This is a genomic window from Parundibacterium terreum (assembly GCF_014636315.1).
GTDB classification, from domain to species: domain Bacteria; phylum Pseudomonadota; class Gammaproteobacteria; order Burkholderiales; family Burkholderiaceae_D; genus Undibacterium; species Undibacterium terreum.
In genome coordinates this window covers 286228-401570 of record NZ_BMED01000003.1, presented here as the reverse complement: position 1 = coordinate 401570, position 115343 = coordinate 286228, and the positions used below count along the sequence as shown (strand labels likewise).

At 55.8% G+C, this 115343-nt stretch carries 108 protein-coding genes and 1 tRNA gene (2 of these 109 only partly in view); 45 read left to right on the top strand and 64 right to left on the bottom strand.

Going from position 1 to position 115343, the window contains the following annotated elements:
* The 4 genes from waaA to IEW12_RS16515 form a co-directional block, all read left to right on the top strand.
* On the top strand, positions 1–205 hold the end of the coding sequence (waaA, locus tag IEW12_RS16530; protein ID WP_188567181.1) for a lipid IV(A) 3-deoxy-D-manno-octulosonic acid transferase. It extends 1100 nt beyond the left edge of the window; the window shows 205 of its 1305 coding nt (coding positions 1101–1305); the start codon falls outside the window, past its left edge; its stop codon occupies positions 203–205.
* 52 nt (positions 206–257) lie between these two features.
* Positions 258–677: a sugar 3,4-ketoisomerase gene (locus IEW12_RS16525; protein WP_188567180.1), complete on the top strand. Its 420-nt coding sequence runs from the start codon at positions 258–260 to the stop codon at positions 675–677.
* Between the two features lie 8 nt (positions 678–685).
* Positions 686–1801, top strand: coding sequence for a DegT/DnrJ/EryC1/StrS family aminotransferase (locus IEW12_RS16520; RefSeq protein WP_188567179.1), 1116 nt, complete (start codon positions 686–688; stop codon positions 1799–1801).
* Positions 1802–1881: 80 nt separating this feature from the next.
* A complete protein-coding gene (locus IEW12_RS16515) occupies positions 1882–2973 on the top strand; it encodes an acyltransferase family protein (protein ID WP_188567178.1) in 1092 nt (363 codons plus the stop codon).
* Between the two features lie 89 nt (positions 2974–3062).
* Here IEW12_RS16515 and IEW12_RS16510 read toward each other — a convergent pair whose 3' ends face one another.
* The 4 genes from IEW12_RS16510 to IEW12_RS16495 form a co-directional block, all read right to left on the bottom strand.
* A complete protein-coding gene (locus IEW12_RS16510) occupies positions 3063–4391 on the bottom strand; it encodes a TolC family outer membrane protein (RefSeq protein ID WP_188567177.1) in 1329 nt (442 codons plus the stop codon).
* 83 nt (positions 4392–4474) lie between these two features.
* Positions 4475–4798 (bottom strand): rhodanese-like domain-containing protein, encoded by a 324-nt coding sequence (locus tag IEW12_RS16505; RefSeq protein ID WP_188567176.1) that lies wholly within the window; start codon positions 4796–4798, stop codon positions 4475–4477.
* Positions 4799–4811: 13 nt separating this feature from the next.
* Positions 4812–5462, bottom strand: coding sequence for a protein-L-isoaspartate O-methyltransferase family protein (locus IEW12_RS16500; RefSeq protein WP_188567175.1), 651 nt, complete (start codon positions 5460–5462; stop codon positions 4812–4814).
* Between the two features lie 146 nt (positions 5463–5608).
* A complete protein-coding gene (locus IEW12_RS16495; protein WP_188567174.1) occupies positions 5609–6235 on the bottom strand; it encodes a TetR/AcrR family transcriptional regulator in 627 nt (208 codons plus the stop codon).
* Between the two features lie 128 nt (positions 6236–6363).
* Between IEW12_RS16495 and IEW12_RS16490 the strand changes: the two genes are divergently transcribed.
* The 3 genes from IEW12_RS16490 to IEW12_RS16480 all read left to right on the top strand — a co-directional run bounded on the left by IEW12_RS16490 (position 6364) and on the right by IEW12_RS16480 (position 7400).
* Positions 6364–6633: a hypothetical protein gene (locus IEW12_RS16490; protein ID WP_188567173.1), complete on the top strand. Its 270-nt coding sequence runs from the start codon at positions 6364–6366 to the stop codon at positions 6631–6633.
* The gene (locus tag IEW12_RS16485; protein WP_188567172.1) at positions 6630–6968 is read left to right on the top strand and encodes a YkgJ family cysteine cluster protein; all 339 of its coding nucleotides are present in this window, start codon (positions 6630–6632) and stop codon (positions 6966–6968) included. The genes IEW12_RS16490 and IEW12_RS16485 overlap by 4 nt, the downstream gene beginning before the upstream one ends.
* A gap of 132 nt (positions 6969–7100) precedes the next feature.
* Positions 7101–7400, top strand: a complete 300-nt coding sequence (locus IEW12_RS16480; RefSeq protein ID WP_188567171.1) for a hypothetical protein — start codon at positions 7101–7103, stop codon at positions 7398–7400.
* Positions 7401–7477: 77 nt separating this feature from the next.
* Here the strand turns inward: IEW12_RS16480 and IEW12_RS16475 are convergent, their stop codons facing one another.
* A complete protein-coding gene (locus IEW12_RS16475; protein ID WP_188567170.1) occupies positions 7478–7654 on the bottom strand; it encodes a hypothetical protein in 177 nt (58 codons plus the stop codon).
* Between IEW12_RS16475 and IEW12_RS16470 the strand changes: the two genes are divergently transcribed.
* From IEW12_RS16470 to IEW12_RS16450, 5 genes are all read left to right on the top strand, one after another.
* Positions 7653–8486: an undecaprenyl-diphosphate phosphatase gene (locus tag IEW12_RS16470; RefSeq protein ID WP_188567169.1), complete on the top strand. Its 834-nt coding sequence runs from the start codon at positions 7653–7655 to the stop codon at positions 8484–8486. The two genes, IEW12_RS16475 and IEW12_RS16470, sit on opposite strands and share 2 nt — an antisense overlap.
* Positions 8487–8499: 13 nt before the next feature.
* A complete protein-coding gene (gene recQ, locus IEW12_RS16465) occupies positions 8500–10356 on the top strand; it encodes a DNA helicase RecQ (protein WP_229751164.1) in 1857 nt (618 codons plus the stop codon).
* Between the two features lie 182 nt (positions 10357–10538).
* Positions 10539–11228, top strand: a complete 690-nt coding sequence (locus tag IEW12_RS16460) for a helix-turn-helix transcriptional regulator (protein WP_188567168.1) — start codon at positions 10539–10541, stop codon at positions 11226–11228.
* A 234-nt stretch (positions 11229–11462) separates the two neighbouring features.
* Positions 11463–12503 carry a sensor domain-containing diguanylate cyclase gene (locus IEW12_RS16455; RefSeq protein ID WP_188567167.1) on the top strand — a complete coding sequence of 347 codons (1041 nt, stop codon included), beginning with the start codon at positions 11463–11465 and terminating at the stop codon, positions 12501–12503.
* A gap of 145 nt (positions 12504–12648) precedes the next feature.
* On the top strand, positions 12649–13032 hold the full coding sequence (locus tag IEW12_RS16450) for a VOC family protein (protein ID WP_188567166.1): 384 nt from the start codon (positions 12649–12651) through the stop codon (positions 13030–13032).
* A gap of 105 nt (positions 13033–13137) precedes the next feature.
* On the opposite strand, the gene trmB is transcribed toward IEW12_RS16450, so the two are convergent.
* Positions 13138–13857 carry a tRNA (guanosine(46)-N7)-methyltransferase TrmB gene (trmB, locus tag IEW12_RS16445; protein WP_188567165.1) on the bottom strand — a complete coding sequence of 240 codons (720 nt, stop codon included), beginning with the start codon at positions 13855–13857 and terminating at the stop codon, positions 13138–13140.
* A gap of 256 nt (positions 13858–14113) precedes the next feature.
* Between trmB and IEW12_RS16440 the strand changes: the two genes are divergently transcribed.
* Positions 14114–14464 (top strand): YkgJ family cysteine cluster protein, encoded by a 351-nt coding sequence (locus IEW12_RS16440; protein WP_188567164.1) that lies wholly within the window; start codon positions 14114–14116, stop codon positions 14462–14464.
* A 15-nt stretch (positions 14465–14479) separates the two neighbouring features.
* Here the strand turns inward: IEW12_RS16440 and IEW12_RS16435 are convergent.
* Positions 14480–14553 (bottom strand) — tRNA-Gly (locus tag IEW12_RS16435).
* Positions 14554–15525: 972 nt separating this feature from the next.
* Here IEW12_RS16435 and IEW12_RS16430 point away from each other — a divergent pair.
* A complete protein-coding gene (locus IEW12_RS16430; RefSeq protein WP_188567163.1) occupies positions 15526–16653 on the top strand; it encodes a PIN domain-containing protein in 1128 nt (375 codons plus the stop codon).
* Positions 16654–17125: 472 nt separating this feature from the next.
* Here the strand turns inward: IEW12_RS16430 and IEW12_RS16425 are convergent, their stop codons facing one another.
* Together IEW12_RS16425 and IEW12_RS16420 are read right to left on the bottom strand one after the other, a co-directional pair.
* Entirely contained in the window at positions 17126–17674 is a 549-nt protein-coding gene (locus IEW12_RS16425; protein WP_188567162.1) for a DUF4399 domain-containing protein, read from the bottom strand.
* Between the two features lie 116 nt (positions 17675–17790).
* A complete protein-coding gene (locus tag IEW12_RS16420; protein WP_188567161.1) occupies positions 17791–18300 on the bottom strand; it encodes a DUF2059 domain-containing protein in 510 nt (169 codons plus the stop codon).
* A 201-nt stretch (positions 18301–18501) separates the two neighbouring features.
* On the opposite strand from IEW12_RS16420, the gene tagH reads away from it, so the two are divergent.
* The 4 genes from tagH to IEW12_RS16400 all read left to right on the top strand — a co-directional run bounded on the left by tagH (position 18502) and on the right by IEW12_RS16400 (position 22526).
* Positions 18502–19233, top strand: a complete 732-nt coding sequence (gene tagH / locus IEW12_RS16415; protein ID WP_268237247.1) for a type VI secretion system-associated FHA domain protein TagH — start codon at positions 18502–18504, stop codon at positions 19231–19233.
* Complete coding sequence (locus IEW12_RS16410; protein WP_188567159.1) at positions 19223–20008, top strand: PP2C family protein-serine/threonine phosphatase; 786 nt, start codon at positions 19223–19225, stop codon at positions 20006–20008. The genes tagH and IEW12_RS16410 overlap by 11 nt, the downstream gene beginning before the upstream one ends.
* 60 nt (positions 20009–20068) lie before the next feature.
* Positions 20069–21904 carry a serine/threonine-protein kinase gene (locus IEW12_RS16405; protein ID WP_229751162.1) on the top strand — a complete coding sequence of 612 codons (1836 nt, stop codon included), beginning with the start codon at positions 20069–20071 and terminating at the stop codon, positions 21902–21904.
* An 85-nt stretch (positions 21905–21989) separates the two neighbouring features.
* Positions 21990–22526, top strand: a complete 537-nt coding sequence (locus IEW12_RS16400; RefSeq protein ID WP_188567158.1) for a TssQ family T6SS-associated lipoprotein — start codon at positions 21990–21992, stop codon at positions 22524–22526.
* A 16-nt stretch (positions 22527–22542) separates the two neighbouring features.
* On the opposite strand, the gene IEW12_RS16395 is transcribed toward IEW12_RS16400, so the two are convergent.
* From IEW12_RS16395 to IEW12_RS16385, 3 genes are all read right to left on the bottom strand, one after another.
* Positions 22543–23142 (bottom strand): HD domain-containing protein, encoded by a 600-nt coding sequence (locus IEW12_RS16395; protein ID WP_229751161.1) that lies wholly within the window; start codon positions 23140–23142, stop codon positions 22543–22545.
* 363 nt (positions 23143–23505) lie between these two features.
* Positions 23506–24099: a 2-hydroxychromene-2-carboxylate isomerase gene (locus IEW12_RS16390; protein WP_188567156.1), complete on the bottom strand. Its 594-nt coding sequence runs from the start codon at positions 24097–24099 to the stop codon at positions 23506–23508.
* Between the two features lie 42 nt (positions 24100–24141).
* Positions 24142–24891, bottom strand: coding sequence for an SDR family oxidoreductase (locus tag IEW12_RS16385; RefSeq protein WP_188567155.1), 750 nt, complete (start codon positions 24889–24891; stop codon positions 24142–24144).
* Between the two features lie 107 nt (positions 24892–24998).
* Between IEW12_RS16385 and IEW12_RS16380 the strand changes: the two genes are divergently transcribed.
* Together IEW12_RS16380 and IEW12_RS16375 are read left to right on the top strand one after the other, a co-directional pair.
* Complete coding sequence (locus IEW12_RS16380; protein WP_188567154.1) at positions 24999–25598, top strand: TetR/AcrR family transcriptional regulator; 600 nt, start codon at positions 24999–25001, stop codon at positions 25596–25598.
* A 194-nt stretch (positions 25599–25792) separates the two neighbouring features.
* Positions 25793–27817, top strand: coding sequence for a hypothetical protein (locus tag IEW12_RS16375; RefSeq protein ID WP_188567153.1), 2025 nt, complete (start codon positions 25793–25795; stop codon positions 27815–27817).
* Between the two features lie 68 nt (positions 27818–27885).
* On the opposite strand, the gene IEW12_RS16370 is transcribed toward IEW12_RS16375, so the two are convergent.
* The 17 genes from IEW12_RS16370 to IEW12_RS16290 all read right to left on the bottom strand — a co-directional run bounded on the left by IEW12_RS16370 (position 27886) and on the right by IEW12_RS16290 (position 47957).
* Positions 27886–30702, bottom strand: coding sequence for an ATP-binding protein (locus IEW12_RS16370; RefSeq protein ID WP_188567152.1), 2817 nt, complete (start codon positions 30700–30702; stop codon positions 27886–27888).
* A gap of 114 nt (positions 30703–30816) precedes the next feature.
* Positions 30817–31704: a GGDEF domain-containing response regulator gene (locus IEW12_RS16365; RefSeq protein ID WP_188567151.1), complete on the bottom strand. Its 888-nt coding sequence runs from the start codon at positions 31702–31704 to the stop codon at positions 30817–30819.
* A gap of 169 nt (positions 31705–31873) precedes the next feature.
* Complete coding sequence (locus tag IEW12_RS16360; RefSeq protein ID WP_188567150.1) at positions 31874–32098, bottom strand: hypothetical protein; 225 nt, start codon at positions 32096–32098, stop codon at positions 31874–31876.
* A 42-nt stretch (positions 32099–32140) separates the two neighbouring features.
* Complete coding sequence (locus IEW12_RS16355) at positions 32141–33160, bottom strand: porin (RefSeq protein WP_188567149.1); 1020 nt, start codon at positions 33158–33160, stop codon at positions 32141–32143.
* A gap of 542 nt (positions 33161–33702) precedes the next feature.
* Entirely contained in the window at positions 33703–34962 is a 1260-nt protein-coding gene (locus IEW12_RS16350) for a multidrug effflux MFS transporter (RefSeq protein WP_188567148.1), read from the bottom strand.
* Positions 34963–35199: 237 nt separating this feature from the next.
* A complete protein-coding gene (locus tag IEW12_RS16345) occupies positions 35200–36675 on the bottom strand; it encodes an NAD-dependent succinate-semialdehyde dehydrogenase (RefSeq protein ID WP_188567147.1) in 1476 nt (491 codons plus the stop codon).
* 182 nt (positions 36676–36857) lie between these two features.
* Complete coding sequence (locus IEW12_RS16340; protein WP_188567146.1) at positions 36858–38072, bottom strand: THUMP domain-containing class I SAM-dependent RNA methyltransferase; 1215 nt, start codon at positions 38070–38072, stop codon at positions 36858–36860.
* Between the two features lie 212 nt (positions 38073–38284).
* On the bottom strand, positions 38285–38887 hold the full coding sequence (locus tag IEW12_RS16335; RefSeq protein ID WP_188567145.1) for a 2-hydroxychromene-2-carboxylate isomerase: 603 nt from the start codon (positions 38885–38887) through the stop codon (positions 38285–38287).
* A 66-nt stretch (positions 38888–38953) separates the two neighbouring features.
* A complete protein-coding gene (locus IEW12_RS16330) occupies positions 38954–39376 on the bottom strand; it encodes a CopD family protein (protein ID WP_188567144.1) in 423 nt (140 codons plus the stop codon).
* Positions 39377–39456: 80 nt separating this feature from the next.
* Positions 39457–40740, bottom strand: coding sequence for a glutamate-5-semialdehyde dehydrogenase (locus IEW12_RS16325; RefSeq protein WP_268237253.1), 1284 nt, complete (start codon positions 40738–40740; stop codon positions 39457–39459).
* Positions 40741–40931: 191 nt separating this feature from the next.
* On the bottom strand, positions 40932–41948 hold the full coding sequence (gene holA / locus IEW12_RS16320; protein WP_188567142.1) for a DNA polymerase III subunit delta: 1017 nt from the start codon (positions 41946–41948) through the stop codon (positions 40932–40934).
* 10 nt (positions 41949–41958) lie between these two features.
* The gene (locus IEW12_RS16315; RefSeq protein WP_188567141.1) at positions 41959–42483 is read right to left on the bottom strand and encodes an LPS-assembly lipoprotein LptE; all 525 of its coding nucleotides are present in this window, start codon (positions 42481–42483) and stop codon (positions 41959–41961) included.
* 24 nt (positions 42484–42507) lie between these two features.
* Positions 42508–45177 (bottom strand): leucine--tRNA ligase, encoded by a 2670-nt coding sequence (gene leuS, locus IEW12_RS16310; RefSeq protein ID WP_188567140.1) that lies wholly within the window; start codon positions 45175–45177, stop codon positions 42508–42510.
* 162 nt (positions 45178–45339) lie between these two features.
* Complete coding sequence (locus IEW12_RS16305; RefSeq protein WP_188567139.1) at positions 45340–45789, bottom strand: ExbD/TolR family protein; 450 nt, start codon at positions 45787–45789, stop codon at positions 45340–45342.
* An 11-nt stretch (positions 45790–45800) separates the two neighbouring features.
* A complete protein-coding gene (locus IEW12_RS16300) occupies positions 45801–46490 on the bottom strand; it encodes a MotA/TolQ/ExbB proton channel family protein (protein ID WP_229751160.1) in 690 nt (229 codons plus the stop codon).
* A 9-nt stretch (positions 46491–46499) separates the two neighbouring features.
* A complete protein-coding gene (gene dapB / locus IEW12_RS16295) occupies positions 46500–47306 on the bottom strand; it encodes a 4-hydroxy-tetrahydrodipicolinate reductase (RefSeq protein ID WP_188567138.1) in 807 nt (268 codons plus the stop codon).
* Positions 47307–47309: 3 nt separating this feature from the next.
* Positions 47310–47957, bottom strand: coding sequence for an outer membrane protein assembly factor BamE (locus IEW12_RS16290; protein ID WP_229751159.1), 648 nt, complete (start codon positions 47955–47957; stop codon positions 47310–47312).
* A 76-nt stretch (positions 47958–48033) separates the two neighbouring features.
* Here IEW12_RS16290 and fur point away from each other — a divergent pair, with 76 nt between their 5' ends.
* Positions 48034–48468: a ferric iron uptake transcriptional regulator gene (fur, locus tag IEW12_RS16285; RefSeq protein WP_188567137.1), complete on the top strand. Its 435-nt coding sequence runs from the start codon at positions 48034–48036 to the stop codon at positions 48466–48468.
* 105 nt (positions 48469–48573) lie between these two features.
* Here fur and IEW12_RS16280 read toward each other — a convergent pair whose 3' ends face one another.
* Positions 48574–49467, bottom strand: coding sequence for an OmpA family protein (locus IEW12_RS16280; RefSeq protein WP_188567136.1), 894 nt, complete (start codon positions 49465–49467; stop codon positions 48574–48576).
* A 105-nt stretch (positions 49468–49572) separates the two neighbouring features.
* Complete coding sequence (locus IEW12_RS16275; protein ID WP_308789139.1) at positions 49573–50007, bottom strand: DUF4398 domain-containing protein; 435 nt, start codon at positions 50005–50007, stop codon at positions 49573–49575.
* 259 nt (positions 50008–50266) lie between these two features.
* Between IEW12_RS16275 and IEW12_RS16270 the strand changes: the two genes are divergently transcribed.
* The gene (locus IEW12_RS16270) at positions 50267–50419 is read left to right on the top strand and encodes a DUF3096 domain-containing protein (protein ID WP_188567544.1); all 153 of its coding nucleotides are present in this window, start codon (positions 50267–50269) and stop codon (positions 50417–50419) included.
* Positions 50420–50465: 46 nt separating this feature from the next.
* On the top strand, positions 50466–52517 hold the full coding sequence (locus IEW12_RS16265) for an AsmA family protein (protein ID WP_188567135.1): 2052 nt from the start codon (positions 50466–50468) through the stop codon (positions 52515–52517).
* Here the strand turns inward: IEW12_RS16265 and IEW12_RS16260 are convergent.
* The 4 genes from IEW12_RS16260 to IEW12_RS16245 all read right to left on the bottom strand — a co-directional run bounded on the left by IEW12_RS16260 (position 52514) and on the right by IEW12_RS16245 (position 56096).
* Positions 52514–53671, bottom strand: coding sequence for a patatin-like phospholipase family protein (locus IEW12_RS16260; protein ID WP_188567134.1), 1158 nt, complete (start codon positions 53669–53671; stop codon positions 52514–52516). The two genes, IEW12_RS16265 and IEW12_RS16260, sit on opposite strands and share 4 nt — an antisense overlap.
* Positions 53672–53731: 60 nt before the next feature.
* Positions 53732–54124 carry a response regulator gene (locus tag IEW12_RS16255; protein ID WP_229751158.1) on the bottom strand — a complete coding sequence of 131 codons (393 nt, stop codon included), beginning with the start codon at positions 54122–54124 and terminating at the stop codon, positions 53732–53734.
* A gap of 88 nt (positions 54125–54212) precedes the next feature.
* A complete protein-coding gene (gene hrcA / locus IEW12_RS16250) occupies positions 54213–55232 on the bottom strand; it encodes a heat-inducible transcriptional repressor HrcA (RefSeq protein ID WP_188567133.1) in 1020 nt (339 codons plus the stop codon).
* A gap of 168 nt (positions 55233–55400) precedes the next feature.
* On the bottom strand, positions 55401–56096 hold the full coding sequence (locus IEW12_RS16245; RefSeq protein WP_188567132.1) for an HAD family hydrolase: 696 nt from the start codon (positions 56094–56096) through the stop codon (positions 55401–55403).
* Between the two features lie 91 nt (positions 56097–56187).
* Between IEW12_RS16245 and IEW12_RS16240 the strand changes: the two genes are divergently transcribed.
* From IEW12_RS16240 to IEW12_RS16225, 4 genes are all read left to right on the top strand, one after another.
* A complete protein-coding gene (locus IEW12_RS16240; RefSeq protein ID WP_188567131.1) occupies positions 56188–57075 on the top strand; it encodes an NAD kinase in 888 nt (295 codons plus the stop codon).
* A 61-nt stretch (positions 57076–57136) separates the two neighbouring features.
* Positions 57137–58783, top strand: a complete 1647-nt coding sequence (gene recN / locus IEW12_RS16235; RefSeq protein ID WP_188567130.1) for a DNA repair protein RecN — start codon at positions 57137–57139, stop codon at positions 58781–58783.
* 63 nt (positions 58784–58846) lie between these two features.
* Positions 58847–59953 (top strand): ferrochelatase, encoded by a 1107-nt coding sequence (hemH, locus tag IEW12_RS16230; protein ID WP_188567129.1) that lies wholly within the window; start codon positions 58847–58849, stop codon positions 59951–59953.
* On the top strand, positions 59950–60801 hold the full coding sequence (locus IEW12_RS16225) for a symmetrical bis(5'-nucleosyl)-tetraphosphatase (protein WP_229751157.1): 852 nt from the start codon (positions 59950–59952) through the stop codon (positions 60799–60801). Before hemH ends, IEW12_RS16225 begins: the two co-directional genes overlap by 4 nt.
* Before the next feature lie 12 nt (positions 60802–60813).
* Here IEW12_RS16225 and IEW12_RS16220 read toward each other — a convergent pair whose 3' ends face one another.
* From IEW12_RS16220 to IEW12_RS16195, 6 genes are read right to left on the bottom strand one after another with little or no spacing between them, the layout of a single operon-like run.
* Complete coding sequence (locus IEW12_RS16220; RefSeq protein WP_188567128.1) at positions 60814–61578, bottom strand: lysophospholipid acyltransferase family protein; 765 nt, start codon at positions 61576–61578, stop codon at positions 60814–60816.
* Positions 61579–61609: 31 nt separating this feature from the next.
* On the bottom strand, positions 61610–62896 hold the full coding sequence (locus IEW12_RS16215) for a dihydroorotase (protein WP_188567127.1): 1287 nt from the start codon (positions 62894–62896) through the stop codon (positions 61610–61612).
* Between the two features lie 18 nt (positions 62897–62914).
* A complete protein-coding gene (locus IEW12_RS16210) occupies positions 62915–63874 on the bottom strand; it encodes an aspartate carbamoyltransferase catalytic subunit (protein ID WP_188567126.1) in 960 nt (319 codons plus the stop codon).
* Positions 63867–64388, bottom strand: coding sequence for a bifunctional pyr operon transcriptional regulator/uracil phosphoribosyltransferase PyrR (gene pyrR, locus IEW12_RS16205; RefSeq protein WP_188567125.1), 522 nt, complete (start codon positions 64386–64388; stop codon positions 63867–63869). Before pyrR ends, IEW12_RS16210 begins: the two co-directional genes overlap by 8 nt.
* A complete protein-coding gene (gene ruvX / locus IEW12_RS16200; RefSeq protein ID WP_188567124.1) occupies positions 64385–64780 on the bottom strand; it encodes a Holliday junction resolvase RuvX in 396 nt (131 codons plus the stop codon). Before ruvX ends, pyrR begins: the two co-directional genes overlap by 4 nt.
* Positions 64780–65466, bottom strand: coding sequence for a YqgE/AlgH family protein (locus tag IEW12_RS16195; RefSeq protein ID WP_188567123.1), 687 nt, complete (start codon positions 65464–65466; stop codon positions 64780–64782). Before IEW12_RS16195 ends, ruvX begins: the two co-directional genes overlap by 1 nt.
* Before the next feature lie 273 nt (positions 65467–65739).
* Between IEW12_RS16195 and IEW12_RS16190 the strand changes: the two genes are divergently transcribed.
* A complete protein-coding gene (locus tag IEW12_RS16190) occupies positions 65740–67206 on the top strand; it encodes a cryptochrome/photolyase family protein (protein WP_188567122.1) in 1467 nt (488 codons plus the stop codon).
* A 69-nt stretch (positions 67207–67275) separates the two neighbouring features.
* On the opposite strand, the gene IEW12_RS28870 is transcribed toward IEW12_RS16190, so the two are convergent.
* From IEW12_RS28870 to IEW12_RS16155, 6 genes are all read right to left on the bottom strand, one after another.
* Positions 67276–73869, bottom strand: a complete 6594-nt coding sequence (locus tag IEW12_RS28870) for a hybrid sensor histidine kinase/response regulator (protein WP_229751156.1) — start codon at positions 73867–73869, stop codon at positions 67276–67278.
* A 160-nt stretch (positions 73870–74029) separates the two neighbouring features.
* A complete protein-coding gene (locus IEW12_RS16175; protein ID WP_188567121.1) occupies positions 74030–76318 on the bottom strand; it encodes a methyl-accepting chemotaxis protein in 2289 nt (762 codons plus the stop codon).
* 155 nt (positions 76319–76473) lie between these two features.
* Positions 76474–77055, bottom strand: a complete 582-nt coding sequence (locus IEW12_RS16170) for a chemotaxis protein CheW (protein WP_229751155.1) — start codon at positions 77053–77055, stop codon at positions 76474–76476.
* Positions 77056–77066: 11 nt separating this feature from the next.
* The gene (locus IEW12_RS16165) at positions 77067–77432 is read right to left on the bottom strand and encodes a response regulator transcription factor (RefSeq protein ID WP_188567120.1); all 366 of its coding nucleotides are present in this window, start codon (positions 77430–77432) and stop codon (positions 77067–77069) included.
* A 28-nt stretch (positions 77433–77460) separates the two neighbouring features.
* On the bottom strand, positions 77461–77871 hold the full coding sequence (locus IEW12_RS16160) for a response regulator (protein WP_188567119.1): 411 nt from the start codon (positions 77869–77871) through the stop codon (positions 77461–77463).
* A 251-nt stretch (positions 77872–78122) separates the two neighbouring features.
* A complete protein-coding gene (locus IEW12_RS16155; protein WP_188567539.1) occupies positions 78123–78293 on the bottom strand; it encodes a rubredoxin in 171 nt (56 codons plus the stop codon).
* Between the two features lie 142 nt (positions 78294–78435).
* Between IEW12_RS16155 and thiD the strand changes: the two genes are divergently transcribed.
* Positions 78436–79251 (top strand): bifunctional hydroxymethylpyrimidine kinase/phosphomethylpyrimidine kinase, encoded by an 816-nt coding sequence (thiD, locus tag IEW12_RS16150; protein ID WP_188567118.1) that lies wholly within the window; start codon positions 78436–78438, stop codon positions 79249–79251.
* 90 nt (positions 79252–79341) lie between these two features.
* The gene (gene hemL, locus IEW12_RS16145) at positions 79342–80625 is read left to right on the top strand and encodes a glutamate-1-semialdehyde 2,1-aminomutase (protein ID WP_188567117.1); all 1284 of its coding nucleotides are present in this window, start codon (positions 79342–79344) and stop codon (positions 80623–80625) included.
* Positions 80626–81369: 744 nt separating this feature from the next.
* Here hemL and corA read toward each other — a convergent pair.
* The 9 genes from corA to mpl form a co-directional block, all read right to left on the bottom strand.
* Positions 81370–82335, bottom strand: a complete 966-nt coding sequence (gene corA / locus IEW12_RS16140; protein WP_188567116.1) for a magnesium/cobalt transporter CorA — start codon at positions 82333–82335, stop codon at positions 81370–81372.
* Positions 82336–82355: 20 nt separating this feature from the next.
* Positions 82356–82820 (bottom strand): hypothetical protein, encoded by a 465-nt coding sequence (locus IEW12_RS16135; RefSeq protein WP_188567115.1) that lies wholly within the window; start codon positions 82818–82820, stop codon positions 82356–82358.
* Entirely contained in the window at positions 82817–83512 is a 696-nt protein-coding gene (gene mtgA / locus IEW12_RS16130; protein ID WP_188567114.1) for a monofunctional biosynthetic peptidoglycan transglycosylase, read from the bottom strand. Before mtgA ends, IEW12_RS16135 begins: the two co-directional genes overlap by 4 nt.
* Complete coding sequence (gene aroE, locus IEW12_RS16125) at positions 83509–84345, bottom strand: shikimate dehydrogenase (RefSeq protein WP_188567538.1); 837 nt, start codon at positions 84343–84345, stop codon at positions 83509–83511. Before aroE ends, mtgA begins: the two co-directional genes overlap by 4 nt.
* The gene (locus IEW12_RS16120) at positions 84345–85244 is read right to left on the bottom strand and encodes a TonB C-terminal domain-containing protein (protein ID WP_188567113.1); all 900 of its coding nucleotides are present in this window, start codon (positions 85242–85244) and stop codon (positions 84345–84347) included. Before IEW12_RS16120 ends, aroE begins: the two co-directional genes overlap by 1 nt.
* 48 nt (positions 85245–85292) lie before the next feature.
* Entirely contained in the window at positions 85293–87383 is a 2091-nt protein-coding gene (locus IEW12_RS16115) for a ribonuclease catalytic domain-containing protein (protein WP_188567112.1), read from the bottom strand.
* A 164-nt stretch (positions 87384–87547) separates the two neighbouring features.
* Positions 87548–88129, bottom strand: coding sequence for a chorismate--pyruvate lyase family protein (locus tag IEW12_RS16110; RefSeq protein ID WP_229751154.1), 582 nt, complete (start codon positions 88127–88129; stop codon positions 87548–87550).
* The gene (locus tag IEW12_RS16105; RefSeq protein WP_188567111.1) at positions 88116–88691 is read right to left on the bottom strand and encodes a YqiA/YcfP family alpha/beta fold hydrolase; all 576 of its coding nucleotides are present in this window, start codon (positions 88689–88691) and stop codon (positions 88116–88118) included. Before IEW12_RS16105 ends, IEW12_RS16110 begins: the two co-directional genes overlap by 14 nt.
* Positions 88688–90097, bottom strand: a complete 1410-nt coding sequence (gene mpl / locus IEW12_RS16100; protein ID WP_188567110.1) for a UDP-N-acetylmuramate:L-alanyl-gamma-D-glutamyl-meso-diaminopimelate ligase — start codon at positions 90095–90097, stop codon at positions 88688–88690. The genes IEW12_RS16105 and mpl overlap by 4 nt, the downstream gene beginning before the upstream one ends.
* 188 nt (positions 90098–90285) lie before the next feature.
* Here mpl and IEW12_RS16095 point away from each other — a divergent pair, with 188 nt between their 5' ends.
* The 7 genes from IEW12_RS16095 to IEW12_RS16065 all read left to right on the top strand — a co-directional run bounded on the left by IEW12_RS16095 (position 90286) and on the right by IEW12_RS16065 (position 96498).
* Positions 90286–90888, top strand: a complete 603-nt coding sequence (locus IEW12_RS16095) for a hypothetical protein (protein WP_188567109.1) — start codon at positions 90286–90288, stop codon at positions 90886–90888.
* Positions 90885–91415, top strand: coding sequence for a TlpA disulfide reductase family protein (locus IEW12_RS16090; RefSeq protein WP_188567108.1), 531 nt, complete (start codon positions 90885–90887; stop codon positions 91413–91415). The genes IEW12_RS16095 and IEW12_RS16090 overlap by 4 nt, the downstream gene beginning before the upstream one ends.
* A 75-nt stretch (positions 91416–91490) precedes the next feature.
* Positions 91491–91928 carry a type II 3-dehydroquinate dehydratase gene (aroQ, locus tag IEW12_RS16085; protein WP_188567107.1) on the top strand — a complete coding sequence of 146 codons (438 nt, stop codon included), beginning with the start codon at positions 91491–91493 and terminating at the stop codon, positions 91926–91928.
* A 123-nt stretch (positions 91929–92051) separates the two neighbouring features.
* A complete protein-coding gene (accB, locus tag IEW12_RS16080) occupies positions 92052–92510 on the top strand; it encodes an acetyl-CoA carboxylase biotin carboxyl carrier protein (protein WP_188567106.1) in 459 nt (152 codons plus the stop codon).
* Between the two features lie 102 nt (positions 92511–92612).
* A complete protein-coding gene (gene accC / locus IEW12_RS16075) occupies positions 92613–93992 on the top strand; it encodes an acetyl-CoA carboxylase biotin carboxylase subunit (protein ID WP_188567105.1) in 1380 nt (459 codons plus the stop codon).
* 53 nt (positions 93993–94045) lie between these two features.
* Positions 94046–94957: a 50S ribosomal protein L11 methyltransferase gene (prmA, locus tag IEW12_RS16070; RefSeq protein WP_188567104.1), complete on the top strand. Its 912-nt coding sequence runs from the start codon at positions 94046–94048 to the stop codon at positions 94955–94957.
* Positions 94958–94977: 20 nt separating this feature from the next.
* Entirely contained in the window at positions 94978–96498 is a 1521-nt protein-coding gene (locus IEW12_RS16065) for a DUF3426 domain-containing protein (RefSeq protein ID WP_188567103.1), read from the top strand.
* A 66-nt stretch (positions 96499–96564) separates the two neighbouring features.
* On the opposite strand, the gene IEW12_RS16060 is transcribed toward IEW12_RS16065, so the two are convergent.
* Both IEW12_RS16060 and IEW12_RS16055 read right to left on the bottom strand, forming a co-directional pair.
* On the bottom strand, positions 96565–97473 hold the full coding sequence (locus IEW12_RS16060; RefSeq protein WP_188567102.1) for a pseudouridine-5'-phosphate glycosidase: 909 nt from the start codon (positions 97471–97473) through the stop codon (positions 96565–96567).
* A gap of 44 nt (positions 97474–97517) precedes the next feature.
* Positions 97518–98624, bottom strand: coding sequence for a carbohydrate kinase (locus IEW12_RS16055; protein ID WP_188567101.1), 1107 nt, complete (start codon positions 98622–98624; stop codon positions 97518–97520).
* A 408-nt stretch (positions 98625–99032) separates the two neighbouring features.
* On the opposite strand from IEW12_RS16055, the gene rbsK reads away from it, so the two are divergent.
* From rbsK to IEW12_RS16015, 8 genes are all read left to right on the top strand, one after another.
* The gene (gene rbsK / locus IEW12_RS16050) at positions 99033–99962 is read left to right on the top strand and encodes a ribokinase (protein WP_188567100.1); all 930 of its coding nucleotides are present in this window, start codon (positions 99033–99035) and stop codon (positions 99960–99962) included.
* Between the two features lie 482 nt (positions 99963–100444).
* Positions 100445–101461 (top strand): BMP family lipoprotein, encoded by a 1017-nt coding sequence (locus IEW12_RS16045; protein WP_188567099.1) that lies wholly within the window; start codon positions 100445–100447, stop codon positions 101459–101461.
* Between the two features lie 94 nt (positions 101462–101555).
* Complete coding sequence (locus IEW12_RS16040) at positions 101556–103082, top strand: ABC transporter ATP-binding protein (RefSeq protein ID WP_188567098.1); 1527 nt, start codon at positions 101556–101558, stop codon at positions 103080–103082.
* Positions 103079–104170, top strand: a complete 1092-nt coding sequence (locus IEW12_RS16035) for an ABC transporter permease (RefSeq protein WP_188567097.1) — start codon at positions 103079–103081, stop codon at positions 104168–104170. Before IEW12_RS16040 ends, IEW12_RS16035 begins: the two co-directional genes overlap by 4 nt.
* A gap of 5 nt (positions 104171–104175) precedes the next feature.
* Entirely contained in the window at positions 104176–105144 is a 969-nt protein-coding gene (locus tag IEW12_RS16030) for an ABC transporter permease (RefSeq protein WP_188567096.1), read from the top strand.
* A gap of 126 nt (positions 105145–105270) precedes the next feature.
* Positions 105271–106275 (top strand): nucleoside hydrolase, encoded by a 1005-nt coding sequence (locus IEW12_RS16025; protein WP_188567095.1) that lies wholly within the window; start codon positions 105271–105273, stop codon positions 106273–106275.
* A 22-nt stretch (positions 106276–106297) separates the two neighbouring features.
* Positions 106298–107149, top strand: a complete 852-nt coding sequence (locus IEW12_RS16020) for an isopenicillin N synthase family dioxygenase (RefSeq protein ID WP_188567094.1) — start codon at positions 106298–106300, stop codon at positions 107147–107149.
* A 101-nt stretch (positions 107150–107250) separates the two neighbouring features.
* A complete protein-coding gene (locus tag IEW12_RS16015) occupies positions 107251–107652 on the top strand; it encodes a cytidine deaminase (protein WP_188567093.1) in 402 nt (133 codons plus the stop codon).
* Positions 107653–107676: 24 nt separating this feature from the next.
* On the opposite strand, the gene IEW12_RS16010 is transcribed toward IEW12_RS16015, so the two are convergent.
* The 6 genes from IEW12_RS16010 to IEW12_RS15985 all read right to left on the bottom strand — a co-directional run.
* Positions 107677–108954: an amidohydrolase family protein gene (locus IEW12_RS16010; protein WP_188567092.1), complete on the bottom strand. Its 1278-nt coding sequence runs from the start codon at positions 108952–108954 to the stop codon at positions 107677–107679.
* Between the two features lie 87 nt (positions 108955–109041).
* Positions 109042–110286: a Zn-dependent hydrolase gene (locus IEW12_RS16005; RefSeq protein WP_371874547.1), complete on the bottom strand. Its 1245-nt coding sequence runs from the start codon at positions 110284–110286 to the stop codon at positions 109042–109044.
* 352 nt (positions 110287–110638) lie between these two features.
* Positions 110639–112078: a dihydropyrimidinase gene (gene hydA / locus IEW12_RS16000; protein ID WP_188567090.1), complete on the bottom strand. Its 1440-nt coding sequence runs from the start codon at positions 112076–112078 to the stop codon at positions 110639–110641.
* Positions 112079–112106: 28 nt separating this feature from the next.
* Positions 112107–113591 carry an NCS1 family nucleobase:cation symporter-1 gene (locus tag IEW12_RS15995; protein ID WP_188567089.1) on the bottom strand — a complete coding sequence of 495 codons (1485 nt, stop codon included), beginning with the start codon at positions 113589–113591 and terminating at the stop codon, positions 112107–112109.
* Positions 113592–113789: 198 nt separating this feature from the next.
* On the bottom strand, positions 113790–115064 hold the full coding sequence (gene preA, locus IEW12_RS15990) for an NAD-dependent dihydropyrimidine dehydrogenase subunit PreA (protein ID WP_188567088.1): 1275 nt from the start codon (positions 115062–115064) through the stop codon (positions 113790–113792).
* A protein-coding gene (locus tag IEW12_RS15985) for an NAD(P)-dependent oxidoreductase (protein WP_188567087.1) crosses the window boundary here: on the bottom strand, positions 115064–115343 show its final stretch. It continues 1106 nt past the right edge of the window; the window shows 280 of its 1386 coding nt (coding positions 1107–1386); its start codon lies beyond the right edge, outside the window — the gene reads right to left on this strand; it ends in the stop codon at positions 115064–115066. The genes preA and IEW12_RS15985 overlap by 1 nt, the downstream gene beginning before the upstream one ends.

Genomic DNA, 115343 nt, shown 5'->3' with positions numbered 1-115343 from the left:
TTCTGAAATCACCGAGCAGGCAATCGCTGCCGGCGCCAGCATACGCGTTACCGATCCGGCCGATCTGATGGCACAAGCGCATGCGCTGATTGCCGATGCCGACAGGAGAAAAAGTATGGGAGGCCACGCTCACGCCTTCTTCATGCAGCACCAGGGTGCGACAGACAGGACCATGGCCTTGCTGGCGGAACTGCTTGGGGATTAAGATGTTCGCCGTGCAGTAAGCCGGTGCAAACCAAATATAAAGAAAGAAGAAGATGTCAGTAGAAGACTGCCGCCTGATAGAGCTGCCCAAGATCCACGACCCGCGTGGCAACCTGACCTTCATGGAATCGAACAAGCACGTGCCGTTCGAGATCCAGCGCGTGTTCTACCTGTACGACGTGCCCACCGCCTCCGACCGCGGCGCCCACGCCCACAAAAGCCTGCACCAGTTCCTGATCTGCCTGTCCGGCAGCTTTGACGTCGCTTTAGATGACGGCAAGAACAAACGCACCGTCCACCTGAACCGCCCCTGGCAGGGTTTGCATGTGCCGCCGATGATCTGGGCCTCCGAAATCAACTTCGATGCCGGCTCGGTCTGCCTGGTACTAGCCTCCGCCCCGTACGACGAATCCGATTATTATCGCAATTACAACGACTACCTGGCCGCCCTCGCGTCCTCCCCCTCACCATGAGCATGACCATGAGCACCGCCGTCCCCTTTCTCGATATCCAGGCCTCCTACCGCGAACTCAAGAGCGAGATCGACGCCGCCGTCCAGCGCGTACTCGAATCCGGCTGGTACATCCTCGGCGGTGAAGTCGATACCTTTGAGCAAGACTACGCCACTTATTGCGGCGTCCAGCACTGCGTCAGCGTTGCCAACGGCCTCGATGCGCTGCACCTGGCCCTGCGCGCGATGGACGTCGGCCCCGGCGATGAAGTCATCGTCCCGTCCAATACCTATATCGCCACCTGGCTGGCCGTCAGCCAGTGCGGCGCCATCCCGGTTCCGGTTGAACCGGTAGAGGGCACCTACAACCTCGATCCGCAGCGCATAGCAGCCGCGATCACCCCCCGCACCAAAGTCATCCTGCCGGTCCACCTGTACGGCCAGCCCGCCGATCTAGCCCCCATCCTCGCCCTGGCCAGGCAGCACGGCCTCAAGGTCCTGGAAGACGGCGCCCAGGCCCATGGCGCCCGCTACCAGGGCCAGCGTATCGGCGGCCATGGCGATGCCGTGGCCTGGAGCTTCTACCCCGGCAAGAACCTCGGTGCCTTGGGCGACGCCGGTGCCGTCACCACCAATGATCCCGTCATTGCCGACCGCCTGCGGGTACTGCGCAACTACGGCTCCCGGGTCAAATACGTGAATGAAGTACAAGGCTATAACAGCCGGCTGGACCCGATCCAGGCTGCCGCGCTATGCGTCAAGCTGAAACACCTGGATGCCTGGCAGGCAAGACGCGACAAGGTCGCTGCGCTGTACAACAAAGAACTGGCCGCCAACCAACGGCTGGTGCTGCCCATGGTGCCAGCAGGTATAGACTCGGCCTGGCACCTGTATGTGGTGCGCAGCCAGGACCGGGAAGGCTTACAGGCAGCCTTGACCAGGGCCGGCATCGGCAGCCTGATCCATTACCCGATTCCACCGCACAAGCAGCAAGCCTATGCGCAAGCCGGCTCTGGTTCTGGCTATGTTGCAGGGCAATTCCCGCTGGCAGAAGTGATGGCCGATGAGGTGCTGAGCCTGCCGATGGGGCCGCATCTGCGCGAGGAGCAGCAATGGCGGGTGATTGAGGCTATTGCGGCCTGGTGATGGGTATTTGCGGGGCCGCACCCGCTTGTTAGAAGCACAGTGATTTTCCTTGCACCCGGTATTTATCCCTGAGGTCCTCAATGCGTCTATCCGGCTTCATCCAAGAAAAAGATAACAACTTCAACCTGATACGCTTCATTGCTGCATCTGCGGTGCTGCTCGGGCATAGCTTTGCGCTACTGAACAGACCCGAGCCGCTGGGGAAAACGCTGGGCATATCGATAGGCTCGATCGCGGTTGACCTGTTCTTTATCACGAGCGGCTTTCTGGTTGCAGGCAGTTTGCTGTCCAAGCAAAGTGCGATGGACTACATCTGGGCACGCATCCTGCGGATTTATCCGGCACTGATCGTCATGTGCTTACTGGTCGTCTTTGGGCTGGGCATATTTTTTACTTCACTGCCTGCCAATGCTTATCTCAACCGCCCCGCCACTTATGCTTATTTAGGAAGATGCATGACGCTACTGGGAGGCGTCGCTTACTACCTGCCCGGCGTATTCAGCGACAATCCCTACAAAGGGGCAGTGAACGGTTCACTGTGGAGCATGGTGTACGAGATAAAAATGTATATCCTTTTGCTGCTTTTTTGGCTGGTCTGCAGTATCGGGCATGCCAAGAATGGTAACCGGGTTAAGCGAACCAGTTTGCTCGTCGTGGCAAATACCGTGTTCGCCTATATCCTGACAATCGCACGCCGCCTATACGGACTGGAAGAGGATCTGTTCATTCATTTCGATTTCATGTTTTTCACCGGTGCGACATACTGGGTGCTGAGGGAGCGTATTCTCCTGTCCCTGAATATTTTTCTGGCAGTAATCGGCACTCTTCTGGCTTCCGTCCTGATCAGCACACAGGCATTTTCCGTGGTCTACCAGTTAAGCATCGCCTATGTCCTGTTTTATCTGGCCTACGTGCCTGCCGGTTTTGTACGTAAATATAATGCACTGCCCGATAACTCTTACGGCATCTACATCTATGCTTTCCCGGTACAGCAATCGCTGATTGCACTGTTCCCCGGCATATCCGTATCGGCTTTGACCGCAGCCTCTTTCGGCATCACCTTATGCTTTGCCTATGCATCCTGCTACCTGATAGAGCAGCCGGCGCTTAAACTGAAAAAGATTTTCGGCAAACGGACAATAGTGACTACCCCTTCCCCTGCGGCTACCTAGGCACCAAATAAGTACAGAAAAAGAAGCCATAAAAAAAGCCACCTGAACGGTGGCTTTTTCGACTCCGGCGATCAACGCCATCGCTGCTATCAGTGCTGCAACAGCGCATTCACTTCAGCCAGATCTTCTTCTTTCAAGGTACCGGCTGCTGATTTCAGGCGCAGACCATTCATGATCGTATCGTAGCGTGCCTTGGCCAGATCCCTCTGTGTGGTATACAGCTGTTGCTGCGCATTCAGCACGTCGATATTGATACGCACACCAACCTGGTAACCCAGCTTGTTGGAGTCCAATGCAGACTGGCTGGATACTTCCGCTGCTTCCAGCGCCTTGACTTGAGCCAAGCCGCTGTTCACGCCGAAGTACGATTGACGCGCACCCTGTGCAGAAGTACGGCGAGCAAATTCCAGGTCGTTGCGTGCCTTGTCTTCCAGTGCGATCGATTCGCGCACACGGCTGTCTACACCAAAACCGGAGAAAATAGGAATACTCCATTGCACGCCGATGGAATTGGTTTTGGCAACCGAATTGGTACCTACCGCCGCCGGCACGCCGCCGGTTGAATTGCGGCCGCTACTAGCAACCAGGTCCAGCGTTGGATAATGACCGGCACGATTTCTCTGGATGTCGCGCTGCGCGATCTCCAGGTTCACCTGCGAAGCAATCACATTGTAATTTTGCTTTTCCGCAGAACTGACCCAGTCGTCGATGCGTTCAGGTTGCGGCGAGCTCAGTTTGATGCCGGGCTTCAGCAAAGCCAGATCACCGGCTTCCTTGCCTATGATCTGTTGCAGGGCTGCGCGCTTGATCTGCAAATCGCTGACGCCGGCAAATTCCTGTGCCACTGTCAGGTCATAACGCGCCTGCGCTTCATGGGTATCGGTAATGGTCGAGGTGCCTACTTCAAAATTGCGTTTGGCAGACGCCAGTTGCTCAGAGATGGCGACTTTTTGCGCCTGCAAAGTAGTCAGCGTATCTTGGGCCGCCAGCACATCAAAGTAGGCCTGCGCCACGCGGGTGATCAAGTCCTGCTGTGACAATGCAAACTGCGCTTCGCTCACCACCAGTGCCAGCTTGCCCTGTTGGTACTGCTGCCAGTTTGCCCAGCGAAACAGAGGCTGGGACAAGCTCAGGCTGTAGGCATTGGTATTGCCGGTGTAGTTGATATTGCCTGGGAAGCCATCGGGAGAAATTTCGTTACGTGCCCGCACGTCGCTACCGGTAATTGCTATCGTAGGCAGAATCAGTGCGCGCCCCTGTATCGGCTTTTCCTGGCCTGCTGCCAGTGAAGCACGGGCACTGCCGAATTGGGCGTCATTGAGCAGAGCATCCTTATAGATCTGCAACAAATCAGTCGCGCCGGCACTGGACGACAAAAAAGCGCCGGCAATCAATACGGCAATAATGGGCTTACGCATGAAACGCTCCGAGATAAGAATTATTAGTTAGTTTTTTTAAATTCGACAAACCCAGGCACGCCATTCAAAGAAAGGCTAACGCCTCAGTAAGTCGGCATCGCCGTATCAACTTCCTGGGCCCACGCATGCACGCCGCCGGTCAGGTTGATGACATTGGCAAAGCCATTGCGCTCCAGGAAGCTGGCGACCTGCATACTGCGTCCGCCATGATGACAAACGCAAACGATCGTTGCATCCTGGTCCAGCTCACTGATACGTTCCGGTACGCTTTGCATGGGCATCAGCATTACGCCGCTGATATGACAGGTCTCATGCTCCCAAGGTTCCCTGACATCCAGTAAAACCGGAGGATTTTTTTCCTTGTCCGCCAGCCAGCTTGCCAGTTCAGGCGCAGTAATATGTTGCATGGTCTGGGTCCGGTTAGAAAGTGAACTTGGACGGCTGCACTGCCTGTGACAAAGGCTGCACAACGGTTTCAAACAATGCGACAGCTTTAAAGCTGGCTTGTTCAGTGCGTGTGACGATCTCTGCAGACATCACAGGCGGCTGGCCCACTACGGCAAACAGACGACCGCCGACCTTCAATTGCTGCAACAGGCTGTCCGGCACCGACGGCAGCGAACCATGCACGACGATGACGTCATACGCGGCAGACGGGTTGGCCTTCAGGCCGTCGCCCTGCACGACGCTGACGTTCAGCACGCCGTTCCTGGCCAGATTCTTTTCTGCCAGCGCTTTCAATTCCGCTTCGGCTTCTATCGCAGTCACCTTGGCGGCGCGATGTCCCAGCAATGCAGCCAGGTAGCCGGAACCTGCGCCAACCAGCAATACCTGCTCATGCTTGTTAATCGCCAGTTCTTGCATGATGCGGGCTTCCAGTTTCGGCGACAGCGAATGCGCGGTCGCAGACAAAGGCAGCTCCGTATCGGAAAACACCACGCCAATCTGGTTTTCTGGGAAAAAGTTTTCGCGCTTGACGACTACCAGCATGTCCAGCACATCCTGGTTCAGTACGTTCCAGGGGCGAATCTGCTGTTCAATCATATTGAAGCGGGCTTGTTCGATATTCATGTTCTTTACTCGGTAGCATTAATGAGGAACCCGCATTTTATCAAATGCAGCCCAGGCAATGCCTGAAGAATGCAGCGGGGACCAGCTTAATTCCATAAAATCAACAGTTTGGCACTAAAAACCGTTCATCCGGCTTGGCGCGGCGCTCAAACCAGCATGCCGTTCAGCACCAGTTCTATATAAGTATCGATATAAGGCGCCAGTTCATCGTCTTCCACGCTGCAGGCATTATTGGAATGCCTGGAGATCATCTGCATGATGATGGGCGCAATCAATATCCTCGGCGCCATTTTCAGGTTCAGCGGGCGTATCTCGCCACGGCTGATGCCGCGTTCCAGCATGCGCACCACCATCGCATCACTACGGGCAATCACTTCTTCGTTATAAAACTGGGCCAGCTCGGGAAAATTGCAGGCTTCGGCGATCATCAGTTTGCTCAAGCCGGACAACTTGGTATTTCCCACTGCATGCCACCAGCTCATGATAATTTCGCGGAATAATTCCGTCGTGTGGCCGGTAAATTGTTCTACAATCTCTTCCGCCTGTCCTATCATCGGCACCACGTTTTCACGTACCACCGTCTTGAACAACTCTTCCTTGCTGCTGAAATACAGATACAGCGTTCCCTTGGAGACCCCTGCATTTTTAGCAATATCATCCAGGCGCGTAGCGGCAAATCCGCGCTCTACGAACAGATCGAGGGCGGCAGCCAGCAATTCTTGAGGGCGAGCATCTTTACGACGCTCCCAGCGTGGTTTTGGATCGGATGACATAATTTCTGACTAAGGCACACTAACTTACTCGCGAGTCAGTAATATAATCCCGTCAGGCCGGACCGTCAAGTTCCACCCACGCCTGCCTCAGCAGCGCTACATTGAGGCTGAGACAATGGGCCGATTATGTGGCATTGGTAGATGCGCAACAATTGCAATGCGACAAACGCACGAAAAAGGCGCCTGAATTTCAAAATAAGGGGTACAGGCCGCATGGAGGCAGCGCATTTGAGTCTTCCACCTGCCTCAAGGCAAGACAAATAGCCCAGCAGCAATACCGACAATCATGCTGCCTGTATGCAAGAATGGCGGCGGCAAAGGATAATACAATCCATACCCGCATTGGCGTGCTGGTGCGCTGGCATAGAAACAAACCAAGAGATTCATTTTTATTATGAAACAAGTATCGCTGCAGGCCCAGCAGCTTCACGGTAGCAAACCGGCAATCAGCGTGAGTAGCCACGCATGCCGCCCGGGTTGCGGCGCCTGCTGTATTGCCCCATCCATCTCCAGCGCCATCCCCGGAATGCCATCTGGGAAACCCGCCGGTGTGAGATGCATACAACTGACGGAGGCGAATCAATGTGCGATATTTGGTTTGCCCGAGCGCCCATCCTGTTGTTCCGGACTCACTCCTGAAGAGGACATGTGCGGCAGCGACAGGGAATACGCCATACACTGGCTGACAAGCCTGGAAGAATTGACGCGGCCCGGCAGTCAAAGCCGGCAATAAGCAAAAGCCCTGGCCTGGCATTTGAAGCAATGGATGGCAAAACTGTTACCATTTAGACACAATCGAAGCTTTCGTCTAAGTAATTCGAGCCGCACGGGCGCATAATTGATATAAAGCAATTAGGAGGGTTTAATGAGCGATTTACCTGAACATGCACCGAATCCGTTGGGATACGATCCCAACAGGCTGCTGGACGCCCTGATCACGCAGCTAAACCTGAAAAATGATGCCGCCCTGGCCAGGGCGCTGGAAGTTGCACCGCCTATTATCAGCAAGATACGGCACAGGACCATGCCGGTAGGCGCATCGATGTTGATACGCATGAATGAAATCAGCGGCCTCGATATAGGCCAGCTGCGTTACATCATGGGTGACAGGCGCGGCAAATTCCGTATCAGCGACAAGCAATTCAAACCCAAAGACAAAGACTGAACCCACGTCAGCCAAGCCCGCCGGGAGCCCAGCCCCGCGCGGGACTCAAGTTTAAAAGATGCATTAAAGCAACAAATCTATTTTTCCCCGTGGTAAATCTGTAAATCCGCCGTGCCCGGGATATCTGCGCTACCGTTTTCACCTCCCTGAAAATAAGAAAAATCATCACGGCCGCAAGGGCTCTCATGGTACCCTTCGTGCCGGCCAAACGCGCTTTCATCCGCGCTTTTCAACACTAATAAAATAGCAAACATGGATATACTCCTCGCTGTCAAAATCATCATCATGGGCATCGTCGAAGGTCTGACTGAATTCCTGCCCATTTCCTCCACCGGACATCTGATACTCGCAGGCAGCCTGCTGAATTTCACCGGCGAAAAAATGAAGGTGTTTGAGATAGTGATACAGGCCGGTGCCATTTTTGCAGTGTGCTGGGAATACCGGCAAAAAATCGCCACAGTACTCAGCGGACTCACGCATGACCGTAAGGCACAAAAATTTGCCCTGAATGTGACGATCGCCTTCCTGCCAGCCGCCGTGCTGGGCTTGCTCTTCAGCAAAAAAATCAAACAGTACTTATTTGCGCCGGTGCCGGTGGCGTTGGCCTTCATCATCGGTGGCATCATCATCCTGCTGGTAGAGCGCAAGCAAGGCAGCGCCAATGCGCAGGCTCAAGTCAATGCAGTGGAAGACATGTCAGCCGTTGACGCAGTCAAGATTGGCCTGGCACAAGCCTTTGCATTGATACCCGGTACCAGCCGCTCGGGCGCCACCATCATAGGCGGGATGATCTTCGGCCTGTCGCGCAAGGCCGCGACCGAGTTTTCCTTTTTCCTGGCTATCCCCACTTTGCTGGGCGCTACCGTATACTCTCTGTACAAAGAGCGCGCCTTGCTGTCGGCCGAGGATATGCCGATCTTTGGACTGGGTACCGTGGCGGCCTTCATCTCGGCATTTTTCTGCGTGCGCTGGCTGCTGCGCTACATCAGCTCGCACGACTTTACCGTGTTTGCCTGGTATCGCATCGTGTTCGGCCTGATGATCCTGGCCACCGCCTATACCGGCGTCATTACCTGGGCAGATTGAAAACGGAAGTGCAGTGGAAATAGTTGAAGAAAAAATAGCGGCAAGCCGGCAGGGTAACCTGGACGAAGGCGCTCTGCATTTATTGCAGACCGTTTTCGGCTACCCGTCTTTCCGCGACCAGCAGGCCCGCATCGTCAAGCACGTCGCCAGCGGCGGCGACGCACTGGTGCTGATGCCTACCGGGGGCGGCAAATCCCTGTGCTACCAGATTCCCGCACTGCTGCGCGACGGCGTAGGCATTGTCGTATCGCCGCTGATCGCGCTGATGCAGGATCAGGTCGATGCACTGGCCGAAGTCGGTGTACGCGCAGCCTTCCTGAACTCCACGCAAACTTTCGACGAAGCTCTGCGCATAGAAAAAATGATGCGCGACGGCGAACTGGACCTGGTCTATATCGCGCCGGAACGCCTGATGACCCAGCGCTGCCTGGAATTGCTGAGCGCCACCAGGTTGGCCTTGTTCGCCATTGATGAAGCGCACTGCGTATCGCAATGGGGACATGACTTCCGGCCGGAATACATCAAGCTTTCCATCCTGCACGAGCGCTTCCCGCAGGTGCCGCGAATTGCTTTGACAGCGACCGCAGACCAGCAAACCCGCGAAGAGATCATCCACAGGCTGCAACTGGAAGAGGCGCTGCAATTTGTCTCCTCCTTCGACCGCCCGAATATCCGCTATCAGATCGTAGAAAAAGCCAATGGCCGCAAGCAGGTGCTGGATTTCATCGAAGCTCAGCACAAGAACGATGCCGGTATTGTGTACTGCCTGTCGCGCAAGAAGGTGGAAGAAACCGCCGAGTTTTTGAATGAAAACGGCCTCACTGCCCTGCCGTATCATGCCGGCATGGACTTTGCGACGCGCAGCAAAAACCAGGCGCGCTTCCTGCGTGAAGAAGGCATCGTGATGGTTGCCACCATCGCCTTCGGCATGGGCATAGACAAGCCTGATGTGCGCTTTGTCGCACATCTGGATTTGCCAAAAAGCATAGAAGGCTATTACCAGGAAACCGGGCGTGCAGGCCGCGACGGCGCCTCTGCCAATGCATGGATGGCCTATGGCTTGCAGGATGTGGTACAGCAACGCCGCATGATCGATGAGTCCGAGGCCAACGAAACCTTCAAGCGAGTGCAGGGCATCAAGCTGGATGCCATGCTGGGCCTGTGCGAAACACTGAACTGCCGCCGCGTCCACATCCTGGATTACTTCGGCCAGGCCGCCGGCCCTTGCGGCAACTGCGATACCTGCCTGAACCCGCCCAGCTCGTTCGACGGCAGCGTGGCTGCGCAAAAAATATTGTCCACTATCTACCGCGTGGACCAGCGCTTTGCCGCAGGCCACGTGATCGATATCCTGCGCGGCATAGATACCGAGCGCGTCAAGCAATGGCGGCATGAACAGTTATCCACCTACGGCATAGGCTCCGACAAGAGCGAGGCTGAATGGCGCGCGCTGGTGCGCCAGTTGATCGCGCTGGGCCTGGTAGCTGTGGACTATGAATCATATAGCTCGCTGAAGCTGACCGACGCATCGCGCGCGGTATTGCGCGGTGAGCAAAAGGTACAGCTCAGGCAATACCAGAAGCCGCAAAAAGCGGTCAAGCACAAACGCCAGTCCGCCAAGGATTATGCAGAAGCCAGCCTGTCGGAAAGCGAACAGGCCATCTTCGACAAGCTGCGCTGGTGGCGGGTGGAAACCGCGCGCAAGCACAATGTGCCGGCCTATGTGATCTTCCACGACTCCACCATGCGCGAGATCGCCAAGGCCCACCCTGCATCGCTGGATGACTTACGCGGTGTATCGGGCGTAGGTGAAAAGAAACTGGAAACCTATGGGGAAGAGATCGTAGCGTTGATTGCAGAATTCTCTTAGAACCTGTTTAATAATATCTAACTGCGATCTTACTGCTCGGACGTGATCAGGGATCATGCGCTACTCAGAATGCTCACGTACCTTTAGTACGTTCCGCTTCTTGCGTTGCCGCATTTTAAACTTCGCCCCCGCTGACGCCCTGCTCGCTACAGATCTTAAACAGGTTCAATGAGGGAAAATACATGTCGCGTACCGAACGCCTGCTGGATCTGATGCAAATACTGCGCACCCACCGCTATCCAGTCACCGGCACTGCGCTGGCGGCAGAACTGGGCATTAGCGTACGCAGCCTGTACCGCGATATCGCCACACTTCAAAGCCAGGGCGCAAAAATAGAAGGCGAACCCGGCCTGGGTTATATCCTGCGGCCCGGCTTCACCTTGCCGCCGCTGATGTTTTCCGAAGAAGAAATAGAAGCCATCGTACTCGGCTCGCGCTGGGTGGCACAGCGTACCGATACCCACCTGGCACGCGCCGGCCGCGATGCGCTGGCAAAAATAGCAGCCGTCCTGCCCGCCGAATTGCGGCATGACCTGGACTCATCCGGCCTGCTGGTTGCGCCCTCCTACGGCATAGAAAGCAGTGACGAGCAGATGGCGCAGGTCAGGCGCGCAATCCGTAGCGAGTGCAAACTAGACATCAACTACCGTGACCTGAAAGATGAGCTCAGCCAACGCATCATCTGGCCCTGCGCGCTGGCTTTCTTCGACCAGGTACGCCTGATTGTCGCCTGGTGTGAACTACGCCAGAGTTTCCGCCACTTCCGGATCGACCGTATCACCGGCCTGACGGTGACTGAAAACCGCTACCCCAAGCGCCGCCAGGCACTGATCCACGAGTGGCGACAGGGGATGGACCTCGATAACGGCTGACAGCGGATGGCTATAGCCTAGCTGCGACGGTCGGAGTACACTACCAAGGTATCAATGGCGTCGGCCGATGCAAAGTAGGGCCTGCCATGGCAAATGCTGCTCCATCCTTGATCATCCGCGATCATCCGTGAACAGCACTTGTGCTGCCAGCGTTTCTTTGCCCGCGTTTTGCCTGAGTTTTGCTGCACCCATGTTTTCCTGTACATCCAGCGTTCAGCTTATAAGGAGACTTGCATGCCAACCTACCCCGCAATCCCCCGCCCCGATGATGAAGCCGCAAGGCTGGAAGCATTGCGCCGCTACGGCATACTTGATAGCGCGAACGACCCCGACTTTGATTTCCTGGCCGAGATGGCCGCCGTCATCTGCGACGTGCCCTATGCCTTCATTTCCATGGTGGATGCGGAACGGGTATGGATGAAGGCATCGTTCGGCACCACGGCTACACAATTACCTAGGGACGAGGAATATTGCTCCTGGACGATACTGGAAGACCGCGGCCTGCACATCCCCAATCTCACCACCGACGCGCGCACCGCTTATTTGCCGAAAACCGCTGGCGAGCCCAGATACCAGATGTATTGCGGCGCCAACCTGATCACGTCCGACGGCTACCGCATAGGCGCGCTGTGCGTGATGGATACGCAGATGCGCGCACTGAGCGGCCAGCAAGTCAGGCTGCTGACCCGCCTGTCGGGCCAGGTGATGGCGCTGATAGAACTGCGCGCGAAGGACCGCGAATTGAGCGCATCGCTCAACGTGATGCAAAAACTGGCCACCTATGACGACCTGACAGGCTTGCTGAATCGCCGCGCACTGCTGGCACGCCTGCAGGAGGAGGTGGAGCGGGCACGCCGCATTGTGCACCCGCTGAGCGTCATCATGCTGGATCTGGATCACTTCAAGCAGATCAACGACACCCATGGCCATATGGCAGGCGATGTCGTACTGCATGGCGTAGGCAAATTTTTGCGTGAGCGGCTCAGGGTGACCGACAGCGCAGGCCGTTACGGCGGTGAAGAACTATGCCTGATCTTGCCCGGCACTTCGCTGGAAGACGCCGCAGCCGTTGCAGAAAAACTGCGCCAGGCGCTGGAAACGGCAGAGTTTGTGACCTCGGCCGGAAGCATCGCCGCCACCGCCAGCTTTGGCGTGGTAGCCGGCCAGCCCGGCCCCAAATTGTCTACCAGCAGCTTGCTGGATGCAGCAGACCAAGCCATGTATCGCGCCAAGGAAAACGGCCGCAACCGGGTAGAACTTGGCCAGGAAGTATGAAGCCGCCCGGCAAGATAGTGGAGCAGCAAGTACAACTGCGTAAAGAGGGATAAGGCTACTGACAAAAACTGACACTCCTGGCAATGATAATGATTTCACCGCGGCGCATTCCGGCGCCATGGACGAAATCACCAAGGAGATTGCCATGTCCCATCCTAACTTTATCTTGCTGTACGTCGACAACCCTCAGCATAGCGCCAGATTCTATGCGCCGCTGCTGGACAAGCAGCCGATAGAATCCTCACCCGGCTTTGTCATGTTTGCGCTGGATTCCGGCATGATGCTGGGCCTGTGGAGCAAAAACAATGTAGAACCTGCCGTCCCCAAGATACCGCTCGGCGGCAGCGGCGAGCTGGCGTTTGCGGTCGCAGATATCGCCGCCGTCAAGGCCATGCACACAGATTGGAGCCAGCGCGGCTTGCAGATACTGCAGCAGCCGGTAAGGATGGACTTTGGGTATACCTTTACCGCCGCAGATCCGGACGGCCACAGGCTGCGAGTATTCGCCCCCAGCGACCCTGCACTTTAGAACCATCCCCCGCAGGCAAACACAGGACGTAAAAAAACCGCGATACCAGATCGCGGTTTTCGTTATCGCCGTCTAAGTATGCGTAAGCGGCTATCGAATCCGGCATCAGCGTTTGCTGAACACCAGATCCCATACGCCATGTCCCAAACGCAGGCCGCGGTTTTCAAACTTGGTGACGGGACGGTAGTCAGGGCGCGGCGCATAACCATCTGCCGTGTTTCGCAATGCCGGTTCTGCACTCAGCACTTCCAGCATCTGCTGCGCGTATTCTTCCCAATCCGTTGCACAGTGCAGGTAACCACCCGGCGCAATACGCGAAGCCAGCAAGGCCACCAGCGGCCCCTGGATCAAGCGGCGCTTGTTATGCCTGGCCTTGTGCCATGGGTCAGGGAAAAAAACGTGTACGCCAGCCAGCGAAGCCGGGGCGATCATATGCGTCAGCACTTCAAACGCATCATGCTGTATCAGGCGCAGATTCTGCAGTCCGTTTTCATCGATCAACTTCAGCAAGCTGCCGACGCCCGGCGTATGCACTTCCACGCCGATAAAATTCTTGTCCGGCATGCCGCCGGCGATCTTGGCCGTGGTTTCCCCCATGCCAAAGCCGATTTCCAGGATGGTAGGCGCAGTGCGGCCAAACGGCGCAGACAGTTCAAGCGTTTCTTTTTGATAAGGAATGCAAAACTTCGGTCCCAGCGTCTCTATCGCCCTGCCCTGCGCAATGGACAAGCGTCCGGCCCGCGTGACAAAACTGCGAATGCGGTGCTCGGTAGGGTCATAGAACAAGGCTTTGTTGGCGCCGTCGGCCGGTTTATTATCAGACATACTAGAAATTTTGAAAGTGAAACAGAGTGCGAACCCGTCATACAGAGCCAGGTGCAATGACGCGGAACAGGACTAGCCTTCCCGCAAGACCCGTATTCTACCAGAGCGCAGCAGCGCACCAGCCAAATTGCCCTCTCCTCAGCAGCGAGCCGCCATTTAATCTCCCTTGGCGGAAGAAAATCCTGTCACACTGTGCTGCGCGACAATCCGGCTTTTAGGTAGAATTTCACAACACCCAGCATCAACATGTAGTTTCATGAGCCAAACGAACGATTCCACAGAAAACAGCGATGACCCCTGCCTGCACTGCGGCGCCTGCTGCTCCAGCTTCCGCGTATCTTTTTACTGGGCTGAAGCCGATGTCCACGCGATACCCGTGCATGCCATGGAACAGCTATCCCCTTTCTACGCCTGCATGGCCGGCACCAACAGCAACAACCCACGCTGCAATGCCTTGCAAGGTACGGTAGGCAAAGAAGTCAATTGCACCCTGTACGCGCACCGGCCTTCGCCTTGCCGCGAAGTACAGGTCGGAGATGATAAATGTACGCAGGCACGTGCGCGGCATGGCTTGAAGCCGGTTTTCAATACCGTCGTTTCAGCTTAACGAGACGGGAGAGTCTGGAGCGGGTGAAGGGAATCGAACCCTCGTCGTAAGCTTGGGAAGCTTCTGCTCGACCATTGAGCTACACCCGCGTCGATCACATTGACTCAGCTTTACACGCCATTGGCAAATCCGCAAGCCGGACAGTGTATTGGGAAAAAAGATGCCGCTTTCATCGGGGTGTAATGGTCTTACAGCGGACTCCTAAGTATCTCGAGGCTGTAGGTGTCTAAGCGGACACAATCCCACCCTTTGCCAATATTGCACAACTAAAAAACAGCCAAGACTAGACAAAACGACATGCCCTACGTAGACTTAGTGCAACTTTTACATCATAGCGTTGCACCGGAGTTACTATTGGCCGCCATGTTAAAAAACATCTGGAAGGATCCAGTTTGGAGCAAGGTTATTGCGACAGCAATCCTTGCTCTGATAGGAATTGGCGCCACATATACAAACGATAGATGGCCAAATTTTTCGATCAGTAGCACTCTAGCCTACGCTTGGAAAATATCAGGTTCATGGGCGATATCAACTTCACTGATTCCGAATTGGATGAGTTTGTTTATAGGGCTGCTTGCAGTGCCGACTGTCGTTGTGTTCATAGCTCTCTTATGGAATGTCTTTCGCTCAAAAAAGTCGCCCGCTTCCCACTGGCGGGACTACGCAGAAGATGAATTCTTTGGAATTCGCTGGCGTTGGCGATACCTTAACGGATCCATAACAGCCCCGCATACCTTTTGCCCCCATTGTGATTTCCAAGTATATCCAAGCCGAGCAAGTGCATACATTGCCGTGGATAGGATCGAATTTCAATGCGAGAGTTGTCATCGTCAGCTTGGAATTTTTGAAGAGAGCTATGGCGCGCTCGAAAATAAGGCAATTAGGTTTGCACAACAAAAAATACGGAATGGCAGTTGGAAGGACAAATCCGGACCCGCCGGATAAGGGGAGAAACACTCAAGCCATCAACCTCATGAAATTCCGTCATTTTCTTTGGAGAGAAGGGGAATTTTTCAGATTCAAATCTAATAGCAGGCCGCTTAAATAAGGATTTTCAATTTATGCCGCGCATTCATCTGTTCATAGACACCAATGTTTTGCTCAACTTTTATCATTTCGCTGATGATAGCTTAGAGCAACTAGAGCAACTGGCTGACATGATTAGCGAAACTGGTATTTGCCTTCACCTTCCCCAGCAAGTTATAAATGAGCTCGCCAGAAATCGTGAAGCAAAATTGAAAGCAGCAAATGATCAATTCATAAAAGAGTCCCTTCCGTCAGCGGTGCCTCGCCACATGCAACAGTACGCACAATGTTCCGAATATGTCGCCGCCATTGAGCAAGCAAAGAAGCTGCGGAGTCAACTCGTCAGTCTTGCCTTAGCTGATGCGTCGAATGAGACGCTTGCATCCGATGGATTGATTCGCGCTGTTTTTGATAGGGCAACCAAATATCCCGAGGACGAAAACGTTTTTTCAACTGCTTTACAGCGAATGCAAAAGGGTAATCCGCCGGGGAAAAACGGTAGTATTGGAGATCAATACAATTGGGAGACATTATTGAAGGAAGTGCCTGAAGGTGACCTTCATATAGTTTCCAAAGATGGGGACTATGCGTCTCTTCTCAATAAAAGCAGACCGCATCCTTCGTTGGAGAGCGAATGGGGGCATAAAAAGGCAGGGCATCTTCATATATATAGTGAGGTGAGGACGTTTCTGAAGAAATATAATGAAATGCTTGCGCAAGTACCTCCCGCTCCAAACGTACTTCAGCAGCCCATCGAAGTAGCCGCTGCCCCACCCGCAGCGCAACAGCAAGCTCAGGTAGAACCACCTGCAGTCGAGGTGCAGCATCAGCCCTTAAATCAAGAGGAAGCTGTCGAAGAAGTCGACCCAGAAAAAGAAGAAGCTATGCAGATGCTTGTCGAGAGTGAATCTTTTGCTACCACTCATGCAGCGATTTCTCGCCTCGGGTACTTTCGAATGAATCTGCGGCGATCAGATGCTGAACGGTTGATTCGGGCGGCAGTAGATAATGCCCAAATTCGTTGGATTGCAACGGACTCGGATGTTTATGCATTTTTCGTTTCTTTACTAACAGAGCACTCAGATATTGACGCAGATCTCTTCGAAGAGGCGGTAGATGTATTTGGCCTGCGACCTGAGCCGGGAGATCCATTCGATGATTAATCGGCTAGCGGCTTCTGAGGGCAGAAGCTGTCCTCAGCAACTATGCCGCTTCGCATTCCTTTTTAAATCCAATTCAGTAGGTTCTACGTCTAACATCGGTGATGACAGTGACAGGATTACTCTGGGCTACGTGAAGATAAATGCTGAATGGGGAATTATCACATACAGTAAAATTTCTGAAGAGGCACCACAGTGCATCAGTTTTTTTTCGGCTAGATGTGGAGTACAAAATGTAATGGTCGATGATTTCCTGATTGTGGTGGAATTTTGGTGTGATTGCATATTCATGCGCTTGCGACTCTTACGAACAGTGGAGTTTAACAAGGCGGCGGCGCTTGGGAAGCTTCTGGCCTGCCATTGAGCTACACCCGCTCACTTCTTATTTTAAGTAGATTCGCGTACGGAGCTAGACACTAGCTTTTTGCCTCAAACGTATCCACATCTTCCCGCTCACATGGCCCTCATTTGACCCTCATTTGGATTTCTCCAGCACCACCACATTGACCTCCTTGCTGGTGATGTAATAAGGCACATGCTTGAAATCCGCAAACAGCAGGCGCAGGCTGTGCTTGCCCGGTGGCAGGTCCAATAGCGCTTCTGTCTCGCCGCCGCCGAAGTGCTTGTAATGCTGGTGCGCGTATTCACCCGGCTTGTCGAATGGGATAGGCGCCTTGATGTCTGCCGGCATGGGCATATCGATCAGGATATGGTGGTGACCAGTGTTGGCGATGCTGCCGGCAGCTACAGGTGCGACGCCCATGCCTGTCACTGCAAATGCAACCCTGAATGGCGACTTCACCTGGTCGCCGTCTTTTATATTCGTGAAGTAAGCTGTTTTCTCGCCCACCGGAAAGGGCCTGGTACGCTCCGATGCGCTGATGGTGCTGATGATGGAGTCGGTATCCACGTTTTGCTTGGCGTCTTTTTCTTTGCTTGCCGGTGCTGCATGCACGATGGATAACGGCATTGCCAGCAGCATTGTCAGCACGAGGGGTTTTACATCGCGTAATCTCAAAGTCATATTGGCTTGCCGTCTTTAGTTATGTTTGTCGGTAGGGATGCGGGCCCAGGATTTGTGGGGGATTCTATCAAGGTTTGCGCAGCGGTGATTTTTCCAAAGCCGCACTTCTTAGGCGCTTATTTCCTGGCTTTCTGCAAAGCGTCTAATTGCTGATGCATTTCCTCTGCGGCCTGCATAATCTTTTGCATCAGCGGCGCCATCAATTGTGGCATTTCGCTCATGATGCCCTGGGTAATGCGCGGCATCTTGTTGATAAATACCTGGCCGGTCGGGCTTTCATAAAAAGCGATCAGGCCGTCGACGTCTTCCTGCTCCAGGCTGGCGCTGTAGACCCTGACGTAAAGCGGTTTCAGCTTTTCCATCGTCATTTCTTCCCGATTGATGGCATTGGCCTTTACCCAAAAGTTGTCCAATACTTTCTGCTGATCGGCAGTCAACGTCTGGCCCTTCATCGCCTGATTTAGCATGACCTTCATTGCCGCTTCTGTCTGCGGGCGTATGGCATCCAGTATTCTCTCAACATGCATTACGGCAAATAATTTTTCCAGCGATTCCGGGCTTGGCGGCGCGGCACAGGCACTCAGCGAGAACAGCGTCGCGGCGGCAAAAGTGACTAGGCGTTTCATCGGCATTTCCTTTTCAATCAACAGTAAACATCACGGCGCTTTTAGCATAAGCTGGGTGACAGAACATCTGCAGCAATCTGCGTTTGCGGAGTATGACTATCGTCTACGACAATTTGGTATTATTTTTACAACTCTTGCCAAATAAACCTTTTGTAACAAAACAGTCTATGCCGGTGTTGCTACACGGAACAAACTAAGCTAGTGTTTAGGACTAGTCAAAATCTCAACAGTCCGGCGATGTCCGCGACTATTTCAGGAGCAGTTTTAATGTCCAACCCAACCCCGCTTGAACCTGCAGAGACAGATGAAGCCAGCAACCAGGAACTGCTTGAGGCTTTCCTGCGCGGTGCGGGCCTGGAAAACAATTCCATAGGACTGGGTGCCGGCTCCAAGCTGACGCCGGAGCTGATGGAAATGCTGGGCAAATTGCTGGCAGCATCAGTGCACGGCACACATGGCTTGCTGTCGCGGCGCGCACAGGTCAAGCGCGAAGTGAATGCGGACATGACGATGGTGGTTCGCCGCAACAATAATCCGCTCAAGTTTTTGCAAGACTCGGACACGATCATGCTGCAGATGCTGCGCAAGAAAATGCCCGGCTTTATGGACCCGGTATCTTCGATGCAGGAAGCCTTCCTGGACATACACGCGCACCAAAGCGCGCTGGTCGCCGGTATGCAGGCTGCGCTGCTGGATATGATGGAGCGCTACAACCCGGAGATCGTCATCCAGCAAACCCCTTCCGAAGGCACGATGGAAAATCTGATGCCGTCGCTGCGTAAGGCCAGGATGTGGGATAAGCAGGTGGAAAGGTTCCAGATTGTCAGGCGCGAGGTGCTGCAAGAAGCGCAGGCACCATTTGGCAATGCCTTCCTCACAGGATATGAGGCCGAAATCACTCGTTGTGAAGACGAGGCCGACAGTGATAGATGACGCCGCCGATACTGGCCTATTGCAATTGCAGTCTGCACAGATTTGCGAAACAGGCGGCAGGGCATCCAACCAGGATGCGCTCCGCTATGCGCAGCAAGGCCCGCTGGCCTGTTATGTCGTTGCAGACGGCGCCGGTGGACATGCGGGCGGCGAAATGGCATCTTCCCTTGCCAGCAATGGCCTGATCGCGGCATTTACCGCGGACCCCGGATTTTCTGCCAAGGCTTTGCGCTATTACGCCGATACGGCCAACGCCCAGATCACCAATGCCCAACTGGTGCAGCCTGCCTTGCACGAGATGAGCAGCACGGTCGCGGCGCTGCTGATCGACCGGCGTCAAAATGCTGCAATCTGGGCCCATCTGGGCGATACCCGCATCTATCTTTTCCGGCAACAGAAGATCATTGCGATGAGCAAGGATCACAGCATGGTGCAGCAATTCATCGATGCCGGCTATTGCACGCCGACGCAGGCCCGCACCCATCCGCAGCGCAATGTCCTGTTTGCGGCGCTGGGTGCCAGCGAGGATACCCCTCCAGAAGTCATTGAGCAAAGCGTGTCTTTGCAAAATGGCGATGCTTTTTTGCTATGTACCGACGGCTTATGGGAGTGGGTGCTGGAGCAGGAGATGGAAACCGAACTCTCCCGGGCTGGCTCGGCAGAGGCCTGGCTGGCCGGCATGCAGGCAGTGGCTGCCCGCCGATTTGCACAAACCCGCGCAATTCGCGACAATACAACAGCTTTTGCCGTGTGGATAAGCATTCCGGCGGCCTGAGGCCACTGGTTTAGCGACGACACGCTGTATGATAGCAACATCTTTACCCTGACCAGATCAATGAATACACCCGCCCCCGACCAAGACGACGACCAGACGCGCCTTGCCATGCAAGCACCGGCAGCACCTGCGGCCCCTGCCGCTGTGCACACCGGTTCGGAGAATTGCCTGCCTGTAGGGACGCGCCTGGGGGATTTCGAGATTACCGGCATCATCGGTGAAGGCGGTTTTGGTATTGTCTATCTGGCTTTCGACCACAGCCTGCGCCGCACCGTCGCCATCAAGGAATACATGCCGGTCGCACTGGCAGGCCGCGGACCGGATGACAGCGTGGTGATACGCTCCACCAAGCATAGCGAGGCGTTTGGTACCGGGCTGGAAAGCTATATCAATGAAGCGCGCTTGCTGGCGCAGTTTGATCATCCGTCCCTGGTCAAGGTGTACCGCTTCTGGAAACAGAACAAAACGGCCTATATGGCCATGCAGTATTATGAAGGCCACACGCTGAAGTACATCGTGGAGCACCACCCGGAACTGATCGATGAAGCGTGGCTGATCAATATGCTGCGCTCCATCCTGGGTGCATTGGAAACCCTGTATAGCGCACAAATTCTGCACCGCGATATTTCGCCGGAAAACATCATGATCCAGCGCAATGGCGTACCCGTGCTGCTGGATTTTGGCGCTGCGCGCCAGGTCATAGGCGGCACGCCGCAAGACCTGACCGTAATTCTGAAGCCGAGCTTTGCGCCCGTAGAGCAATATGCGGATGACGCCAACCTGATCCAGGGTCAATGGACCGATATCTACGCACTGTGCGCGGTGGTGTACAACGCCATCGTGAAAAAATCTCCGCCTAGCTCGGTCACCCGCATGATCAAGGATCCGATGCAGCGCCTGCAGGATCTGGCGCCAGCCGGCTATAAAGCCGCATTCCTGGCGGCGATAGACCAGGGCTTGAGTGTGCTGCCGGAATTCAGGCCGCAGTCCACCGCACAATTCCGCATTTTGCTGGGCCTGGAGCCGGGCGCCAAACTGGCGCCTCAACTGCATGCCAAAGTACCGCCGCAGTTCACTGCGCGAGCCGCGTCGTCGGCGGCAAATGCACGCGCGGGCAACCCATTGCCGGAAGAAATCAGCGAGCCATTTCCTGACATGGCGGATGCAGACGAAGATCAGACCGTATTGGCATCGGCACCGCCCAAATCCGGGCAAAAGACCAGCAAGTCCGGCAAGTCCGACAAAACCAGCGAGCAAACCGGTAAAAACGGTTCAAAAAAATCTGCGTCCGGTTCCCGTTCAGGCAAGCAAAAAAAGCAGGGTTGGGAATGGCGCTGGGACCATACGCTGGCAGCCGCGGTAGTGTTTTTTGCGATTGGCGGCATCTGGGTCTGGACCAGCAATAAGCCAGCCCCGGTAGCCGCAAATGCTGCCGATACGGCTGCAACGACCCAGCCGGCGCCTGCCAGTGCTGCCGCCCCTGCGTCAGTTGCGGACGCCGCGCCGGTGGCTCAGGTCAGCCCGGCTTCGGACGCAACGCCGACAGTCGCCAGCATCCCTGCCGCCACTTCCGCCAGCACGGCATCGCAGATTGCCGCCACGCTGGACAAGAATGAAACCATGCTGACGGAAGAAGCCAATAGCGCCAGCAAGGCGGAGGCGCCAGTGCCTATGGGAACAGTCACGCTGAATGTGAAACCTTGGGGCACGCTGTATATTAACGGTGTCAATAAGGGTGTGAGCCCACCCGTAAAAAGAATACAGTTACCACCAGGCAAGTATCAGGTTAAAATTGTCAATCCGAATTACCCGGACTTTCAGACAGAACTGCAGTTGGCAAACAAGAAAACCGTGGCCTTGGCCCACGACTTTGCCAGCCAGGGCGGCAATCCATGAGATAGCGGCATGACCGAAAGGTCGCCGCTTTAACGTGATGCGTCTTTTTGGTCGCTTGATCCGGGCTTAACCCAGGGCTATTGCAATGAAACCAACTGTTCGCCATCTATCCTTAATTGTCTCCATTGGCAGCGCGCTACTGCTGAGCGCCTGCGTCGTCCCACCACAAAACCAGCAGGTCACACCGGCGGCACCCAAACCGGCTGCCGCTGCACCGGTTGCGGCCAGCGCACCGGTTGCCCCTGTCGTAGTTCCGCCCTCTCCGGCACAAGCTGCGCTGACGGAAGGCATGGAGCTGTATGACAAGGGCGATTTCAACGGTGCAATTAAAAAGCTGTCGGGTTCTGCAGACATCTGGAATGCCGACAAGAGCCTGCAATTGTCGGCGCTGAAGACGATGGCTTTCTCTTACTGCGTCAGCTCGCGCCAAACCCTGTGCCGGCAGCAGTTTGAAAAAGCGCTAAAGCTGGATCCGAATTTTGATCTGGAGCCGGGCGAGAAACAGCATCCGTTGTGGGCGCCTGTGTTTGAGCAAGCCAAGAAAAGAGTCGCTGCTGCAGCCAGCAAGCCTGCACCGCCTGTGCGCAAACCAGCCCCTAAACCGGCAACGACCGGCCAATAAGCAAGGCCTGGACAGCTCAGATGTCCAGGCCCTGTCCCTCAGCTTCTGCCGCAGCCAGGAAATCGCGCATCAGCACTATCTTTTGCTGAGCAGCCTGGCGAGCCGACTCCAGCTTTAATTTCGCGGGCAATTCTTCCAGACTTTTTTTCAGTGAGCGCAGGGCATCCTGATGCCGGATAAAACGCGTATCGCGACCTGCCTTGCTGACAGTACGCAAGATGCCTATCGCACCCAGTTGCTCCAGGATGTCGGCATCGCGCAATAGCATGCCCTCAATGCTGCGGGGCTCTCCAGACGGTAAGTGCTCACTAATCACTTGCACTACCTGCGGAATTTTATGTTGAGGGAAGCCCATTTTCTGCAGCAGGACCGGCACCTGCTCCACCGCGTATTTCACATTGTCCCAGGTCGCCAGTGCGACAGGATCTGCCGGCCTGTGGCCGATGAAGACACCGAGGTCATGCAGCCATGCGGCGGCATGCAGAACATCGTCGTCATAGGTTTGCTGCTGCGCCAGGCTGCATGCGAGCGCATACAGCCTGGGCTGGTGGCTGAATTTGTCGGCAGGCTGGGCAGCCTGCCAGATAAAATCTTCTATCGCTTGGCGATAAGTCATACTAGAACTCATTTCATAAATAGGAGTGAGATGCGTTTGTCTTAAAATTGGCGCTGGCAAGGCGCGCGAGGCGTCAATAGCGAGCTATTGACAACGAGTGCAACGCAGTCCAGCGCCGATTTTAAGGCAAACCCTCCGGGAACGGCCCATTTGGGCGCATTGCAGCGTTGCGCCGCTAGCAAAGACGTCCAGTCTTTGCGTCGCGACGCGTCTCGCACTGCATCCCAAATGGACTCGTTCGCACTCGCTCCTATTTATGAAATGAGTTCTAGTCATACACTCCGGCATCAGTGCTCACAAATTGATATGCGCCCATGTTAACGCATGTCGGCATGTTCCTGATGCCAAACCCTCAATAGCGACTTATTTTGCCAGCGCCTCTTCGACAAAATCCAGCCTGTCCTGGCCCCAGAAGAATTCATCGCCGACAAAAAAGCTGGGAACGCCGAACAACTGGCGCTGCACGGCTTGCGCGGTATTGGTCTTCAACAGTTCCTTTACCTCCGGGTTGCCGACCATCGCGATGAAATCCGCAGCGTCAAAACCCGCCGCGCCCAGTACGGCAGCCAACTGCGCGGGATCATTCAGGTTCTTCGGCTGCTCAAACATTGCGCTGAAGATCGCGGCATTGTAGGCATCAAATTCTTTCTTACCCCGCAGTTGCATGCCGGTGGCCCCGCGCATCAGGGTCAGCGTATTGATCGGGAAATACGGATTCATCGCAAAAGAAACACCGTATTTATCCGCCCAGCGCTTCAGGTCCACTTGTGAATGTACTGCCTTCAAAGGTATCTCGGCCGGACTGTGATTACCGGTGGCCTGGAAAATGCCGCCCAGCAGCACCGGCCGCCAGATGATCTCGGCGTTATGCCGCGCAGCGACCACAGGCAACTGGTGATAGGCCAGGTAGGTGTAAGGGCTGCCGAAATCGTAAAAAAATTCTATTTGCTTGCTCATATTGTCTCCGCGTTTCTTATGCGTTTTATTTTATCCAAAGCCCTACCAGCGTTCCATCCACGGACGCAGATCCAGCTCATGCGTCCACGCGTCCTTAGGTTGGGTATGCAGGTACCAGTAATTTTCTGCAATGTGCTCAGGATTGAGGATGCCGTCCTGCTCTTTCAGCGCATAGCGTTCAGGGAAGTTTTCACGGATGAATTCGGTGTCGATAGCGCCGTCCACCACCACGTGAGCCACGTGGATATTCCTCGGCCCCAGCTCGCGTGCCATGCTTTGCGCCAATGCTCTCAGCGCATGCTTGGCGCCGGCGAAGGCAGCGAAATTGGCAGAGCCGCGCATGCCGGCTGTGGCCCCTGTAAACAAGATGGTGCCCCTGCCCCTGGCCACCATTCGCTTTGCAACTTCCCGCCCGACCAGGAAGCCGCCCAGGCAGGCCATTTCCCATATCTTGAAGTATTTGCGCGCGGTTTCATCCAGGATGCTGCATGGCACATTGGCGCCGATGTTGAACACCATGACTTCTATCGGCGCGATATCGCGCTCTATCTGCTCTACCAGCGCAATGACTTCCTCTTCCTTGCGCGCGTCCGATGCAAAGCCGTAGGCCTGGCCGCCATCGGCGACGATTTCGTCTATCAGCGGTTTGAGCTTGTCGCTATTGCGGCGCGTGGCGCAAGCAATCAAACCACCCTTTGCGAAACGCTTGGCAATGGCACCGCCGGTTGCATCGCCTGCGCCTATGACCAGCGCCGCCCCTTTTTGTGCTGCTTTTTCGATCTGATCCGACATATATCTCCTCCTTGTTTTTTCTTTGCACTCTTTAAATAACGATCGTTACCATAACGAACGTTATGTTATGATTCTTCGCATGTCAAGCACATTCTGAGCACAAAATCATGCGATACAGCCCCGAACACAAATCAACAAAGCGCAAACACCTGCTGGCTGTCGCGGGCGCAGAATCCAAGAAAAAGGGCTTTGCCGCCGTTGGCGTGGATGGCCTGATGCAGGCTGCGGGCGTCACCAGCGGCGCTTTCTATAGTCATTTTTCTTCAAAAAACGAATTATTCAAGGCCCTGATAGAGATGGAATTGCAGGACAGCATGCAAATGCTGGTCGGCAATCCACATCAGGATCTGGCGGCCTGGCTGGATCATGAGTCCGACCGCTACCTGACGATGAGCCACGTACGGCATCCTGAAGCAGGCTGCGCGCTGCCTGCGCTGGGAGCAGAGATTGCCAGGGCAGACGATAGCGTGAAGCAAATCTATCAGCAGCAAATGCTGGAAGCCAGGGACATGCTGGCAAGCCGCCTGGGAGACAATACTGCGGCCTGGGGCTTCATGGCGCAATGCGTGGGAGCCTTGCTGCTGGCGCGCGCAATGCCGGATGAAGACATGCAGCAGGAAATCATCCAGGCCGGCAGGCAATTCCTGCAAAGGGCCATCACCGAAACCGACGGCGACTCGGCAGAAGCCGCAACCGGCCCGCAATAGGCCAGCAACAAGTACCGATAGGCAGCGAGACGACGAAGCAAGCCCACAAATCCGCATCCCCCTCTTTGCGGCGGCTGGAGCCGGGCTTTAAAGCTTATAATTAGTACAAATAAACAGCTCTGTTCCGGGCGCATGGGCAAGCATCCTGTGCGTATACTTTGACAGACCATACCTCCAGCCTGGAATACAAGCACATGCAATTTCGCCCTTTGCACCAAGACCTCGCCCTTAAAAAAATCAGCACATCGCTATCGCTCTGCGGACTGCTGGTACTGGCTGCCTGCGGAGGCGGCGGCGGTGGAAGCTCAAGCACCACACCGACCACGCCAACCACTCCCGTCATCCCGCCTGTCACCAGCCTGACTATTACCGGCGTTGCGGCAACCAGCGCTCCGCTTGTCGCCGCCAATATCAAGGTGGTGGATGCCAAAGGTGCAGCAGTGAGCCTGGTGGATGCGAACGGCGGCAGTATTCCTTACGGCACAACCAATACGGCGGATGGCTCGTACCGGCTGAACCTGAGCAGCTCCGGCATCACGATGCCTCTGCTGATCCAGGCGGCGGGGCGTGATGTCACCGGCAACTCTGTCATTCTGTACAGCATGCTGCAGGCCACTACCTCGCCAACCATTGCCAACATAACGCCGCTCTCCACCGCGGTAGTGGCAGAAATTTTGGGCGCCAACCCACGCAGCGTTTTTAACAACGCGGCAAGCAATGCCAGTTCGATCGCGCTGCTCAGCAACGCAACCATGCTGGCGGCCGCCTCTACCCATATCAAGACTATCGTCGCCGCCAATCTGACCGACGCCAAGATCACCAACACCAAAACCCTGGATTTTTTCCAGGACGCGACTTTTGTCACCAACAAGACCCTGCTGGACGTGGCGCTGGAAGGCTTGACGGTGCGTATCGCCAAAGACAGCAACGGCAACGACCAGCTACAGATCAGTAACAAGTTCGCCATTCCCGGCTTGCCGGATGTGACGGTGGACCTGGCCACGGCAAAGACGGAACTGGCCAAGACCACGGGCACCACTCTGGCCAATGCGGTGAAAAGTACGGCCAAGACCACCGTGGTGACCTCACCACTGGCGACCGCCTCAACCATGGACAACCTGACCATCGCACTGAACAAGGCGATTGCACAAGGTTCCGCCGCGAGCGCGTTCAGCGGCTATATCGCGACGGCAGCGATGCCTGCACCCGGCAGCTCCGGTACCGGCACCTATACCTACAACGGCCGCAGCGCTGCAGCGCTGACCGCAAAATTGGCAGGCTACGCGGCAAACAACTACCAGCTCAGCAAATTGCAGATCATGGGCTGCGCCGATACGCCGTCCACGCCTTTGAAAGCTTGCGTGTACTTCCAGGTGGGCGCTACCGTCTCCGACAACAGCGGCAAGACGGTGGACCTGTTCTACGATACCGTCACGTATAACAAAACCAGCACCAGTTGGACTTTTTCCGGCAACGGCCGCAATACCAGCACCGAAGTTTACCCGCTCGCGTATGCCAGCTACGGCATGGACGGCAGCCTGACCTCGGGCAGCACCAATCCTAGTGTAGGCGTGGAAATCGCCATCGTTGGTGAAAGCCCCCCCGGAACCAAGAGCATGGATGGCGCCATCGTGCAATTGCTGAGCGGCTACAGCGTGCCTTTCGCCTATTGCGGAGGCACCTATCTGTGTGCATCCAGTTCTCCATCTGTGCCGGCCAGCGCAACCGGCGAGCTGAAAGATTTCTTGCTACAGCAGCCCGCATTGGGCTGGATAGGCAGTAAAGATGGGCAGGCAGGCGCCAAATATGTGATTTCCACGACCGCTGCCAATGCCAGTGCTACCCAGAACCTGAGTGTGTATTTGCCGGCTTCGGTACCCAGCGACTATGTGACGTCGCAGTTCCCGGCGCTGGATGGCGTATCGGCATCCAACCCAGTCGTCCCAGCGGCGCTGATCGCGGGCACCAACCTGAACTGGGCCAACTGGGCCGCAGCCAATCCTGATTCGCATGTATTCATGCTGCGCTTCATCATTTCCAGCGATGGCGCTGCGCCTATCGTATCGGATTTCAGCGTGCCGAATGACCTGAGTACCACCACGACTCTGGCGGCAACCACGATACCCGACGGCTATGTGCCATCCAGCTATCAATTGCTGATCGGTGCGCAAGACAATCTGGGAAGGCGTTTCTTCACCACCTATAAGAGCGCGCCTTAAACAGGCAGTGCTAGTGAAAGGGGCAGGCGTAGGGATACGCCTGCCCCTTCGCGTTTTGACGGACTGCTTTAGCCCCGCTTTTCCTGCACCTTCAGCGGCAGCTCCACAATGAAGGTACTGCCGGTACCGAGCTCGCTTTGTACGCTGATGTCGCCATTCAGTATTGAAGTGACGATGTTGTAGCAGATATTCAGGCCAAGGCCGCTGCCGCCCTGCCCCAGCTTGGTAGTAAAGAAGGGATCGAAGATGCGTTTCAGGTTTTCTTGCGGAATGCCGACCCCGTTGTCTCTGAACTCTATCCTGACAAAACCCGGTTCAGCCATCCGCGCGGACAAGCACATGCGCCCTGGTTTGCTGTCGTCAAAAGCATGCAGCAGCGCATTGTCGATCAGGTTGGTGACAACCTGGCCCAGGGAGCCCGGATAGCTGTCCATGGCGATATGCGGCGGAACATCCAGCGATATCACCTGGCCGGATTGACCTATGCGCAAATTCAGCGTGGCGATAATCTCCTGCATGACCTGGTGCAGGTCAAACACGCGGCGCTGCTCGGAGGTACGGTCCACCGCTACCTGCTTGAAGCTGCTGACCAGCGTGGCAGCACTGGTCAGGCCCCGCATCAGGATCGCTGACGAAGTCGTGGCATCACTGCAGTAGGCATTCAAATCGGAGCGCTTCAAACCCTGCCCGTCCAGCTTGGCCGTCAATATCTTGGTATTCTCGGCCAGCGTACTGGCGACCAGCAGGCAATTGCCTATAGGCGTATTCAATTCATGCGCGACACCCGCCACCAGCGAGCCTAGCGCCGCCAGTTTTTCCTGCGCCACCAGTTGCGCCTGGGTTTCTTTCAGCAAGCGGTAAGCATTGGCATTGTCCACGGCAATCGCCCCATAGGCGCACAGCGTACGGAAGATCAGGCGTTCACGCTCGCCATACGCATGCTGCTCGGACGATTGTATCGTCATCACACCCAGCACACGGTCGGAGATCGTCAATGGCGCAAACAGCAGGCTCAGCGTTGCCTCCGTGCCCGGCACCAGGTTAGGATTTTTTTCGCCGGGATCGATCTCTATCATGATCTCCTTCTGCTCACGCACGCAGCGGCCGGAGTTGGAGTTGGGATCGGACATGGAGATGCGGTTGACCGGCAGCGGCTGCCCGTTTTCCACACCGAATGCGGAGGTCAGGTGCTGCCTGTCGGTATCCATTAGGTAGATGACGAACGAAGTCACATGCAGCAGCCCGTGCACATGCCGGTTCAGCGCCTGGAATACAGCAACCAGATCCAGGTTGGCGGTGATCTCCTGGCCTATCGCTCCCAGCCTTTCCAGGCTGGCGCTGGTTTGCTGCAGCACCTCGGCGCGCTTGGCTTCGGCGATCGCCAGTTGCCGGTGGTACTCGCCTTCGGCACGCATGCGCTCGGTCTGGTGGCTGACCTGCATCGCGGTGGCGCGGTTGCTCGCTTCCTGGTTATGGGTCTTGTCGCGTGCCGCGATCGCCAGGCGTCCGACGACAAAGGCTTCCTTGAAATCGCCCAGCGCTGCATGGGCATCGGCGATGGCGTCCAGCAAACTGCCGGGTATCGTATAACCCTTGATGACCGCTGCCACATCCAGTGCCTGCTGCAGGTAATGCAGGGGGGCGCTAGGCTCGCTCATATCCTCAGGCGGCGGCAGGGTGTGGCGTGCATGGATCGCGGCCAGCACCTTCAATACATCGATCTGCCGAAAATTGTCCTTACTGCGCTGCGCCAGGGTCAGCGCCTCTTGCGCGATCGCCAGCGCCTGCTCCGGCAAATCCCTCTCGGACATGGCATGTGCCAGGCCGCGCCGCGAACCGATCTGGAAATCCACCTGTGACAGCGCATCTGCACGCTGTTTCAATTGCTGGAAACTGTTCAGCGCCAGTTCAAAATCCCCGCAATCGAGCGCCAGATCACCCTGGTAGCGCAGCGCCATCAGGTAATTGCGCGAACCGACCAGCGGCGTCAGCAAAAACAGCGCTTCTTCCAGAAGTTCCTGCGCCGGCGCCAGGCGTCCCAGGCGGCGCAAGGTTTCCGCCATCTGAGTCAGGCACAGGCCTATGCTGGCCGGCCAGCCGGTGGGCCGCGCCAGATCATGGCTGCGCTGCATCCACACCAGCGCTTCCTGGTGGTCGTTCAGGCTATTGAAAGCATCGCCTACATTGGCCGCAGTATGAATGGCGCGGCGAAGCTGGCCGGTAGCCAGTGCCGCCTCATAGGCGCGCATGCCATGTGTGAGGGCCTTGGCAAAATCGCCGGACAGCCCGGCAATCTGCGACAGGAATTCATGCACGGTGACTTGCAGCGCAAGGTCCGGGTCGGAGCGGTCTGCAAAAAAGCGCTCGCCCCAGCGCAATGCAGCTCCGTGCACGTCTTTCACCGCGACATTGAATGCCAGGCCTCCTTCGGCCAGTTCTTCACGCACCTTGTCTCCCGCCTCGCGTGCATAGGAAGCGGCCGCCTCCATTTCACTGGCGACACGCAGCGGATTACCAAGACTGACGACGATAGAACCCAGCAGAAAATGCGCGTCGGAACTGCCCAGGCGATCGTCCAGCAGTTGAAATTCATGCACGGCTTGCTCAGCCAATTGCCGGGCATCCTCCAGATCGGCAAACAGCCACTTGGCCTCGCCATGGACCAGCGAAAGCCTGGCACGCAGGCCGCGCCGCTGCGATTCCGGCAAACCCGAGGTGGCCAGCAGCGCATCGGCTTCTGCCGCCAGCGCAATCGCCCGGCGGGTGTCGCGCTGACGTACATACCAGGCCAGCGTCACCAAACCATGCAGGCGCGCATCACCTTCCAGAGTGGGTAGACCCCCCTCCAGTTGAAGCACATCCTCGTTGGTGACGAACATTTTCATTTATCTGCGCGCCTGGCAGGCAATCAAGAGCGGATTAATTGGACAGCACTATCTTGTACTGCATGGGCAAGAGCGGATAGCCGAGTAGCCGGCATCGCCTGACATCATCAGGCATCAAATAGCCAGCTCCACCCGGTTTCGCCCTTTATCCTTGGCGATATAAAGTGCCGCGTCAGCCAGGTGAATCAGGCCGTTAAAGCTGATCTGCTGCCCCTGCGCGATCACGGCTACACCCATGCTCAACGACGTCGGAACGTCTCCCGCATCGGTCGTTACAGGTTTATTGCAAATGGCTAGCCTGACCCGCTCGGCGATCTCGGTCGCTTCAATGGCGTCACAACCCGGCAAAACGATCAGCAGCTCTTCTCCGCCATAGCGGCCCAGCGAATCATAGGGCCGCAGCACGGCCGAAATCCTGGCAGCGGCCTCGCGCAAAACCATGTCGCCGGCCAGATGGCCGAAGTCGTCATTAATGCGCTTGAAGTGATCAAGATCCCCGAAAATAATCGCAAATGAATGCTTGTTCCTTTGATGGCGGGTCAATTCCTTTTGCAGGATCTCCAGAATCGTGCCGCGGTTGTAAAGCCCGGTCAGCGCGTCGTGGCTGGCCTTGATGCGGAGTTTTTGCTCAAGATCTGCAATACGGCGGCCGGCGCGCACGCGAACCTGCAGTTCATCGATGTTGAAAGGCTTGCTGATAAAATCGTCGGCGCCGGCATTCATCGCTTCCACAATGAATTCAGTTTCGCTTTTACCGGTCAGCATGATCATATATACATAGCGGTCCTTGACGCTTTCGCGTACGACGCGGCAGACATCAATGCCATCCATGCCGGGCATCATCCAATCTATGATCGCGAGCATGGGCGCATCCGGGCTTTGCAGAATTTCGCAAGCCTGATTGCCGTCACTGGCGGTCACTACTTCGTAGTCCCACTCTTCCAGAACGGCTTGCAAATACAAGAGAGAAATCGGCTCATCATCCGCGATGAGTATTTTCATTGTATATCTCCCGGAACTATCCGCTCCGTTGTTTTCCCAGCCTGGCATCCGCGCCTGCTGCTTGTCATTGAACCCGGCGCCGCTCTGGCGGCCCTTACCGCCGGCGTGTTTCTCTGGCTGTCAGATATTGCCTCATTATTACGGCAACAGCCAGTAAAGCGTTGCAATCCTATCGCCTGCCGCGAACACCCTGCAAAGCATAACGGCTTGCAGACATTCCTGCGCCCGGCTGCTCAAGGCCGGTAGATTTGTTCCCAGAATCATACCCTTGCCGAATATTGCATGCGAGAAAAAAATTCTTACGAAATGTTACTTCTTTCATATTAATCCTTATTCCCGGCACAATATCCGAAATTCCAATAAAAAATGGGGCAGCCATTTCTGGCTGCCCCATTTTTATTTGTTTAATCCAGATCAGGCAAACGCCTGAAATTGATTAGAACAGGTGACGGATACCTGCGCTGAACAGGGAATCTGTGCCGCCTTTAACGCCAGCGTTGTAAGCAACGTTTGCGTCGTTAGTAGTACGGGAGTACGAAGTGTACAGGTTAGTACGCTTGGACAAGGCATACAGGTAACCCAAAGCGTATTGCTTAGCGTTAGCGTTAGCCAGGTTTTCGTCTTTCACACGTGTGTAGTCAACCAGGAAAGAGCTTGCGCCGAAAGGTACAGATGCACCGATCATCCAGATACGCTGTTCTGTTTCTGTCAGGTTTGTCAGGCTTGTGGAACCTTTCAGGTTTTCGTAAGCTGCGTGTGCCTTAGCTACGCCGAAATCGTAAGTACCGCCGACGAACAATTTCTTGCCTGCGCTAGCAGAAGCCAGACCCAGGTTGCCGTTTGCATCGTTAACTTTTTCGTATGCGATCGCTGCGTACACAGGACCAGCAGCGTAAGTACCGGAAACGCCCAGGGTACGGTTTGCTGTGTTGTTACCAGCAACTTCGCCGAATGCGTATTGAGCGCTACCAGTGAAGCCGCTCAGGTTTGTTGTTGTGTAAGTTACAGCGTTGTCACGACGTGAGCCTGTTTTGAACAGACGGTCGATGTTACCAGCCAGACCCAGGGAGAAAGGATCTACTGTTTCGCTGATGGTGTAAGTGATGGATTTTTGACGACCCAGGTTCACGGAACCGAAGTCACCGGACAAACCAACATAAGCTTGACGACCGAAAGACAGACCGCCTTGATCGTATGTACCTGTGTCTTCTTTGATGCCGCTTTCCAATACGAAGTTGGCTTTCAGACCGCCGCCCAGATCTTCAGTACCTTTGAAACCCAGACGGGAACCGTTTTGCAGGCCGCTGTCTTGACCCAGTTTAGCACCGGCTGGAGCGCCGTTGTCATCGCGGGAGATACCAGCATCGATCAAACCGTAAACTGTTACGGAAGATTGTGCAAAAGCTGCACCGGAGAAAGCGCCCAACAAGGCAACTGCGAGTAGTGATTTTTTCATTTATAGATTCCAAAAAAAATTGAAATTTGTTTCATGCCGAAAATATATTGCTTAATCGACATCGATAAGTTAGCAGGTCTCAAAAGCCTTGAATCCGGATTACAGACCCAACGACGAATTTCACTATACCTGCGGAAAGTGACAACTTGATGAATTGTCCAATGCTTGTCAAAGCACTCTGACAGATGTCGTCAAAAAAATACAATAACGATATCTCATTAACATATAACAAAATTATCAGAGACTTTACCCAAACGGCTTCGCATTATAGTCAAAAATCAAAAATGGTGCAGAGCATTAACAAAATGTAGTTAAGGACAAAAATTTCAAGTGCCTAAATACAAATTAATTTCGTCTTTACCAATGACAGTGACTGATTTTGAAAGAAAAAGTTCCAATGCTGTGGAAAGTTTGCAATGCAACAATAAAGTGCATAGACAGAAATGAGACGATCTTTTTTGGTGCAATCAGGAAATTAAGGCTGGTGAAAATGCGTGTCTCTTATCAAATGATAAGTGCATTCCATTTTGCGTGCAGAGCTTCTATTCAATACTTTCCCAGGCGTTTTTCTTGCCTGAAAGCATGCGCGCATAGGCCCGTGACATGTACCAGGTCGTCATACCGGCGCAGGCAAAAAACAGTTGCCCAAGCGCAAGCATCAACACGGAGTGGTCCAGTATCGGAGCGACCACGCCGGCCACAATCGCGCCCAGCACGGTCACAGAAAATGACTGGCAAGATGCAACGATGCCCCGTATTGTAGGGAAAAGATCCAAAACCAGCAGCGTCGCGCCGGGAGCCACCAGCGACATGCCGAAGGTGTAAAAGAACAAGGTGATCACCGACCATGGCAACATAGCCGGCAAGAATGCGTGATAGATAAAATTGAACAGCGATGCGCCAATCAGAAAATAAAAACCGGTATTCACCTGCCGCCATACGGTGATTTTTCCAGCCAGGCGATTTGCCGTCAGCGCGCCGAAAAAGATGCCTCCAACCGAAGGCACGAACTGCCAGCCGAACTGATCCGGACCCAGTTTAAGATGCTGGGTAATGAACACCGGAGCGGCCGAAACATACAAAAACAGGCCCGCAAAATTGAAGGCAATGGTGCCGGCCTTCAGGTGAAACAGTGGTGATTTGAACACCATTTTGTAGCTTTGCCACAGAAATTCAGCGCTAAAAGGTTGACGTTTTTCTACTGGAAGCGACTCCGGCAGGCGTTTATAGCAGACCCATAGTAAAACTACTGTATACCCAAATAACAATAAAAAGATGGTCCTCCAGCCCGAAAAAGTGACTATCCAGCCGCCTAAAATCGGCGCAATGGCAGGCGCAATGGAGAAAATCATCGTCACCAGCGACAACAGGCGCTCGGCCGGCGCTCCGGCGTACATATCCCGGATGATGGCTCGTCCGACTACAACCCCGGCTCCGGCCGACACCCCTTGCAGGATGCGAAAGCCCCACAGGTAATGGATGCTGTGCGCGGACGCGCAGCCAAAGGAGGCAACCGCGAACACTGCCAGCGATACCAGGATGATGTTGCGGCGGCCGAATGCATCCGACAGTGCGCCATGCCACAGTATCATCACCGCGAAGGCCAGCATGTAGGCAGTCAGCGTCTGCTGTACTTCGATCGCACTGGCATGCAGGGTGGACTGTATCGCCGGGAAAGCCGGCAGGTAGGTATCGATGGAAAACGGCCCCAGCATCGCCAGGGCTGCCAGCAAGGTTGCCAGCGCGCTGGTGCCGGCCAGCTTGAAAGTGGTGGATGCGGCCGGTTCTGGATTGGAAGACATAATATAAATGAGTGACGCAATAGAGCGCTGCAAGGGGTTTCAACGGGACGGATTGCCCGTCGATCTTTTTATCTATGCGTCCAAATCGGCCTGCCGGCTAAATCCCTGGCATACATCCCATCATACGAACCCGGGCCTGCAAGGAAAGCCCGGTAGAGCAATGGCTGAAACTCATCTGATATCAACCGATAAATACAGTGAGACAAATACAGCGAGACAAGTTCCAGACTAGCAGATTTAATTGATGCCGCCCATGCACAGATATTTGATTTCCAGGTATTCATCGATGCCGTACTTGGAACCCTCACGCCCCAGGCCGGATTGCTTGACGCCGCCGAAAGGCGCAACCTCATTGGAAATCAGGCCGGTATTGATGCCAACCATGCCGTACTCCAGCTTCTCGGCGACACGCCAGACGCGGCCGATATCGCGCGAATAGAAGTAGGAGGCCAGGCCGAAGTCCGTATTATTGGCTGCGGCAACGGCTTCTTCTTCAGTCTTGAACTTGACGACGGCGGCAACCGGGCCAAAAGTCTCTTCCACCATGATCTGCATGCCGTCATGCACATTGGACAGCACCGTAGGCTCGTAAAACAATGAACCCAGCGCACTTTTTTTGCCGCCTGCCAGCACCTTGGCGCCCTTGGATACCGCGTCGGCAACATGTTCTTCCACTTTGGCGATGGCCTGGTCGTCGATCAGCGGGCCCTGGTTGACGCCCTGGTCGAACCCGTCGCCAACCTTGATCTTGCCGGCACCGGCAGCCAGTTTCTCGACGAAGGCATCGTAAATGGATTCATGCGCATAAAAGCGGTTGGTGCAAACGCAAGTCTGGCCTGCATTACGGAACTTAGATTGCAAGGCGCCTTCCACGGCGGCATCCAGATCAGCATCTTCAAACACGATGAAGGGCGCATGGCCGCCCAGCTCCAGTGCCAGCTTTTTGACTGTAGGTGCGCATTGCTTCATCAGGATGCGGCCGACCGGCGTTGAGCCGGTGAAGGACAAATGCCTTACTACTGGGCTATCGCACAAGACCTTGCCCGCTTCTATCGATTTATCCGAATCCGCTGTGATGATATTCATCACACCGGCAGGCAAGCCGGCGCGGTGCGCCAGCTCGGCCATGGCCAAGGCACTCAGCGGGGTCTGCTCTGCGGGTTTGATGACGATGGAACAGCCGGCGGCAATCGCAGGCGCGACTTTGCGGGTAATCATCGCAATCGGGAAATTCCATGGCGTGATCGATGCGCACACGCCTATCGGCTGTTTCAATACCACCATGCGCTTGTCGGTCCAGGTAGATGCCATCACATCGCCAGATACCCGCTTGGCTTCCTCGGCAAACCATTCAATAAAGCTGGCGCCGTAGATCACTTCGCCCTTGGCTTCTGCCAGCGGCTTGCCTTGTTCGGCCGTCATCAGCGCAGCCAGGTCATCGGCATTGGAGATCATCAGGTCAAACCACTTGCGCAGCACCCCTGCCCGCTCCTTGCCGGTCTTTGCCGCCCAACCGGGGAAGGCCAATTGCGCTGCATCAATCGCGGCCTGCGTTTCTTTTGCGCCCATATTAGGCACCTTGCCGACCAGCTTGTGGTTGGAGGGATTGGTCACGTCAAAGCTGCTGGCGGCATCCACCCACAGGCCATTGATGTAGGCCTGGTTGCGCAGCAGTGAGGGGTCTTTGAGCTTGAGGGTTGAGGCTTCTGACATTGTTGTCTCCGGCGTAAGAAGTAAGCCAGTCAGCATAACGCAAAGTGCATAGCTCTGCAGGAAGCGCTTAGTGAATCTTTTTCACGCCAAATAATTGGAGCCGGCCGTACTGTCCAAACAAAACCGGCCACTATCAAGTGGCCGGCGCATGCAAGGCTAAATTCAAAGCCTTACTTCAAGCTTTATTCAGCTACAGGCTTGGGCTTGGCTTCTTCCCTGCGATTAAAACCGGCAACCATGTCAAAGCGGAACAGGCGGCATTCCAGTGCGCCATTGAAGAACGGCGTTTTGCGCGACTCTTTCAGGCGCAACAGCTTGGGCAGGCCCAGATCCGCAGTAAACAGGAAGACGCTCCAGCCGGCAAAGCGCTGCTTCAGCGTGGAACTGAAGGCGCTGAAGAAATCCTTGGCCATATCGTCCGCCTCTACCGTGCTGTCGCCGCGCACGCCGATACGCTCGCCGTACGGAGGATTGGTCAGCAGCACGCCGGGTACGTCGGTGGGCGCCTTGATCTCTTGCGCCTCTATCTGCTTCAGCGGCACTTCAAACTTGATGCCGGCCTTGTTCAGGTTGTTGCGCGTCATGACGATCATGTCGCCGGAAATATCGCTACCGAAAATACTCGGTTCGGTCGGCAGCGGATTGGCCCTGACCGCGCCCTTGATTTCCTGCCACTCATCTTCAGCAAAGCTGGCAAATTTTTCAAACGCGAACTCACGCCGTATCCCCGGTGGAATACCGGCCACCATCTGTGCTGCTTCGATCAGGATAGTGCCTGAACCGCACATAGGGTCAAACAGCGGCACGCCCGGTTTCCAGCCTGAAGTGCGCAGCAGGCCGGCCGCCAGGTTCTCGCGCAAGGGCGCGTCGCCGGTTTCCATGCGCCAGCCGCGTTTGAACAGCGCCTCGCCTGAAGTATCCAGATAGACAGTGAAATTATGCGCATCCAGGAAGCCGACGATACGCATGTCCGGGTTCTTGGTATCGACCGAAGGCCTTTGCGTGAACTGGTCGCGGAAACGGTCGCAGATCGCATCCTTGATTTTCAGCGTGGTGAATTCCAGGCTCTTCAGCGGCGACTTCACCGCAGTGACGTCCACCCGTATCGTGTGGTGATAGCCGAACCAGTCTTCCCACGGCTGCTCCAGTGTCAGGTCGTAGATGTCGTTTTCATTGACATAGCCGGCATGCGCCATGCGCAGCAGCACCCGCGATGCAATCCTGGAATACAGGTTGATGCGGTAGGCATCCTGCAACAAGCCGGAGCAATGCACGCCGCCAGGAACCTGGTTGTGCACTTTCAGCGTCTTGTTCAGTTGCGAGATTTCGTCCAGCTCTTCTGCCAGTGCAGCTTCGAGGCCGCGCGGGCAGGGGCAAAAATAGGAATAGCGTGTCATGGGGGAACCCTTTATCCGTAGTGTGGGGCGATTGAAAAATCCCTCTGGCGTTGTTGCGCCTCCTAGCCGTGCTATCCGCACTGTCTTCGTCGGCGACGCCTAGCCAGAGTAATTTTTCAATCGCCCCTAATTCAAATTTACAAAACAGGCACCATTGCCTGCTCTGACTACTACATACTACAAACTGGTTTCAGAAAAACCAGAAAAACAATTTACTTCTGGAACGCGCGTTCCAGGAAATCCAGCCTGTCCTGGCCCCAATAGCTTTCGCCCTGATACACAAACCAGGGTGCGCCGAATACATTGGCAGCGGAGGCATCATTGGTGAACCTGTCGTATTCCGCCTGCACGCTGGCGGTCTCGGAGGACTTCAGCAAGGCCTTGCCATCGAGTTCGCAATCCAGGGCCAATGCCACCAGCGTATCCGGATCAGCGATATTGCGCTGATCTGCCCACACTGCAGACATGATGGCTTGCGTCAGGCTCATCGCCGCATCGGTACCGTTGGCCAGTTGCGCAGCAATAATCAGTTTAGCCGCAGGATCTGCCGCTACCGGGAAGAAAGTCGGCTGCAAGTTCATCGGCAAACCCAGGAATTCGCTCCAGCGCTGCATTTCCACCAGGCGGTAAGCCTGGCGCTGCGGTGCCCGCTTGGCCAATGGCAAGCCGCCGGAAACGCCGAATATCTTGCCCAGGTCAAAAGGTTTCGCATCTATCTTTACTTCATACTTCTTGGCCAGATCAACAAAGCGCTGATGCCCCAGGTATGACCATGGCGATTGAGGTGCAAAATAATACTCACAAACCTTGGACATGCTTCACTCCTAATATGCGTTTCGGCAAGATGTTAAAACAACAGACGACAAGAGAGACGAACAGATTTAAAACGGTTTCACAATGACCAGAATGACAATCGCCAACAGCATGATCACCGGCACTTCATTAAACCAGCGGAACCATTTATGGCTGCGCTGGTTGCGACCCTGCTCAAATTTTTTCAGCAAGGAGCCGCAGGCGTGATGATAGCCGAGCAGCAAGACGACGATACCCAGCTTGGCATGCATCCAGCCATTGCCCGGCCCCTTGCCTATGCCATAGCCCAGGTAGAGCCATAAACCGAAAATGATGGCAGGCACCGCCAGCATCGTCATGAAACGATACAGCTTGCGCGCCATCAGCAACAGGCGCTCGGATGTATTGGTTTCGTTTTCCATCGCCAGGTTCACGAAAATACGCGGCAGGTAGAACAGGCCGGCAAACCACGAGATGATGAAAACGACGTGCAAAGCTTTAACCCATAACATATTTATCCTTTTATCAAAATCCGCTATACCACCAGGTGAGCTGCAGCGCATTGTCGACGCATTGTCTGCTCAAAGCCTACTCAGGCCCTCACTTCTCCATGCCCAAACACGACATACTTCAATGAGGTCAAACCTTCCAGGCCGACCGGTCCGCGTGCATGCAACTTGTCGTTGGAGATGCCGATCTCTGCACCCAATCCGTATTCAAAGCCGTCAGCAAAACGGGTAGATGCATTCACCATTACCGAGGCGGAATCTACTTCGCGCAGGAAACGCATCGCACGGCTGTAATCCTCGGTAATGATCGCATCCGTGTGCTGCGATGAATAGGCGTTGATATGCTCAATCGCTTCATCCACGCCGGCCACCACCTTGACTGCCAGGATAGGCGCCAGGTATTCGGTGCTCCAGTCCTCTTCGCTTGCCAATGCCAGATGCGGGTAGGCAGCCAATATCTTTGCCGCTGCCGGGTCGCAACGCAATTCCACTTCCTTGCCCGCATACAGGGGCGCCAATTGCGGCAGTACCTGCTCGGCAACGTCCGCTGCCACCAGCAGGGTTTCCATCGTATTGCAGGTGCCATAGCGGTGGCATTTGGCGTTAAACGCCACCTGGACCGCCTTCGCCAAATCCGCCTTGTCATCAATATACACATGGCAGATGCCATCCAGATGCTTGATCATCGGCACTTTGGATTCGCGCATCAGGCGCTCTATCAAGCCTTTGCCGCCGCGCGGCACGATCACATCCACATACTGCGGCATTGTGATCAGCTCACCCACAGCAGCCCTGTCGGTCGTCTCGACGATCTGTACTGCATCCGCAGGCAAACCGGCTCCGGCCAGGCCTTCCTTGACCAATTTGGCCAGCGCCTGGTTGCAATGTATGGCTTCCGAGCCGCCGCGCAATATCGTCGCATTGCCGCTCTTGATGCACAGGCCGGCCGCATCCACGGTCACATTTGGCCTTGCTTCATAAATGATGCCGATGACGCCCAGCGGCACCCGCATTTGCCCTACCTGTATGCCGGTGGGGCGGTATTTCATATTCGATATCTCGCCGATAGGATCAGCCAGGCTGACAATCTGCTCCAGGCCTTCCGCCATGGTTGCAATGGCTTTATCGGACAAGCTCAGGCGATCCAGCATGGCCGGCGCCAGTCCGTTCGCGCGGGCGGCATCCAGGTCTTTTTCATTGGCAGCGCGCAGCGTTGCAGCGTCACGGCGTATGGCGGTAGCGATCAGCGACAGCGCCAGGTTTTTCGCGGCAGTATCGGCCTTGGCCATCGCGCGCGATGCTTTCCGGGCACGCACGCCTACCTCGTTCATGTATTGCTTGATATCCATTTTGCTTGCTTTGACAATAATTTTCTGAAGGGTGCGCTCGCCGTCTCCGGCTGCGCTTCCACCTGATTCCTGTCCCTGGATAAGGGTGCGCCGGCTGGCATTGCTGCAGCCTGTTCAACGGCACCCCACTACTTCATGGGTAGCTCCGGCAAGCCGTCAAACACTGATACTTTTTTACCAAGAATCCATTTCACCAATAGAAATGGCTGCTAAGCTTTCGCGATACGCAGGCTGAGCTGCAACAAGGCATCCCAGGCGTCGCCGGCAAAATCCTTTGCCCGCAAACCCTTGACCATCTTATCGACTTGCGCCGCATCCTGCAGCGCAGCCTCCAGGCTGGACTGGCTGACACGGTGCAGCGCAGGGGCCATCAGCTTTTCGCGCGGTCCCCAGATGCGATATTCCTTCAGCAAAACGCCTAGCGGACGGCCCTGCGTCATGCCGGACTTCAGCTTCAGCAGCGTACGTATTTCTTCGGCCACTGCCCATAGCACCAGCGGCAGAGCTTCACCTTCGCCTTTCAGGCCCTCCAGCATGCGCACCAGGCGCGGCACATCGCCGGTCAGCATCGCTTCGTTCAGCTTGAACACATCGTAGCGGGCCACATTCAGCACAGCATCGTGGATTTGCTCAAAACTCAATTTACCCTGAGGATGCAATAGCGCCAGCTTCTGGATTTCCTGATGCGCGGCCAGCAGATTGCCCTCGACACGGTCGGCGATAAAGTCCAGGCTCTGGCGATCGGCACTCTGGCCCTGCATCGACAGGCGCATGGATATCCAGGACGGCAACTGCGCCCGCTCCACCAGCGGAATATCGATATATACAGCCGCCTGCTGCAAGCTGCCCACCCAGGCCGCCTTTTGCGTCGCCCAGTCCAGCTTGGGCAAGGTGATCAGCGTCAGGTTATCGGGCGACAATTGAGACACATAGTCCTGCAAGGCCTGGCCGCCGTCTTTGCCGGGCTTGCCGGTAGGGATACGCAGGTCGATCAGCTTCTTGTCGCCGAACAGCGACTGCGACTGGTTCGCGGCCAGCAAGGCGCCCCATTTGAAACTACGCTCCACGGTCAGGATGTCACGCTCCAGAAAGCCCTGCTTGCGCGCGGCCCGGCGTATCTTGTCCGCCGTTTCCAGCGCCAGCAAATGCTCGTCGCTGGTGATCACATACAAGGGAGCCAGCGATTTCGCCAGATGGGCGTCAATCGCATCAAAACGCAATTGCATCGTATTCCCGTCAGCTCATGTTCAATACAGCCAGCCTGCGCAGTATCTGCTGCACCAGGTCGGTCTGCATATCACGGTACAGCACAGCCTCTTCCGCTTCTTTCGCCAGCACCTGGGATTCGTTAAAGGTGATATTACGCTTCAGGACAATTTCAGTCGGCTCCAGAAACTCCTTGCCGGTCTTGTCCCGCACGCGGAACTTGAAGGTATAGACCAGGTTGTACTCACGCACACGGCCCTGGCTGTTCAGCGACAGGATCACTTTTTCGCGGTTCTCGGTCAGCACGTCCAGGATGACTTCGGCATCGTTGGCGCTGGAGGTAATCACAGTCTGGCCATTGGCGCGGATGTTGCGCTTCAGCTCTCCGCCCAGCGGCGAAGAATCGCCGAAACCGACGTAGATGCTCTTGAACGGAAAGGATACCGCGCCGCGCATTGCAAACCCGCAGGCAGACAACATCAGCGCCAGCGCCAGCAGGCTGGCGAACTGGACGGATTTGGATAACTTGGACCAGCCTGTTACGTTATGGCGCATGTAAGATTCCTTGCTATAGTTTGCTTATGCAACGATGTTGACCAGCTTGCCGGGTACGACGATGATCTTCTTCGGCGTGCCTTCCACGTAACGCTGTACATTCTCATTGGCCAGAGCCGCTGCTTCTATCGTGGCCTTGTCGGCATCCTTGGCGACCGTAATGCTGCCGCGCAGTTTGCCGTTGACCTGTATCATCAATTCGATTTCAGTCTGCACCAGTGCAGCTTCGTCAACTTGTGGCCAGGCCGCATCCAGCAGGTCGCCAAATTCCTTCTCGTAAGCGAGATCTACCCATAGGCCGTGGCTGACGTGCGGACATACCGGATACAGCGCGCGCAACAGGATGCCGAAAGCCTCGCGCGCAACAGCAGCATTGCCCGCAGTATTGGCCTCCCCTTCCAGTTTGAAAGACTCTATCGTGTTCAGCAATTTCATCGCGCCGGACACCACGGTGTTGTACTGCATGCGCTCATAGTCATAGCTGATCTGGCGCAGCACGGAGTGCACTTCGCGGCGCAAGGTCTTCGCATCGACGCTCAGCCCGGCAGCGATCTCCGTTGTTACCTTGGCAGCCTGTGCCAGTAACTGTTCATTCTTGGCGCCGTAAGTCCACACGCGGCGCAGGAAGCGGTGTGCGCCTTCCACGCCGGAATCGTTCCATTCCAGAGTCTGTTCCGGCGGCGACGCAAACATCACGAACAGACGGGCCGTATCGGCGCCGTACTGGTTGATCAACTCTTGCGGGTCAACGCCATTGCTCTTGGACTTGGACATCGTCGTCATCTCATAGTCCAGCGGCGAACCGTCGGATTTGAGCCTACCGCCGACTATCATGCCCTGTTCATTGTGAATGACGTCGACTTCATGTTCCCAATAGTAGTTCTTGCCGGCGCCTTCGAGTTTCTGGGAAAAGGCGCCCTTCAGTACCATGCCCTGCGTCAGCAATTTGGAAAACGGTTCGCTGGCGTCGATCAATTTCAGATCGCGCATGACCTTGGTCCAGAAACGCGCATACAGCAAATGCAGGATCGCATGCTCGATGCCGCCTATGTACTGGTCCATCTGCATCCAGTATTTGGTGCCTTCGGCTACCATGGCATTGTCGTTGCGCGCATCGCAATAGCGCATGAAATACCACGAGCTATCGACGAAGGTATCCATCGTGTCGGTCTCGCGCTTGGCAGGCTTGCCGCAGCTAGGACAGTCTACATGCAGGAAATCTTCGCGCTTGTTCAGCGGATTGCCGGAACCGTCCGGTATGCAGTCTTCCGGTAATACTACCGGCAAGTCTTTCTCAGGCACGGGTACCGAGCCGCAATCATTGCAGTGGATGATAGGGATAGGCGTGCCCCAGTAGCGCTGGCGGCTGATACCCCAGTCGCGCAGGCGCCAGGTGGTTTTCTTTTCGCCCAGGCCCTTGCCGGCAACCAGCTCGGCCACCTTGCTGACAGCCTGCTTATGGCTTAGACCATCCAGCACGCCGCTGTTGATTGTCACGCCGCGCTGCTTGTCGCCATACCATTCCGCCCATGCATCGGTGGAATAGGTTTCGCCTTCCAGCGCAACCACTTGTTTCACAGGCAGCTTGTATTTTTTGGCGAAGATGAAATCGCGTTCGTCGTGCGCAGGCACACCCATCACCGCGCCATCGCCATAGGACATCAGTACATAGTTGCCGACCCAGACTTCCACCTTGTCGCCTGTCAGCGGATGCGTGACAAACAAGCCGGTAGGGCGGCCTTCTTTTTCGCGCAGGGCCAGTTCGGCTTCTGTTGTGCCGCCCTTTTTGCATTCTTCGATGAAGGCAGCCAGTGCAGGATTGGATTCTGCCGCATAGCTCGCCAGCGGATGCTCAGGCGCCACCGCACAGAAGGTCACACCCATGATGGTATCGGCACGGGTCGTGAATACATACATCTTGCCGTCCTGGATCAACTGGCCGGCACTGTCGCGAATGTCATGCGTAAATGCGAAACGCACGCCTTCGGATTTGCCTATCCAGTTTTCCTGCATCAGGCGCACGCGCTCCGGCCAGCCGCTCAGGTAGTTGGGATCTTCCGGATTGGCCACCGCGGACAGCAACTCTTCCGCGTAATTGGTGATGTTCAGGTAGTAGCCGGGGATCTCGCGTTTTTCGATGACGGCGCCGGAACGCCAGCCGCGGCCGTCTATCACCTGCTCATTGGCCAATACTGTCTGATCGATAGGGTCCCAGTTGACGACCTGGGTGCGGCGTTCACAGACACCTGCTTCCAGCATCTTCAGGAACAGCCACTGGTTCCACTTGTAGTATTCAGGCGAGCAGGTTGCGACTTCGCGCGACCAGTCTATCGCCAGACCCATGGCTTGCATCTGGGTCTTCATGTATTCGATGTTATCGTAGGTCCACTTCGCAGGCGGCACCTTGTTCTTGATCGCCGCGTTCTCCGCCGGCAAGCCGAAAGCATCCCAGCCCATAGGCATCAGCACGTTGTAGCCGTTCATGCGCAATTGGCGCGCCAGCATGTCGTTGATCGTGTAGTTGCGCACGTGGCCCATGTGCAGTTTGCCGGAAGGATAAGGCAGCATAGAGCAGGCGTAGTACTTTCCTTTAGGGAAGCGCTGATCGTTTTCCACTGCTTTATAAGCGTCGATCTTTTTCCAATGGCTCTGCGCCGCTTGTTCGATGTCGGATGGGCTGTATTTTTCTTGCATGACGGCTCGGTAGGTAAATTCGGTAAATTCGATGTGTTGTCGAAGTATTGCGGAGAAATTAGCGCAAACTCACAAATCATTGTGAAATTGCCTCTACTCTGAACCGGTGATTATAACTTGTTCAGGGTGTTTTTCAGAGAAAGCAGCCCGGGAGGGCCGTTTCTATTTTTTGGCAGCGGCTGCTGCCGGCGGTTCTGTGACGAAACCTATCTTGGCCAGGCCGTGGTTTTGCGCTGCAGACATCACTTGCGCGATGGTTTCGTAGCGGGTGGACTTGTCTGCACGCAGTTGCAGCTCCGGTTGCGGCTGGCTGCGTCCGGCCTGCTCCAGCCTGTCGTCCAGTGCGGCCATATCGATTTTTTCTTGATTCCAGTACAACACACCCTGCGCATCAAACGACAAGCTGATCGTTTGCGGCTTTTCCTGCGCAGCGGCAGCTTGTGCTTTTGGCAAATCCAGCTTGATCGTATGGGTCAGCAAGGGGGCGGTGATGATAAAAATGACCAGCAAAACCAGCATCACGTCCACCATGGGCGTGACATTGATGTCGGCCATAGGCATCAGGTGCTTGCCTGCCTTGTCATTTCCACCATTGAATTGACCGAATCCCATATTGTCTTTGCCTATGCCCTGGACGGAGCAGATGGTACATCGGCATGCACTTTGGTCAGATGGGCGTGCAGGTCGTAAGCAAAGGCATCCAGCTCGGCCATCGTAATCCGGTTGACGCGGTTCAACGCATTATAAGAAAGCACAGCGGGAATTGCGACCATCAAGCCCAATGCGGTCATGATCAGAGCCTCGCCGACAGGGCCGGCGACCTTGTCTATCTGCACGATACCGGACGCAGACACCTCGGTCAGCGCATGATAGATGCCCCAGACCGTACCAAGCAACCCGATGAAAGGCGCGGTGGAACCGATGGAAGCCAACAGGGTCAGCCCCATTTCCAGCTTGACGGTGATGCGGTTCATTTCTTGCCGCAAGCTGCGGGTGATCAGGTCGGCGGTGGAAGTATCTGCGCTCAGCGAGCCGGCCTGGTTGACCGGATCTGCCGCATGCATCGCCCTGACGGCCAATGGAGCGTAGATGTTTTCGCTATCCACGCCATTCACCATTGCAATCGCATCCGTCATGCTGGGCGCCTTCCAGAAAGCCTCCAGCGCACTCGCGCTGCGGCGTATGCGCCAGGACGACCAGGCTTTGGACAATATCGTGAACCAGCTTGCCAGCGACATCGCCAAAAGCAGGTAAGCCACCATATGGCTGATGGCATCGCCCTGCGCCCAGTATTCCGAGAGGCTGAAGTTCATGGAAAGAGGCTAGTTCAGATTCAGCACATCATACATATCGAACAGGCCGGTCTGCTTGTCTGCCAGGAAGCGCGCAGCACGCAGGCTGCCGTGTGCATAGGTGACACGGCTGGAAGATTTATGCGTGATTTCCACGCGCTCGCCTATGCCGGCGAACAGCACGGTGTGGTCGCCGACGATGTCGCCGCCACGTATCGTTGCAAAGCCTATTGACGATGGATCCCGCTCGCCAGTGACGCCTTCGCGCGCATAGACGGCAACTTCGTTCAGGTCGCGCCCGATGGCATCGGCGATGACCTCGCCCATTTTCAGCGCAGTGCCGGATGGAGCATCAACCTTGTGCCTGTGATGGGCTTCAACGATCTCGATGTCATAACCGTGCGAAAAGCTCTTGGCTGCCATTTCCAGCAACTTCAGCGTCACATTCACACCTACGCTCATGTTAGGCGCAAACACAATGGCGGTTTTTTTTGCGGCTTCGGCTATCGCCGCCTTGCCTTCGTCATCAAAACCGGTAGTACCGATAATCATCTTGATGCCGTGCTCGGCGCAATAGGCAGCATGCTGCAACGTACCTTCGGGACGGGTAAAGTCGATCAGGAAATCGGCATTGGCCAGGCCCTGCGCCAGATCGGACGTAATCGCGACCTGTGCCGGCTTGCCCAGGAATGCGGCGGCATCGGTGCCCAGAGCAGGCGAACCGGCAATATCCAGCGCGCCGGCCAATATCGTGTCGTCGGCATTGCTGATCGCTTCTATCAGCATCCTGCCCATGCGGCCGGATGCTCCCGCAACCGCGATTTTCAAAGCAGCCATGCCTTATTCCCCTGGATTATTTTTTTTCTTGCCGTCGGTAGGCGGAGCAATTTCAGTACGTTCACCGATCTTGGCATTGGTGATATGCGCCAGATAGTCTTTTTCGGTCGGCAGATTGCCGCCTTCAAAGCGGTTGACGGTATTGTTCTTGAAGAATACTGTCACGCGGCTGGTGATCACTTCACCATTCGGCTTCTGGATACGGAAAGGATAATCCCAGCGGTCTTCATGGAACATGTCGGTCAGCAAGGCAGTACCGAGCAAAAAGCGCACTTGCTCACGGGTCATGCCTTCTTTCAACTGAGCAATCATTTCCTGGGAAACAAAGTTACCCTGCTGAATGGTGATACGGTAAGGGGACACATAATTCAGTATCTTGTAAATACCGGTAGGCGCCGTCACTTGTGCACCACTGGCGATACCCTGCGCAGACGCAGGTGTCAGCGGCTGCATCGAAGTGATAGAATCTGACTTAGCCGAATCACTATTGGAAGTGCCTTGTGTAGTAGAAACACCGTTCAGCGGTGTGGTCTCCATCACTTGAGCTTTGGACGCACAACCGGACAGGGATAGCAATACAGGAACGAACGCAGCAACCAAGCCTGCTCCCAATGCCTTGCTTCGGGATGTTTCTGAGAACAACAATCGCATGGATAACCTCAATTTATTGAGCAACAGTGCTAAAACCCTATATCATAAATCAGATAGTACTTTTTTGACCGAAAACATGACGAATAGCACTCCAAACCTGAAAGCCAGCGGACTCAAAGCTACCCTGCCACGTCTGAAAATCCTGGAAATTTTTCAAAACAGCCCGGTACGCCACCTGACCGCAGAGGATGTCTATAAGATTTTGCTCAGCGAAAACATGGATGTCGGATTGGCAACAGTATATCGCGTACTGACCCAGTTTGAGCAAGCAGGCTTGCTCAGCCGCAACCATTTCGAATCCGGCAAGGCCATCTTTGAACTGAATGAAGGCTCACACCATGACCATCTGGTGTGCCTGGAATGCGGCCGCGTAGAAGAATTCTACGACGAAGAGATAGAAAAAAGGCAACAGGCAATCGCCAAGGAGCGCGGTTTTACGATTTCCGAACATGCGCTGGCCTTGTATGGCTACTGCTCCAAACCGGGTTGCGGCGACAAGATCCGCAAATAATGAAGAAGTAAGCCCGCATCGGCTGAAAAACAAAAAGCCTGCAAATTTGCAGGCTTTTTGTTTTCTTCTCGTCCGGCAGGGCATTACCCCTGCCGAAGCTGCAGATCAGCGATGTGCGATCTTGCCGTCATCTTCCGACAACACAATCTCCACGCGGCGATTCAACTGGCGATTGGCCGCAGTATCGTTACTGGCAACCGGATATTTCATGCCATAGCCTTGAGTCACCACCCTGTCACGCGCAATACCCATGCCCATCAGAGCAATCAGCACGGAATTGGCACGGCGCTCCGACAGATACTGGTTATGCGCTGCGGTACCTGTGCTGTCGGTATGGCCCTCAACCACAACCACCCTTTGCGGATTCTGCTGCAAAATCAGACCAAGCTTTTGCACTGTCATCATGCCATCCGGTGTCAGATCGGCTTTGTCCACCGCGAACAAAACGTCACCCAGGGTAATTACTAGGCCACGCTCGGTTTTCTTTGCAGACAAATCATTCAATTGAGCCTGCAACTGGCGTGCATGCTCTTCTGCATCCATTTTCTGGCGCTGTGCGTTGGCCGCATCGTTCTGCGCTAAGGCAGCCTGGGTCTTCGCAGCATCGGCATCCATCCTGGCCTTGTCGGCTTCCAGGGTTCTTTGCTGCAGGCGGATCTGATCCTGCTGCTGCTTGGCATCTGCTACCGATTCTTCAGCAGATTTTGCCTTTGCGACTTCACGGGCATTCGCTGTTTTTTGTTTCGCGACATAGGCCAGGTTATCTACCTTTTGCAGACTTTCTTTTTTCGTCCAGGCTGTATTAGCCTGATCCAGCGCATCACTGGCCTGCTTCAATTCAGCAGATGCCAGGCGGGCGACTGTAGGATTACTTTGTGTCATTGCAAAATCGCGTTTTGCGTCTTCCAGCGCACTGTTATTCTGAGGCACGGAGCTGCAGGCAGATAATAAGGCGCCTGCGGCCAGGAGATAGGCAGGTAAAAATTTAATACTTCGCATGATGATTCCCTTTCAATTTTGAATATGACTAAGGCGTAGCGGCATCACCCGTTTCGCTTTTAGCTAAGCTGCTTATTTGCTGATTATTTGCTGCTTATTTGCTGATTATTTGTTTACGCTCGCACTACGATCCAGCTCTTCCCGCATCACGCGGATATTGTCTTGCAACGCATTGGCTGCAGCTTGCGCCTTGGCGGAGCTGGCCTTGCTTTGCGCCAGTTGCGCGTCTGCCTGGGCCTGATTAGCCAACTCGCGTGCCTTGACATAATCCTTGGCTGCCAACGCCTGGTTAGCCTGGTTCAGCTTATCCTGAGCCGAGGCGACTTCTAACGGTGCATATTCAGCAGCACCAGATACCGTTGCGTTGCTGACTGCCTGCTTGCTCACTGCAACATCCGAAGTCGCCGGCACTTTTTCCTTGCTTGCGCAGCCCACCAGAGACATCGCGACAAGGCCCGTACAGCATGCGACTTTCAACCACGTGCTACCGGCTTTATGGGATTGCTCGTACATCCCTGCATCAGTAAATTTTTTCATCATCAAACTCCATGGATTAAATTGTTTTAAGTTGTTCTTCGTTGCTGCGATAGTCATAAGATCGTCACAACAATCACCGTTTTCTATAAATCCCTAGCGATAACACTTTATATAGCTATGCTTACAAAGCCTCGGTACGCAAACGCACATAAAAATCAATTGGCATCCTGTATTCTTTGCCCTATGAGTGGGCATGAAAAATTTTTCCGGCCTTACCTATGAGCAGCAGCAATACATCACTTTATTGAGACAGGAATCCACCATGAACTTCAATCTTCTAATTACTCCACTGGTTTCTTTAATTGCCGGCATCCTGATTCTGGTCGTGCCTAGGCTGTTGAATTTCATCGTCGCCATTTATCTGATTATCATCGGCCTGATAGGCTTGCTAGGAAGTGGACACCTGCTGCGCTAAATTTGCGCTACCTTGCAGACACTAATTGGTAAAAACGGGTACATTCATGACAAGAACAACAAAAATCATCGGCGGTACTGTATTGGGGCTAATAGCAATTTTTGCCATGGCACTGGTGCTGTTTATGAACTATGACTGGAACAAGGCGAAGCCCTGGCTGAACACCCGTGTGTCCGATGCGATAGGCCGTCCGTTCAGCATCAACGGCAATTTGTCTCTGACCTGGGAAAAGCCTCCAACCCGTCAGATAGGCTGGCGTAACTACATTCCCTGGCCCCACTTGTCCGGCGAAGATATTCGCATCAGCAATCCGGACTGGGCCACCGCTTCACCGTATATGACGCAGATCAAGCGCGTGCATTTTTCAGTTGACCTGCTGCCCTTGTTGGATAAAAAAATCACCATCCCCACTGTGGAACTGGAATCACCGGATGTATCCCTTGAACGCCTGTCGGCCACGCAAAATAACTGGAGCTTTAAAACCAGCGAAACGCCTTCCGAATGGAAACTGGCACTTGGCGAAGTGGTACTGGATAAGGGAACGGTAAAGATAAAAGACGCAGTCAAGCATGCCGACATCACTGCCAATATCGATACCCTGGATGACAAGCAGATCGCCGCCTCCAAAAATACGTATGGCGTCGGCTGGACACTGAACGGCAGCTTTAACAAGGAAAAGGTAAGCGGCAGCGGCAAGGCCGGTGCGGTGCTATCGCTGCAGAATCAGAACGCAGCTTTTCCGTTGGAAGCAGATGTAAAGGTAGGAAAATCGGTCGTTGTACAAGTCAAGGGAACTATCACCAAGCCCAGCGACCTAGCGGCAATCGATATGCGCCTGCACCTGGCAGGCGCCAGCATGGCCGGTCTGTACGCATTAACGGGTATCGTACTACCGGAAACACCGGCTTTTTCCACCGAAGGTCATTTGACCGGTAGCCCCAACCGTAGCGGCGGCAACTGGGTCTATGACAAGTTCGTAGGTAAGTTCGGTTCCAGTGACCTTTCCGGCAGTGTGACTTATCAATCACAGGAAAACGGCAGCCCGCTGATACGCCCTCGCCTGAGCGGCGAAGTGGTATCCAATCTGTTGCAATTCGAAGATCTGGGCCCGCTGATCGGCGCGGACTCAAATGCCAGCAAAGAAAATCGCGGTGTCGCGCCAGTGCAGCCATCCGACAAGGTGCTACCAGTGGAGAAATTCAAGACCGATCGCTGGGACAGCATGGATGCCGATATCAAATTCACCGGCAAGAAAATCATACGCAGCAAGGACTTGCCTCTCGATAACCTGGTCACCAATGTGCATCTGAAGGACAGCGTTGTCACGCTGACTCCGCTTAATTTCGGCGCCGCTGGAGGCAATTTCAGCTCCAATATCAAGCTGGACGGCCGCGAACAATTGATCAAGGCAGAAATGAAGATGAGCGCCCGCCATCTCAAGCTGAAAAAGCTATTCCCCAGCTTCGAGGCCATGCAGGCCAGTCTGGGCGAAATCAATGGGGACGCCTCTTTGTCTGCAACCGGCAGTTCCGTCTCCAGCCTGCTGGGCAATTCCAATGGCGAAGTCAAGGCGCTGATCAACCAGGGTTCCATCAGCAAGCTGCTGCTGGAAGAGATGGGCCTGAACATAGGCAATATCGTACTGACCCAATTATCCGGGGACAAGCAGATAGAAATCAACTGCCTGGCCAGCGATTTCGCCGTTACTAACGGCATCATGCAAACCCGCAGTTTCGTTGTCGATACCCAGGAATCCCTGACCGATATCACAGGCCAGATCAGTCTGGTCAAGGAACAACTGGACCTGAAGATCAATCCTCACAGCAAGGGCCTGCGCGTGATTTCTTTACGCACGCCGCTGTATGTGACGGGCAGCTTCAAAAATCCCAAAATCAGCCTGGACAAAGGTGTGCTGGCCTTGAAAGCCGGAGGCGCCATCGCATTGGCGGCGCTGGCGCCAATAGCGGCGCTGGCGCCGCTGGTCGCTGTCGGACCAGGCCAGGAGCATGGCTGCGCGGCATTGCTGGCCGAGGCAGGCAGCAAGCCGCAAGCGCCTCCCCCGGGGAAAACCCGGACGGACCGGCCAGTGAAAAATTAAACGGGATCGGGCGCTATTTCGTGAATTACGACCGCCGTGTCTTCTGACACATTGGCCAGCCAGCCTGCCTGCTTGACCGCTCGCATGCCGTCCCGGTATCCCTGCTCCCAGCGCCACTCGATGGAGCCACGGGAAAAGTTGATATCCTTGGCAGCCATATGCCAGTCTTGCCCCGCGTAAGGAATTCTGACGATATGCAACGTGCTATCGCAACCCAGTTCGGATAGCAGTTGCTTGTCGGCGGCATTCTTTTGCTTTGCCGGCAGGCGCTTATACAAATCACGTAATGCACGCTGTAATTTATGCGTTTCCAGGTAGGCATCAATATGGCGCATCGAACGCGATGCAAACATCACATCTTTCTGCCTGGTCTGCACTTCGTCCAATGTACGCGGTTCTTCCCCCTGAGCACTCCATAAATCCACCATGAAACAGAGGGCATTCGCATGCGGCTGGTCATTCAATACGGTTTCCAGCGGCGTATTCGAATACAGGCCACCATCCCAATACAATTCTCCGTCTATGCGTACAGGCGGAAAGCCTGGTGGCAGCGCGCCACTGGCCATCACATGGTCGGCGCACAAGTCATGCTCGCGGTTGTCGAAGCTGGCCAACTCACCGCAGGTTACCTTCAACGCATTGACGGTCAGGCGCATGCCGCCTTCTGCATTCAAATAGTCAAAATCCACCAGTTCTTTCAGCGTAGTGCGAAGATCACGGGTTTCATAAAAACTGGCAGCATCCGGTTCTACCGAGAAACCGGCGGCAAACGGACTGAACAGGCGCGGCGAAAAAAAACCGGGCACGCCGCGCATCATCGTATCCAGCGTTGCCGCTGACACATTCGCCTTCCTGGCCTCATCCGGCAACCTGCTCATGTCGAAACCGTCGCCGTGCGACACACGCCGCCAGAATTCCTTGAGCTTTTGCAATCTGCTTTCCTGCGGATTGCCGGCGATCAGCGCCGCGTTGATGGCGCCGATTGAGGTGCCGACTATCCAGTCCGGCACCAGATCATGCTCATGGAGGGCCTCAAACACCCCGGCCTGATAAGCTCCCAGCGCACCGCCGCCCTGCAGGACCAGTACGATGGGATTATTGTCGGGGTTCAGCCGGTTGGCTGCCGAAGCTTGCTCTGTGGCTTGTAATTTCATGCTTGGCTAAAAGTGGGATAGGGGAAGGACAGGCCGGCAAGCCGGTCTGACGCGAATGGATCAGACTTGCGGGCCGGCTTTGGCGATGGCCAATTGCAAAGCATCCATGACAGTGCCGGCATTAAAAGGTTTGATAATGTAACCGCTGATACCGCCTTGCAGCGCCGCAGTAAAAGTGTCCCTGTCCTTATTGGACGTCACCATCAGTATGATGGTCCTGGGAAGCACTTCCTTGATTTTTTTCAGGGTATCGAGCCCGCTGACGGTAGGCATGACGACGTCCAAGAAGATGATATTCGGCTGCAGCCGCAAAGCCATTTCCAGGCCGGTATCACCGTCGGTGGCTTCGCCGACCACAAGATAGCCTTCATGCCTGAGAATGACACGCAGCACCTCGCGCGTCATATCGTTGTCATCCACAAGCAGCACTGACATGCTCTTTTGACCTGCCATCGTGACTCCTTTCATTTTAAAGAAAAGGCGATACAGCTACAGGTAAAACGAATTTCCCGGCCCGGCAATACAGCCTAAGGAATCAAGCTTAATGGCTTAGCGCATTGGACAGCAGTTTTGCAGTGATATCCACAATAGGAATCACGCGTTCGTACGCCATGCGCGTGGGCCCAATTACACCCAGCGTGCCTACTATCTTGCCGTTGACTTCATACGGTGCGGTGACTATGCTCATTTCGTCCATGGGCACCAGTTGCGACTCGCCACCGATGAAGATCTGCACCCCGGTCGCCTTACTGGAAATATCCAACAATTGCATCAGGCTGGTCTTTTGCTCAAACATGTCGAACAGTTTGCGCAAGGAGGTCATATTCGACGACAGATCTTCCACATTCAGCAGATTGCGTTCGCCGGAGATGACCATGTCGTCGCTATGGTCGGCCATCGCGTCGCTGCCGGCCTCGACTGCAGCCTGCATCAGGCGCGTCATATCGTTTTGCAACTGGCGCAGTTCGCCATTGATGCGGATACGCGCATCCTCGAAACTGAGGCCGCCAAAATTCTGGTTCAGGTAATTCGCCGCCTGTATCAGTTGCGGCGGCGTATAGTCCACGTCGGTCAGCAACAGGCGGTTCTGCACTTCGCCATTCGGGGCGACGATCACCAGCAGTATGCGTTTTTCTGACAGGCGCAGGAATTCTATCTGCTTGAAGGTCGATTCATTGCGCGGTGTCATGACGACTCCGGCAAACTGCGATAGCGAAGACAATATCTGCGCTGCGTTGGCAATGATCTTTTGCGGCGGATTGGATAGCAGTTTCGGTTGCAGGCGCGATTCCAGCGCCGCCTCGTCGATTTCCTGCACGGTCAGCAAGCTGTCGACAAATACCCGGTAGCCGCGCGGCGTGGGCACGCGCCCGGCCGAGGTATGCGGACTGGCGACAAAACCCATTTCTTCCAGGTCTGCCATCACATTGCGTATGGTCGCCGGCGACAGTTCAAGACCTGAAATTTTTGATAAGGCGCGCGAGCCCACAGGCTGGCCGTCGGCTATATACCGTTCCACCAGGGCTTTTAATAGGGTTTGGGCGCGAATATCGAGTTGCATACAGGTATTCTATGCGAGATAGTCAGAAGCGTGTAGACATATGGCTGATATGGCAAAAGACGGGGTCAATATACCTTCCATACAGACAATAATAAATCCATGCTGCAATTGCAAGCATCTGCCTGAAAGCAATGTTGCATTTGCCCTGCCTGTCACCTGCAAGCAAGATTATACCCACTCCAGCAAGGCATTCAGTTCGCTGACGACTGCTTGCGGCTTGACATGCGGATAAGGGATTTCGTGCGTCTGCAATTGTTTGCGGTCTACCCAGACTGCCTGCATGCCTGCCTTTTGCGCGCCCTCCACGTCCAGCAGCAAATCATCGCCGACAAACAGGATATCCCGGGGATGCAATTGCAGCGCTTCGCAGGCCGCTGCAAATATGCGCGGGTCCGGCTTGGCACAGCCGAAAGTATGTGCAGCGATGGATACTTTGAAATAGGGCGCCAGGCCTATCGCCTTCAGGTCGGCAAAGCCATTCGATACCGATCCCATCACCAGCTTTTGCTGCAGCTTGTCCAAAGCCGGCAATACATCGTCAAATAAACTGACCTTGTTACGGGCGTCGGCAAATACCGCCATCGCCAGATCGGCCTTGGAGGCATCCTCACCATGCTCGGCAAACAGCCTGGTCAGCATCGCATGCCGCAGCGCCCACAGGTCATACTGGAAGCGCGGGTTGGTCAGCATCATTTCCTTGCGCTGGCTGCGCATCTGCTCTATGGAGTAATTCTGCGCCACCAGCGGGGTATTGACAGTCATCCATTGAAACAGCGAGTTCTCCGCATGCTGGATCACCGGGCCTACCGGCCATAAGGTCTCATCCAGATCAAACAGTATTGCCTTGACAGGCTTAATAGTCATACTTGCTCACTTTTCATGCCTCTTGCATGCCTAAAACTTCTGTAATTATGTTCTAATCTGCATCATCTATGCCATCAGTTCTCGTTAATTTATGACTTCATCGCCAAAAACTATTGCACTGGTTGGTAAATATAATGCCGCAGGCGTTACCCATTCGATTGCAGAGCTGGCCAGTTTCCTGGACGATGCCGGACATACAGTGATTTTTGAAGCGGAAACCGCACAAAACATGCTGCTGGAAGGCTTCCATGTGATGTCGGCGGCAGAAATAGGCAAAAACGCCGATGCCGCCATTGTACTGGGCGGCGACGGCACCATGCTGGGCATCGCCCGCCAACTGGCCCCGTACAATGTCCCCCTGATAGGCATCAATCAGGGCAGATTGGGCTTTATTACCGATATTCCGCTGGATCGCACCATTCCTGTCATCACTGAGATGCTGGAAGGCAAATACGTGGCAGAGAAACGCAGCCTGCTGCAAGGTATCGTGGTGCGCGACGGTAATCAGATTTTCAGCGGCATGGCATTCAACGACGTGGTCGTCTCGCGCGGCGCCGGCACCGGCATGGTGGAACTGCGCGTGGATGTGGATGACCACTTCATGTACAACCAGCGCTCGGACGGCCTGATCGTATCCACCCCGACCGGCTCCACCGCGTATGCGCTGTCTGCCGGCGGACCGCTGCTGCATCCCAGCCTGAACGGTATCGTGATGGTACCGATCGCACCGCATGCACTGTCCAATCGCCCTATCGTCTTGCCGGACAGTAGCGAGATCGTGATAGAAATCGCTGCCGGGCGTGATATCACAGTGAATTTCGACATGCAGTCTTTCGCCGACCTGATGTACAAGGACAGGATCATCGTCAAGCGCTCCGAACATACAATCACCTTCCTGCACCCGCAAGGCTGGAACTACTATGACACGCTGCGCCAGAAACTGCACTGGAACGAGTATCCTTCGGTCGTCGGGCCTTAGGCCAAGTCCGGCCTTAAGCTAAAATACACGCCGCTTCCCTTATCCCTTTTTCAACACTCTTATGCTGCGCACGCTTGCTATTCGCGACTTTGTTATCGTTGATGCCATAGAGCTGGAATTTTCAGCCGGCTTCACTGTCTTCACCGGCGAAACCGGTGCGGGTAAATCCATCCTGATCGATGCGCTGGCATTGGCACTCGGTGGCCGCGGCGACGCCAGCATGGTGCGCGAAGGCGCATCCAAAGCGGATATTTCGGCCGAATTTTCTACCGACGATGCGACCAGCGCATGGCTGGCAGACAATGACTTTGCCGGCGAAGACGGCCAGTTGCTGCTGCGCCGCGTCATCGACAATGCCGGCCGCTCCAAAGCCTACATCAATGGCATTACCGCCACTGCTGCGCAATTGCGCGAACTGGGCGACATGCTGGTCGACATCCATGGGCAACACGCGCACCAGTCGCTGCTGAAGACCGACGCCCAGCGCGCGCTACTGGACATGCAGGGCGGATTCCAGGCAGATGTGCAGCAGGTAGCCACGCTGCATAAAAACTGGCGCAACCTGGCCAGGCAGCGCGAAGAATTCGAAACCAATGCGAAGAATGTCCTGCTGGAAAAGGAACGCCTGGAGTGGCAGGTGCAGGAACTGGAAAAATTGCAGATACAACCCGGCGAGTGGGAGAGCATCAGCCATGAACACAGCAGGCTGGCGCATGCCGCCAGCCTGCTGGAAGGCGCACAGGAAGCTGCCGACCTGATCTCGGAATCAGAGCACCCGGTCCTGTCGCAATTGTCTTCGCTGCACCAGAAACTATTAAAGCTGCTGGAATATGACGTCGCCTTGAAACCGGTCACCGATGCACTGGATTCCGCCCGCATCAACCTGCAGGAAACCACTTATGCGCTGAACGACTATCTGGGCCGAGTGGAGCTGGACCCGGCTCGCCTGCGTACGGTGGAAAACCGGGTAGAGTCCATACACTCGACCGCGCGCCGCTTCCACGTTGCACCGGAAGAGCTGCATCATGAATTCGCCAGCCTGTCCGGGCAATTGCAGCAACTTGCGAATGCATCCGACATGGATGCGCTGAAAGCACAGGAAGAAAGCGCGAAACAGGTTTATCTGAAGGCCGCACAAAAGCTCAGCAAGGCCCGTGGCATCGTCGCCAAAGACTTGGGCAAGGCGGTCACCGTTGCGATGCAGGACCTGAGCATGTCCGGCGGCAGTTTCTCGATTGCGCTGCATCCTTGCGAGCCTGCCGCTTTCGGGCTGGAGCAGGTGGAATTCCTGGTAGCCGGCCATGCCGGCGTACAAGCGCGACCGCTGGCCAAGGTTGCCTCCGGCGGCGAACTGGCCCGCATCTCGCTCGCCATCTCCGTCATTACTTCGTGCGCTACTGCCACGCCTACGCTGATCTTTGATGAAGTGGATAGCGGCATAGGCGGCGGCGTTGCAGAAGTAGTAGGCCGTTTGCTGAAACGGCTAGGGCAGGACAGACAGGTATTGTGCGTCACGCATCTGCCGCAAGTCGCCAGCCAGGCCAACCAGCACTTCCAGGTCAGCAAGGCCAGCAGCAAGGGCAAGACTGTTTCGCAGATTGACGGGCTGGACAATAAACAGCGCGTGGAAGAAATTGCCCGCATGCTGGGCGGCATAGAAATCACGGCAACCACCCGCAAACACGCGCGGGAATTGCTGGCATCGTGAATAGTCACGCGCGACAACGCGTAAGCAATAAATAATCAGTTTCAATAACAAAGAATAGCATCCATGTCCTTCCTGAAAGAACCCGACTACTCGCACGGGAAAATCGCCAAAACTGCCGTCGTGCTGATCAATCTGGGTACGCCCGACGCGCCGACGACCTCGGCTGTAAAGCACTACCTGAAAGAGTTTTTATCAGACCGGCGCGTGGTGGAAATACCGCGTGCGATCTGGTGGCTGATCCTGAATTGCATCATCCTGCCTTTTCGCTCCAGCAAGTCAGCCGCCAAATATGCGTCCATCTGGACCAAGGACGGTTCGCCGCTGAAGATCCATACAGAAAAACAGGCGCTGCTGCTGAAAGGCTATCTGGGAGAGCGCGGGCATGAAGTGCATGCGACCCATGCAATGCGCTACGGCTCACCCTCCATCCCTGAGGTATTGACCAAACTCAAAGCAGAAGGCTATGACAGGCTACTGATCCTGCCTGCCTACCCGCAGTATTCCGGCACCACTACTGCATCCAATTTTGACGCTGTCGTCCGCCACTACCAGCAGGTCAGGAATGTTCCTGAGCTGCGCTTTGTAAAAAATTATCACGACCACGAAGCCTATATCGATGCGCTGAAAACATCGATCCTGAACTACTGGCAGTCCAATGGCCGTCCAGAAAAATTGGTGATGAGCTTCCATGGCTTGCCCAAGGCCTTCCTGCTGCGCGGCGATCCTTATCACTGCGAATGCTATAAAACTGCACGCCTGCTGGCAGAGCAACTCGGTTTGAGCAAAGACCAGTATATCGTCAGCTTCCAGTCGCGCCTGGGCCGTGCGGAATGGCTGCAACCTTATACGGCGCCTACGGTACAGGCCCTGGCAAAACAAGGCGTGAAGCGGATAGACGTAGTCTGCCCAGGCTTTATCGCCGACTGCCTGGAAACCCTGGAGGAAATTGCGATGGAAGTGCGGCAGGATTTCCTGGTGGCCGGCGGCAAGGAATTTCACTACATCCCCTGCCTGAATGAATCACCGGCCTGGATGCGCGGATTGGCCGAGATCGCCGAACAGCATCTGATAGGCTGGCCGACCATGATTACCGGCAGCATGCGCGAGAAACAAAAGCAGGATGCGCTATTCAGCAGGGCCGAGTCCAAACGGCTGGGAGCCGAACAGTGACGGGCAAGCGCGCCAGCAAGATTTTCGCTGTCGGCGATATCCAGGGCTGCTGCGATCAACTGGACGAGCTGTATCAGCAGATAAGCGCCCAATATCCGCAGGCACGCCTGCTGTTTGCCGGCGATCTGGTCAACCGCGGTCCGCGCTCGCTGGCGACGCTGCGTTTTGTCCATCACCTCGCAACGGCTTCCACAGTTGCACAAGCCGACACGGTACTGGGCAACCACGACCTCCACTTGCTGGCGGTAGCGAACGGGCTGCAGAAAATACATCGCGGTGACACGCTGGACGATATCCTGCAGGCGCCGGATAAGGAAGCCCTGCTGCAATGGCTAAGGCACAGGCCGCTGGCTTTGCATGAAGACGGCCATTTGCTGGTGCATGCCGGCGTCTTTCCTCAATGGACAGTACAGCAAACCCTGGATCTGGCACAAGAAGTGGAAGAAGAACTGCGCGGCCCCAACTGGCTGAACCTGCTGGAACAGATGTATGGCAATAGCCCGGCGCAATGGAATGACAAGCTGCGCGGCATGGATCGCTGGCGCTGCATCATCAATGCATTTACCCGCATGCGTTTTTGCAGCGCAGACGGCGTGATGGATTTTGACAGCAAAGATGGGGTAGGCGCTGCTCCCGCTGGGATGATGCCCTGGTTCGATGTGCCGGGCAGGAAAACTGCAACAACACCGGTGATATTCGGCCACTGGTCCACGCTGGGCCTGGTATTGCGGCCTGACCTGCTGAGCCTGGATACAGGCTGCGTCTGGGGCGGCAAGCTGACCGCAGTGGCGCTGGATGACAGGCAAATCGTGCAGATAGACTGCCCCCAGCACCGGCAACCTGGCTAAGCGAGCCTTTAGCTAAGCTGGCTTGGCTTCTGCTGCCACCACCTCTTCCGGCAAACCCAGTCCCTGCGCCACAGCCTTGCGCGCCAGTTGCGCGATATCGCGCCTGTGTGCGCCGTCGGTGCTGATCGCAGGCATGCGCACCAGTTCTGCCTGCAAACCGCCGGCTTTCAAGATCACGGCCATGCTCTCGACAAAAGTCATGTCGCCGATGAAATCAGCCGCCGGATGCAATACACCCTGCGCATCCAGATAACGCACCGCAAACGGCTGTATCGGTACCTGCGCCTGAATTGCCGCCTCAAACAGGTTTGCATGAAACGGCAGCAGCGTGCCTTGCGGCGCGGTCGTGCCTTCCGGAAAAAAAGCCACTCTATCCCCGGCTTGTATCTGGTGCACCAGGCCTTCGTAGATTTTCCTGACTTCGCGCTGCTTGCCGCGGGCAATAAAGATGGTACCGGTTTTTTCGCACAGCCAGCCTATCAGCGGCCAACCGCGGATATCGGACTTGGCGACAAAATGGCAGGGATGCACAGAGTTCATCACGAAGATATCCAGCCATGACACATGGTTGGCCACGATCAGCGAACGTTGCGCCACCGCGCCGCCCGACAGATCGCGGAAGCCGGAATTAACTTTTACTATCTGCAGCAGCTTGCGCGACCAGCGGCGTATCAAGCGCTCATGGGTGGCGGCCGACGTCCATGGAAACACCAGCGCACACGTCAACAGTCCCGCAAACAAATGCACGGTCACGCGTGCAAAACGCCAAGCTATCATGCCTACCCTTATTATTTTTATCTAGACCAGCTCAATGTAATGCATCAAAAGCCACATGCCCGGCGACGATGGTTGCCTTCACCACGCCTGGCAATTCATAACCGAGGAAAGGCGTATGCTTGCCCTGGCTGACCAGGTTTTTTGCTTCCACAGTCCAGCGCTGCGCAGGATCAAACAGACAGATATCAGCGACCCGGCCGATTCCCAGCTGGCCGCAAGGCAGGCCGGTGACCCGCGCGGCGTCATGAGTGATGCGGGAGATGGCCTGGCTCAGAGTGACTTCGCCGCGGCTTTCTTCCGCCCACTTCAGCGACAGCGACAGCAATAATTCCAGACCAGTGGCACCAGGCGAAGCCTCGGCAAACGGCAGCAATTTTTCGTCGTCATCCACCGGAGTATGGTCGGAGCAGATCGCGTCTATCGTGCCGTCTTGCAGCGCCAGCCTGATCGCATCACGGTCGCGCTGGCTGCGCAAAGGCGGCGTCAGGCGCGCATTGGGATCAAAGAAACCGATATCGGCATCGGTCATATGCACATGGTGCGCGCCGACGTCGCAGGTCAGCGACAGCCCCTGCTTCTTGGCCTGGCGTACCAGCTCCAGCCCCGCTGCGGAAGAGATGCGGCATAAATGGACTTTGGCATCGGTCGCGCGCATCAGTTCAAACAGCGTATGCAATGCAATAGTTTCCGCCATCACCGGCACGCCGGACAGGCCCAGGCGCGAAGCCAGCGGGCCGCTATGGGCAACCCCACCCTTGCCGATGAAAGCATCTTGCGGCCGCAGCCATACCGTGTAGCCGAAGGTGCCTGCGTACTGCAGCGCGCGCTGCAGTACATTGGTGTCTTGAATCACGCTCTCTGCCTGCGAAAATCCTATGCAGCCGGCTTCGGTCAGCGCCGCCATCTCGGTCAGGGCCTCGCCTTTCAGGCCAACCGTCAGGGCGCCCAGCGGATAGACGTGCGCCTTGTTCTGGGTCCTGGCCCTTTGCTTCAGCATTTCTACCAGCCCTGATTCATCCAGCACCGGATCGGTGTCCGGCGGGCAAACCAGGCTGGTCACACCGCCGCGCATCGCAGCCTGCAACTCCGATTCCAGCGTGGCCTTGTATTCAAAGCCGGGTTCGCGCAATCTGGCGCTCAGGTCCACCAGGCCAGGTGCGACCACCAGACCGCTTGCGTCTATTGTCTTGTTGGCGACAAAATCGGCCGGGGCCTGGCCCAGCGCAACGATCTTGCCCGCAACGATATACAAATCCTGTACTGCATCCATGCCGTTGGCAGGGTCTACAATGCGGCCGTTCTTGATATGGATTTTCATCTTGTTCTGATTCCCTGCTTAGTTTCCAGCAACGATGCTCATGACTGCCATGCGCACGGCAATACCGAAGGTGACTTGCGGCAGTATCACTGCCTGCGGACCGTCGGCCACGGCGGAGTCTATCTCTACGCCGCGGTTCATCGGGCCCGGGTGCATCACGATGGCATCCGGCCGGGCCAGTGCCAGCCGTTCCGGCGTCAGGCCGTAGTGTTTGAAATATTCCTGTGCCGACGGCAGCAAGGCACCGCTCATGCGTTCATTCTGCAAGCGCAGCATGATGATCACGTCGACGCCCTTCAGTCCTTCGTTCATGTCGCTGAAGACGCGCACACCCATCTGCTCCAGGCCGGACGGCAGCAAGGTGCGTGGCCCTATCACGCGTACTTCCGGCACGCCCAGCGTAGTCAGCGCATGGATATCGGAGCGCGCAACGCGGCTATGCAATACGTCGCCGACGATGGCCACTGTCAGTTTGGTGAAATCTTTTTTGTAGTGCCTGATCGTGTACATGTCCAGCAAGCCCTGCGTAGGATGGGCATGGCGGCCATCGCCGGCATTGACCACATGCACATGCTGCTGCTTGGTGTCATTCAGGTGCTTGGCGATCAGGTAGGGTGCGCCTGACATCGAGTGGCGCACTACGAACATGTCTGCATGCATCGCCGCCAGGTTGTCTATCGTATCCAGCAGCGACTCGCCCTTGCTGGTACTGGAAGCCGAGATATTCAGATTGATGACGTCGGCCGACAGACGCTTGGAGGCGATCTCAAACGTGGTGCGGGTACGCGTGGAATTTTCAAAGAATAAATTGAATACGCTCTTGCCGCGCATCAGCGGCACCTTCTTCACTTCGCGGTCGCTGATGCTGACGAAGGAGGATGCGGTATCCAGGATGTGGTTGAGGATGGACTTGGGCAAACCTTCTATCGTCAGCAGATGCTGCAGTTCGCCGTGTTTGTTCAGTTGAGGATTATGCATGGTCTATGCTCAGGCTAAAGGTACCGTCTTCTGCGCGCTGCAGATTGATGGAATGGGACTTGTCGTAGGCCGCTGCATCAATCGTGTGCGCAGCAAAATCGGCGGCGATCGGCAGCTCCCTGCCGCCGCGGTCTACCAGCGTGGCCAGCATAATCTTCGCCGGACGGCCGTAGTCGAACAATTCATTGATCGCCGCGCGCGTGGTGCGGCCGGTGTACAGCACGTCATCCACCAGGATAATGCTGGCGCCATTCACGTCAAACGGAATCTGGGTAGGCTTGACCTCGGCATGCAGGCCTTTTTGCGCATAGTCATCGCGATAGAAGGAAACGTCGATGAAGCCCGCCTTGTTATGCAGCGCCAGGTCTTTCGCCAGGCGCTCAGCCAGCCAGGCGCCGCCGGAATAGATGCCGACAATCGCCAGCTTTTGATCCAGTGTGGTCTGGGATTTGATTTGTTCCAGCAGATCCAGATACAGGGCTTCTGCATCGAGATTGAAAGAGGATGTACTCATGGGGTCTGGTCGAAATATTGTTGCAGAATAAGGGCGGCGGCCTGCGCATCGATATGCTCGCCGCGTTTGGCGGAAATCACCGCAGAAGAATAGCGTTCGTCCACCAGTTCTACCGCGATACCGTAGCGGCCGTGCAACTGGTTCGCAAAGCGCTGGCAGCGCTGGGTCATCTCGTGTGCGGCGCCATCCGGATGCATGGGCAGGCCAACCACGCACAAGACCGGTTGCCAGGTCTGTATCAGCTCGGCAATCTCGGCAAACTTCCCGTCGTTGGTAGCGGCGCTGATGATGCTCAGCGGTTTGGCCTCGCGCAGCAAGGTGTTTCCCAATGCCACGCCTATGCGTTTCAAGCCGAAATCAAAAGCCAGTATGCTGCCGTCCAATGCGGCCATCAGGCGTGTCCGGCGTCAGCGGCCAGCATCATCGGGTCTATGCCCAGTAATTTGATGGCGGCCAGGAAACGTTCTTCTATAGGCAAATCAAACATGATGCTGGCATCGGCGGCAACTGTCAGCCAGCCATTGGCCAGGATCTCTTGTTCCAACTGCCCGGCGCTCCAGCCCGCATAGCCGACGCTGATCAACACCCGCTCCGGCCCGTCACCAGCAGCCACGGCTTCCAGCACATCGCGCGAGGTAGTGAATGCAATGTCATCAGTCACTTGCAGTGATGAAGAAAATTTCCCGGCAGGAGCATGCAATACAAAGCCGCGGTCATCCTGCACCGGGCCGCCGAACATCACCGGCTGTTTGCGCATGGGATGGGAATTGGGAATGATTTCCAGCTTCAGGTCGATACGGTCAAACAAACCGGAAATAGTCATGTCCGTCGGCTTATTGATGACCAGGCCCATCGCGCCGCGCTGGTTATGCTCGCACAGGTAAATGACGGAACCGCCAAAAATCGGGTCCAGCATGGACGGCATTGCTATCAGGAAATGATTGGCCAGATTCAATTCAGAATCGGTCGATTTCGTTGAAGAATCGGAAGAAATAGAGGACTTGGAGGGAGACTTTGGCTCCGACCTTGAAGTTTCTCCAAACAAAGTGGAGAGGTGAGATTTTATTTGCTTCGCCATAGGCGCCATTTTAGCATTTTTGCTGCATTCTGGCCCGGTTGGCGCACAAACCTGGCCCTTGTTGCTCATATCTAGCGCATAGCCAACAAAATGAGTGCGGCAAGACCGGTCAGATAATTTTTTATCAATATTGCTACGAAGTTTGTGCCGGCCGGCATTGCCTGAATGGATGATGCCCTTCCTGGCCGGTTTTTCAATCGCGCACCTCGCTTTAATTCTGCCGCTGCTTTTATCGCTACAATGGCGGGACAATCATCAACTGGCGTTCTCTCCATGCAAAAACCGTTTCTCCGTTCGCTAGTCTGGTTCAGGCGCGATCTGCGCAGTTTCGACCATGCTGCGCTTTATCATGCCCTGAAGCAAAGTGAGCAAGTGTATTGCGTGTTCATTTTCGACAAGAGCATCCTGCAGGATTTGCCGGCGATAGATCGGCGCGTGGCCTTCATTCATGACAGTGTCAGCGAACTGGCGGCGGAGCTTGAAAAAATGGGCGGCACGCTGATCGTGCGCCACGCGCACGCCGAGCAGGAAATCCCCAGGCTGGCCGCCGAATTGCAAGTCCAGGCAGTCTTTGCCAACCATGACTATGAGCCGCAGGCAATACAAAGGGACGCGGATGTGGGCAAAAACCTGGCCAGCTTTAATTGCGCGCTGAAAACATACAAGGATCAGGTCGTCTTTGAAAAGGAAGAAGTATTGTCGCTGGCCGGCACGCCGTTCTCGGTATTCACACCGTACAAGAACGCGTGGCTGAAGAAAATGTATGCCGAAGGCGGCGACTTCTATTGCCGCTCTTATCCGATAGAAAGCCATGCCGGCAGCCTCGCCACATATACAAACGCGACTATTCCTGCTTTATCCGACATGGGTTTTACCGACAGCGCCGAGCCGAGAATGGCCGTCCCCGCTGGGATGTCAGGCGGCGCCAAATTGCTGGAAGACTTTCTGCTGCGCATACACCAGTACGATGTAACGCGCGACTTTCCCGCCGTGAAGGGTCCGTCCTACCTGTCCGTGCACCTGCGCTTCGGCACCGTGTCGATACGCCATCTGGTGCGCGAAGCCTTGCACAGCATACGGACCGAAACCGTCAATCCTGGCGCCCAGGTCTGGCTGTCGGAACTGATCTGGCGCGACTTTTATTTCATGATCCTGCACCATCATCCGCATGTGGCCGAGCGCGCATTCAAGCCGGACTATGACGCAATCAAATGGGAATCAGGCGCCCGTGCAGAGCAGATGTTTGATGCATGGTGCCAGGGCAAGACCGGTTATCCTCTGGTCGATGCGGCGATGTGCCAGTTGAACCAGACCGGTTACATGCACAACCGCCTGCGCATGGTGACCGCCTGCTTCCTGATCAAGGACCTGGGCATAGACTGGCGCTGGGGCGAGCGCTATTTCGCCTTGCACCTGAATGATTTCGACCTATCGGCAAACAATGGCGGCTGGCAATGGGCCGCATCTTCCGGCTGTGATGCACAGCCCTACTTCCGCATTTTCAATCCGATTACGCAATCGGAAAAATTCGACGCGGATGGCAAATTCATCCGCCGCTACCTGCCGCAACTAGGCAAGCTGGATCACAAGCAGATACACGCGCCATGGAAGCTGACGCCGATGACACTGAAGATGGCAGGCATCACGCTGGGAGTGGATTACCCTGCCCCGGTCGTTGAGCATGATGCCGCTCGCAAGGAAACACTGGCGCGTTACGCAGTGGTGAAGAAAGTGCAATAAAAAACGCCCGGCTCGGTGTGATCCGGGCCGGGCACCTGGCTTCAATACCTTAGGATTGCGTGCCTGTCATCATCCTGGTGTTTTTTCACCGACGAAACGGGTAATCGCTTCCAGCAAATCATCTTCGCGATACGGCTTACCGAAGTACTCGTTCACACCCAGTTCGTAAGCATAGTTTTTATGCTTGTCCGCGGTACGCGACGTAATCATGATGATAGGAATATGGCTGGTACGCGCATCGCTGCGCACGTTGCGGGTCAAGTCGAAGCCATCCATGCGCGGCATTTCAATATCGACCAGCATCACGTCCGGCGTTACCGACTGCAACTGCTCCAGCGCATCAATACCGTCTTTTGCCAGCACGACCTGATAACCTTCACGCGACAACAGGCGCTGGGTCACGCGGCGTACCGTCAGCGAATCATCGACCACCATCACGATATGCTGAGTACGCAGGCCCTGCACAGGCTTGACCTGCGTGCGGTTCAGTTCAGGATCGTGTGCGATATTCGCAACCGCACCCATTTCCGGCAAGCCGGATTCGGATTGCGCCAGAGGATGACGTACCTGCTCATGCTCCAGTTTTGCCGCCAGCGGCACCGGATTCAGAATCAGAACGATCTCGCCGGAACCAAGCACCGTCGCGCCTGCAATACCTATCATGCGGGACAATTGCGGTCCGATGTTTTTCACAACGACCTCGCGGTTACCGATCACGTCATCAACGTGGATCGCCACCCGTTCGCTACCGCTCTTCATGATCAGCACCGGCGAATATTGCTGCGCTACCGGAGCAGTGTCATGTTCGCCCAGCATGGTGGACAGGTAATGCAGCGTGACGCGGCTGCCTTGCCACATGATGGCGCCATCATTGTAGGCAGCAGCCAGTACCGGGGATTTCAATTGCTGTACCTGCTCCACCAGCACGGAAGGCAATGCATAAGTCCTGCCGCCGGAAGTCAGGATGACCACCTGGGTCACCGCCAGTGTCAAAGGCAAATGTATCGTGAAATGCGCGCCCTGGCCTTCAACCGAGGTCACAGACACCCTGCCGCCCAGCGAAGCTGCCTCTGAGCGCACTACGTCCATGCCCACGCCGCGTCCGGCCAGCTCGGTAATCTCGCTGGCAGTGGAAAAGCCCGGCTCGAAAATCATATTGACCGCTTCGGCATCGCTGGCGTCGTCGTCGTAACCGAGCAAGCCCACTGTCTTGGCTTTTTCGCGGATACGGTTCAGGTTCAGGCCCTGGCCGTCATCGGTGAAGTGGATAACCACTTCATTACCTTCTTGCCGTACTTCCACCAGAAGCTCGCCGGTTTCATCCTTGCCTACTGCGCGGCGGCGTTCACGGGTTTCTACACCGTGCACGATCGCATTCCGCAACAGATGCTCAAACGGTCCCGCCATTTTTTCCAGAACGCTACGGTCCATTTCCACCGATGCGCCGCGGATATCCAGATTGACCCGTTTATCCAGTTCCTTGGAGGCCTGGCGCGTCACACGGTACAGACGTTCGGAAATACTGCCGAACGGCACCATGCGGACCCGCATCAGATCCTGCTGCAATTCACGCGTCAGGCGGGCCTGCGCATGCAAGCCGTCGGAGGCACCGTCTATCGTGCGCGTCAGGTTGTTTTGTACCGTCGCAACGTCACTGACGCTCTCGGCCATCATCCGCGTCAATTCCTGCAGACGGGTAAAACGATCGAACTCCAGTGGATCAAATTCGCGGTCGCCGGACAAGGCCATGCGCGAACTGATCTGCGTTTCAGCCTGGATTTCCACTTCACGCAACTGGTCGCGCAGACGGCTGACGTTTTCAGTCAATTCCACCAGCGAGGATTTCAGCGTGCCCACTTCATTTTCAAGCTTTGAACGCGAGATGGAAACTTCACCGGCCTGGTTGACCAGACGATCCAGGATATCTGCCCGCACACGAACAAGCGGTACTGGAGCGGCTGGCTTAGGCGCGACGCTTGCTAGCGGCGCCGCCTGCACCCGCGCAGGCTGTACGGCCGGCAGCGAAGTAATAGCATCAGGTTTTTCTGCCGCCTGGGCCGATTCAAACCGCGGAGCAGACAGGTCGCGATCAAACTCGCTGACAGCCTGCATAGGCTCCTCATCGACATTGACACTAGCATCAAGGTGTACATTGCCTGGCGCCACCACTTCAGGTGCCCCTGGATTTAACAGACGGTCAAACAGATGCATGGAATGATCGTGCCGCATCAGCAAATCGTCCAGCAGAGGCTGACGCACCGCGCCGCCTGCATGCATCAGGTTTTCTATGCGTGCTTCCATGTCATGCGTGTGCTGACCAAGTTGCATCGCACCCGCCATCCTGGCGCTACCCTTGATCGTATGCATCAGCCGCAAAATGGATTGCGGTATCGCGCCGTCGTCAGGATGCTGCTGCCAGGAGCGCAGCAATTGCCCGACCATAGGCAGCAAGTCATTACCTTCTTCGATAAATACCGGCAGCAAGTCGGCATCCAGGTCATCCTTGATGCGCAGCTCGGAGCTGATTTCAGGAGTGCTAGGATCAAAAGTCGGAATAATCGCAGCGGCAGCCGGCATCTCGGCCAAAGCTGCAGCCGGCTGCGGAAGCTCTTCCGCATCAATCTCGGCGTGGACAGCCGAGAGGGACAGCGATTCCGGCAAAGGCTTATCTTCCAGCTCGGCCATTTCTACGGCAGGTTCGGCTATCAACTCCGCCACAGGCGCACTCGGTCCTGCATCAGAATCGGCACGTGCACTCAGCGCCTGCCTCAGAATGTCCAGGCTATGCACTTCGGCCGGTGCGCGTTCTGCCATTTCCGACAGTGCAAATTTCTGCAGCATGCGTTTCACGCATTCGACGCAGTTATCCAGCACATCGAATTCGGCAGAGTCCAGTACGACAGGATGTTTTTCTATTCTTTGCAATACCAGTTCCAGCGCGTGCGCCAGTTCCTGTGCTGCTTTCAAGCCTACTGTCGCGGAACTTCCCGCCAGCGAATGCGCCGCATGCACTGCATGCATGGACACCGGGCGTTGCGGTTCATGCCGCCATTCGGCGAAATCCTGCGACAGATAGCGGACGATCTCATCGGTTTCCGCCATGTAGATCGTATGCAGCGGCAGGCTGATTTCTATATCACCTATGCGCTTGATATTGTCGTCCTGCACAGGCGCAGGCTGCGACATGTCAGGGAAACTGAGTATCTGTGCATCCAGCCCTTCCTGTGTATCCGCACTGGTGACCAGATGCAGGCTTTCCGCCTGGTTTTGCGCAGGTTCCAGTTGGAATACATTATCGTGGCCGTCATGGCCAGCATGAATATCGTGGACCTCGCCCAATGTTTCAGGCAGGCCATTCAAATCATTCAAGCCATCATGCCCGGTATCGTGCGAAACTTCTTCCGCATGCAGTTCCAGTTCAGGCACATGCGCTTCAGTAGCTTCGGCAAAGGCTTCGGCTTCTACAGGAAAATCTTCTGCGTCCAGTACCGGCGCAGCAACCGGTTCCAGTTCCGATACCAGTTCCGACGAAACAGGCGCCAGGCTTTCTATCGTCTGCAAGCCATGCGCTTCAGTGATTTCAGTGATATCGGGCATTGCGAAATCAGTCGCAATGATCGCTTCCGGCATCAAATCCAATTCCGGAATTCCCGGCGCAACAGCAGGCGCGTCGGCAACCAGGCTTAGCGTATCTGCTTCTGCCGGCAAATCTTCAACGTGCAGGGCTTCCAGTAAAATTTCCGGTTCCGATGCATGGCCGGCAGCCCAGTCCATCGCAGGAACAGGCTCGGCAGCAACCCGGTGCGGTACATCAATTGCGGTGTGCAGGTCGGGGATGTGCTCGGCGGATGTTTCGACAGTGCTACCGAAATCCAGCGGAGCAATATCCAGCGATGCTGGCTCGATATGATCGACAGCTGTCAGTTCTGGTTCTGCTGCAAGGACAGGCTCATCCAGTGTCAGTTCAAATTCCGGCAGCAATTCGATGGCCGGCACTTCCGGAACAACAGCAAACGCAGCAAGCGGCGGCAGCGCCGGGATTTCCGGCACAGGCTCGGGCTGTATCTGCTGCGGCAATTCGGCAACCGGGGCTGCTGCAGCTACGACGGCAGCAGCGACAGGCTCGGTGTATGAAAAGCCCTGGCCGGCCTTGATCCTTTCGGCAGCGGCAATAATCGCTGCGCCATTACGCGCAGATTGCCCTTTTTGCTTCAGGTCTTCTACCCATACATACAGTTCTTGCGCAGCCTTATCCAGCAAGGAATACAAGGTTTCATTACCGTTACGCGATTCCGACAGCCACAGGTTCATTACCTGCTCTATGCTCCAGGCTGCCTCGCCGAATGCGTTCAGGCCGACCATGCGGCCGCTGCCTTTCAGCGTATGGAAGGAACGGCGCAGGCTGGTCAGATATTCCTGGTTGGCAGTGTCCTGGCGGGACAGCGGTATGGTTTTTTGTACGAACTCCAGTACCTCGTCAGCTTCCATCAGGAAGATTTCCAGCAGCTCGGCATCAATCGCTTCATCGCTGCCTGGCAATTCCGCAGTCGGCTCAACAGGGACTTCCTGTACTACCGGATTCGTCGCGGCCACGATCTCATTGAGCGAGCTGACGTCTGGTGCTGCACTGAAATCGGTATTGTCCAACAGATCGATCGCATTGCGGGCCCTGTCAGAAGCCGCGCTATCGTCCAGCAGGCTGGCGACGGAGCGCTCCTGCTCCAGCGAATCCTTCAGTTGCTCTTGCAGCTCCACGCTGCCCGGCTGATCCGCCAATGAGGCGGCCAGCTTGGCGGATTGCTGCTGTTGTAGCACCAGCTCCTGCTCGGCGGTGACGACAGTTTGTGCTTCATGTGCCCGGTCGGCCTGCTGTGTCGAGTCCGCGTAGCTCGCCGGCAACAACTCCTTTTCGGCAGTTTTCTCCAATAAGTTGGAGCGGAACAAGCCTTGCTCGGTGTCGAAAGTAAATTTTTTCTTTGCCGCTTCCGGCTGGTTCTGCAGCGTCTCGATGAAGAAAGTCAAGGCACCGATGTTTTGCGCTACGTTCTGGTACACCGCAGCGTTGACATCCATCTCGTCGGTGCTGGCCAGGTCAGGGAATTGCTTGATCGCGCCACGGGTATGCTCTACCGCCAGCATCGCATCATCCTGATCCAGGATCGCCAGTGCACCGCCTACCTGATGCAATACGCCATCGATAGGCGTCAGGCTATCTTTATTGACCGGATCGCGGAAATATTCGTCCAGGGTTTTTTCTGCCTGGCGCAGGCTATTCTGCATCTCGCCTACCAGCACTGCCATCGTCTGGCGCTGCTGTGCTTCCTTGGAAATTTCACCTATCCACGCGGCCTGGGTTTCCGGCACGTCACCGGACACGATAGACAGCAGGCGCGCGGTAATTTCATCGGCACGCTCGGAGAAGTTGGCCGGCAAACGCATGATGTGGTCCAGCGTATGCTCTACAAACAGCAGGCTGGTAGCAAGCTCAAGCCCGATGTTATTGCTCTCGGGTGCATGCGCCGCATGCCGGGCCAGGCCATTCAGTTCGCGCAGCAGTTTGGACAACGGAGCGGAACCCAGTTCTGTGCCGGCATCCGCCAGCTCTTTCATCTTGGCGGCGAATTTATCTGCCAGGCCGGCTTCGCCATTGGCGATACGGCCCCACAGGTTTTTCACATGCGACAAATGTTCCTTGGCGCTGGCCAGCACATTGGCGGCAACCTGGCCATAGTTCTTCTTGTCGTAATCCTGCGGTACCTGGTTTTCCAGCTGATAGGCTTTGCGGATTTGTTCAACAAACGGGGACGGCTGCTTGACTTGCGCGATAAAGAACAAGGCATCGCGCAACAGGCGCTCGGGAATATTGGTAACGCCGTCTACCAGCCTGCGGATCTGCAGGTTGATGCGACCGAAAATCTGTTTGACGTATTGGGTATTTTCTATCGCACCTTGTGCCACCGATTCCGCAAAACCGCGCATCACTACCCAAAAAGCTTTCGCTTGCGGGCTGGTCTGACCTTGCTCCACTTCCTTGATCAGGTCGTGCATAGCCTGTGCACCGGCTCTTTGCTGCGCGACGTCTTTGCTGGTCAGTACCGTCAGCAGCAGTTTTTCAAAACGCTGCCTCAATCCGACATAATTGACCGCTGCTGCGTTTTTGTTGACGCTCAGCTCAGGCACTTGCTGCTGCACCGACAGCGACGGGAAAAACAGGTCGGCAGGATGAATGCGATCGGCGCCGCGCAGTTCCAGCAGGCCGCGATAATACGGGAACAGCCTTACCGGCTGATGCGGGCTACCGGACAATAAGTCTTCCAGATAGCTGAGCACCGCATGAAAAGCGTCGCTGATGACTTCCACATGCGCCAGATTCAACTCCAGCTGGCCGGCATGCAGGCGGTCTATCAGGTCTTCTATGGTTTCAGTGACGATGGAAACACCGTCGATATCGACGATCTGCAAGGCGCCATGCGCCTGGTGCAGATAGCTTTTGGCATGCCGCAGCATGGTAGCCTGCGCTTCGCTATCCTGCCCTACTGCATCGGCAAGCTGCTTGCCGGCGCTGGTAATCGCCTCGCGCACTTCGGCCATGACCCAAGACAAGGGACCGGTATCGAAAGGTTCTTCTGGATAAGATGACGACACTGAAAAATCGGATGTCATGAGTGCTCCGCAAACTCAAAGGGCAATAATGGCAGTGGTCTGCAATTTATCGCCCCGTATTTATGATCAGACCCAAGGCCGTCCGGTTCCAGCACCACTGCGTTTTCTTCGCAGGAAAGAACCGGGCGTTAGCCTTGGCAGCAACAACCGACAGGAAAAATCAGGCAGCAACCCGGAAACGGGATACGGAATTCCTGAGTTCTTCCGCCAGCATCGACAACTCATGAATCGAGTGCGCTGTCTGCTGGGTACCGGTTTGCGTCTGTTCGGTGATAGTCAAAATGTGCTGGATGTTTTGTGCAACGCCGTTCGCCGAAGTTGCCTGATGCTCGGTCGCCAGGGAAATGCCTTGAATCAGTTCCGCAAGACGGTTGGAAATCCGGCTAATCTCGGACAACGCAGCACCCGCCGCATCTGACAGTTTCGCACCCTCGACCACACCCTGCGTGGATTTTTCCATCGCGGCTACCGCATCATGGGTATCCGTTTGAATCGTACGCACCAGCGCACCAATCTGCTTGGTCGCCTCGCCTGAACGTTCCGCCAGTCGCTGCACCTCCTCCGCAACCACCGAGAAACCGCGGCCCGCTTCACCCGCAGACGCCGCCTGAATCGCTGCATTCAGCGCCAGTACGTTGGTCTGTTCGGTAATGTCGGAAATCAGTTCCGTGATCTCACCAATCTCTTGTGAAGATTCACCCAGACGCTTAATCCGTTTGGAAGTTTCCTGAATCTGTTCGCGAATCTCATGCATACCCTTGATCGCGTTTTCCACCGCATGCGCACCCTGCTCCGCCGCAGCAACCGACTGGCGCGCAACCTCTGCAGATTCATTCGCTGAACGCGATACGTCGGTAATTTCTTCCGCCATCGTCAAAACGACCTGGCCAGCATCGGTAATTTCGCGTGACTGCTGTTGTGACGCTGCCAGCAGATTGGTGGAAATATCCTGCGCCTGATTGGACGCTGACGTAACCTGTGCCGCAGTTGCCGTTACCCGTCCTACCAGACCGCGCAACTCTTCCACCGTATAGTTAACCGAGTCGGCGATCGCGCCGGTGATGTCTTCCGACACCGTTGCCTGCACTGTCAAGTCACCATCCGCAACTTCCTGCAATTCATTCATCAGTCGCAAAATAGCGGCCTGGTTCTGATCGTTTGCAGCTTTCGCTTCTTCTTCCTGCTTCTGCGCCTGCAACATTTGTGCGCCGGCTTCGTCACGACGTTGATTCGCTTCTTTAGCGCGGTTACGGCTATCTTGTAACAGAACCAACGCGATACCTGCAGCAGCCAACAGAGCGATCAGCGCGCTGACCAGCAACAGCCAGAACGGCCAAGCAATCGAATCCTGCTCGGCAGCGTAAGTTCTTTGCAGTTTGCTCAGGCGCTGCTTCAGATCTTCGTTTTCATTAAAGATCAACTGTTCGGATTGTTTCGCAGCAATAAAGTTTTGCAGGTTGCCCAGAATGCTGGAAACCGATTTCTGGTATTCGCTGAAAGTTTTTTGCAATTCTGTCAGTTTCTCGCGGGTATCCTGGTCCTTGGTCGGAGTCAGGCGCAATACGTCGCTACCGTTCAGGAAGCCATCAACCAGATCGCGGAAAGTATTGGTATCTTTACCCAGCAAGAAAGCCGTTTCAGGATTAACACCTTCGGAAGTCAGGAATTCATTCGCGCTACGAGCCAGACGCTGGGTCAACATCACCAACTGGCCGGATGCTGAAATTTCACGGGCGGAACCGCCGCCTTGCACCTTCAGCGTGGAAATCTGTTCTGTCAGTTCCAGCAATGCCGGCGACAGGTTATTCAGTTTTTGCAGTGTCTGGCCAAAACCGGTCAACTCATTACGCAGTTTGGAAATGGTTTCCGCCGCCTTGTCCGAGTTTTTCCAGGATTTCTGGGTATCCTTCAGAATCGCTTCCAGCGAAGAATCCGGTGTCGATACGCTACGGCCTTGATACGTTCCACCGTTCAACAGCGTGGTCAAATCGGTATTCAGTTCGCTACGGCTTTCCTGCAACTGCGTAAACGCAGCCGGATTACCCTGAATCGCATTCGGTGCCGCTTTACCGATACGCTGCGAGTGCATCAGCGCCTCGCCGGCGATCTGCGCCTGCGTGGAAATCTGCGTGGACTGCGACGCGTTCAGATAAACAAACAAGGCCACGAACAGCAGCGCCACAATCATCGTCACCAGCAAGACACGAATCTGTCTTTGCAGTGGCAGATGGCCGATCAGCGGCAGCTTGATATCGCCGCCCTTTTCCAGCGCATCGCCAATGAAGGTCGCGTCAGCGTGGTCTTCCACGCTTGTCTTGCTCAGCATTTTGACATTGCTTGCGTCTTCGACCGAGTGACCGGCATTCGCCAACTCCCGCGCACCATCAGCTTCTCCGTCAAGCTCATGATCTTGTTTCGCCTTCGACCGGAACGGTAGTTTAAATGCCATTACAAAGTCTCCTAAACTGATTGATTCTGACTAGAACTTAAATCTGTAACGCAGGCTGACACTCGTCAGCCATGCTTCTGATTGCACCCAAATGCACTAAAATAATTCTGCTGCTGTCTTTTTTGCGGCGCCGGCCTGTTGCGATCAAAAAGTGATCACAAGCCTACATGCAAAAATTCCTGGTCCTGGACCAGCAGGGACAGGCTCAGCGCCATCCACACATTGCCGTCCTTATCCTTGTATTTCTTGACCATCCACGATTTGCGCACGCCGTCATCCGGGTCATCCAGCGCTTCCATATCGGACAGATTCCTCAGGCCGAACACCTGGGATACCAGCAGGCCGCTATTGAAAGCCAGGCCCGGAGCGAACGCCACTACCCTGGAACCGGCGTCTATCGTCGTGATGTCCTTGCCCTGGAAACGGGCCAGATCGACCACGCTGGTCAAATTACCCCGGATATTAGACAGGCCGCGGTACCAGTCGCGCGTCAACGGCACACTGGTCATCGCAGCTACCGTCACAATTTCCCCGGCTTCTTTCAGTTCCAGCAGATAACGCGTATGCCCCACCATGATGCCCAACTGGCTGGCACTGACCGCAGTACCGCTTTGCGCAGCCTGCATGCGCTGCACCAGCTGAGCCTGGAATTCCCTCAGCCGCGTGCGGCGTACACCCTTCTCCGGCCTTGCAATATCCGAGCCAGGACTAGCTTGTTCCAGCGAGGTTTGATCCATGGGGCGGTCCATTATCCTAATGCCGCGATTTTTGCCAGTAATTCCTGTGGATCTATGGGTTTCACGAGGTAATCGCGCGCACCCTGGCGCAGACCCCAGATGCGGTCTGTTTCCTGATTTTTACTGGTACAGATGATCACCGGAACATCCTGGGTATCCGGGTCACGGGCGATCGCGCGCGTGATCTGGAAGCCGTTCTGGCCCGGCATGACGACGTCCATCAGGATCAGCTGTGGTTTATCCGCTTTGATCTTTGTCAGTGCTTCTTCACCGTTTTCAGCAGTGGATACCGAGAAACCGTTCTTGACCAGGATATCCGTCAAGAAATAGCGCTCAGTTGGAGAATCGTCAACGATCAGAATTTTTTGTATAGCCATTTTTATCTTCACCTCAAATTACGTCGAATTACTTGGATGTATCAGGCGTCGTGTTCGTCGTGTAATTACGTACAGTTTTCAGCAGGCTGTCTTTGGTAAATGGTTTGGTCAGATACTCATCGGAACCAACCATCGCGCCGCGTGCGCGATCAAACAAGCCATCCTTGGACGACAGCATGATCACGGGCGTATCCCGGAACTTGGCGCTTTTCTTGATCAGCGCGCAAGTCTGATAGCCGTCCAGCCTTGGCATCAGGATGTCGCAAAAGATCAAATCCGGATGTGAATCGTTGATTTTGGACAAGGCATCAAAGCCGTCCTCGGCGAGCACCACCTTATAGCCCACTTGCCCCAGGAAAATCTCGGCAGACCGACGTATCGTGCTGCTATCGTCGATCACCATGATTTTCAAATTTTCGTTACCGGTTGGCGTAGACATAACATCATCTCAAGTAGTGGTAGTGGATAAGTCACTTAGAACTGTAGCAAAAATTAAGTAGCTTGCGCCGCTTTTCATGGAATAAGCCTGTTTCCACGACGCAACAACACCGCAATATCGCACAAAAGCTGCATATCAGCTAGTGGGCGCCGCTTAAAGTAATTCTTTTGTTGTTTGTTTTTGCGTTTTACTACCCTAGCTTGCTTCTTTTATTGATTTTTAGCCAGAAAATCAGCTTACTGAGCAAGTAATTAAATCGCAACCATTTCAAAATCTTCCTTACGCGCGCCGCATTCCGGACATGTCCAGTTCATCGGCACATCGGCCCACAGGGTACCGGCAGGAATTCCCTCGTCCGGCAAGCCGGCAGCCTCGTCATACACCCATCCACAGATCAGGCACATCCAGGTTTTGAATTCCACAGTTGTTGTTTCCTTATCACTCACGACTAAAGTCCTTCAATCAAGTAAAATACGAGGTGCTCCGCAATCCATCCTGCACGCATCAGATGCCGCAGCCGTTTTGCAAGACCACCACAAAGGCAGCTATATTAATCTACCCAACGTGCAAAACCAAATTTCCCCACTCATCTTGTCGTTCGGCGCCTCAGATCCGGTCGCATCCATAGGTTTACAAGCAGATATTGCCTCTTTTACAGCGATGGGTTGCCATGGACTGCCGGTTACCACCTGCATCCTGGTCGGCGATACCTCGCAGGTAGACGATGTCTACCCGCTGGAAGCCGATCTGGTTGTCGAACAGGCCCGCACCATCCTGGAAGACATGCCTGTCGTCGCTTTCAAGATAGGTCAAATTGCCAGTGTCGAGAATGCAACGGCCATTGCGGAAATCGTGTCCGACTATCCCGACCTGCCTCTGGTGCTGGACCCTTTCAGCTCGTCGATACCTGACCAGGGGCCGGATTCCGAGGATATTCTGCTGGCGATACGCGAACTGCTGATCCCGCAGACTACCTTGCTGCTGCTGTCCGCAGTGGAACTGTCGCGGCTGGCGGAAACCTGGAAAGAGGGTCCCGCTGAAGAAGATATCGTCGCCGATGTGATGTACCTGATCGATTCCGGCTGCGAATATGTATTCGTCACCGGCACCCCGGCGGAGGGCAATGATGTTGCCAATACTTTATTCAATGAGTCCGGCGTGGTGCGTAACGACCACTGGCAGCGCATCCCCGGCCTGCATGTAGGCTCGGGCAATACCCTGGCGGCCAGTATCGCCGCCTTGCTGGCAAACGGGCTGGAAATCCCGGATGCGGTGCTTGAGGCGCAGGAATTCACGATGGCGGCAATCAGCCATGCGCAAAGACTGGGCATGGGCAAGCTGATCCCCGACCGCAATTTCTGGGCCAAAGAACCCGAATAAAACTTGTATTTGACCAGGCGCCCTCTTCTTCTCCCGGGGCGCCTATCCCACTCGCAGATAGCAGACAGCTGACAATTTAGACAGATCATCATGACCGACCGTAACGACATCCTTTTCCAGCGCGCCCAGAAAACTACTCCCGGCGGCGTCAATTCACCCGTACGCGCATTCCGCTCAGTAGGCGGCACGCCGCGCTTCATCACCCGCGCAGAAGGCCCTTACTTCTGGGATGCGGAAGATCGCCGCTATATCGACTACATAGGCTCCTGGGGCCCGGCCATCGTCGGCCATACCCATCCTGTGGTCGTTAAGGCTGTGCAGGACGCCGCTGCCCGCGGCCTCAGTTTTGGCGCGCCGACAGAAGGCGAAATCGAGATGGCGGAAGAAATCTGCCGCCTGGTACCCTCCATAGAGCAGGTGCGCCTGGTGTCCAGCGGTACCGAAGCCACGATGAGCGCTTTGCGCCTGGCGCGCGGCGCCACCGGCCGCGACAAGATCGTCAAGTTTGAAGGCTGCTACCACGGCCATGCCGATTCGCTACTGGTGAAGGCCGGCAGCGGCTTGCTGACCTTCGGCAATCCCACCTCGGCCGGCGTGCCGGAAGACTTCACCAAGCACACGCTGGTGCTGGACTACAACAATACGCAGCAACTGGAAGATGCATTCAAGGCCATGGGCCATGAAATTGCCTGCGTGATCGTGGAGCCGGTCGCCGGCAACATGAACCTGATCAAGCCTACGCAAGAGTTCCTGCAAACCATGCGCCGCCTGTGTACCGAACACGGCAGCGTACTGATTTTTGACGAAGTCATGTGCGGCTTCCGCGTAGGCCTGGGCGGCGCGCAGGCGCTGTACGGCATACAGGCAGATATCACGGCTCTGGGCAAGGTCATAGGCGGCGGCTTGCCGGTAGCAGCCTTCGGCGGTCGCGCCGACCTGATGAAGCACATGGCCCCGCTGGGCGGCGTCTACCAAGCCGGCACCTTGTCCGGCAACCCGGTTGCCGTCGCGGCCGGCCTCAGCACGCTGAAACTGATACAGCAACCCGGCTTCTACGAAAACCTCACGGCACAAACCAGCAAGCTGGTACAAGGCTTGAGCGCCGCAGCCAAAGCAGCGGGCGTCACCTTCTGCGCCGATTCGCAGGGCGGCATGTTCGGCCTGTATTTTGCAGACTCTGTGCCGGGCAGCTATGGGGCAGTGATGCAGTCGGATAAAGAAAAATTCAACCGCTTCTTCCACCTGATGCTGGATGCCGGCGTGTACCTGGCGCCTTCCGCTTTTGAAGCGGGCTTTGTGTCGGCTCAGCATGACGATGCGGTGATTGAGGCGACCTTGGTCGCAGCGCGCGGGGCGTTTGCGCAGTTGGCGTAAGCTTGCGGGGAGCGTCTTGGGCAGAGGGCAGCTTTGGCTGCCCTTTTTTCATCTGCGCTGCCTCGTATTATTAAGGTTAATTGAGATCGCTGGCCGGGGGTAGCCCGGCGGCTACTTACCTTCTTTGTCTCGCCAAAGAAGGTAAGCCAAGAAAAGCGACCGCAAGCCTCGCCCTTCGGGTTCCCGATTATGCGGTACAAAAAATGGGAAACAGGCGAAACTCGCCTTCGGCTCAAACACACCTGTTTCTGATCCATTTTCTGTACCGCACAATCGGCGAGGCTCCGAGCGGTTGAACTTCAAAAGCAAGGTCAAAAACCAAATCAAAAACAACGGCAACCAGATTCTCTAAATTTTGCAGAAAATGAATCTGCAAAGTCCGGCAGTCTGATTTTGATGTTGGGGGTTGGAGTTGAAGTTGCTTTTGAAGTACCCCGCTCGGGACGTAGCATTTTGTGCTTTACAGAAAATGGATCAGAAATGAACGTTGTCTGAGCCGAAGGCGAGTTTCGTTCATTTCCCATTTTTTGTAATGCAGCAAAATGTGATGGGGCTGCGCCCCATCACCCGTAGGGCAAGTCTGCGGTCGCCTTTTTTGGCTTACCTTTTTTGGGGGCCGCCGAGGTGCGAAGCAAAAAAGGTAAGTAGCCGCCGGGCTACCCCCGGCCAGCAATCTCAAAACACATTTAAGCTATAAAGCATTAAGCCACCACACCGGCCGGCGAAGCGTGCCCAAGGCATCCCCTACTTCAGCCATCCTCTCCGCCTAAAATACCAAAACGGCGTCACCGCTGACGCCAGCATCAGCACCAGCGCAAACGGATATCCCAAATCCCACTGCAACTCAGGCAATATCTTGAAGTTCATCCCATAGATACTGGCGATCAGGGTAGGCGGCAGGAAGGCAACCGAGGCTACCGAGAAGATTTTGATGATCTTGTTCTGGTTGATGTTGATGAAGCCGACGGTGGCATCCATCAGGAAGTTGATCTTGTCGAACAGGAAGGAGGTGTGGCCGTCCAGCGATTCGATGTCGCGCAGGATCTGGCGCGCTTCTTCAAACTGGTCCGCATTCAGCAGGCGGCCTCGCATCAGGAAGCTGACTGCGCGCCGGGTATCCATCATGTTGCGGCGTATGCGGCCGTTCAAATCTTCTTCCTGCGCGATAGAGTTCAACGCGGCGGCTGCATCCTGATCGGAAAAGTCTTTTTTCAGCACGCTGCGGCTGACGTCTTCCAGGTTCTGGTAAATGCCTTCCAGCGCATCGGCAGAATACTCGGCATCGGTTGCGTACAGGTCAAGCAGCACGTCCTTGTAGTCGGCAATGGAGCCGGGGCGCGAGCGGGCCCGCATGCGTACCAGCCTGAACACCGGCAAGTCCAGCGTATGTACGGAAAACAGGATGTCGCGCGCGAGGATGAAGGCTACCGTCACGATCCTGGCCGGCTCATCATCGTCATCGATCAGGAAATCGGTGCGCAGATGCAGGTCGCCATTGTCGGCTTCGTAATAACGGGCAGAGGCTTCGATGTCCTTGACTTCGTCTTCGCCGGGCAGCGTCACACCGTAGATGCTGCGCACCCAGTCGCGCTCTTCTTCGTTGGGATCCGTCAGGTCTACCCAGACCGGCGCCGTGCTTTCGAGGTCGGCACGGTTTTCGATATTGATCTGGCTCAGGCGCCCGTTTTGCAAGACAAATACGTTAATCATGTGCTGTCGCCCCGCCTCATTTACTTTTTACCGGAAAGTGTTTTTTCCAGTGCTTTATCTTTTAACTGAAGACCGCCTTCACCCTCGGCTTCCGCCGGCAGAGTCTGTTTCGGCGCCTCTATGCCGCGGCTATCATACAGCTTGACGCTGCGGCTATGGCTGCTGCCGCTGCTGGTGCTTCCGGCGCTGCTCTCGTCGCGGCAATCGACATTGGAGTACACCACCTTGCCCGCAATCACGCAGCGACGTACTTCGCTAGCCGTCGGCACGCCAGCCTGCGTCACTGCACCCCTGATCTCCTGCTGGATATTCTCGACCGTTGCCCGCCGGGTCCAGTTATCCCAGATGTCTTGTATAGGCCAATGGCCGTAACGCAGCGAATACAGGAAAGACACTGCAACCAGTGCGACCAGTGACATGAAAACAGCAGTGAACAACAGGCTGACAGCGCCAGCCTCGCGGCCCCCGGTAGTGCGAGGTCTCACGGCAACTCCGCAGCATTCATGCGCCGCAAAATGATGTCTGTGCGCCTTTGCAGATAGGCAGAGCCGGTGTTCTTGTCAAAGAAACGGGGTTTGGGCAGCATCACGGCCAGCTTGGCCGATTGCGCAGGGCCCAGGGCCGCAGCGCTGATTCCATAATAATGCTGCGACGCGGCCTCGGCACCGAAGATGCCGACTCCCCACTCGACCACGTTCAGATAGATCTCCAGTATCCTTTCCTTGTCCATGCAGAATTCCAGCATGTAGGTGATGATCAACTCCTCACCCTTGCGCAGATAGCTGCGCTCGCCGGATAGGAACAGGTTCTTGGCCAGTTGCTGCGTGATGGTGGAGCCGCCGGACACAACCTTGCCCTTCTTCTGGTTCTTTTGATAGGCTTTTTGCATCGCCTCCCAGTCCACGCCGTCATGCTCGGAAAAGGTGTCGTCCTCGGAAGCGATGACCGCGCGTTTCAGATTATTCGAAATGCGCGCATAGGGCACCCATTTGTGCTGCAGCTTCGCATCCGGATTCTTTTCCTGCAAGACTTCCAGTTGGTGCCGCATGAAGCTGGTGGACGAGGGATTATGGTTGATCCACCAGCATATTTGCGCAAAAAAATACGCCTGCACCAGGATAAAAATCAGCAAGGGTGTAAACACCAGCCAGAACAACAAACGGCGCAGGGTCTTCATTGCGCCTCCATCGCTTTGCGCAAATCGGCAAACACTTGCTGTGTCAGCGGCCGCACGCCGCGCCACAGGTGAAAAGCTTCTGCGGCCTGCTCTACCAGCATGCCCAGGCCATCACGCGGCGTGGCACCATGCGAAGACGCAAAACGCAGGAAGGAGGTTGGCTTGCTGCCGTACATCATGTCGTAGGCCAGGCTACCGGCCGCAAAAATACCGGCAGGGACAGGAGGCACTTCATCCTGGATGCTAGCCGAAGTCGCATTGATGATGACATCAAACTGGCCCGACAACATGGAAAACTCACAGGCGGCCACGTTGCCGTGATGGGCCATATCAGCCAGAGCCTCAGCCTTGGATAAAGTACGGTTGGCGATCATCAGCTGCGCCGGCAATTCCGCCAGCAAGGGCAGGATCACGCCGCGCGCGGCACCACCTGCACCGAGCAGCAATACCCTTTTCCCGGCCAGGCTTGCTCCTGCATTGCGGACAATGTCCGCCACTAGGCCTATGCCGTCGGTGTTGTCGCCCAGTATGCGCTCGCCATCAAACTTCAGCGTATTCACGGCGCCTGCTGCCTGCGCGCGCGGCGTCAGTTCTGTTGCCAGTGCAAAGGCTTCCAGCTTGAAGGGCACGGTCACATTTGCGCCCTTGCCGCCAGCCTGGCGGAAGTCTTGCACAGCATCAAAGAAACCGTCCAGCGGCGCCAGCAAATGCCGGTAATCCATCTGCTGCGCAGTCTGCACAGCAAAATTGCCATGGATAAGCGGCGACTTGCTATGCGCGATGGGATTTCCTATCACTACATAGCGGTCTAGCCCGAGCGAAGACTCCTGCATCATCGGTTATCCCCTCCCCGCACCTCGGTTTCCAGCAACTGCTCACGTGTGAACTTGAACTTGGTGGAAAAGATCCATACATGGTCTTTATCGTCTTCCAGCAAGTCGCGTGGAAACACACCAAACGGCGCGGAGCGTTCTATGATGCGCAAGGTCGCCGCATCCAGTGCAGCATTGCCTGAGGATTTGGCGATAGTCGGGCCGCCTTCCCTCTTGTAGATCTGGCCGTTGCGGGAGATCGGTATGTACACGATCAGTTCGCCATACAGCTTCTTGCCGTTATGCACAGGAAAGTTCAGCGTACCTATATTTTCTATCCGCTTCTGCATTTCCTTGTAATAGATCGCATAGCCAACACCCTGCGTGCTGGGACCCAGATAGGTCTTGCGCGGCCGCTTGTTCTGGTCTTCTATGGTCTCGGAAATTTCCGCCACCCTGCGCGCCAGCGCCTTGCTGCTCTCTACCAGGTCACGCGCGACAGGATCAGGCTTGTTTTCCTCGGTCTTGATCTTGTCGCTGATCTGCGGCGATTTCACATCCGTCTTGCGCGCCGCCTGGTCCAGCATCTTTTGCTGCCGGTCTTCCAGCTCTTCTATCCGTTTCTTCGTCACCAGCAAGGTGTCGCCATTCTGGATATTCTTCATGTCCGGCAAAGGCGATTTGGAGCGCCCCGCATCGTTGACACTGCCACCATCCAGGTTGGCTTGTGCCAATGCCTGTGCTTTCAGCGGCTTGGTGTCATGCTTGGCATTGACCAGGATGATTTCCAGGCCGGGATCATCCGGTTGCGCCTTGTCCGGCGCCGGTTCGCTAAAATGCAATAACAGGGCCACGCCGTGAAAAACCAGCGAGATTACTATGGCCGTCGTCAGGATCAGGTTTTTAAATAAGGCGTCCACAAATAATTTGGATAAGTTTTTATATTCGTATGTATGTCTATACGTTCATTATTCCGCTACCGGCGTATCTGTCTCGCCATTTTTCTCGATGCCTGCTCCGTCAGCCGTCTGTTCCGCGATTTCTTCGGCAGCAGCAGCGGCTTCGTCGCCTAGCAAGGTATCGTCCAGCACTACATCCGGCGGAGTATCTGCATCCGTTTCCAGATCGTCCTCGGCATCGCCCAGATCATCGGCAACGGTCGTCAGCATTTCCAGCAGGCGCGCTTCCACGCTCAGATCCAGCTCATCCCAGCGCAGCAAATCCAGCTTCACCTGGGCGCCGCGAGCCATCTGCGGCATGCCGGGCAGGCGTATGATCAATGGAATATCGACCAAACGCAATACTTCGTCCTTTAATACCACAGCATCGACCTGGCGCGCGTTTTCCTGCGCCAGCCAGCGCAGGCACCAGTAGCGCTCCATATTGGTCTGGAAATCGCCGTAGGCCGAGTAGGCAGCGTCAAAGCCGGACACGATCGCGAACAGGTCCGCATCCTTGGGTTTGAAGGTAGCCACCAGCGGCGCAGTCACGCCATGCTCGACACATGCAATGATCTGCCACTGGTTGACCAGATCGGTATAACGGCGCAACGGCGACGTGCTCCACGCATACTGGTCCACACCCAGGCCCTGGTGCGGCGCTGCATGGGTGACCATCCTGACCTGCATCTTCGCCGCCCAGCCGCCGCTACCGCCGCCCTGGCTGCGGTAAATGCCGGGTATGCCGTGCTCGTGCATCAGCTTGCCCCAACTGCTGTTGGCAAAGATCATCAGTTCGGCAACGATCTTGTCCAGCGGCGCACCGCGTTTGCGGCGCACGATGGAGACAACGTCGTCTTCGACATAGAAATTGAAATCGACGCGATTGGTCTGCTCCGGCTTCAGGCCGAAACCCTCGCGCTTCACCATACGGCCCTTTTCCAGCACCTGCGCCCATTGCCACAGCACGGCGATTTCTGCCTTGTGCGGGTATTCGCCGGCGCCGCTGGCCAGGTGCTCCTCAGTGACCAATGCATCCAGGTCGTTGTGGCGCAGGTTGGACGCCATCGGTATCGCTTCTACCTTGGTTTCGGTTGAAACAACGGTCCATTCCTGCGTATCCAGCGTGACATACAGCGACAGCGCCGGGCGGGTCTGACCCGCACCCAGTGTATAGGTCTCGACCAGTTCGTCCGGCAGCATCGTGATCTTGTCACCCGGCATATATACCGTGGACATGCGGCCTCTGGCGATATGGTCCAGCGCATCGTCGCGCTTGATACCCAGTGCCGGTGCGGCAATATGGATACCTACGCGTATCTTGCCGTCAGCCAGCGTGACGACAGAGAATGCATCGTCAATCTCGGTTGTGGTGACGTCATCAATAGAAAAGGCCTGCACATCCGCCACCGGCAGATTGTCCGGCAGCGACGGGATAGGCGCTACAGGGAAGGCCGTGCCCTTTGGAAAGCTGTCGAACAGGAATTTGGACAGGTGGTAGTCCTTGGCTGTCGCCAGGCCGCCATTACCCAGCATCAAACGAGGCGGCGAGGTCTGCAAAGCATCGCAAGCCTCGACCATCGCCTTGTACTCTATGCTGTTCTTGTCCGGCTTGAACAATAGTTGCAGCACCAGCGGTTTCAAGGCGTCAGGCAGGCGCTGCTGTTTCAATTCCTCGACATAGGCCGCCTGGATGATGGCTTGCTGCTTTTTCTTTTCTATGCCGGCCAGCGCGGCTTTCAAGGAAGCTTCAGGCGCCGCCTTGTAGCGGCCACGACCTTTTTTGTAAAAGTAGATAGGCGAGGTATGCAGCGCCAGAATCAGGCCGGCAGCTTCTTCAGGCTTGGGAGCATGGCCGAAATATTCGGCGCCCAGCTCGGCAAAACCGAATTCTTCTTCGCCGGCGACTTCCCATAAGAATTCCAGGTCGATGTCGGCAGCGGCGGCTTTTGCCTGCTCCATCAGGCTGACAGGATCGGGCGAAGTAAATTGCAGCAGCACGTCCTTGGCCTTGACCTTGTTGCGCTTGCCGCTGGCCATTTCTACCTGGTAAGCCTCGCCTGCCTGCGACAACACCGATCCCGCTTTGAAATCGCCTGATTCTTCAAAAAATAAATTCATTCAACACATCTTTTCTATACAAACTAAACGGCTATCTGTTTATTGCCTGCTTGCCGTACCTAGTGATCTTCCCTCGGCCTTTGGAATAGATCCAAAGCCCCTCTTTATTCCCTGTACTTCCCTATACTGCTGGCAGACGGGCGCGCTACCACAGCCTGATAGGGCTATTTTAGTCCAGCAATCTGCGGCAAAAATACTTCTGTCACCAGCAAACAGGCACCCTTGCGCCAGAACAACGAGCGCCGAGCCAGCAAGCTCTGCTGCTGCGATACCGGCAAGTCCAGTGCCAGCATCCGCCGCACCAAGGGATGCGCATGCCTCAGCCGCGCATACGCCAGGCTGCCGCGTATTACCCGCGGGTCATTGAACAAGGTTGTGCCAAGGGACTTTTCCCCCAGCCCATGAAACAGCGGCCATTCATTGGCAGTTGCCGTCAATGGCACGACCGTATGCGCATATACCATGGGTCTGCCGTCGCAGCACAACAATACCTGCCGTTCGTGCACCTGCATGCGCCTGTGCAAACCCAGCTCTGCATATTCATCCGCCAGGCAAAGCGCCTTGCGCTGGCTCAGCCGCCTTACCCGGAACTGTTCGCAACGGTCCAGCAATTTGGCCGTCAGCGAGCCCCTGTCTGTCAGCCAATGCTGCATATCCGCGGGCGCCTGCACGCCATTTACTTCCGAATGCCAGCGCGCCAGGCTTGTTCCGTCTACTCTCAATTGCAATACGCTACCTGCCGTCACAAAAAGCCACTACCTGTTCCAGGTAATGCGAAAAATCCGATATGCCATGATCGCTGCCTTCAATCACATGCTGCCTGGCACCAGGATAATGTGCGGTCATCTCGCGCCAATCCAATACCTCGTCGCCGGTTGCCGCCAGTAAGAAATACCGCTGCGGCTGCGTGATCGCGGCCACTTCATAGGCCTGCAGTTCCGCCACATATTCCTGCTTGAATTCAAAAACCTCGTCGCTATGGTAGGCAGTCGTCACACCCACATATTTTTCCAGATCGCGCGGCGGCCTCACTGCGGGGTTCAACAGCGCAGCCTTGCAAGCATATTTTTCTGCCAGCCAGGTCGCGTAGTAGCCGCCCAGTGAGGAACCTATCAGCGTGACATCCCGTGCAACATCCGCACAGGCATCGAGCAGCTGCTCGGCCTGCCTGATCGCCAGCAACGGCGACGCCGACAGTTGCGGACACAGGTATTCGTCGCCACGGCCCTGCGCCTGCATATACTCTGCTATCAGGCGCGCCTTGAAAGACTGCGGCGATGAACGAAAGCCGTGCAGGTACAGTATCATTTGGCTGCGGCCGGTATTGCCGGTATCGCCTGCCCTGCCAGCGCGTCAAGCAATTTCTGGTGCACGCCGCCAAAGCCGCCATTGCTCATGACCAGCACATGGTCGCCCGGTTGCGCCGCCTTGACGATGGAAGCGACCAGGCTAGGGATATCGCTATAGGCGCTGGCCTTGTTGCCCAGAGGGCTCAGTGCCTCGCCCAGATCCCAGCCCAATGCATCCTTGCCCGTGCTTGCGCCATAGCCGAATACCAGGTCCGCCTGTGCCAGGCTGCCCGGCAATGCCTGCTTCATCGTTCCCAGCTTCATCGTATTGGAGCGCGGCTCCAGCACGGCCAAGATCCTGCCCTGGCCTATCTTCCTGCGCAATCCCTCTACCGTGGTCGTCACGGCAGTCGGGTGATGGGCAAAATCGTCCAGCACAGTAATATCGTTCACCACGCCGCGCACTTCCATACGGCGCTTGACGTTGACAAACTGTGCCAGCGCTTCTATCGCCAGTGCCGGCGCTACGCCTACATGCCTGGCGGCGGCGATTGCAGCCAGCGCATTCATGCGGTTATGCGCGCCGTTCAATTGCCAGCGCACTGTCCCCTGCAAACTGCCGTCAAAATAGACCTCGAAATCTTCACCATCCTGCAGCTTCAGGCTCCAGCCCTGCTCCGTCTCGCTGCCGAAAAATTCTTTTTCGCTCCAGCAGCCGCGCTTCAGCACATTCTGCAGCGAAGGTTCCTGTGCATTGACAATCAGGCGGCCGACGCCGGGCACGGTCCTGACCAAATGGTGGAACTGGGTTTCTATCGCGCCTACATCCGCGAAGATATCGGCATGATCGAATTCCAGATTGTTCAATACCGTGGTTTTGGAATGGTAATGCACGAACTTGCTGCGCTTGTCGAAGAAGGCCGTATCGTATTCATCGGCCTCGATCACGAAGAAGTCGGATTGCTGGCCGGCACCGCTCAGCCGCGCAGAGATGCCAAAATTCAGAGGCACGCCGCCGATCAGGAAGCCTGGCGCGTAGCCGGCAGATTCCAGTATCCAGGCCAGCATTGCCGACGTGGTGGTCTTGCCGTGGGTACCCGCCACTGCCAGCACCCAGCGGTCGCGCAGGATATGGTCGCCCATCCATTGCGGGCCGGATATATAAGGCAGGCCGCGGTTTAATATTTCTTCCATCAGCGGATTGCCGCGCGAAATCACATTGCCGATCACAAACAAGTCAGGCTGCAGGTGGATTTGCTCGGGGCCGTAGCCCTCAGTCAGCTCTATGCCTTGCGCCTGCAACTGCGTGCTCATGGGCGGGTAGACATTGGCATCGCAACCGGTCACCTTATGTCCGGCCTCCTTCGCCAGCACTGCCAGACCGCCCATGAAAGTACCGCAAATACCTAGTATGTGAATATGCATATTTAATTGATAAGGAAATCTTTGATCAGCCAGCCGCCTGAAACTTTTATGCCGCCCGTACGCTCCAAGCAAAACAGGCCAAATTCCAGAATCCCGCAATTCTACCTGACGGGGATAAGCAGAGGCAGACTTTAAGAGTCTGGGCTATTATTCTGGAACCCGTTCTACAAATCACAAATAGTCCAGCCATGCTCAATTACCCTAGTGATGCCGAAATGCTGCGTAGCGAAATTGCTATGCTGGCAGCCCGCATGATCGCGGAAGACGGCGCCGACTATGGCTCCGCCAAGCGCAAGGCTGCCAAGCAGATATTGGGCAACAAGAAGCCGAAAGGCGACATCTTGCCCGACAATAGCCAGATAGAGCAGGAAGTCCGCGAATACAATGCGCTGTTTTTCGGCGATACCCAGCCGCAGCGCCTGTTGCTGTTGCGGCAAATTGCACTCGGCCTGATGCTGGAGCTGGAAAGATTCCAGCCCTACCTGACCGGCGCGGTATTAAACGGCACTGCCGGCCAGCATAGTGACATCCATTTGCAGCTATTTACCGACAATACCAAGGATGTGACTATCTTCCTGCTGAACAAGGACGTCAATTTCGAGGTCTCGGAAACTGTCAGCAGCCGCAACGAGATGATAGAAACCCTGAGTTTCCTGCACCAGCAGGAAGGCGTGCATCTGGCGCTTTATAACACCGACGACCTGCGTTCCGGCGGCCGTACCGAACGCGCCAATATCGCTGCAGTACGCAGCCTGATCCAAGACAGCACTATAGAAAGCACCGCAGAATGAAAAAAAGTTTTATCGCCAGCGCCGCCGTCGTGGCCATCCTGTTTGCCGGCATCGGCGTCTATCTGGGCAATAAGCACACTACACCAGCCAAGCCGCAATCTCCTGCCATCCAGCAATTGATGACGATGACCCTGTCGGATAGCAAGGGTCAGCAGCAAAAATTATCTCAATGGCAAGGAAAATTCCTGGTCGTGAATTTTTGGGCAACCTGGTGCGGGCCCTGCGTGCAGGAAATGCCTGAGTTGTCTGCCTTGCAAAATGAACTGGCTGCCAAAAATATTCAATTGCTGGGCCTGGGCATAGACAGCCCAAGCAATATTGCCGAATTTGCAAACAAATACAAAATCACCTATCCGCTGTTTGCAGCCGGCATGGAAGGCACCGAACTCTCGCGCCAGCTGGGCAATCAGGCTGGCGGACTACCGTTCACCGTGCTCATCGCACCGGACGGGAGCTTAGCAAAAAGCTATTTAGGCCGCCTGAAAATGGACGAATTACGTGCCGATATAACAAAACTGACTATGTAAGACAGCGATTTTTCCTTGCCAATCGGGGGTAAATGGCGGCAAAATGCGCCTATCGTCGATGAACCAATTGGTATTATGGCAAGTAACATCCTGCTGCTCAACGGACCAAACCTGAACCTGCTCGGCACCAGAGAGCCCGAGGTCTATGGTTATACGACGTTGGCAGACGTGGAATCGGCAGCCAGGCAACAGGCAGAAGCTGCCCATGCCAGGCTGCATACTTTCCAGAGCAATCACGAGGGCATGCTGATAGATCGTATCCATGCTGCCCGTGATGAAAAGGTAGATGCCATCATTATCAATCCGGGTGGATTGACCCATACCAGCGTCGCATTGAGGGATGCGCTAGCCGGTGTGGCGATACCATTCATTGAAGTGCATATTTCCAATGTGCACCAGAGAGAGGCATTCCGCCACCACTCTTTTCTGTCTGCGATTGCCACAGGCGTTATTTGCGGCCTAGGCACAGACGGTTACCGACTGGCGATTGACTTTGCATTAAAAAGTCTTTAAATTCGTCCATCTTCACGCAATTTGCCGATATTGGCTTATAATCGCGCCCTACGATTGCCAATCGCCATTTTGTCGATTGTGCATCCAATAATTTAAAAACCATTATTCCCAGGGGAATTCCACATGGATTTAAGAAAACTAAAAACCTTGATCGACCTCGTTGCCGAGTCTGATATTGCAGAACTCGAAGTGACTGAAGGCGAAGGCAAGGTTCGCATCGTTAAAACTTCTGCAATACCCCAGAATCAAGTAGTCATGATGCAGCCGCAAGGCATGCAGCAAGCGATGCCTGCGGCAGCCCCTGTAGCCGCCGCGCCAGTTGCTCCGGCAGCACCGGCTGCCCCAGAAGGCCATATCGTCAAGTCCCCTATGGTAGGCACTTTCTACCGCTCCTCCGCTCCAGGCGCTTCGCCTTTCGTGGAAGTCGGCAGCAGCGTGAAGTCCGGCGACACCCTGTGCATCATCGAAGCCATGAAGCTTTTGAATGAAATCGACAGTGACACGACCGGCGTAGTAAAACAGATCCTGGTAGAAAACGGTCAGCCAGTCGAATATGGTCAACCTTTGTTTGTGATTGGCTAAACGCCTTGCGGCCGCATTTGCGGCTGGTATGAACTCCGGCGTTGTTCAGCAGCATTATCTCTGCACCGCAATCAAGCGCTGCAATCACTACAGATTAATACTATGTTTGAAAAAATTCTTATCGCCAACCGTGGTGAAATCGCGCTCCGTATCCAGCGCGCATGCCGCGAGATGGGCATTAAAACGGTGGTTGTCCACTCCGAGGCCGACCGCGAAGCCAAGTACGTCAAACTGGCAGACGAATCGGTCTGCATCGGTCCAGCCCCTTCCAACTTAAGCTATCTGAGCATGCCCGCCATCATCAGCGCGGCAGAAGTCACTGACGCTCAGGCTATTCATCCGGGCTACGGTTTCCTGTCTGAGAACGCCGATTTTGCAGAGCGCGTGGAGCAATCCGGCTTTGTCTTCATCGGCCCTCGCGCAGAATCCATCCGCATGATGGGTGACAAGGTATCGGCCAAGCATGCAATGATCAAGGCGGGCGTACCTTGCGTACCAGGTTCCGAAGGCGCATTGCCGGATGATCCTAAAGCGATTGTCCAGATCGCGCGCAAGGTCGGCTACCCTGTCATCATCAAGGCAGCGGGCGGCGGCGGTGGACGCGGCATGCGCGTGGTGCATACCGAAGCGGCACTGCTGAACGCCGTGACGATGACCAAGGCAGAAGCCGGCGCAGCCTTCGGCAATCCAGAAGTCTATATGGAGAAGTTCCTGGAGAATCCACGCCACGTGGAAATCCAGATCCTGGCCGACGAGCATAAAAATGCGATCTGGCTGGGCGAGCGCGATTGCTCGATGCAGCGCCGTCACCAGAAGGTGATAGAAGAAGCACCGGCGCCAGGCATTCCCCGCAAGATCATAGAAAAAATCGGTAACCGCTGTGCAGAAGCCTGCCGCAAGCTGGGCTACCGCGGCGCGGGCACCTTTGAATTCCTGTATGAAAACGAGGAATTCTATTTCATCGAAATGAATACCCGCGTACAGGTAGAACATCCGGTCACAGAAATGATCACCGGCGTCGATATCGTGCAGGAACAGATACGCATCGCTTTCGGCGAAAAACTGCGCTATCGCCAGGCAGATATCGAATTGAAAGGCCACTCCATAGAGTGCCGTATCAATGCCGAAGACCCGTTCAAGTTTACGCCTTCCCCGGGACGCATCGTTTCCTGGCACGCACCGGGCGGCCCTGGCATACGCGTGGATTCGCACGCTTATGCAGGCTATTTCGTACCGCCGAATTACGACTCCATGATAGGCAAGGTGATTTCTTACGGCGCAACCCGTGAGCAAGCCATCAAGCGCATGCAGATCGCGCTGTCCGAAATGGTGGTTGAAGGCATACAGACTAATATCCCGCTGCACCGCGAACTGATGATCGATGCCCGCTTTATCGAAGGCGGCACCAATATCCATTACCTGGAACAGAAGCTCGCCGACAAGCCGGATTTGCCTAAAGACGCCAAAGCCGGCAAGAAATAAGCAAGCACCGAAACAAGCGGCGGTAACAGAAGTAAACCTGGAGAAGTAAAGTAATGGGCTGGATAGAAATTGTTATTGAAGTTGCACGCGAGCACGCAGAGCCGCTTTCCGATGCTTTGATGGAAGCGGGCGCCTTATCGGTGTCTGTAGAAGACGCCGATGAAGGTACCGATGCGGAGAATCCCCTGTTCGGCGAACCCGGCATGGAGCCGGACGAAACCGCATGGGATCGCAGCCGTGTGGTTGCATTGGCCGATATCGACAGCGATCATGCTGCGATCGTGGCCGATGCCGCCGCCGCAATTTCACTGGCAACGACACCAGCCTATACGACACGCTCCGTGGAAGAACAGGATTGGGTGCGTCTGACCCAATCCCAGTTCGAGCCTATTCATATAGGCAAGAATATCTGGGTCGTGCCTAGCTGGCACGATGCCCCTGACCCCGATGCCCTGATACTGGAGCTGGATCCCGGCCTCGCCTTCGGCACCGGCAGCCATCCGACCACACGCCTGTGCATGGAATGGCTGGAAGCCAATGCACCGAAGGACCTGACCGTACTCGACTACGGCTGCGGTTCCGGCATCCTGGCGATGGTCGCGCAAAAACTGGGCGCAAAGGATGTCGTCGGCGTCGATATCGATCCGCAAGCGATAGAATCTGCGCGCTACAACGCGGAACGCAACCACTGCGAAATCCATTATGCGTTGCCGGAAGATTTTTCGGTTACCCATCCTGCCAGCCACAAGTTTGACGTGGTGGTCGCCAACATCCTGTCCAGCCCGCTGAAACTGATGGCGCCGATGCTGTCGGGCCGTTTGGCTGCAGGTGGCTCGCTGATTTTATCCGGCGTACTGTCAAGGCAGGCAGAAGAAGTCGCCGCAGCTTACGCTCCCTATATCAAGCTGTCGGTATGGGCCGAGCATGAAGGCTGGGTTGCCTTGTCCGGCAAGCTGGCAACCTAGACCAACATCACAAAGACGAGATGGCCCTCGCCACCCAATGCCCCCACTGTCAAACGACCTTCAGGGTCGCCAATGACCAGCTAAAACTGCACGCAGGCATAGTCCGTTGCGGTTCCTGCCAGCAGATTTTCAACGGTATAGAGCATTTGGTGGCGCCGGGCGCAACACCCGCCACTCCGGCTACGCCTGCTGCACGAACCACGCCAGCGATACCGGAACCGGTAGCCGCCGCAGCAGCAGCAACAACCGCTGCCGTAGCACATACAGAATCACCAGCACCCGCCGAAGCCGATTCCCTGGATTTTGACCTGGGTATTTTCGACGACAATCCGCTTCCACTGGCAAAAAGCCCGGCTAAGCCTGTTGAGGAAAAACGCGAGCCCAAGCTGGAACCGATATTGGAACCAGCGCCCGAAGCCGCCGCAGTGTCGCTGGCTGACGAGGATGCGGAGCTGCAGCAGCGCATGGCTTTGCTGGCCGCTGCCGAAGAAGACTGGTCAGTTTCGGATGAGGGCGTCGTCGCCAAGACAGAAGAACCGCCGGAAGACCCGCCGCTGACGCCGGACGCAGATGAATTCCAGCCCGCTCTTCATGCAGGGCTGGTATCCGAACCCTCCGGCAGCTCCGAGTATGCATTGCCTGCCGCACCTGCGGCCGACATCAAACACGAAGAATCTGAATTCGAACCTGAGTTTGAGCCAGAATTCCTGTCGGAATTCGAGAGCGTATTCGAGGAAGAGATCGGTACCGAAGCTGTGCAGGACAATATGCAAGACCATGCACAGGCGGTCTCACTGGCGGAGCCGGAAGATGATCCGGCACCGGATGAATTGCAGACTGATGAAGGCAATGCGGAGGAAGCGGACGCGCAATTGCTGCTGGCCGATACCGCACATGCTGGCGATGAAGGCGCGGCACCGGAAACCCTGGATGCAGATGCAGAAGAAGCATTGGAAGCTGCGTCTGTCCATCCGGAACTGATCGACGAACAAGTATCCAGCCTGTCTGAATCCGAGGCGCCCGCTTTTGTCTTGCAGGCAGAACGCAGGCAGGCACGCAGCAAAGCTGTGCGCATCACAATGGCAGTACTGTCGGTACTGCTGTTCTTCGGCCTGCTGGCCCAGGTCACCTACACCATGCGCAATCAACTGGCCGCGTGGTTCCCGCAAGCCCGGCCTGCATTGGCGGATGCCTGCAAGATACTGAATTGCCAGATCACGCTATTGACGCAGATAGACGCGATCTCGATGGAATCCAACGAGTTGCAGGCGCTGGCACCCAACAAGAATGTGTTTTCGCTGGTGCTCCTGCTGCGCAACAAGGGCAGCACCACGCAGGCCTGGCCCATGCTGGAACTGACGCTGGACAATGACAAGGAGCAGCCTGTGCTGCGCAAGGTCTTCACGCCGGCCGAGTATCTGGCCAATAAGTCTGACCTAATCAAAGGTTTTGCCGGCTCATCCGAGCAACCGGTCAAATTGTATTTTGAACTGGAAACCATCAAGGCAGCCGGCTACCACGTCTGGCTGTTCTATCCCTAAAAGCCTGGACCGGTCCTACAGCGATCCAGGCGGTTTGGCGCTACAGGAACGAACAGCCATCGCCGCTCAAACTTTCAAAGCCAACGCCAACTGCGCTCCCACCCTCGCATTATTTTTGACCAGCGCAATATTGGTCGCCAGGCTGCGGCCGCCGGTTAACTGCTTGATGCGATCCAGCAGGAAAGGCGTCACGGCCTTACCGGCCACGCCCTGCTGATCCGCTTCCTGCAAAGCCTGCTGCGTGATCGCATCGATCTCTTCCTTCGGCATCGCGTCGCTTTCAGGCACAGGATTGGCGATCACGATACCGCCGCGCAGACCTAGTTGCCATTTGGTACGGATGAAATCTGCCTGCTGTGCTGCGCTATCCAACTGGAAATCGGCGTTAAAGCCGCTATCGCGCGTAAAAAACGCAGGGAACTGCTTTTGACCGACGCTGACCACCGGCACACCATGGGTTTCCAGATATTCTAGGGTCAGCCCCAGATCCAGTATCGATTTGGCGCCTGCGCACACCACCGCTACCGAAGTCTGCGCCAGCTCCTGCAAATCGGCCGAGATATCGAAGCTGGTTTCCGCACCTCTATGCACGCCGCCTATGCCGCCGGTAACGAATACCTTGATGCCCGCCAGCTCGGCGCAGATCATCGTTGCCGCTACCGTCGTGGCGCCAAATTGCCCGGTCGCCAGCACATAAGGCAGATCACGCCGGCTGACTTTCATCACATTCGGCGTCGTCCCCAGCAACTCCAATTCATCCGGCGACAGGCCGACCCGGATCTTGCCGCCTATGATCGCGATGGTCGCCGGTACCGCGCCGGCATCACGTATGATCTGCTCTACTTCGCGCGCAGTCTGTACGTTTTGCGGATACGGCATGCCGTGCGAAATAATCGTGGACTCCAGCGCCACAACAGGCTTGCCGGCAGCACGCGCCTGCAATACTTCTTCCGAATACACCAGGTAATTCTGCATTTTCTATTCCTCTATACGTTCAAACAATTTTCAAATCTTGGTAACTACGCCAATAATTCAGCCAGGCTGGCCGGCGTCAGATCCGTGCACACGGTTGCAGCGCTTTGTATTGTCATTGCAGCCAGCGTCAGCCCGTGCCGGCAAGCCAGCGCCAGGTCACCTGGCTCGCGGCTCAGCGACCAGCATACGGCGGCAGAAAATGCATCGCCGGCACCGGTCACGTCAACAACAGCGACCTTGGGCGCCGCCAGCCTCTGCACGCCGAGCGGCGACGTATTTGGCGACGTATACAGCACGCCGTCGCCGCCAAAAGTAACGATCAGGTCTTGCGCGCCCTGCTGCTGCACCACACGGCAAGCTTCGGCGATCTGCTCTTCATTTTCTAATGTCTTGCCGACGCGCGCCTCCAGCTCGCCCTGGTTCAGGATCAGCAGACGCAGGCCATGCAGGTCTGCCGGCAGGCGCGCCATCTTCGGTTGCGATACCGCCACCAATACCAGCGGGACGGCATCGCGTGCAGCATCCTGCAGCAAGAGCCGGATACTGGCTTCAGGCAAGTTCAGGTCGGCAATGGTCATGGCAGCTGCGGCGCGCTGCGGCTGCCGCGATGCCAGGAACTGCGGCGTCAGCTCATCACACAGTTGCATATGAGACAGGGCCAATACCATCTCTCCAAGATCATCCAGCACTGCTGTATAACTGCCGCTGGCACTACCCGCCAGTTGCAGGCTGCCGCGCATGTCCATTCCCACTGACTCTGCCTGCGCCAGCATGGCCTGCGCCGCAGCGTCGTCGCCCAGTGCCGTCAGCAGGCTGACCGGTGCGCCAAGCCGCGCCAGGTTTTCTGCAATATTGCGCGCTACCCCGCCCAGGCTCTCATGCTGAGAAACGGGATTGGAGGTGCCCATCTGCAAAGCCCCCAGCGTACGTACCTTGCGGTCCATATTGGCACCGCCTATACAGACAACAGGATTTTCACCCGGCAGCACATAGGCGCGCCCAAGTATCCTGCGCTCGCGTATCAGGCCCGCAATATAGCCGGCCACCGCTGAACGCGACAATTGCAGCTGTCCGGCCAGCTCTTGTTGCGATATGAAAGGGTTGGCCTGTATCAACTGGAATAGCTGGTCTTTTTTTGAAACATCCGTCACGGTGCAGGGTCTTATCGAAGAAGAAAGTGGAAAAAAAGAGAGTAGGAATTCGCGGTTGTCGCGACTCAAACAGCCAAATAAAACATTAGTTTATCACGCACGACATTTGTTTATTGATGAATGGGCTAAGTTATTTTCCCTCACCAAAATAATGCAGGATGCCTAATTGTTTTGGGGAATGCGTCTAAAAAGTAAAACCTGAGGAATTAATTCTTGACTTGCTTTGCCGCGCCATAGTTAAATAGAGAATCGGCTACGCAAACGATTGCGCGGCCTATTTTTTTGTCTTTTAGCAGCAATGCGAAATCCCGTTCTTCGCTGAAAACAGCATGAACTTTCGCTGATCTTGCTTGATCTTTACCCGTTTTTTGGCCAGTCCTCTGGCTTTGCCTTTTTGCGAGAACTTAAATGAAGCCACGCATCGCTGTTGTTGGTAGCGTCAACATGGATCTGGTGTTTCGTACACCGCGCATGCCAGCCCTAGGTGAGACTTTAAGCGGTCATGAATTCCGGCAAATTCCCGGCGGCAAGGGTGCCAACCAGGCTGTTGCCGCTGCGCGCCAGGGAGCCGATGTAGCCTTTATCGGCCGCGTAGGCGATGACGGCTTCGGCCAATACTCTTTGCGCTGCCTGGCAAATGACGGCATCGACGTCAGCAACCTGTCTGCAGTAGTGGATACCGCCACCGGTGTAGCCGGCATCATCGTGACCGACCAGGGCGACAACAGCATCGTGCTGGCCGCCGGCGCCAATGCATCGCTGTCGGCGGAAGACGTAGAAGCGGCATTGCCCGCCATCTCCTCCGCACAACTGCTGGTGTGCCAGCTGGAAACTCCTCTTTCTACCGTCACCCGTGCCATCCAATTGGCAAAGCAGCATGGCGTCAAAGTCATCCTGAATCCTGCGCCAGTACAGGCGCTTAGCGATGATTTGCTGAAGCAGGTGGACTATTTGGTCGTCAATGAAACCGAGGCATCCCAATTAAGCGGTATCCAGGTCAGCAATCAGGAAAGCGCACAGCGCGCCTCGGAGCAACTGCTGCAACGCGGCGTCGCCGTCGTATTGCTGACCATGGGCGAGCATGGCGTGTGCATCACGGAACAAGGCGGCAGCCAGTTCATCGCCGCTATCAAGGTTGATGTCGTGGATACCACCGCCGCAGGCGATACCTTTGTCGGCGCATTTGCGGTCGGCATCGCCAAGGGACTGGATATCCGCACCGCCAGCATGGAAGCGCAATATACCGCAGCCCTGACGGTGACCAAGCTGGGAGCCCAGACTTCTATTCCGCAACGCAGCGAGGTGGAGCAGTTCATGCAAAGCCGGGCGGCTGTCTAGGCCTGGGCCCGAAGGCAAGGAAAGCCTGTGTGGAAGCCGGCACTACGTATATGGAAGCTCGCACTACGTCGCTGGCTGCAATCTTTTATAATGCGTTCCGCAAGCATGCAGCCTGATTGCGCAGGCTTGATGGGATTGCAAGTAGGCTGCTTTAGTCTTGATTAGCGTTTCAGCAAGCCGCTATTGCCCCATTTGCAAGACGTCGGCAGCCTGCGGACCTGAAACAATTCGACGAAGCGGGCAGGACGAAGTAATCAGAAATTGACTGCCTTTACTTGAAAAATGATAAACAAAGTCGCGCCGCCGTGCTTTTCTGGCAGACTTCGTGCTAGCTTGCTGAAGGCGTCCATTTTGCTGTGAAAGCACTGGGCGGAATTTCAGTGGTTCGGGAAATTTTAAGCAATCTTTAGGCAATATCGCGCGGACGGATATCATCCGGTGCCGCAATCTCTCAATAACCTTTATCGAGATTAGGATTACAAATGAATTTGAACGTAAAACTCAATCGCCTTTGCTTCGCCGTTGCGGCCCTGTTCAGTGCCGGCGCCGTAGTCAATGCGTACGCAGCCGATCCTAAACTGGCGGTGGTCTACGATGCGGGCGGCAAGTTCGACAAATCGTTCAATCAGTCCGCTTCCGAAGGCGCAAGCCGCTTCAAGCAGGAAACCAAGATCAACTTCCTGGAAGTACAGGTCAGCAGCGATACCCAGACCGAGCAGGTATTGCGCAACCTGGCCCGCAAGAACATGGATCTGATCGCCGCCATCGGCTTTGCACAAGGCCAGGCTGTACAGACAGTCGCCAAAGAATTTCCAAAAGTGAAATTTGTCGTCATTGACAGCGTGGCTGCAGGCCCCAACGTCAACTCGGTGCTGTTCAAGGAGCAGGAAGGCTCCTACCTGGTAGGCGTGGCGGCAGCGCTGGCCAGCAAGACCAAGAAAGTCGGCTTTGTCGGCGGCATGGATATCCCGCTGATACGTTCGTTCGCCTGCGGCTATGCGCAAGGCGCGAAATCGGTGGATGCAAAAATCGACGTGACCCAGAACATGGTGGGCACAACGCCAACTGCATGGAACGATCCGGCCAAGGGCAGCGAACTGGCGCGCGCGCAGTTTGAACGCGGTGTGGACGTGGTATTCGCAGCCGCCGGCGGTAGCGGCATGGGCACGCTGCAGGCAGCCAAGGAAAAAGGCAAGCTGGCCATCGGCGTCGATTCCAACCAGAACTACCTGCATCCGGGCACGATGCTGACTTCGATGATGAAGCGTGTGGACAATGCCGTGTATGACAGCTTCATGCAAGTCAAAAACGGTACTTGGCAAGCCGGCGTCACCAACAAGGGCCTGAAAGAAGGCGGCGTGGACTGGGCACTGGACAAGGATAACCGCAGCCTGATCAGCGCCGACATGGAAAAACGCATCAACGCAGCCAAGCAGGACATCGTCAGCGGCAAGGTCAAAGTAGTTGACTACCGCGAAAACAATAAATGCCCTATCTGATTTAGCAAACCAGCGACCCGACCGAGGATATGCGGCAAGAACCCAGAGCTTTTGCCGCATCCATGCCCCTCCCTGAACCTACTTAGTGATCAGCATGCAGCCAGCAGTAGAATTTCGACATATTTCCAAACGCTTCGGAGCAGTGCAAGCGAATGCCGATGTGAGTTTTTCCATCGCGCAGGGATCGATACATGGCGTGATCGGCGAGAACGGTGCAGGCAAGTCAACGCTGATGAGCATTCTGTATGGCTATTACAAGTCCGACAGTGGGCAGATACTGCTGAATGGCGAAGAGCGCCACATCCGCAGCAGCCAGGAAGCGATACGCCTGGGCATAGGTATGGTGCACCAGCATTTCATGCTGGTGGAAAACATGACGGTGCTGGACAACGTCATGCTTGGTTCTGAAGGCGGTGTGCGCCTGAAGGCCCATCGCAAGGACGTGGAAGCCAAGCTGAGGGAAATCTGCCAGCGCTATTCGCTGGATATCGATCCGCTGGCAACCATACAGGACTTGTCGGTCGGCGCGCAGCAAAGGGTGGAAATCCTGAAGCAGATTTATCGCAGCGCCAACATCCTGATCCTGGATGAGCCCACCGCGGTGCTGACGGTACAGGAAACCGAATCGCTGTTTGAAGTGTTGCGCCTGTTCAAGCAGCAGGGCAAGACCATCGTATTGATCACGCACAAGCTACAGGAAATCCTGGCCATCACGGACAACGTGACGGTGATGCGCGCCGGACGCGTGGTCGGTGCGGTGCAGACAGCCAATACCAATAAGGAAGAGCTGGCCAATATGATGGTCGGCCGTCCTATAGAAACCCAGTTGCCGCGCGCGCCCTACAACCCGGGCGCCACCGTGCTGACCGTGGAAGGCCTGAACCTGCAGAACGGCCAGAACGTGACGCTGCTGGACAATATCAATTTTAATATCCGTGCCGGTGAAATCGTCGCGATCGCCGGGGTCTCCGGCAACGGCCAGACTGAATTGCTGGAAGTGCTGAGCGGCATGCGCCTGCCCAGCAAGGGCAAGATCAGTTTCCTCGACAAGCTGCTGCCGTTTGGCCGCCGCCGCGATGCCGACGGCCTGCCTGCGGAATTCCGCCAGCTCGGCATTTCGCATATACCGGAAGACCGCTTGCGCGACGGCGTCGTCAAGGACTTTTCGGTGATGATGAATCTGATGCTGGGCTACCAGCGCAAGGCCAGCAAGGGTTTCGGCCTGATCGATTTCAAATCGGTGATGCGCCGCTGCGCTGACCTGCTGAAGATGTTTGACGTGCGCCCGGCCAACCCCGGCTTGCGCATCGCCCTGCTGTCCGGTGGCAACCAGCAAAAAGTGGTCATCGCGCGCGAAATGGAAGCCGCGCCGAAGCTGATGCTGGTTGGCCAGCCTACCCGCGGCGTGGACATAGGCACGATAGAAAGCATACACGCGCAGTTGCTGAAGATGCGCGACTCTGGCGTAGCCATCCTGCTGGTATCGGTGGAACTGGAAGAAGTGAAATCCCTCGCCGACCGCATCCTGGTCATGTGCGGTGGACGCATTACCGGCGAGCTGGCCGCCAATGAATTTGATACAACCAAAATAGGCTTGATGATGGGGGGCCTGAATAAATGAGTACGAACGATCTCCCGCGCTGGGCCACCGCTGTAGTCTTGCCGGTACTGAACCTGCTGTCCGCCCTGCTGGTGGCGGCACTGGTGATCTACCTGCTGGGTGAAAATCCGCTGGAATCGCTGGGCATCCTGGTCAATAGCGCCGTGATGAACCCGGAAGGACTAGGTTATACGCTGTTTTACGCCAGCACCTTTATCTTCACCGGCCTGTCGGTATCGATCGCCATGCAAGCCGGCCTGTTCAATATCGGTTCCGAAGGCCAGATGTATCTGGGCGGCCTGGGCTTGACCATGGTCATCCTGTGGCTGGATTCCAGCCTGCCGGCCTGGGCCCTGATCCCGCTGGCGATGCTGGGCAGCGCCTTGTTCGGCGCAGCATGGGCATGGTTGCCGGCTTACCTGCAAGCCAAACGCGGCAGCCATATCGTCGTGACGACGATCATGTTCAACTTCATCGCTGCCAGCCTGATGAACTTCATCATCGTTACCTATCTGATTCCTGCGGGTCAGCAAAATCCGGCCAGCCGCCTGTTTGCAGAAACCGCATGGCTGCCCAAGATCAGCTCCTGGTTCCCTATCCTTGGCGACACGCCGCTGAATATCAGCTTCCTGCTGGCCCTGCTGGCGCTGGTGATCTACGGCGTCGCCGTATGGCGCTCTTCCTGGGGCTACCAGTTGCGCGCTACCGGCCTGAACAAGCACGCTGCGCACTATGCAGGCGTTTCCATTACCAAGATGATCATCGTCGCAATGCTGATTTCCGGCGCGCTGGCGGGCCTAGGTTCGGTCAACGCATTGATGGGCTCTACCCATTACCTGGCGCTGAACTTCCCGGCTGGCGCCGGCTTCATCGGGATTGCGATTGCGCTGATGGGCAGGCAGCATCCGGTCGGCATCCTGCTGTCATCTATTTTGTTCGGCGCGCTGATACAGGGTGGCTTCGACCTGTCGCTGGAAAAATCGAACATTCCGCCTGAAACCTTTATTTTCATCCAGGGCCTGATCATCCTGTTTTGCGGCGCCATGGAAAACTTCTATGCGCCGGCCATCGTGGCCCTGATTAAACGCTTACCCTCACGTTCCAAGTGACAGCCATGTTTGAAGACTTTCATCTAGCCAGCATCCTGGTTTCCACCATACGCAATGCGCCGGTACTGATATTCGCCGCGATGGCCGGCCTGTTTGCAGAACGCAGCGGCGTGATCGATCTCGCACTGGAAGGCAAGATGCTGGCCAGCGCCTTCGTTTCCGCGTCGGTCGCGTATGTAACCCAAAACCCCTGGCTGGGCATCGCCGCGGGCATAGGCATCTCCCTGGTGATCGCCTTGCTGCAGGGTTATGTCAGCATCACGCAACGTGGCAATCAGCTGGTTGCCGGTATCGCCATCAATATTGCCGTCAGCGGCCTGTCTTTTGTGCTGGCGCAATTCTTTTTCGGCCAGGGCGGACGTACGCCGGACCTGGGCCAGGCGCGCCTGTTCGACATCATCTTGCCGGGTACGGATGCAGTGGCCAATATTCCTTTCCTGGGCTGGTTTTACGGCAAGCTGATAGGCGGCCACACCGCGCTGGTCTATCTGGCATTTGCGCTGATCCCGGTTGTGCACTGGACCATCTACCATAGCCGCTTCGGCCTGCGCCTGCGCGCAGTGGGTGAAAACCCGCACGCGGCCGATGCCGCCGGTATCCATGTGGAGCGCACCCGCTTCCTGGCAATGATGTGCGCCGGCGTACTGTGCTCTTTCTCCGGCGCCTACCTGGCCATTGTGCAAAGCGGCTTCTTCCTGCGCGACATGTCGGCCGGTAACGGCTTCCTGGCCTTGACCGCGCTGGTATTCGGCAACTGGCGCCCGCTGTACACCGCCATGGGCTGCCTGATGTTCGGTTTTTTCGCTGCGCTGCAAATCCAGATGGAAGGCGTAGAATTGCCCGGCATAGGCAAGATCCCCGGCTCGCTGATACAGATGATTCCTTATGTTGTCACAGTCATCGTGCTGGCAGGTTTCATGGCCAAGTCGGTGGCGCCCAAGGCAATCGGCATACCTTTCGTCAAGTCACGCTAAGAATCACACTAAAGCAATCTAAAGCACACAAGTTCCTAAGGCCTCCTTGAACCGGGTCCACTTAAGACAAACTCTGGTATTAGGTTCAGTAACACGGCTAGTACCAGAATAGTTAGGAGAATGAATATGCAAAATGTCACAGCAAAACATAAGGTCATCTTTGACACCGATCCAGGTGTCGATGACGCAATGGCGCTGTACTTTGCGTTGGCTCACCCGGACATCGACCTGATCGGTATCACGACGACTTTCGGCAATGTCACGGTAGAGCAGGCAACCATCAATGCCCTGTACCTGACCCGTATCGCCGGCCGTGAAATTCCTGTCGCCCAGGGCGTGCCTGTGCCTTTCGCCAAGGCTCCCGGCGTTCCTCCCGCATTTATCCACGGCGCCGACGGCCTGGGCAACCTGCCTAGCCGCGTGACCGTAGAAGGTAAGGCAGAAGAACGCAGCGCGGCTGAATTTATCGTCGATATGGCGCGCAAGCACCCAGGCGAAATCACGCTGGTCGCAGTCGGCCCGCTGGGCAACCTCGGCCTGGCACTGAAGCTGGAACCCAAGCTGCCCAAGCTGCTGAAGCAAGTGGTCTTGATGGCGGGCACGGTCGATGAACCCGGCAATGTATCGCCGGTGGCAGAAGCCAATGTATGGAACGATCCTGATGCAGCGGACCTGGTATTCACTGCAGGCTGGGACCTGACCATGGTAGGCCTGGATGTCACGCACCGCGTGGTATTGATGTCCAGCTTCTTCAAGCGTCTGGCAGAACAGCATAAGCATGTGGCGATGGACACCTTGTCGCACGCAGTGAATTTCTACAGCGATTTCTATAGCAGCATCCGTCCTAACATGGGCCACGGCTGCTTCGGCCACGATGTACTGGCTTTTGTATGGCTGGTCGCACCGGAAATGTTCAAGACCAAATCCGGCCGCGTGCGCGTGGCAATGGATGGCATCGCCAACGGCCAGACCATGATGGACAAGATAGGCACCATCCCTTATCCGCAAGCCGGCTGGGAAAAAGACAAACCGGAAACGCGCGTCTGCATGGAAGTCGATGCCAAAGCTTGCGAAAACCTGATCGATCAAACCCTGAGCAGCGGCTGGTTGTTGCCTGCGCTGACCAAGTAACGATCAACATCGGAGGCAAATCATGCATATAGAACCTGTTGATTACCTGGCACCGGATGCAGCACAGAAGTTTACTGAAAGCCTGCACCGCACCGGCTTTGGCGTACTGAAGAACCATCCGCTGTCGCAAGCAACGCTGGAAACCATCTACAAGGAATGGTACGACTTCTTCCAGACCGACGCCAAGAGCAAATACGCCTTCCATCCGGAAAAGATGGACGGCTATTTCTCGCCCAAGGTATCGGAAACCGCCAAGGGCAACACCAAGCGCGACCTGAAAGAGTTTTACCACATCTACCCTTGGGGCCGTTTCCCGGCAGAAGTGTCGGAAGCTGCACGCAAATACTATGACGACGGCGCCAAGCTGGCGGCAGAACTGTTGCAATGGGTGGAAGACCACACACCGGCAGACATCAAGGCCAAGTACTCCATGCCTTTGTCGGACATGATCACCGGCAGCGAACAGACCTTGCTGCGCGTACTGCATTACCCGCCACTGACCGGTGATGAAGAGCCGGGCTCGGTACGTGCCGCAGCGCATGAAGACATCAACCTGCTGACCATCCTGCCTGCGGCAACGCAAGCCGGCCTGCAAGTGCAGGGCAAGGATGACAAGTGGTTTAACGTACCTTGCGATTTCGGCATGCTGGTCGTCAACATCGGCGACATGCTGGATGAAGCATCGGAAGGCTACTATCCTTCTACCAGCCACCGTGTGTTGAACCCGACCGGCGACGAAGCGAAGAAATCGCGCGTGTCGCTGCCGCTGTTCCTGCACCCGCGCCTGGACGTAAAACTGTCCGACCGCTACACCGCCGGCGAGTACCTGGAAGAGCGCCTGATAGAACTGGGTGCCAAGAAACCGAAGCAGTAATCGGCAAATAAGAAATGCGGCCTGTTGGCCGCATTTCATTTCCTGGCAAAGCATCCGTACCGCAATTAAATATCCGCCATACCAAATTCCGAAAGCATCCCATGAACCAAGAACAGTTAATCCAGGAAGCCGTCGCGGCCCGCCTGAAAGCCTACACACCGTATTCCAAATTCAAGGTAGGCGCAGCGCTGCTGGGCAAGGACGGCAAGGTCTTCCACGGCTGCAACGTGGAAAATGCATCCTATGGCCTGTGCAATTGCGCAGAGCGCACCGCCTTCTTCAGCGCTGTAGCCTCCGGCTACAAACCAGGCGATTTCAGCAAGATCGCTGTGGTCGGCGATACCGAAGACCCTATCGCCCCTTGCGGTGCCTGCCGCCAGGTCATCATCGAATTGGGTGGACCTGAACTGGAAGTGATATTGACCAACCTGAAAGGCGATATCAAGCTGACTACCGCAGCCAAGCAATTGCCGGATGCATTTTATCTGAAGCCTGAAGCTTAATTGCCCACACTTCCAGACGTAATTTTACCGGCCCAGCCTGAAGCCCGTCAGTGACGGCCTTCCCGCCAGATCAAGCGTGGCATGCGGGGCCGGCATACGGCTGATGATCTTGCCACGCCGGATCACAAACAGCCGGGCTGCGCGCAGGCGTATTGCCTCGATAGCATCCCCTGCATCCAGCATCACCATATCGGCATTGCAGCCGACTTCCAACCCATAACCTTGCAGCCCGAGTATCTGGGCCGGTGTTTCCGTCACTGCCTTGAAGCAGGCGCGCATCGCATCCTGCCCTGTCATCTGCGCCACATGCAGGCCCATATGCGCTACTTCCAGCATGTCGCCGGACCCCAGGCTATACCAGGGGTCCATCGTGCAGTCCTGGCCAAAAGCCACCGGGATGCCAGCGGCCAGCATCTCCGGCACGCGGGTCATGCCGCGCCGCTTCGGATAGGTATCGTGCCGGCCTTGCAAGGTGATGTTGATCAAGGGATTGGCGATCGCGGCGACGCCGGATTCGCGCATCAGGGGCAGCAGCTTGCTGACGTAATAATTGTCCATCGAATGCATGGACGTCAGGTGCGAACCTGTCACCCTGCCCTGCATGCCCAGCCTGTGCGTATGGTAAGCCAGCGTTTCTATATGGCGCGACAGCGGATCGTCCGATTCGTCGCAGTGCATATCCACCCGCAGGCCCTTGTCTGCGGCAAACTCACACAGCAGGCGTACCGATTCAGCACCGTCTGCCATCGTGCGTTCAAAATGCGGAATACCGCCGACCACATCGACGCCCATCGCAATTGCCCGCTTCAGGTTGGACAAAGCGGTCGCGCTGCGCAAGATGCCATCCTGCGGGAAAGCCACCAGTTGCAGATCCAGATAAGGCGCTACCTGTTTTTTAACATGCAACAAGGCCTCTACCGCCAGCAGGCTGTCATCGCAGATATCGACGTGCGAGCGTATCGCCAGCAGGCCGCGTCCCACCGCCCAGTCGCAATACTCCAGCGCCCTTTCTATCAGGGCTTCCTGGGTCAGCAAAGGCTTCAGTTCACCCCATAGTGCTATCCCTTCCAGCAAGGTGCCAGACTGGTTCACGCGCGGCAGGCCATAGCTGAGCGTGGCGTCCATATGGAAGTGGGCATCGACGAAAGGCGGCGTGACCAGATTGCCGGCAGCGTCTATTTCCTGCGCCGCGGTAAGAGGTAGACGCGGGCCGACCGCTGTAATGAGGCCGCCGGCGATCGCAATGTCTGTGGATTTTCTGCCGTCCGGCAGCGTGGCGTTACGGATGATGATATCGGTCATGTTCGCTTCTGCCAGGATATTTGCGTTGTTAATAATAAGGGGCGGACGACAATCGTCCACCCCATTATTCTGCGCCGTTGCGATTGATCAGGAAACTATTTTTGCGCGGTCCAGCATTGCATGCAACAGCACATTGCAGCCCGCTTCCAGATGCTCTGATTTGGCGTCCTCTATCTCATTGTGGCTGATGCCGTCCTTGCAGGGAACGAAGATCATGCCGGCCGGTGCCAGCCGTGCCGCATAGATCGCATCGTGTCCTGCGCCGGATACCACATCCATCGTTGAATAGCCGAGCTTGGCGGTGGCGCTTCTTACCGCATCCACACATTCCGGATGGAAGGGGCATGGCGGGTAATAGGATACGCGCTCTACCGTCACACCCAGACCCGTCGCCTTGCTGGTCTGGTCGACAAAGGCCAGTATCTCTTCATGCATCTTGTTCAGCAGCTCGTCGTTCACATTGCGCAGGTCTATGCTGAACTTGACCTCTCCTGGGATGACATTGCGGCTATTCGGAAATACCTGCACCATGCCCACGGTGCCGCGGCCGTAAGGCGGATAGCGGTTACCGATATTGACGACTTCCTGCATGATTTTAGTGGCGACCTGCAATGCATCCTTGCGCAAATGCATGGGCGTCGGGCCTGCATGCGCTTCCATGCCTGTGACCACGCAGTCATACCAGGACAGACCCATCACGGCAGGCACCACGCCGATGACCTTGTCGGCATCTTCGAGCACCGGGCCTTGTTCTATATGGGTTTCAAAATACGCACCTATGGGATGGTCGCCAGGCACCTGTTCGCCCAGATAGCCTATGCGGCTCAATTCATCCTTCACCGACTTGCCCTCGGTGTCCTTGGCGGCATAGGCATGCTCCAGCGTAAAGGCGCCGCAGAATACGCCGGATCCCATCATCACGGGCACAAAACGTGATCCCTCTTCATTGGTCCAGAAGGCGACTTCTATCGGCGCTTCGGTTTGTATCTTGTGGTCGTTCAACGTGCGCACCACTTCCAGCGCGGCCAGCACGCCGTAATTGCCGTCGAACTTGCCGCCGGTAGGCTGGGTGTCGATGTGGCTGCCGGACATGATGGGCGGCAGCGCATTGTTCTTGCCGTCGCGGCGCATGAACACATTGCCTATCTGATCCACCGTGACGGACATGCCGGCTTGCCTGGCCCAGCCGGTGACCAGGTCGCGGCCTTGCTTGTCGAGGTCGGTCAGGGCCAGGCGCTTGACGCCGCCTTTGGGGGTGGCGCCGATCTGGGCTAATTCCATCAGGGATTTCCAGAGGCGGTCGCCGTTGATTTTGAGGGTATCTTGGGTCATGGTCTGCATTCCTATGCTTTCGCTACGTGCTATACGCCTGCGCTTCGTTGGTACAGGTCGGGGGTGGCCCGACAGCCACTCACTTTTTCTTGCTTCGCCAAGAAAAAGTAAGCAAAAAGAAGGCGACCGCAGACTTGCCCTTCGGGGACAGGCGCTTTGCTCCTGTCCAATTTATGCATTACATAAAATGGGAAATGAACGAAACTCGCCTGCGGCTCAAACAACGTTCATTTCTGATCCATTTTCTGTAAAGCACAAATTGCTGCATCCCGAGCGGTTGAAGGTCAAAAACAACGACAACTGCAAAATCAGTCCGTCATACTTTTAAACCGGATTCCGACGAATTTTCTTTTTACCGATTTACCGCAACCGGCTCCGCCAGTTTCGTCGATTTCCCCAGCGCGTCGAATATAGGTGAAAACGCTGGCCTGTCCACATGGCGGCCTGCACCCTGCACTGCCATCAAATTGCCTTGTTTGAACACCAGCTTGCCGCCGCTGATGGTGTGGCTTGGTATGCCTTTGACGGTGCGGCCTTCGAAGACGTTGAAGCCGCCTTTGGCGAACTGGGTTTTGGCGGAGATGGTTCTTGTGCCTTGCGGGTCCCAGACGACAATGTCGGCGTCTGCGCCTATTGCCACTGTTCCTTTGCGCGGGTAGATGTTGAAGATCTGTGCGGCATTGGCCGATGTCACCTTGACGAATTCCGACGGGGTCAGTTTGCCGGTGTTGACGCCTGCATCCCAGATCACGGCCATGCGGTCTTCCACGCCGCCGCAGCCGTTGGGGATTTTGGTGAAGTCGTTACGGCCTGCGCCTTTTTGCTCGGCGCAGAAGGTGCAGTGGTCGGTTGCCGTGGTGTGCAGGTTGCCGCCTTGCAGACCTTGCCATAGCGCTGCCTGATGCTCCTTGGAGCGGAACGGCGGGCTCATCACGTGGCCGGAGGCGAAGTCAAAATCGGGATGGCGGTATACGCTTTCGTCTATCGTCAGGTGACCGGCCAGCACTTCGCCGAACACCCTCTGGCCTTTGCTGCGCGCCCGGGTAATTGCTTCCAGCGATTCGGCGCAGGAGACATGCACAATATATAGCGGCGTATTGAGCACATTCGCAATCGAGATGGCGCGGTTGGCGGCTTCCGCTTCCACCATGGGCGGGCGCGACAACGGATGCGCCTCGGGGCCGGTGATACCTTTTTTCAGCAGCGCTTGCTGCAACTGGAATACCAGCTCGCCATTTTCCGCATGCACGGTCGGCATCGCGCCCAGTTCCAGCGCGCGGCTGAAGCTCTTTACCAGTACTTCGTCATCGGCCATGATTGCGTTCTTGTAGGCCATGAAGTGCTTGAAGCTGTTCACGCCATAGTCGCGCACCAAGGTTCCCATGTCGGCGTGTACGCTATCGTCCCACCAAGTGACGGCGACGTGGAAACTGTAGTCGCCAGCGGCCTTCTCGGCCCAGCCACGCCAGGTTTTGTAGGCCTCCATCAGCCGCTGCTTGGGGTCGGGAATCACGAAATCGATGATCATCGTAGTGCCGCCGGCCAGGCCGGCCGCAGTGCCGGTATAGAAATCATCCGCCGTCACCGTTCCCATGAAGGGCAGGTTCATATGCGTATGCGGGTCTATGCCGCCCGGCATCACATACTGACCGCCGGCATCGATCACTTCGGTGGCGGTGGCCGCCTGCAGGTTTTCACCTATGGCCACGATCTTGCCGCCCTCGCATAAAACATCGGCGCGAAACTCGCGGTCTGCATTGACGATAGTGCCGCCACGTATCAGGATACTCATGCTGCCTCCTTGCTGTCTCTTAATGCTGTCATGAAGCCCTTGCAGCGACCACGACCGCTTCTTTCTTGCCACCCATCATTACTCCATACACGACGGCCGAAATGGCCATGCCTATGAACCATGCGTAGGTATAGATAGTTTTAAAAATATCGGATGTCGTTGGGAAGGATGCCGGAAAAGCTGCGTTCAGGAAGCCTGGGATATTCGGTGCAACGCCCAATACAAAGGCAATAATCGCCGCCATGTTCCAGCCGTTACCGTAGGAATACTTGCCGTCGTCTTTATAGAGCTGGTCCACATCCAGTTGGGTATTGCGGATGAAGTAGTAATCGATAATCAGGATGCCCGCGATCGGGCCCAGCAAGGCGGAATACCCTATCAGCCAGGTGAAGATATAACCCTGCGTGGATTCCAGGATTTTCCATGGCATCATCGCAATCGCAATAAAGGCCGTGATGTAGCCGCCCGTCTTGTATGAAATCAGCTTAGGGCTGAGTGCGGAAAAATCATAGGCGGGCCCGACCAGGTTGGCCGCAAGATTTACGCTGACGGTATCAATCAGCAAGATCAGTAGCGCAACCAGCACCGCAATGCCGCTCATGCGGCTGGACAGATCTACCGGATCCCAAATGGCTTTGCCATACAGAACCACTGTTGCCGAAGTCACGATTACGGCCAGCATCGCCAGCAAACCCATGGGCACAGGCAGACCCACGCTTTGGCCTATGACCTGGTCGCGCTGGGATTTGGCAAAGCGGGTAAAGTCGGGGATGTTCAATGCCAGCGTGGCCCAGAAGCCAACCATCGCCGTCAATGAAGGCCAGAATGCGGTCCAGAATTGGCCGGCTTTCTTGCCGCCTTCGACAAATTGCGAAGGCTGGTCCAGGATGGGGCCGAAGCCGCCCGCTTTGTTATAGACCCAGCCCAGCAGCACGAAGCAGATCAGGATTTTCAGCGGAGCGGTATAGGTTTCCAATTTGCGGATGGAATCCATGCCATGGAAGATGTACCAGAATTGTATCGCCCAGAAAACCAGGAAGCAGATCAGTTGCGCGGCATTGATGCCCAGGCCGGCAATCTTGTCGCTTTCCAGCGAATGGCCTATCAATACCCCCAGCAGGGTGTAGATCATCTGGCCGCCGAACCAGGTTTGTATACCGTACCAGCCGCAAGCGACGATAGCGCGCATCAAGGCAGGCAAACGGGCGCCGCTGGTGCCAAATGAAGAACGCGCCAGCACCGCATAGGGAATGCCGTACTTGGTACCCGCATGACCTATCAGCAGCATGGGCAGCAGCACAATGGCATTTGCCAGGAATACCGTCGCCACCGCCTGCCAGGCCGACATACCGCCTTCCACCAGGCTGGCAGCCAGCGTATAAGCCGGTATGCACATCACCATCCCTACCCACAGCGCCGCAAAATGATACCAGCGCCAGGTCCGCTGGCTCTCGGTTGTCGGCGCCAGGTCTTCGTTCCACAAGCCATTATTACCAGATAGATCTTTGTTCACGGTTCGCATCTCCCTAGGGGTGGATTTTTAAAACACGCAACAGCCTCTGAATTTTCTTTTGTTGAGTTCGGCTGAAACAAATATACAGCACGGCAGGACAGTTTGAAACTGCCTGCTATGCTGCACATCAGCATGCAATCCCCATGCCAATTTTTACTCTGGGTAAAGAATTTCAGTTTCTCCGGTGATTTCCCCGGCTCAAGCGGCCACGGCGCGCGGATTGCGCGGATCCTGGGTCCAGTTCATATAGGGCTTGTCGCTGGCTTGCGGCACCATCGTGATGCAATGCTCTACCGGGCAAGTGATCTCGCACAGATTGCAGCCTACGCATTCTTCCTTGATCACTTCATACTTCCTGGCGCCGTTATCGGCAATCAGTTGCGAGATGGACTGGTGCGAGGTGTCTTCGCAGGCGATATAGCAGCGGCCGCATTGTATGCATTTGTCCTGGTCTATCTGCGCGATCACCTGGTAGTTCATGTCCAGGTATTTCCAGTCCGTCGTATTGGCCACCGCCTTGCCGCGAAAATCTTCTATGCTGGCATAGCCCTTTTCATCCATCCAGCGCGACAAGCCATCCTTCATCTGCTCTACGATGCGAAAACCATGCAGCATTGCCGCAGTGCACACCTGTACCGAACCGGACCCAAGCGCGATAAATTCCGCCGCATCCCGCCAGTTGGAAATACCGCCTATGCCGGAAATAGGCAAGCCATGCGTGGCCGGGTCGCGAGCAATTTCGGCCACCATGTTCAGCGCGATCGGCTTGACGGCCGAGCCGCAATAGCCGCCGTGCGTGCTGCGGCCGCCAACAATGGGCCGGGCCACCATATTGTCCAGGTCCAGCGAGGTAATGGAGTTGATGGTGTTGATCAGCGATACTGCGTCGGCACCGCCATTCAGTGCCGCCCGGGCGGGCAGGCGTACATCGGTAATATTCGGCGTCAGCTTGACGATCACCGGCAGCGAACAATATTTCTTGCACCAACGCGTGACCATTTCCACATATTCAGGCACCTGCCCCACAGCCGCGCCCATGCCGCGTTCCGGCATGCCGTGCGGACAGCCGAAGTTCAGTTCTATGGCATCGGCACCGGTAGCTTCCACCAGTGGCAACACCTTGGCCCAGCTTTCCTCTTCGCAGGGATACATCATCGACACGATCATCGCGCGGTCCGGCCAGTCTTTTTTCACCTGCGTGATTTCACGCAGATTGATTTCCAGGCTGCGGTCGGTGATCAGCTCGATATTATTGAAGCCCATCACTTCGCGGTTCTTGCCGTAATGCGCGGAATAGCGTGAAGAGACATTGACCGGCGCCGGGTCCTCGCCCAGGGTCTTCCACACGACGCCGCCCCAGCCGGCCTCAAAAGCGCGGATGACGTTATAGGCCTTGTCGGTAGGAGGTGCGGAAGCCAGCCAGAAAGGATTTGGTGCCTTGATGCCGGCGAAATTGATGCTCAGATCAGCCATTATGCGGCCTCCTTACTGGTAGCGTTGACGGAGTTCGAACTCAGATGCCGGTGTATTGCCTGGGCAGCCAGCTTGCCGTGCTGCACCGCTTGCACGGTCAAGTCCTGCCCCGCCTGCACGCAATCACCGCCGGCATAGATGCCTGGAATACAGGTCTGAAAATGCTCGTCCACCAGGATCTTGTCGCCAGCCAGTTTGATCTCACTACCCAATACATCATGCGCCAGATCTTCATCCAGCGTCTGGCCTATGGCCTTGAATATCGCATCGGCGGCCAGT

What these genes read in the sequence shown, in the direction of transcription:
- IEW12_RS16275 (WP_308789139.1), bottom strand. Translation starts at nt 50,007, where the DNA reads ATGATGAAAAAATTTACTGATGCAGGGATGTACGAGCAATCCCATAAA.
- accB (WP_188567106.1), top strand. Translation starts at nt 92,052, where the DNA reads ATGGATTTAAGAAAACTAAAAACCTTGATCGACCTCGTTGCCGAGTCT.
- hydA (WP_188567090.1), bottom strand. Translation starts at nt 112,078, where the DNA reads ATGAGTATCCTGATACGTGGCGGCACTATCGTCAATGCAGACCGCGAG.
- IEW12_RS16025 (WP_188567095.1), top strand. Translation starts at nt 105,271, where the DNA reads ATGCAAAATGTCACAGCAAAACATAAGGTCATCTTTGACACCGATCCA.
- IEW12_RS16420 (WP_188567161.1), bottom strand. Translation starts at nt 18,300, where the DNA reads ATGAAACGCCTAGTCACTTTTGCCGCCGCGACGCTGTTCTCGCTGAGT.
- mpl (WP_188567110.1), bottom strand. Translation starts at nt 90,097, where the DNA reads ATGCATATTCACATACTAGGTATTTGCGGTACTTTCATGGGCGGTCTG.
- hemH (WP_188567129.1), top strand. Translation starts at nt 58,847, where the DNA reads ATGTCCTTCCTGAAAGAACCCGACTACTCGCACGGGAAAATCGCCAAA.
- IEW12_RS16305 (WP_188567139.1), bottom strand. Translation starts at nt 45,789, where the DNA reads ATGGGATTCGGTCAATTCAATGGTGGAAATGACAAGGCAGGCAAGCAC.
- IEW12_RS16170 (WP_229751155.1), bottom strand. Translation starts at nt 77,055, where the DNA reads ATGGATCAAACCTCGCTGGAACAAGCTAGTCCTGGCTCGGATATTGCA.
- IEW12_RS16390 (WP_188567156.1), bottom strand. Translation starts at nt 24,099, where the DNA reads ATGAGCAAGCAAATAGAATTTTTTTACGATTTCGGCAGCCCTTACACC.
- IEW12_RS16370 (WP_188567152.1), bottom strand. Translation starts at nt 30,702, where the DNA reads ATGAAAATGTTCGTCACCAACGAGGATGTGCTTCAACTGGAGGGGGGT.
- IEW12_RS16380 (WP_188567154.1), top strand. Translation starts at nt 24,999, where the DNA reads ATGCGATACAGCCCCGAACACAAATCAACAAAGCGCAAACACCTGCTG.
- IEW12_RS16280 (WP_188567136.1), bottom strand. Translation starts at nt 49,467, where the DNA reads ATGCGAAGTATTAAATTTTTACCTGCCTATCTCCTGGCCGCAGGCGCC.
- IEW12_RS16480 (WP_188567171.1), top strand. Translation starts at nt 7,101, where the DNA reads ATGAGCGATTTACCTGAACATGCACCGAATCCGTTGGGATACGATCCC.
- aroE (WP_188567538.1), bottom strand. Translation starts at nt 84,345, where the DNA reads ATGCAGGAGTCTTCGCTCGGGCTAGACCGCTATGTAGTGATAGGAAAT.
- IEW12_RS16340 (WP_188567146.1), bottom strand. Translation starts at nt 38,072, where the DNA reads ATGACACGCTATTCCTATTTTTGCCCCTGCCCGCGCGGCCTCGAAGCT.
- IEW12_RS16510 (WP_188567177.1), bottom strand. Translation starts at nt 4,391, where the DNA reads ATGCGTAAGCCCATTATTGCCGTATTGATTGCCGGCGCTTTTTTGTCG.
- rbsK (WP_188567100.1), top strand. Translation starts at nt 99,033, where the DNA reads ATGAAGCCACGCATCGCTGTTGTTGGTAGCGTCAACATGGATCTGGTG.
- IEW12_RS16040 (WP_188567098.1), top strand. Translation starts at nt 101,556, where the DNA reads ATGCAGCCAGCAGTAGAATTTCGACATATTTCCAAACGCTTCGGAGCA.
- leuS (WP_188567140.1), bottom strand. Translation starts at nt 45,177, where the DNA reads ATGCAAGAAAAATACAGCCCATCCGACATCGAACAAGCGGCGCAGAGC.
- IEW12_RS16485 (WP_188567172.1), top strand. Translation starts at nt 6,630, where the DNA reads ATGAAACAAGTATCGCTGCAGGCCCAGCAGCTTCACGGTAGCAAACCG.
- IEW12_RS16360 (WP_188567150.1), bottom strand. Translation starts at nt 32,098, where the DNA reads ATGGGGCAGCCAGAAATGGCTGCCCCATTTTTTATTGGAATTTCGGAT.
- IEW12_RS16220 (WP_188567128.1), bottom strand. Translation starts at nt 61,578, where the DNA reads ATGATAGCTTGGCGTTTTGCACGCGTGACCGTGCATTTGTTTGCGGGA.
- IEW12_RS16315 (WP_188567141.1), bottom strand. Translation starts at nt 42,483, where the DNA reads ATGCGCCATAACGTAACAGGCTGGTCCAAGTTATCCAAATCCGTCCAG.
- IEW12_RS16210 (WP_188567126.1), bottom strand. Translation starts at nt 63,874, where the DNA reads ATGCATAATCCTCAACTGAACAAACACGGCGAACTGCAGCATCTGCTG.
- IEW12_RS16045 (WP_188567099.1), top strand. Translation starts at nt 100,445, where the DNA reads ATGAATTTGAACGTAAAACTCAATCGCCTTTGCTTCGCCGTTGCGGCC.
- IEW12_RS16525 (WP_188567180.1), top strand. Translation starts at nt 258, where the DNA reads ATGTCAGTAGAAGACTGCCGCCTGATAGAGCTGCCCAAGATCCACGAC.
- IEW12_RS16345 (WP_188567147.1), bottom strand. Translation starts at nt 36,675, where the DNA reads ATGTCAGAAGCCTCAACCCTCAAGCTCAAAGACCCCTCACTGCTGCGC.
- IEW12_RS16240 (WP_188567131.1), top strand. Translation starts at nt 56,188, where the DNA reads ATGACTTCATCGCCAAAAACTATTGCACTGGTTGGTAAATATAATGCC.
- fur (WP_188567137.1), top strand. Translation starts at nt 48,034, where the DNA reads ATGACGAATAGCACTCCAAACCTGAAAGCCAGCGGACTCAAAGCTACC.
- IEW12_RS16365 (WP_188567151.1), bottom strand. Translation starts at nt 31,704, where the DNA reads ATGAAAATACTCATCGCGGATGATGAGCCGATTTCTCTCTTGTATTTG.
- holA (WP_188567142.1), bottom strand. Translation starts at nt 41,948, where the DNA reads ATGCAATTGCGTTTTGATGCGATTGACGCCCATCTGGCGAAATCGCTG.
- IEW12_RS16500 (WP_188567175.1), bottom strand. Translation starts at nt 5,462, where the DNA reads ATGAATATCGAACAAGCCCGCTTCAATATGATTGAACAGCAGATTCGC.
- IEW12_RS16270 (WP_188567544.1), top strand. Translation starts at nt 50,267, where the DNA reads ATGAACTTCAATCTTCTAATTACTCCACTGGTTTCTTTAATTGCCGGC.
- IEW12_RS16355 (WP_188567149.1), bottom strand. Translation starts at nt 33,160, where the DNA reads ATGAAAAAATCACTACTCGCAGTTGCCTTGTTGGGCGCTTTCTCCGGT.
- IEW12_RS16495 (WP_188567174.1), bottom strand. Translation starts at nt 6,235, where the DNA reads ATGTCATCCGATCCAAAACCACGCTGGGAGCGTCGTAAAGATGCTCGC.
- IEW12_RS16455 (WP_188567167.1), top strand. Translation starts at nt 11,463, where the DNA reads ATGCCAACCTACCCCGCAATCCCCCGCCCCGATGATGAAGCCGCAAGG.
- hrcA (WP_188567133.1), bottom strand. Translation starts at nt 55,232, where the DNA reads ATGCAACTCGATATTCGCGCCCAAACCCTATTAAAAGCCCTGGTGGAA.
- IEW12_RS16105 (WP_188567111.1), bottom strand. Translation starts at nt 88,691, where the DNA reads ATGATACTGTACCTGCACGGCTTTCGTTCATCGCCGCAGTCTTTCAAG.
- IEW12_RS16015 (WP_188567093.1), top strand. Translation starts at nt 107,251, where the DNA reads ATGAACCAAGAACAGTTAATCCAGGAAGCCGTCGCGGCCCGCCTGAAA.
- recN (WP_188567130.1), top strand. Translation starts at nt 57,137, where the DNA reads ATGCTGCGCACGCTTGCTATTCGCGACTTTGTTATCGTTGATGCCATA.
- ruvX (WP_188567124.1), bottom strand. Translation starts at nt 64,780, where the DNA reads ATGGCCGCATTGGACGGCAGCATACTGGCTTTTGATTTCGGCTTGAAA.
- IEW12_RS16395 (WP_229751161.1), bottom strand. Translation starts at nt 23,142, where the DNA reads ATGACTTATCGCCAAGCGATAGAAGATTTTATCTGGCAGGCTGCCCAG.
- hemL (WP_188567117.1), top strand. Translation starts at nt 79,342, where the DNA reads ATGACCGACCGTAACGACATCCTTTTCCAGCGCGCCCAGAAAACTACT.
- IEW12_RS16330 (WP_188567144.1), bottom strand. Translation starts at nt 39,376, where the DNA reads ATGTTATGGGTTAAAGCTTTGCACGTCGTTTTCATCATCTCGTGGTTT.
- IEW12_RS16515 (WP_188567178.1), top strand. Translation starts at nt 1,882, where the DNA reads ATGCGTCTATCCGGCTTCATCCAAGAAAAAGATAACAACTTCAACCTG.
- IEW12_RS16095 (WP_188567109.1), top strand. Translation starts at nt 90,286, where the DNA reads ATGCTCAATTACCCTAGTGATGCCGAAATGCTGCGTAGCGAAATTGCT.
- pyrR (WP_188567125.1), bottom strand. Translation starts at nt 64,388, where the DNA reads ATGAGTACATCCTCTTTCAATCTCGATGCAGAAGCCCTGTATCTGGAT.
- corA (WP_188567116.1), bottom strand. Translation starts at nt 82,335, where the DNA reads ATGATTAACGTATTTGTCTTGCAAAACGGGCGCCTGAGCCAGATCAAT.
- dapB (WP_188567138.1), bottom strand. Translation starts at nt 47,306, where the DNA reads ATGGCTGCTTTGAAAATCGCGGTTGCGGGAGCATCCGGCCGCATGGGC.
- IEW12_RS16215 (WP_188567127.1), bottom strand. Translation starts at nt 62,896, where the DNA reads ATGAAAATCCATATCAAGAACGGCCGCATTGTAGACCCTGCCAACGGC.
- IEW12_RS16255 (WP_229751158.1), bottom strand. Translation starts at nt 54,124, where the DNA reads ATGGCAGGTCAAAAGAGCATGTCAGTGCTGCTTGTGGATGACAACGAT.
- IEW12_RS16290 (WP_229751159.1), bottom strand. Translation starts at nt 47,957, where the DNA reads ATGCGATTGTTGTTCTCAGAAACATCCCGAAGCAAGGCATTGGGAGCA.
- IEW12_RS16520 (WP_188567179.1), top strand. Translation starts at nt 686, where the DNA reads ATGAGCACCGCCGTCCCCTTTCTCGATATCCAGGCCTCCTACCGCGAA.
- IEW12_RS16165 (WP_188567120.1), bottom strand. Translation starts at nt 77,432, where the DNA reads ATGGCTATACAAAAAATTCTGATCGTTGACGATTCTCCAACTGAGCGC.
- IEW12_RS16430 (WP_188567163.1), top strand. Translation starts at nt 15,526, where the DNA reads ATGCCGCGCATTCATCTGTTCATAGACACCAATGTTTTGCTCAACTTT.
- IEW12_RS16440 (WP_188567164.1), top strand. Translation starts at nt 14,114, where the DNA reads ATGAGCCAAACGAACGATTCCACAGAAAACAGCGATGACCCCTGCCTG.
- IEW12_RS16005 (WP_371874547.1), bottom strand. Translation starts at nt 110,286, where the DNA reads ATGACCCAAGATACCCTCAAAATCAACGGCGACCGCCTCTGGAAATCC.
- IEW12_RS16030 (WP_188567096.1), top strand. Translation starts at nt 104,176, where the DNA reads ATGTTTGAAGACTTTCATCTAGCCAGCATCCTGGTTTCCACCATACGC.
- IEW12_RS16405 (WP_229751162.1), top strand. Translation starts at nt 20,069, where the DNA reads ATGAATACACCCGCCCCCGACCAAGACGACGACCAGACGCGCCTTGCC.
- IEW12_RS16300 (WP_229751160.1), bottom strand. Translation starts at nt 46,490, where the DNA reads ATGAACTTCAGCCTCTCGGAATACTGGGCGCAGGGCGATGCCATCAGC.
- IEW12_RS16190 (WP_188567122.1), top strand. Translation starts at nt 65,740, where the DNA reads ATGCAAAAACCGTTTCTCCGTTCGCTAGTCTGGTTCAGGCGCGATCTG.
- IEW12_RS16450 (WP_188567166.1), top strand. Translation starts at nt 12,649, where the DNA reads ATGTCCCATCCTAACTTTATCTTGCTGTACGTCGACAACCCTCAGCAT.
- IEW12_RS16350 (WP_188567148.1), bottom strand. Translation starts at nt 34,962, where the DNA reads ATGTCTTCCAATCCAGAACCGGCCGCATCCACCACTTTCAAGCTGGCC.
- IEW12_RS16035 (WP_188567097.1), top strand. Translation starts at nt 103,079, where the DNA reads ATGAGTACGAACGATCTCCCGCGCTGGGCCACCGCTGTAGTCTTGCCG.
- IEW12_RS16335 (WP_188567145.1), bottom strand. Translation starts at nt 38,887, where the DNA reads ATGTCCAAGGTTTGTGAGTATTATTTTGCACCTCAATCGCCATGGTCA.
- IEW12_RS16460 (WP_188567168.1), top strand. Translation starts at nt 10,539, where the DNA reads ATGTCGCGTACCGAACGCCTGCTGGATCTGATGCAAATACTGCGCACC.
- IEW12_RS16505 (WP_188567176.1), bottom strand. Translation starts at nt 4,798, where the DNA reads ATGCAACATATTACTGCGCCTGAACTGGCAAGCTGGCTGGCGGACAAG.
- IEW12_RS16090 (WP_188567108.1), top strand. Translation starts at nt 90,885, where the DNA reads ATGAAAAAAAGTTTTATCGCCAGCGCCGCCGTCGTGGCCATCCTGTTT.
- IEW12_RS16425 (WP_188567162.1), bottom strand. Translation starts at nt 17,674, where the DNA reads ATGACTTTGAGATTACGCGATGTAAAACCCCTCGTGCTGACAATGCTG.
- IEW12_RS16175 (WP_188567121.1), bottom strand. Translation starts at nt 76,318, where the DNA reads ATGGCATTTAAACTACCGTTCCGGTCGAAGGCGAAACAAGATCATGAG.
- IEW12_RS16260 (WP_188567134.1), bottom strand. Translation starts at nt 53,671, where the DNA reads ATGAAATTACAAGCCACAGAGCAAGCTTCGGCAGCCAACCGGCTGAAC.
- prmA (WP_188567104.1), top strand. Translation starts at nt 94,046, where the DNA reads ATGGGCTGGATAGAAATTGTTATTGAAGTTGCACGCGAGCACGCAGAG.
- preA (WP_188567088.1), bottom strand. Translation starts at nt 115,064, where the DNA reads ATGGCTGATCTGAGCATCAATTTCGCCGGCATCAAGGCACCAAATCCT.
- IEW12_RS16245 (WP_188567132.1), bottom strand. Translation starts at nt 56,096, where the DNA reads ATGACTATTAAGCCTGTCAAGGCAATACTGTTTGATCTGGATGAGACC.
- trmB (WP_188567165.1), bottom strand. Translation starts at nt 13,857, where the DNA reads ATGTCTGATAATAAACCGGCCGACGGCGCCAACAAAGCCTTGTTCTAT.
- IEW12_RS16475 (WP_188567170.1), bottom strand. Translation starts at nt 7,654, where the DNA reads ATGTTTGCTATTTTATTAGTGTTGAAAAGCGCGGATGAAAGCGCGTTT.
- accC (WP_188567105.1), top strand. Translation starts at nt 92,613, where the DNA reads ATGTTTGAAAAAATTCTTATCGCCAACCGTGGTGAAATCGCGCTCCGT.
- IEW12_RS16115 (WP_188567112.1), bottom strand. Translation starts at nt 87,383, where the DNA reads ATGAATTTATTTTTTGAAGAATCAGGCGATTTCAAAGCGGGATCGGTG.
- IEW12_RS16160 (WP_188567119.1), bottom strand. Translation starts at nt 77,871, where the DNA reads ATGTCTACGCCAACCGGTAACGAAAATTTGAAAATCATGGTGATCGAC.
- aroQ (WP_188567107.1), top strand. Translation starts at nt 91,491, where the DNA reads ATGGCAAGTAACATCCTGCTGCTCAACGGACCAAACCTGAACCTGCTC.
- IEW12_RS16010 (WP_188567092.1), bottom strand. Translation starts at nt 108,954, where the DNA reads ATGACCGATATCATCATCCGTAACGCCACGCTGCCGGACGGCAGAAAA.
- IEW12_RS16195 (WP_188567123.1), bottom strand. Translation starts at nt 65,466, where the DNA reads ATGGCGAAGCAAATAAAATCTCACCTCTCCACTTTGTTTGGAGAAACT.
- IEW12_RS16400 (WP_188567158.1), top strand. Translation starts at nt 21,990, where the DNA reads ATGAAACCAACTGTTCGCCATCTATCCTTAATTGTCTCCATTGGCAGC.
- IEW12_RS16385 (WP_188567155.1), bottom strand. Translation starts at nt 24,891, where the DNA reads ATGTCGGATCAGATCGAAAAAGCAGCACAAAAAGGGGCGGCGCTGGTC.
- IEW12_RS16020 (WP_188567094.1), top strand. Translation starts at nt 106,298, where the DNA reads ATGCATATAGAACCTGTTGATTACCTGGCACCGGATGCAGCACAGAAG.
- IEW12_RS28870 (WP_229751156.1), bottom strand. Translation starts at nt 73,869, where the DNA reads ATGACATCCGATTTTTCAGTGTCGTCATCTTATCCAGAAGAACCTTTC.
- IEW12_RS16470 (WP_188567169.1), top strand. Translation starts at nt 7,653, where the DNA reads ATGGATATACTCCTCGCTGTCAAAATCATCATCATGGGCATCGTCGAA.
- IEW12_RS16265 (WP_188567135.1), top strand. Translation starts at nt 50,466, where the DNA reads ATGACAAGAACAACAAAAATCATCGGCGGTACTGTATTGGGGCTAATA.
- IEW12_RS16060 (WP_188567102.1), bottom strand. Translation starts at nt 97,473, where the DNA reads ATGCAGAATTACCTGGTGTATTCGGAAGAAGTATTGCAGGCGCGTGCT.
- IEW12_RS16375 (WP_188567153.1), top strand. Translation starts at nt 25,793, where the DNA reads ATGCAATTTCGCCCTTTGCACCAAGACCTCGCCCTTAAAAAAATCAGC.
- mtgA (WP_188567114.1), bottom strand. Translation starts at nt 83,512, where the DNA reads ATGAAGACCCTGCGCCGTTTGTTGTTCTGGCTGGTGTTTACACCCTTG.
- IEW12_RS16065 (WP_188567103.1), top strand. Translation starts at nt 94,978, where the DNA reads ATGGCCCTCGCCACCCAATGCCCCCACTGTCAAACGACCTTCAGGGTC.